Origin of the sequence: Serratia fonticola (assembly GCF_001006005.1) — a bacterium.
Lineage (GTDB): Bacteria > Pseudomonadota > Gammaproteobacteria > Enterobacterales > Enterobacteriaceae > Chania > Chania fonticola.
Genome location: NZ_CP011254.1, coordinates 5,296,951 through 5,412,293, shown reverse-complemented (window position 1 = coordinate 5,412,293; position 115,343 = coordinate 5,296,951). Strand labels below are relative to the sequence as shown.

Annotated in this window: 107 protein-coding genes (1 of these 107 running past the window's edge); 65 read left to right on the top strand and 42 right to left on the bottom strand. The window is 55.3% G+C overall.

The genetic code is table 11. The features are described 5' to 3' along the window. The 11 genes from cheA to WN53_RS24000 all read left to right on the top strand — a co-directional run. On the top strand, nucleotides 1–930 hold the 3' portion of the coding sequence (cheA, locus tag WN53_RS24050) for a chemotaxis protein CheA (protein WP_024485785.1). It extends 1,038 nt beyond the left edge of the window; the window shows 930 of its 1,968 coding nt (coding positions 1,039–1,968); the start codon falls outside the window, past its left edge; its stop codon occupies nucleotides 928–930. A 31-nt stretch (nucleotides 931–961) separates the two neighbouring features. Then, nucleotides 962–1,462 carry a chemotaxis protein CheW gene (cheW, locus tag WN53_RS24045; protein WP_021180924.1) on the top strand — a complete coding sequence of 167 codons (501 nt, stop codon included), beginning with the start codon at nucleotides 962–964 and terminating at the stop codon, nucleotides 1,460–1,462. 425 nt (nucleotides 1,463–1,887) lie between these two features. Continuing rightward, nucleotides 1,888–3,555 carry a methyl-accepting chemotaxis protein gene (gene tsr / locus WN53_RS24040; protein WP_024485786.1) on the top strand — a complete coding sequence of 556 codons (1,668 nt, stop codon included), beginning with the start codon at nucleotides 1,888–1,890 and terminating at the stop codon, nucleotides 3,553–3,555. A gap of 88 nt (nucleotides 3,556–3,643) precedes the next feature. After that, a complete protein-coding gene (locus WN53_RS24035) occupies nucleotides 3,644–5,275 on the top strand; it encodes a methyl-accepting chemotaxis protein (protein ID WP_024485787.1) in 1,632 nt (543 codons plus the stop codon). A gap of 21 nt (nucleotides 5,276–5,296) precedes the next feature. Beyond that, nucleotides 5,297–6,169: a protein-glutamate O-methyltransferase CheR gene (gene cheR / locus WN53_RS24030; protein ID WP_024485788.1), complete on the top strand. Its 873-nt coding sequence runs from the start codon at nucleotides 5,297–5,299 to the stop codon at nucleotides 6,167–6,169. Continuing rightward, the gene (locus tag WN53_RS24025) at nucleotides 6,169–7,218 is read left to right on the top strand and encodes a protein-glutamate methylesterase/protein-glutamine glutaminase (protein ID WP_021180928.1); all 1,050 of its coding nucleotides are present in this window, start codon (nucleotides 6,169–6,171) and stop codon (nucleotides 7,216–7,218) included. Before cheR ends, WN53_RS24025 begins: the two co-directional genes overlap by 1 nt. A 49-nt stretch (nucleotides 7,219–7,267) precedes the next feature. Further along, entirely contained in the window at nucleotides 7,268–7,657 is a 390-nt protein-coding gene (gene cheY, locus WN53_RS24020; RefSeq protein ID WP_021180929.1) for a chemotaxis response regulator CheY, read from the top strand. A 14-nt stretch (nucleotides 7,658–7,671) separates the two neighbouring features. After that, entirely contained in the window at nucleotides 7,672–8,316 is a 645-nt protein-coding gene (gene cheZ / locus WN53_RS24015) for a protein phosphatase CheZ (RefSeq protein ID WP_024485789.1), read from the top strand. 156 nt (nucleotides 8,317–8,472) lie between these two features. After that, nucleotides 8,473–9,615, top strand: coding sequence for a flagellar biosynthesis protein FlhB (gene flhB / locus WN53_RS24010; RefSeq protein ID WP_024485790.1), 1,143 nt, complete (start codon nucleotides 8,473–8,475; stop codon nucleotides 9,613–9,615). Continuing rightward, a complete protein-coding gene (flhA, locus tag WN53_RS24005) occupies nucleotides 9,608–11,686 on the top strand; it encodes a flagellar biosynthesis protein FlhA (protein ID WP_024485791.1) in 2,079 nt (692 codons plus the stop codon). The genes flhB and flhA overlap by 8 nt, the downstream gene beginning before the upstream one ends. Next, a complete protein-coding gene (locus tag WN53_RS24000) occupies nucleotides 11,686–12,087 on the top strand; it encodes a flagellar protein FlhE (protein ID WP_037412861.1) in 402 nt (133 codons plus the stop codon). The genes flhA and WN53_RS24000 overlap by 1 nt, the downstream gene beginning before the upstream one ends. On the opposite strand, the gene WN53_RS23995 is transcribed toward WN53_RS24000, so the two are convergent. After that, a complete protein-coding gene (locus WN53_RS23995) occupies nucleotides 12,078–12,989 on the bottom strand; it encodes a LysR substrate-binding domain-containing protein (RefSeq protein ID WP_046808337.1) in 912 nt (303 codons plus the stop codon). The genes WN53_RS24000 and WN53_RS23995 overlap by 10 nt on opposite strands. Nucleotides 12,990–13,118: 129 nt before the next feature. Here WN53_RS23995 and WN53_RS23990 point away from each other — a divergent pair, with 129 nt between their 5' ends. Continuing rightward, complete coding sequence (locus WN53_RS23990) at nucleotides 13,119–13,709, top strand: hypothetical protein (protein ID WP_024485794.1); 591 nt, start codon at nucleotides 13,119–13,121, stop codon at nucleotides 13,707–13,709. A gap of 155 nt (nucleotides 13,710–13,864) precedes the next feature. Here WN53_RS23990 and WN53_RS23985 read toward each other — a convergent pair whose 3' ends face one another. The 3 genes from WN53_RS23985 to flgA all read right to left on the bottom strand — a co-directional run bounded on the left by WN53_RS23985 (nucleotide 13,865) and on the right by flgA (nucleotide 15,411). Next, nucleotides 13,865–14,299: a flagella synthesis protein FlgN gene (locus WN53_RS23985; RefSeq protein WP_024487040.1), complete on the bottom strand. Its 435-nt coding sequence runs from the start codon at nucleotides 14,297–14,299 to the stop codon at nucleotides 13,865–13,867. A gap of 21 nt (nucleotides 14,300–14,320) precedes the next feature. Then, nucleotides 14,321–14,632 (bottom strand): flagellar biosynthesis anti-sigma factor FlgM, encoded by a 312-nt coding sequence (gene flgM / locus WN53_RS23980; RefSeq protein WP_024487041.1) that lies wholly within the window; start codon nucleotides 14,630–14,632, stop codon nucleotides 14,321–14,323. A 122-nt stretch (nucleotides 14,633–14,754) separates the two neighbouring features. Next, the gene (gene flgA, locus WN53_RS23975; protein ID WP_024487042.1) at nucleotides 14,755–15,411 is read right to left on the bottom strand and encodes a flagellar basal body P-ring formation chaperone FlgA; all 657 of its coding nucleotides are present in this window, start codon (nucleotides 15,409–15,411) and stop codon (nucleotides 14,755–14,757) included. Between the two features lie 161 nt (nucleotides 15,412–15,572). Between flgA and flgB the strand changes: the two genes are divergently transcribed. The 11 genes from flgB (at nucleotide 15,573) to flgL (ending at nucleotide 25,657) form a co-directional block, all read left to right on the top strand. Continuing rightward, nucleotides 15,573–15,986, top strand: coding sequence for a flagellar basal body rod protein FlgB (flgB, locus tag WN53_RS23970; protein ID WP_024487043.1), 414 nt, complete (start codon nucleotides 15,573–15,575; stop codon nucleotides 15,984–15,986). A 5-nt stretch (nucleotides 15,987–15,991) separates the two neighbouring features. Then, entirely contained in the window at nucleotides 15,992–16,396 is a 405-nt protein-coding gene (gene flgC, locus WN53_RS23965; RefSeq protein WP_021180939.1) for a flagellar basal body rod protein FlgC, read from the top strand. Between the two features lie 15 nt (nucleotides 16,397–16,411). Next, a complete protein-coding gene (gene flgD / locus WN53_RS23960) occupies nucleotides 16,412–17,122 on the top strand; it encodes a flagellar hook assembly protein FlgD (RefSeq protein ID WP_024486455.1) in 711 nt (236 codons plus the stop codon). 79 nt (nucleotides 17,123–17,201) lie between these two features. Then, entirely contained in the window at nucleotides 17,202–18,440 is a 1,239-nt protein-coding gene (flgE, locus tag WN53_RS23955; RefSeq protein ID WP_024486454.1) for a flagellar hook protein FlgE, read from the top strand. A 12-nt stretch (nucleotides 18,441–18,452) separates the two neighbouring features. Then, nucleotides 18,453–19,208 (top strand): flagellar basal body rod protein FlgF, encoded by a 756-nt coding sequence (locus tag WN53_RS23950; protein WP_021180942.1) that lies wholly within the window; start codon nucleotides 18,453–18,455, stop codon nucleotides 19,206–19,208. A gap of 17 nt (nucleotides 19,209–19,225) precedes the next feature. Continuing rightward, a complete protein-coding gene (gene flgG / locus WN53_RS23945; protein ID WP_021180943.1) occupies nucleotides 19,226–20,008 on the top strand; it encodes a flagellar basal-body rod protein FlgG in 783 nt (260 codons plus the stop codon). Between the two features lie 125 nt (nucleotides 20,009–20,133). Beyond that, nucleotides 20,134–20,787, top strand: coding sequence for a flagellar basal body L-ring protein FlgH (gene flgH / locus WN53_RS23940; RefSeq protein WP_046808516.1), 654 nt, complete (start codon nucleotides 20,134–20,136; stop codon nucleotides 20,785–20,787). Between the two features lie 10 nt (nucleotides 20,788–20,797). Then, nucleotides 20,798–21,898 carry a flagellar basal body P-ring protein FlgI gene (locus WN53_RS23935; RefSeq protein ID WP_021180945.1) on the top strand — a complete coding sequence of 367 codons (1,101 nt, stop codon included), beginning with the start codon at nucleotides 20,798–20,800 and terminating at the stop codon, nucleotides 21,896–21,898. After that, nucleotides 21,898–22,839: a flagellar assembly peptidoglycan hydrolase FlgJ gene (gene flgJ / locus WN53_RS23930; RefSeq protein ID WP_024486452.1), complete on the top strand. Its 942-nt coding sequence runs from the start codon at nucleotides 21,898–21,900 to the stop codon at nucleotides 22,837–22,839. Before WN53_RS23935 ends, flgJ begins: the two co-directional genes overlap by 1 nt. Nucleotides 22,840–22,980: 141 nt before the next feature. Then, nucleotides 22,981–24,633: a flagellar hook-associated protein FlgK gene (flgK, locus tag WN53_RS23925; RefSeq protein ID WP_024486451.1), complete on the top strand. Its 1,653-nt coding sequence runs from the start codon at nucleotides 22,981–22,983 to the stop codon at nucleotides 24,631–24,633. A 61-nt stretch (nucleotides 24,634–24,694) separates the two neighbouring features. After that, complete coding sequence (gene flgL, locus WN53_RS23920; protein WP_024486450.1) at nucleotides 24,695–25,657, top strand: flagellar hook-associated protein FlgL; 963 nt, start codon at nucleotides 24,695–24,697, stop codon at nucleotides 25,655–25,657. 157 nt (nucleotides 25,658–25,814) lie between these two features. Here flgL and sra read toward each other — a convergent pair whose 3' ends face one another. The 14 genes from sra to fliF all read right to left on the bottom strand — a co-directional run bounded on the left by sra (nucleotide 25,815) and on the right by fliF (nucleotide 37,272). Beyond that, nucleotides 25,815–25,940 (bottom strand): stationary-phase-induced ribosome-associated protein, encoded by a 126-nt coding sequence (gene sra / locus WN53_RS28820; RefSeq protein WP_098930689.1) that lies wholly within the window; start codon nucleotides 25,938–25,940, stop codon nucleotides 25,815–25,817. 290 nt (nucleotides 25,941–26,230) lie between these two features. Continuing rightward, nucleotides 26,231–27,013, bottom strand: a complete 783-nt coding sequence (gene fliR / locus WN53_RS23915) for a flagellar biosynthetic protein FliR (RefSeq protein WP_046808336.1) — start codon at nucleotides 27,011–27,013, stop codon at nucleotides 26,231–26,233. Between the two features lie 2 nt (nucleotides 27,014–27,015). Beyond that, the gene (gene fliQ / locus WN53_RS23910) at nucleotides 27,016–27,285 is read right to left on the bottom strand and encodes a flagellar biosynthesis protein FliQ (protein WP_021180950.1); all 270 of its coding nucleotides are present in this window, start codon (nucleotides 27,283–27,285) and stop codon (nucleotides 27,016–27,018) included. Between the two features lie 375 nt (nucleotides 27,286–27,660). Then, on the bottom strand, nucleotides 27,661–28,416 hold the full coding sequence (fliP, locus tag WN53_RS23905; RefSeq protein WP_037413205.1) for a flagellar type III secretion system pore protein FliP: 756 nt from the start codon (nucleotides 28,414–28,416) through the stop codon (nucleotides 27,661–27,663). After that, nucleotides 28,413–28,817 (bottom strand): flagellar biosynthetic protein FliO, encoded by a 405-nt coding sequence (gene fliO, locus WN53_RS23900; protein ID WP_024486400.1) that lies wholly within the window; start codon nucleotides 28,815–28,817, stop codon nucleotides 28,413–28,415. The genes fliP and fliO overlap by 4 nt, the downstream gene beginning before the upstream one ends. Continuing rightward, a complete protein-coding gene (fliN, locus tag WN53_RS23895; protein ID WP_021180953.1) occupies nucleotides 28,817–29,230 on the bottom strand; it encodes a flagellar motor switch protein FliN in 414 nt (137 codons plus the stop codon). The genes fliO and fliN overlap by 1 nt, the downstream gene beginning before the upstream one ends. Next, the gene (gene fliM / locus WN53_RS23890) at nucleotides 29,223–30,227 is read right to left on the bottom strand and encodes a flagellar motor switch protein FliM (RefSeq protein WP_021180954.1); all 1,005 of its coding nucleotides are present in this window, start codon (nucleotides 30,225–30,227) and stop codon (nucleotides 29,223–29,225) included. The genes fliN and fliM overlap by 8 nt, the downstream gene beginning before the upstream one ends. A gap of 6 nt (nucleotides 30,228–30,233) precedes the next feature. Next, nucleotides 30,234–30,725: a flagellar basal body-associated protein FliL gene (gene fliL / locus WN53_RS23885; protein ID WP_046808335.1), complete on the bottom strand. Its 492-nt coding sequence runs from the start codon at nucleotides 30,723–30,725 to the stop codon at nucleotides 30,234–30,236. A 135-nt stretch (nucleotides 30,726–30,860) separates the two neighbouring features. After that, complete coding sequence (locus WN53_RS23880) at nucleotides 30,861–32,081, bottom strand: flagellar hook-length control protein FliK (protein ID WP_024486399.1); 1,221 nt, start codon at nucleotides 32,079–32,081, stop codon at nucleotides 30,861–30,863. Beyond that, a complete protein-coding gene (fliJ, locus tag WN53_RS23875; RefSeq protein WP_024486398.1) occupies nucleotides 32,078–32,524 on the bottom strand; it encodes a flagellar export protein FliJ in 447 nt (148 codons plus the stop codon). Before fliJ ends, WN53_RS23880 begins: the two co-directional genes overlap by 4 nt. An 18-nt stretch (nucleotides 32,525–32,542) precedes the next feature. Further along, nucleotides 32,543–33,904 (bottom strand): flagellar protein export ATPase FliI, encoded by a 1,362-nt coding sequence (gene fliI, locus WN53_RS23870; protein ID WP_024486397.1) that lies wholly within the window; start codon nucleotides 33,902–33,904, stop codon nucleotides 32,543–32,545. Further along, entirely contained in the window at nucleotides 33,904–34,602 is a 699-nt protein-coding gene (fliH, locus tag WN53_RS23865; RefSeq protein ID WP_024486396.1) for a flagellar assembly protein FliH, read from the bottom strand. The genes fliI and fliH overlap by 1 nt, the downstream gene beginning before the upstream one ends. Further along, nucleotides 34,595–35,587 (bottom strand): flagellar motor switch protein FliG, encoded by a 993-nt coding sequence (gene fliG, locus WN53_RS23860; RefSeq protein WP_024486395.1) that lies wholly within the window; start codon nucleotides 35,585–35,587, stop codon nucleotides 34,595–34,597. Before fliG ends, fliH begins: the two co-directional genes overlap by 8 nt. Beyond that, a complete protein-coding gene (fliF, locus tag WN53_RS23855; RefSeq protein ID WP_024486394.1) occupies nucleotides 35,584–37,272 on the bottom strand; it encodes a flagellar basal-body MS-ring/collar protein FliF in 1,689 nt (562 codons plus the stop codon). Before fliF ends, fliG begins: the two co-directional genes overlap by 4 nt. Before the next feature lie 318 nt (nucleotides 37,273–37,590). Between fliF and fliE the strand changes: the two genes are divergently transcribed. Next, nucleotides 37,591–37,905, top strand: a complete 315-nt coding sequence (fliE, locus tag WN53_RS23850; RefSeq protein ID WP_046808515.1) for a flagellar hook-basal body complex protein FliE — start codon at nucleotides 37,591–37,593, stop codon at nucleotides 37,903–37,905. Between the two features lie 794 nt (nucleotides 37,906–38,699). Here fliE and WN53_RS23840 read toward each other — a convergent pair. From WN53_RS23840 to fliD, 4 genes are all read right to left on the bottom strand, one after another. Continuing rightward, the gene (locus WN53_RS23840) at nucleotides 38,700–39,569 is read right to left on the bottom strand and encodes a helix-turn-helix transcriptional regulator (protein ID WP_024487097.1); all 870 of its coding nucleotides are present in this window, start codon (nucleotides 39,567–39,569) and stop codon (nucleotides 38,700–38,702) included. Nucleotides 39,570–39,882: 313 nt separating this feature from the next. Beyond that, nucleotides 39,883–40,251, bottom strand: coding sequence for a flagella biosynthesis regulatory protein FliT (gene fliT, locus WN53_RS23835; RefSeq protein WP_046808333.1), 369 nt, complete (start codon nucleotides 40,249–40,251; stop codon nucleotides 39,883–39,885). After that, nucleotides 40,251–40,661 (bottom strand): flagellar export chaperone FliS, encoded by a 411-nt coding sequence (gene fliS, locus WN53_RS23830; protein WP_024528884.1) that lies wholly within the window; start codon nucleotides 40,659–40,661, stop codon nucleotides 40,251–40,253. The genes fliT and fliS overlap by 1 nt, the downstream gene beginning before the upstream one ends. Before the next feature lie 23 nt (nucleotides 40,662–40,684). Next, a complete protein-coding gene (gene fliD / locus WN53_RS23825; protein WP_024486811.1) occupies nucleotides 40,685–42,088 on the bottom strand; it encodes a flagellar filament capping protein FliD in 1,404 nt (467 codons plus the stop codon). A 283-nt stretch (nucleotides 42,089–42,371) separates the two neighbouring features. Here fliD and WN53_RS23820 point away from each other — a divergent pair, with 283 nt between their 5' ends. The 7 genes from WN53_RS23820 (at nucleotide 42,372) to tcyN (ending at nucleotide 48,605) form a co-directional block, all read left to right on the top strand. After that, on the top strand, nucleotides 42,372–43,613 hold the full coding sequence (locus WN53_RS23820) for a FliC/FljB family flagellin (RefSeq protein ID WP_024486812.1): 1,242 nt from the start codon (nucleotides 42,372–42,374) through the stop codon (nucleotides 43,611–43,613). 181 nt (nucleotides 43,614–43,794) lie between these two features. Next, complete coding sequence (locus tag WN53_RS23815) at nucleotides 43,795–44,517, top strand: RNA polymerase sigma factor FliA (protein WP_021180968.1); 723 nt, start codon at nucleotides 43,795–43,797, stop codon at nucleotides 44,515–44,517. 60 nt (nucleotides 44,518–44,577) lie between these two features. Beyond that, nucleotides 44,578–45,087 carry a flagella biosynthesis regulatory protein FliZ gene (gene fliZ, locus WN53_RS23810; RefSeq protein WP_024486813.1) on the top strand — a complete coding sequence of 170 codons (510 nt, stop codon included), beginning with the start codon at nucleotides 44,578–44,580 and terminating at the stop codon, nucleotides 45,085–45,087. 194 nt (nucleotides 45,088–45,281) lie between these two features. Beyond that, nucleotides 45,282–46,268, top strand: coding sequence for a D-cysteine desulfhydrase (locus WN53_RS23805; RefSeq protein ID WP_046808332.1), 987 nt, complete (start codon nucleotides 45,282–45,284; stop codon nucleotides 46,266–46,268). Nucleotides 46,269–46,386: 118 nt separating this feature from the next. Further along, nucleotides 46,387–47,187 carry a cystine ABC transporter substrate-binding protein gene (tcyJ, locus tag WN53_RS23800; RefSeq protein WP_024485644.1) on the top strand — a complete coding sequence of 267 codons (801 nt, stop codon included), beginning with the start codon at nucleotides 46,387–46,389 and terminating at the stop codon, nucleotides 47,185–47,187. Continuing rightward, entirely contained in the window at nucleotides 47,187–47,849 is a 663-nt protein-coding gene (gene tcyL / locus WN53_RS23795) for a cystine ABC transporter permease (RefSeq protein WP_021180972.1), read from the top strand. The genes tcyJ and tcyL overlap by 1 nt, the downstream gene beginning before the upstream one ends. A gap of 3 nt (nucleotides 47,850–47,852) precedes the next feature. Continuing rightward, nucleotides 47,853–48,605 carry an L-cystine ABC transporter ATP-binding protein TcyN gene (tcyN, locus tag WN53_RS23790; RefSeq protein ID WP_021805696.1) on the top strand — a complete coding sequence of 251 codons (753 nt, stop codon included), beginning with the start codon at nucleotides 47,853–47,855 and terminating at the stop codon, nucleotides 48,603–48,605. A 32-nt stretch (nucleotides 48,606–48,637) separates the two neighbouring features. Here tcyN and WN53_RS23785 read toward each other — a convergent pair whose 3' ends face one another. From WN53_RS23785 to WN53_RS23775, 3 genes are all read right to left on the bottom strand, one after another. After that, a complete protein-coding gene (locus WN53_RS23785) occupies nucleotides 48,638–49,051 on the bottom strand; it encodes a type II toxin-antitoxin system HicB family antitoxin (protein ID WP_024485643.1) in 414 nt (137 codons plus the stop codon). A gap of 27 nt (nucleotides 49,052–49,078) precedes the next feature. Next, on the bottom strand, nucleotides 49,079–49,267 hold the full coding sequence (locus WN53_RS23780) for a type II toxin-antitoxin system HicA family toxin (RefSeq protein WP_021805694.1): 189 nt from the start codon (nucleotides 49,265–49,267) through the stop codon (nucleotides 49,079–49,081). A 189-nt stretch (nucleotides 49,268–49,456) separates the two neighbouring features. Continuing rightward, entirely contained in the window at nucleotides 49,457–50,392 is a 936-nt protein-coding gene (locus WN53_RS23775; RefSeq protein WP_024485642.1) for an NAD(P)H-dependent flavin oxidoreductase, read from the bottom strand. Between the two features lie 208 nt (nucleotides 50,393–50,600). On the opposite strand from WN53_RS23775, the gene WN53_RS23770 reads away from it, so the two are divergent. Next, the gene (locus WN53_RS23770) at nucleotides 50,601–51,230 is read left to right on the top strand and encodes a TetR/AcrR family transcriptional regulator (protein WP_024485641.1); all 630 of its coding nucleotides are present in this window, start codon (nucleotides 50,601–50,603) and stop codon (nucleotides 51,228–51,230) included. Between the two features lie 80 nt (nucleotides 51,231–51,310). Here WN53_RS23770 and putA read toward each other — a convergent pair whose 3' ends face one another. Further along, on the bottom strand, nucleotides 51,311–55,282 hold the full coding sequence (gene putA / locus WN53_RS23765; protein ID WP_024485640.1) for a trifunctional transcriptional regulator/proline dehydrogenase/L-glutamate gamma-semialdehyde dehydrogenase: 3,972 nt from the start codon (nucleotides 55,280–55,282) through the stop codon (nucleotides 51,311–51,313). A 555-nt stretch (nucleotides 55,283–55,837) separates the two neighbouring features. On the opposite strand from putA, the gene putP reads away from it, so the two are divergent. From putP to phoH, 5 genes are all read left to right on the top strand, one after another. Continuing rightward, on the top strand, nucleotides 55,838–57,316 hold the full coding sequence (gene putP, locus WN53_RS23760) for a sodium/proline symporter PutP (protein ID WP_099049939.1): 1,479 nt from the start codon (nucleotides 55,838–55,840) through the stop codon (nucleotides 57,314–57,316). Nucleotides 57,317–57,555: 239 nt separating this feature from the next. Beyond that, on the top strand, nucleotides 57,556–58,401 hold the full coding sequence (efeU, locus tag WN53_RS23755; RefSeq protein WP_024485638.1) for an iron uptake transporter permease EfeU: 846 nt from the start codon (nucleotides 57,556–57,558) through the stop codon (nucleotides 58,399–58,401). A gap of 18 nt (nucleotides 58,402–58,419) precedes the next feature. Further along, nucleotides 58,420–59,553 carry an iron uptake system protein EfeO gene (efeO, locus tag WN53_RS23750; protein ID WP_024485637.1) on the top strand — a complete coding sequence of 378 codons (1,134 nt, stop codon included), beginning with the start codon at nucleotides 58,420–58,422 and terminating at the stop codon, nucleotides 59,551–59,553. An 11-nt stretch (nucleotides 59,554–59,564) separates the two neighbouring features. Beyond that, nucleotides 59,565–60,860, top strand: a complete 1,296-nt coding sequence (gene efeB / locus WN53_RS23745) for an iron uptake transporter deferrochelatase/peroxidase subunit (RefSeq protein WP_024485636.1) — start codon at nucleotides 59,565–59,567, stop codon at nucleotides 60,858–60,860. Nucleotides 60,861–61,482: 622 nt separating this feature from the next. Then, the gene (gene phoH, locus WN53_RS23740; protein ID WP_021180979.1) at nucleotides 61,483–62,271 is read left to right on the top strand and encodes a phosphate starvation-inducible protein PhoH; all 789 of its coding nucleotides are present in this window, start codon (nucleotides 61,483–61,485) and stop codon (nucleotides 62,269–62,271) included. Between the two features lie 180 nt (nucleotides 62,272–62,451). Here the strand turns inward: phoH and WN53_RS23735 are convergent, their stop codons facing one another. Continuing rightward, a complete protein-coding gene (locus tag WN53_RS23735) occupies nucleotides 62,452–62,925 on the bottom strand; it encodes a GNAT family N-acetyltransferase (protein WP_024485635.1) in 474 nt (157 codons plus the stop codon). 134 nt (nucleotides 62,926–63,059) lie between these two features. On the opposite strand from WN53_RS23735, the gene WN53_RS23730 reads away from it, so the two are divergent. Beyond that, nucleotides 63,060–63,632, top strand: coding sequence for a tyrosine-protein phosphatase (locus WN53_RS23730; RefSeq protein WP_024485634.1), 573 nt, complete (start codon nucleotides 63,060–63,062; stop codon nucleotides 63,630–63,632). 562 nt (nucleotides 63,633–64,194) lie between these two features. After that, nucleotides 64,195–65,097, top strand: coding sequence for a lipid A hydroxylase LpxO (gene lpxO / locus WN53_RS23725; RefSeq protein ID WP_024485633.1), 903 nt, complete (start codon nucleotides 64,195–64,197; stop codon nucleotides 65,095–65,097). Nucleotides 65,098–65,151: 54 nt separating this feature from the next. Here lpxO and chaA read toward each other — a convergent pair whose 3' ends face one another. After that, on the bottom strand, nucleotides 65,152–66,252 hold the full coding sequence (chaA, locus tag WN53_RS23720; RefSeq protein ID WP_024485632.1) for a sodium-potassium/proton antiporter ChaA: 1,101 nt from the start codon (nucleotides 66,250–66,252) through the stop codon (nucleotides 65,152–65,154). A gap of 309 nt (nucleotides 66,253–66,561) precedes the next feature. Beyond that, entirely contained in the window at nucleotides 66,562–67,380 is an 819-nt protein-coding gene (locus tag WN53_RS23715; RefSeq protein ID WP_024485631.1) for a siderophore-interacting protein, read from the bottom strand. Between the two features lie 506 nt (nucleotides 67,381–67,886). Here WN53_RS23715 and WN53_RS23710 point away from each other — a divergent pair. From WN53_RS23710 to WN53_RS23700, 3 genes are all read left to right on the top strand, one after another. Beyond that, nucleotides 67,887–68,582, top strand: coding sequence for a gamma-glutamylcyclotransferase (locus WN53_RS23710; protein WP_024485630.1), 696 nt, complete (start codon nucleotides 67,887–67,889; stop codon nucleotides 68,580–68,582). Nucleotides 68,583–68,890: 308 nt separating this feature from the next. After that, on the top strand, nucleotides 68,891–69,844 hold the full coding sequence (gene cbl / locus WN53_RS23705; RefSeq protein WP_024485629.1) for an HTH-type transcriptional regulator Cbl: 954 nt from the start codon (nucleotides 68,891–68,893) through the stop codon (nucleotides 69,842–69,844). A gap of 418 nt (nucleotides 69,845–70,262) precedes the next feature. After that, complete coding sequence (locus WN53_RS23700) at nucleotides 70,263–72,107, top strand: YchO/YchP family invasin (RefSeq protein ID WP_244887730.1); 1,845 nt, start codon at nucleotides 70,263–70,265, stop codon at nucleotides 72,105–72,107. Here the strand turns inward: WN53_RS23700 and narL are convergent. Together narL and narX are read right to left on the bottom strand one after the other, a co-directional pair. Further along, complete coding sequence (gene narL / locus WN53_RS23695; RefSeq protein WP_024485411.1) at nucleotides 72,104–72,754, bottom strand: two-component system response regulator NarL; 651 nt, start codon at nucleotides 72,752–72,754, stop codon at nucleotides 72,104–72,106. The genes WN53_RS23700 and narL overlap by 4 nt on opposite strands. 9 nt (nucleotides 72,755–72,763) lie before the next feature. Further along, the gene (gene narX / locus WN53_RS23690) at nucleotides 72,764–74,548 is read right to left on the bottom strand and encodes a nitrate/nitrite two-component system sensor histidine kinase NarX (protein ID WP_046808331.1); all 1,785 of its coding nucleotides are present in this window, start codon (nucleotides 74,546–74,548) and stop codon (nucleotides 72,764–72,766) included. 353 nt (nucleotides 74,549–74,901) lie between these two features. Here narX and WN53_RS23685 point away from each other — a divergent pair, with 353 nt between their 5' ends. The 14 genes from WN53_RS23685 (at nucleotide 74,902) to WN53_RS23620 (ending at nucleotide 93,239) form a co-directional block, all read left to right on the top strand. Beyond that, on the top strand, nucleotides 74,902–76,299 hold the full coding sequence (locus tag WN53_RS23685) for a NarK family nitrate/nitrite MFS transporter (RefSeq protein WP_046808330.1): 1,398 nt from the start codon (nucleotides 74,902–74,904) through the stop codon (nucleotides 76,297–76,299). Between the two features lie 545 nt (nucleotides 76,300–76,844). Beyond that, nucleotides 76,845–77,591, top strand: a complete 747-nt coding sequence (locus tag WN53_RS23680; RefSeq protein WP_024485412.1) for a transcriptional regulator — start codon at nucleotides 76,845–76,847, stop codon at nucleotides 77,589–77,591. A gap of 406 nt (nucleotides 77,592–77,997) precedes the next feature. Then, nucleotides 77,998–81,759, top strand: coding sequence for a nitrate reductase subunit alpha (locus WN53_RS23675; protein ID WP_024485413.1), 3,762 nt, complete (start codon nucleotides 77,998–78,000; stop codon nucleotides 81,757–81,759). After that, entirely contained in the window at nucleotides 81,756–83,300 is a 1,545-nt protein-coding gene (narH, locus tag WN53_RS23670) for a nitrate reductase subunit beta (protein ID WP_021805674.1), read from the top strand. The genes WN53_RS23675 and narH overlap by 4 nt, the downstream gene beginning before the upstream one ends. Continuing rightward, on the top strand, nucleotides 83,297–84,019 hold the full coding sequence (narJ, locus tag WN53_RS23665) for a nitrate reductase molybdenum cofactor assembly chaperone (protein WP_024485414.1): 723 nt from the start codon (nucleotides 83,297–83,299) through the stop codon (nucleotides 84,017–84,019). The genes narH and narJ overlap by 4 nt, the downstream gene beginning before the upstream one ends. Before the next feature lie 2 nt (nucleotides 84,020–84,021). After that, entirely contained in the window at nucleotides 84,022–84,699 is a 678-nt protein-coding gene (gene narI, locus WN53_RS23660; protein ID WP_024485415.1) for a respiratory nitrate reductase subunit gamma, read from the top strand. A 530-nt stretch (nucleotides 84,700–85,229) separates the two neighbouring features. Next, on the top strand, nucleotides 85,230–86,237 hold the full coding sequence (locus WN53_RS23655) for a 3-oxoacyl-[acyl-carrier-protein] synthase III C-terminal domain-containing protein (RefSeq protein ID WP_024485416.1): 1,008 nt from the start codon (nucleotides 85,230–85,232) through the stop codon (nucleotides 86,235–86,237). After that, nucleotides 86,234–87,250 carry an NAD-dependent epimerase/dehydratase family protein gene (locus WN53_RS23650; protein ID WP_024485417.1) on the top strand — a complete coding sequence of 339 codons (1,017 nt, stop codon included), beginning with the start codon at nucleotides 86,234–86,236 and terminating at the stop codon, nucleotides 87,248–87,250. Before WN53_RS23655 ends, WN53_RS23650 begins: the two co-directional genes overlap by 4 nt. After that, nucleotides 87,243–88,049 carry an MBL fold metallo-hydrolase gene (locus tag WN53_RS23645; RefSeq protein WP_024485418.1) on the top strand — a complete coding sequence of 269 codons (807 nt, stop codon included), beginning with the start codon at nucleotides 87,243–87,245 and terminating at the stop codon, nucleotides 88,047–88,049. The genes WN53_RS23650 and WN53_RS23645 overlap by 8 nt, the downstream gene beginning before the upstream one ends. Continuing rightward, complete coding sequence (locus tag WN53_RS23640; RefSeq protein ID WP_024485419.1) at nucleotides 88,046–89,332, top strand: F390 synthetase-related protein; 1,287 nt, start codon at nucleotides 88,046–88,048, stop codon at nucleotides 89,330–89,332. Before WN53_RS23645 ends, WN53_RS23640 begins: the two co-directional genes overlap by 4 nt. After that, nucleotides 89,329–89,946, top strand: coding sequence for a phosphatase PAP2 family protein (locus tag WN53_RS23635; RefSeq protein ID WP_024485420.1), 618 nt, complete (start codon nucleotides 89,329–89,331; stop codon nucleotides 89,944–89,946). The genes WN53_RS23640 and WN53_RS23635 overlap by 4 nt, the downstream gene beginning before the upstream one ends. Continuing rightward, nucleotides 89,943–91,061, top strand: a complete 1,119-nt coding sequence (locus tag WN53_RS23630) for a sterol desaturase family protein (RefSeq protein ID WP_024485421.1) — start codon at nucleotides 89,943–89,945, stop codon at nucleotides 91,059–91,061. Before WN53_RS23635 ends, WN53_RS23630 begins: the two co-directional genes overlap by 4 nt. Beyond that, on the top strand, nucleotides 91,054–92,148 hold the full coding sequence (locus WN53_RS23625) for a fatty acid desaturase family protein (RefSeq protein ID WP_024485422.1): 1,095 nt from the start codon (nucleotides 91,054–91,056) through the stop codon (nucleotides 92,146–92,148). The genes WN53_RS23630 and WN53_RS23625 overlap by 8 nt, the downstream gene beginning before the upstream one ends. A gap of 2 nt (nucleotides 92,149–92,150) precedes the next feature. Continuing rightward, the gene (locus WN53_RS23620; protein ID WP_024485423.1) at nucleotides 92,151–93,239 is read left to right on the top strand and encodes a fatty acid desaturase family protein; all 1,089 of its coding nucleotides are present in this window, start codon (nucleotides 92,151–92,153) and stop codon (nucleotides 93,237–93,239) included. A 2-nt stretch (nucleotides 93,240–93,241) separates the two neighbouring features. Here the strand turns inward: WN53_RS23620 and WN53_RS27760 are convergent, their stop codons facing one another. The 3 genes from WN53_RS27760 to WN53_RS23610 are packed head-to-tail and all read right to left on the bottom strand — an operon-like array spanning nucleotide 93,242 to nucleotide 95,810. Then, nucleotides 93,242–93,385: a DUF2474 domain-containing protein gene (locus WN53_RS27760; protein WP_370454334.1), complete on the bottom strand. Its 144-nt coding sequence runs from the start codon at nucleotides 93,383–93,385 to the stop codon at nucleotides 93,242–93,244. 14 nt (nucleotides 93,386–93,399) lie between these two features. Continuing rightward, nucleotides 93,400–94,407, bottom strand: coding sequence for a cytochrome d ubiquinol oxidase subunit II (gene cydB, locus WN53_RS23615; protein WP_024485424.1), 1,008 nt, complete (start codon nucleotides 94,405–94,407; stop codon nucleotides 93,400–93,402). A 2-nt stretch (nucleotides 94,408–94,409) separates the two neighbouring features. After that, nucleotides 94,410–95,810 (bottom strand): cytochrome ubiquinol oxidase subunit I, encoded by a 1,401-nt coding sequence (locus WN53_RS23610; RefSeq protein WP_024485425.1) that lies wholly within the window; start codon nucleotides 95,808–95,810, stop codon nucleotides 94,410–94,412. 141 nt (nucleotides 95,811–95,951) lie between these two features. Between WN53_RS23610 and WN53_RS23605 the strand changes: the two genes are divergently transcribed. Then, complete coding sequence (locus tag WN53_RS23605; RefSeq protein WP_024485426.1) at nucleotides 95,952–97,361, top strand: aminotransferase-like domain-containing protein; 1,410 nt, start codon at nucleotides 95,952–95,954, stop codon at nucleotides 97,359–97,361. Between the two features lie 165 nt (nucleotides 97,362–97,526). Here the strand turns inward: WN53_RS23605 and WN53_RS23600 are convergent, their stop codons facing one another. Next, the gene (locus WN53_RS23600) at nucleotides 97,527–98,501 is read right to left on the bottom strand and encodes an alpha/beta hydrolase (protein WP_024485427.1); all 975 of its coding nucleotides are present in this window, start codon (nucleotides 98,499–98,501) and stop codon (nucleotides 97,527–97,529) included. A 631-nt stretch (nucleotides 98,502–99,132) separates the two neighbouring features. On the opposite strand from WN53_RS23600, the gene WN53_RS23595 reads away from it, so the two are divergent. The 6 genes from WN53_RS23595 (at nucleotide 99,133) to WN53_RS23570 (ending at nucleotide 107,199) form a co-directional block, all read left to right on the top strand. Then, nucleotides 99,133–100,347, top strand: a complete 1,215-nt coding sequence (locus tag WN53_RS23595) for an aspartate aminotransferase family protein (RefSeq protein ID WP_046808329.1) — start codon at nucleotides 99,133–99,135, stop codon at nucleotides 100,345–100,347. Between the two features lie 50 nt (nucleotides 100,348–100,397). After that, on the top strand, nucleotides 100,398–101,432 hold the full coding sequence (gene astA, locus WN53_RS23590; protein WP_024486977.1) for an arginine N-succinyltransferase: 1,035 nt from the start codon (nucleotides 100,398–100,400) through the stop codon (nucleotides 101,430–101,432). After that, nucleotides 101,432–102,904: a succinylglutamate-semialdehyde dehydrogenase gene (gene astD / locus WN53_RS23585; RefSeq protein WP_046808328.1), complete on the top strand. Its 1,473-nt coding sequence runs from the start codon at nucleotides 101,432–101,434 to the stop codon at nucleotides 102,902–102,904. Before astA ends, astD begins: the two co-directional genes overlap by 1 nt. A gap of 286 nt (nucleotides 102,905–103,190) precedes the next feature. After that, nucleotides 103,191–104,531: an N-succinylarginine dihydrolase gene (astB, locus tag WN53_RS23580; RefSeq protein ID WP_046808327.1), complete on the top strand. Its 1,341-nt coding sequence runs from the start codon at nucleotides 103,191–103,193 to the stop codon at nucleotides 104,529–104,531. A 12-nt stretch (nucleotides 104,532–104,543) separates the two neighbouring features. Continuing rightward, on the top strand, nucleotides 104,544–105,527 hold the full coding sequence (astE, locus tag WN53_RS23575) for a succinylglutamate desuccinylase (protein WP_024486821.1): 984 nt from the start codon (nucleotides 104,544–104,546) through the stop codon (nucleotides 105,525–105,527). Nucleotides 105,528–106,104: 577 nt separating this feature from the next. Beyond that, nucleotides 106,105–107,199 carry a porin gene (locus WN53_RS23570; RefSeq protein WP_024486820.1) on the top strand — a complete coding sequence of 365 codons (1,095 nt, stop codon included), beginning with the start codon at nucleotides 106,105–106,107 and terminating at the stop codon, nucleotides 107,197–107,199. A gap of 83 nt (nucleotides 107,200–107,282) precedes the next feature. On the opposite strand, the gene WN53_RS23565 is transcribed toward WN53_RS23570, so the two are convergent. After that, nucleotides 107,283–107,474 carry a YdfD/YebW family protein gene (locus tag WN53_RS23565; RefSeq protein ID WP_021181014.1) on the bottom strand — a complete coding sequence of 64 codons (192 nt, stop codon included), beginning with the start codon at nucleotides 107,472–107,474 and terminating at the stop codon, nucleotides 107,283–107,285. A 225-nt stretch (nucleotides 107,475–107,699) separates the two neighbouring features. Between WN53_RS23565 and lysM the strand changes: the two genes are divergently transcribed. Further along, nucleotides 107,700–108,140 carry a peptidoglycan-binding protein LysM gene (lysM, locus tag WN53_RS23560; protein WP_024486819.1) on the top strand — a complete coding sequence of 147 codons (441 nt, stop codon included), beginning with the start codon at nucleotides 107,700–107,702 and terminating at the stop codon, nucleotides 108,138–108,140. Between the two features lie 491 nt (nucleotides 108,141–108,631). Beyond that, on the top strand, nucleotides 108,632–108,796 hold the full coding sequence (locus tag WN53_RS28810) for a hypothetical protein (protein WP_164721903.1): 165 nt from the start codon (nucleotides 108,632–108,634) through the stop codon (nucleotides 108,794–108,796). A gap of 682 nt (nucleotides 108,797–109,478) precedes the next feature. Here WN53_RS28810 and WN53_RS23555 read toward each other — a convergent pair. From WN53_RS23555 to WN53_RS23530, 6 genes are all read right to left on the bottom strand, one after another. After that, nucleotides 109,479–110,213, bottom strand: a complete 735-nt coding sequence (locus WN53_RS23555; protein ID WP_046808326.1) for a GntR family transcriptional regulator — start codon at nucleotides 110,211–110,213, stop codon at nucleotides 109,479–109,481. A 122-nt stretch (nucleotides 110,214–110,335) separates the two neighbouring features. Further along, complete coding sequence (gene frlD, locus WN53_RS23550) at nucleotides 110,336–111,121, bottom strand: fructoselysine 6-kinase (RefSeq protein WP_024486418.1); 786 nt, start codon at nucleotides 111,119–111,121, stop codon at nucleotides 110,336–110,338. 7 nt (nucleotides 111,122–111,128) lie between these two features. Beyond that, nucleotides 111,129–111,950 carry a fructoselysine 3-epimerase gene (gene frlC / locus WN53_RS23545; RefSeq protein WP_024486417.1) on the bottom strand — a complete coding sequence of 274 codons (822 nt, stop codon included), beginning with the start codon at nucleotides 111,948–111,950 and terminating at the stop codon, nucleotides 111,129–111,131. Between the two features lie 79 nt (nucleotides 111,951–112,029). After that, the gene (frlB, locus tag WN53_RS23540) at nucleotides 112,030–113,052 is read right to left on the bottom strand and encodes a fructoselysine 6-phosphate deglycase (protein WP_024486416.1); all 1,023 of its coding nucleotides are present in this window, start codon (nucleotides 113,050–113,052) and stop codon (nucleotides 112,030–112,032) included. Nucleotides 113,053–113,085: 33 nt separating this feature from the next. Beyond that, nucleotides 113,086–114,429 (bottom strand): fructoselysine/psicoselysine transporter FrlA, encoded by a 1,344-nt coding sequence (gene frlA, locus WN53_RS23535; protein WP_046808325.1) that lies wholly within the window; start codon nucleotides 114,427–114,429, stop codon nucleotides 113,086–113,088. A 452-nt stretch (nucleotides 114,430–114,881) separates the two neighbouring features. Continuing rightward, nucleotides 114,882–115,268 (bottom strand): helix-turn-helix domain-containing protein, encoded by a 387-nt coding sequence (locus tag WN53_RS23530; protein WP_024486415.1) that lies wholly within the window; start codon nucleotides 115,266–115,268, stop codon nucleotides 114,882–114,884. Nucleotides 115,269–115,343 lie beyond the last annotated feature (75 nt).

Genomic DNA, 115,343 nt, shown 5'->3' with positions numbered 1-115,343 from the left:
AAGCTGGACAAGCAGGTGGAGTTGACGCTACGGGGCAGCTCTACCGAACTGGACAAGAGCCTGATTGAACGCATTATCGATCCGTTGACGCACTTAGTGCGTAACAGTCTGGATCACGGTATTGAAGAACCTGCTGCGCGCCTGGCCGCCGGTAAGGCCGAAGTCGGCAATCTGATCCTGTCTGCCGAACATCAGGGCGGCAATATCTGCATTGAAGTCACCGATGACGGTGCCGGTCTCAATCGCCAGAAAATTCTCGCCAAGGCTGCCTCACAGGGGCTGGCGGTGAGTGACAACATGAGCGATGAAGAGGTCGGCATGCTGATCTTTGCCCCGGGTTTCTCCACCGCTGAGCAGGTGACCGACGTTTCTGGGCGCGGCGTGGGCATGGACGTGGTGAAGCGAAATATTCAGGAGATGGGTGGCCATGTCGAAATCCATTTCCAGGCCGGGAAGGGCACCTCAATCCGCATTTTACTGCCGCTGACGCTGGCCATTCTTGACGGCATGTCGGTCAAGGTGAATGAGGAAGTGTTCATTCTGCCATTGAATGCCGTGATGGAGTCATTGCAACCGCAGGCCGAGGATTTGCATCCGCTGGCCGGTGGGGAGCGTGTGCTTCAGGTACGCGGTGAGTACCTGCCTCTGGTCGAGCTGTATCGGGTGTTTGAGGTTGACGGGGCCAAAACCGAAGCCACCCAGGGCATCGTGGTGATTTTGCAAAGTGCAGGCCGCCGCTATGCGCTGCTGGTCGATCAGTTGATCGGTCAGCATCAGGTGGTGGTGAAAAATCTGGAAAGCAATTATCGCAAGGTGCCGGGTATTTCGGCTGCCACCATTCTGGGGGATGGCAGCGTGGCGCTGATTGTAGATGTTTCGGCGCTGCAAACGCTGAACCGGGAAAAGCGTCTGACGGACGCTGCCGCATAATTATTAACCGACTGATTTAAAGGTGATCGAAATGGCAGGACTTGCAGCCGTCAGCAAATTGGCTGGCGAAACGGTAGGTCAGGAGTTCCTGATTTTTACCTTGGGTAACGAAGAGTATGGCATTGATATCCTCAAGGTTCAGGAGATCCGCGGTTACGATCAGGTAACGCGCATCGCCAATACCCCGGCGTTTATCAAGGGCGTGACCAATCTGCGTGGGGTGATCGTGCCGATTATCGATCTGCGCGTGAAGTTTGCCCAGCAGGACGTCTCTTATGATGAAAACACCGTGGTGATCGTGCTGAACTTTGGCCAGCGGGTGGTGGGGATCGTGGTGGATGGCGTGTCTGATGTGCTGTCGTTAACGACGGATCAGATCCGCCCAGCCCCCGAGTTTGCGGTTACGCTGGCGACGGAATATCTCACCGGTCTGGGGTCGCTCGGTGAACGTATGCTGATCCTGGTGGATATCGAAAAGCTGCTGAGCAGCGAAGAGATGTCGCTGGTGGACAATGTAGCGAAAAGCGCCTGATTGCTGAGTAGCTGTTTGTCACGGCTCAACAGGTGGGGATAACGCAGAACGCCGACACGCCGTAAACCCGTCCCTGGGGGCTCGTATCGCGCATCCCTGCGCTCAACGGTCCCCTCACCCCAACCCTCTCCCACAGGGAGAGGGAGCTGGAATCGCGCTGTGTTCAGGTGTAGAGACTACTCTGTAACAAGGCCGATATCGAGGACTAGCGCAGTAGTTAATCAGTAGCACGTTCCGTCCCCTCTCCCTGTGGGAGAGGGTTAGGGTGAGGGGCCACTTTTCCTTCACCAAGCTAAAATCTTACCCTCCGCACAATACAAAAAAATAGTTACAGATTTTTCTTAAAGTTCTCTTCTGCCACGCCGATAACCCAGACAGTTAACGTACACAGCGCTTGTCTGTGCGGGCTTCCAAGAAGGGTAAAAATGTTTAATCGTATGAAGGTGGTCACCAGCTTATTGCTGGTGCTGGTGTTATTCGGTGCCTTGCAGCTGGTTTCCGGTGGGCTGTTTTTCACTTCGCTGAAAGATAACAAAGAAAATTTTACCGTACTGCAAACTATCCGACAGCAGCAGTCAGAACTGAATGAAAGCTGGGTAAACCTGCTGCAAACCCGCAATACCCTCAATCGTGCCGGGATCCGCTACATGATGGACCTCAATAAAGCGGGCACCGGTGCCACCGTTGATGAACTGCTGGTCTCGGCAAAAAAAACCTTGAGCATGGCGGAACAGCACTACGCTGCCTATGAGAAGATCCCTCTGGATGCTCGCCAGGATGCCGCTGCGGCAGACGAACTCAAGCAACGCTATACCACTTTGCACACTGCGCTGTCGGAGCTGATCCCGCTGTTGGGTGACGGCAAGCTGGACGCCTTCTTTGAGCAGCCCACTCAGCGTTATCAGACTGAATTTGAACAGCTCTATAACCGCTACCTGACTCAGAACGACAAGCTATACCAGATCGCGGTCGAAGATGGCGACAGCTCTTTCGAATTTGCCGTTTGGACGCTGGTCGTGGTGCTGGTCCTGGTGGTTGCGGTGATTGCCATGGTTTGGTTTGGCATCCATCATATTCTGGTGCGCCCACTCAACCGTATGATTGAGCACATCAAACTGATCGCCGCAGGCGATCTGACCCACCCGATCGACGTCAACAGCCGCAACGAAATGGGCGTGCTGGCAGCCAGCCTCAGGCATATGCAAGGCGAACTGATCGACACCGTCAGCGGCGTGCGTCAGGGGGCCGATGCCATCTACAGCGGTGCTTCCGAGATTGCTGCAGGTAATAACGATCTCTCTTCCCGTACCGAACAGCAGGCCGCCTCGCTGGAGGAAACCGCTGCCAGCATGGAGCAGTTGACCGCGACGGTGAAACAGAACGCCGAAAACGCTCGTCAGGCCAGCCAACTGGCGTTGAGCGCCTCAGAAACCGCGCAGAAAGGCGGTAAAGTGGTCGCCAACGTGGTGCAAACCATGCACGACATCGCTGGCAGCTCGCAGAAAATTGCCGATATTACCAGCGTGATCGACGGCATCGCCTTCCAGACCAACATCCTGGCGTTGAATGCGGCAGTAGAAGCTGCCCGTGCCGGTGAACAGGGCCGTGGTTTTGCCGTGGTTGCCGGTGAAGTACGCAATCTGGCAAGCCGCAGCGCGCAGGCAGCCAAAGAGATCAAAGGCCTGATTGAAGACTCGGTTAGCCGCGTCGATATGGGCTCTGTGCTGGTGGAAAGCGCCGGTGAAACCATGGGAGATATCGTCAATGCCGTCACCCGCGTCACCGACATCATGGGTGAAATCGCGTCGGCCTCCGACGAGCAAAGCCGTGGTATCGATCAGGTTGGCCAGGCGGTTGCCGAAATGGATCGCGTCACCCAACAGAACGCCTCTTTGGTCGAAGAATCGGCCTCTGCGGCGGCAGCTCTGGAAGAGCAAGCCAGCCGCTTGACCCAGTCCGTTGCGGTATTCCGACTGAAAGCGGAAGGCCAAAACGAATTCAAGGCATCCGCCAACAGTAAAGTCGTTACCCCGGTAATCAATCATAAAAAAATGAACGCCAGCGATCCGCAGGAGAACTGGGAAACGTTCTAACCGGCATTGGGCTGCGTTCTCCCTGCGAGATCGTGGCCCTTTTTTCCGTCCTAAGTCGTGTTAACCCGCGGCTACCTGGAGGTTTATCGTGTTTAACCGAGTCCGTATCTCTACCAGTCTGTTTTTATTACTGCTGACCTTTTGCCTGATGCAACTGATTAGCACCGGCTTGTCGTATACCGCTTCCCGCTCCGATAACCACAATCTTAATCTGATTAGTCTGGGTAGCCAGCAGCGTGATGCCCTCAGCCTGAGCTGGGTTTCCCTGCTACAGGCACGTAACACCTTGAACCGGGCCGGCACCCGTGCAGCGCTGAAAGTACCGCAAGAACAGGTCGATGCCCTGATGGGCAACGCTCGCAGTTCGTTGCAGAAAGCCGATCTCTATTTTAATCAGTTCCTGGCCGTCTCGCGTAACAGCGACCAGGAGCAGGAACTGACAGAAACCACCCAAGCCAGCTATGAGCGGCTACGCGGTGCGCTGCGTGAGCTGATCGTCTTCCTGGAGGGCGGCAACCTGCAGGGCTTTATGGATCAACCCACGCAGAAAATGCAGGACCTATTCGAAGCCGACTTCGTCCAGTACCTGCAACTGGTCAACGAAAATATCGCCCAGGCCCATGCGGCCAACCAGCGCTCCTTCACGCTGGCCGGTTGGCTAGTGTGTGGCGCAGTGCTGATGCTGATCCTGGTGACCGCCAGCGCCATGTGGTGGTTGCGCAATATGTTGGTTCAGCCGCTGAATATTATGCGTAGCCACTTTGACCGTATCGCCGATGGTGACCTGGCCATGCCGATCCAGGTGTATGGCCGCAACGAGATCAGCATGTTGTTTGCCAGCCTGCACCGCATGCAGAACTCGTTGATTGGCACAGTCGGTGCAGTGCGCGAAGGCGCCGAGTCGATCCTGATCGGGCTACAGGAAATTTCTGAAGGTAATAACGATCTCTCTTCCCGCACCGAGCAGCAAGCCGCGTCGCTGGAGGAATCCGCCGCCAGTATGGAGCAGTTGACCGCCACGGTGAAACAGAACGCCGACAATGCCCGCCAGGCTTCAAAGCTGGCGCGCGATGCCTCAGCCACCGCTGCCAAGGGCGGGGAAATGGCCGACGACGTGGTCACCACCATGCACGATATTGCCAGCAGTTCGCAGAAAATTGGCGCCATTACCAGCGTGATCGACGGCATTGCCTTCCAGACCAACATCCTGGCATTGAACGCGGCGGTTGAAGCGGCGCGGGCGGGTGAACAAGGGCGCGGTTTTGCCGTCGTGGCCGCAGAGGTACGCAATCTGGCACAGCGTAGCGCTCAGGCAGCCAAAGAAATCAAAGTGCTGATCGATGAGTCGGTCGGCCGTGTTAAGCAAGGGTCGGTGCTGGTCGAAAACTCCGGTGCCACGATGAAGGATATCGTGCGTTCGGTGACCCGCGTTACCGACATCATGGGCGAGATCTCCTCGGCATCCGATGAGCAAAGCCGCGGTATCGAGCAGGTTACTCAGGCCGTGACCCAGATGGATCAGGTGACGCAACAGAACGCCGCGCTGGTGGAACAAGCGGCCTCTGCGGCGGCGGCATTAGAAGAACAGGCGATTACGCTGGCCGATGCGGTAGCGGTATTCCGCCTGGCGGACGACAACATCACCTTATCAGAAAGTCTTAACAACGGAGTTTTATCAGTAGCAAAGGAAGCAACTAGTGTCGAATTGTATAGCAAGTAACAACAACTCGGGTGAAGGGTTATGAGTGGCTCATCCTCACCCACCAATAAAGAGCCTGCGTCTTTGCTGACACAGATGGTGCAACGGCTGCCCCTGTCGGATGTGCATTTCCGACGTATCAGCCAGTTGATCTATCAGCGTGCCGGTATTGTGTTGGCCGAGCACAAACGCGAAATGGTTTACAACCGTCTGGTGCGTCGCCTGCGGCTACTGGGAATACCCGATTTTGGTAGCTATCTGGTGCTGCTGGAGAGCGATACCAACAGCGCCGAGTGGCAGGCATTCGTCAACGCCCTGACCACCAACCTGACGGCGTTTTTCCGTGAGGCGCACCATTTCCCGATCCTGGCGGAACATGCGCGTTCGCGGCCTAACGGTTACTGCGTGTGGAGTACCGCCGCCTCGACCGGTGAAGAGCCTTACTCGATCGCCATTACCTTGAATGAGGCGTTAGGGCAGCGGGCGACGGGGACGCAGGTATGGGCCAGCGATATCGATACTCAGGTATTGGAAAAGGCCGAGGCAGGGGTGTATCGCCAGGAAGATCTGCGCACCCTGACACCGGCGCAGATGCAGCGTTATTTCCTGCGAGGGACCGGGCCTCACCATGGCCTGGTACGGGTTCGGCCAGAATTGGCGGCACAGGTGCATTTCCAGCCGCTCAATCTGCTGGCCCCTGAATGGGCGTTGCCGGGGCAATTTGATGCGATATTTTGCCGTAACGTCATGATCTATTTTGACAAGGAAACACAAGAGCGCATTTTGCGGCGCTTTGTGCCGCTGCTTAAACCGGGGGGCCTGATGTTTGCCGGCCATTCCGAAAACTTCAGCCAGCTAAGCCGGGATTTCTACTTGCGTGGGCAGACCGTGTATGGCCTGACCAAGGAGAGGTAATGAATAAAATCAGCGTATTAAGCGTAGACGACTCTGCCCTGATGCGGCAGCTGATGACCGAGATTGTCAATAGCCATCCCGATATGGAGATGGTGGCGACCGCCCCCGATCCGCTGGTGGCGCGCGATCTGATCAAAAAATTCAACCCGCAGGTACTGACGCTGGACGTCGAAATGCCGCGTATGGACGGGCTGGATTTTCTGGAAAAACTGATGCGCCTGCGGCCGATGCCGGTGGTGATGGTGTCGTCGCTGACCGGAAAGGGATCGGAGATCACTCTGCGGGCGTTGGAACTGGGCGCGGTGGATTTTGTCACCAAGCCGCAACTGGGGATCCGCGAAGGCATGCTGGCCTATAGCGAGCTGATTGCCGAAAAGATCCGCACGGCGGCCAAGGCGCGTCTGCCTCAGCGCTCAACGGCACCGGCTCCGGAGATCCTCAGCCATACGCCGTTGTTGAGCAGTGAGAAGCTGATCGCTATCGGGGCGTCTACCGGCGGTACCGAGGCAATCCGCCACGTCTTGCAGCCGTTACCGGCTACCAGCCCGGCGTTATTGATCACTCAGCATATGCCGCCAGGGTTTACCCGTTCCTTTGCCGAGCGGCTCAACAAGCTGTGCCAGATCACGGTGAAAGAAGCCGAAGACGGCGAGCGCGTCTTGCCGGGCCATGCCTATATCGCGCCGGGAGATCGTCATCTGGAGCTGACGCGCAGCGGCGCCAACTATCAGGTTCGGCTGCATGATGGCCCACCGGTGAACCGGCATCGTCCTTCGGTCGATGTGTTGTTCCGCTCGGTGGCCCAGTTTGCCGGGCGAAATGCGGTGGGGGTGATCCTCACCGGTATGGGGAATGACGGTGCGGCAGGCATGCTGGAAATGCACCGTGCCGGGGCGTACACCCTGGCGCAGAACGAAGCCAGCTGTGTGGTGTTTGGCATGCCACGTGAGGCCATTGCCACCGGCGGAGTCAATGAAGTAGTGGAATTGGAGCGCATGAGCCAACGCATGTTGGCGCAGATCGCGGGTGGTCAGGCGCTGCGTATTTGATGTTATGCCCCGAACCTCGGGGCAAAAACGATTAACCTTAGGAGCAATAATGGCAGACAAAAACCTTAAATTTCTGGTGGTGGATGATTTTTCTACCATGCGCCGCATCGTCAGAAATTTGCTGAAAGAACTGGGTTTTAACAACGTCGAAGAGGCGGAAGACGGGGCGGATGCGTTGAACAAACTGCGCGCTGGCAGCTTCGATTTCGTGGTATCGGACTGGAATATGCCGAATATGGATGGCCTCGAGCTGTTGCAAACCATCCGTGCCGACGGTGCGCTGGCATCTATGCCGGTGCTGATGGTGACGGCGGAAGCCAAGAAAGAAAACATCATTGCTGCCGCTCAGGCGGGTGCCAGTGGTTACGTAGTGAAACCCTTCACGGCGGCAACGCTGGAAGAGAAGCTCAACAAGATTTTTGAAAAACTGGGCATGTAAAAAAGGAGAGGGCGATGAGAGATATTCCAATGCCTGCCAGCGATGCAGCGACAGCGGGTGAGATCATCTCCCGCATCGGTCAACTGACCCGTATGCTGCGTGACAGCATGCGCGAGCTGGGGCTAGATCAGGCTATCGCTCAGGCTGCCGAAGCGATCCCGGACGCACGCGACCGTCTTGATTATGTGGTCACCATGACGGCGCAGGCGGCGGAACGAGCGCTCAACTGCGTGGAAGCGGCACAACCCCGCCAGGCGGAGTTGGAGTCGCAGGCCAATACGCTTAAAGGGCGCTGGGACGAGTGGTTTGCCAACCCGATCGAGTTGGCTGATGCCCGTTCACTGGTGACGGATACCCGCCAGTATCTGGATCGGGTGCCGGAGCACACCGCATTCACCAACGCCCAGTTGCTGGAGATCATGATGGCGCAGGATTTCCAGGATCTCACCGGCCAGGTGATCAAGCGCATGATGGACGTGGTGCAGGAGATTGAAAAGCAGCTGCTGATGGTACTGATGGAAAACATCCCGGATCAGCCAGCCAAAGAGAAAAGGCCGAACGACAGCCTGCTCAATGGCCCGCAGCTGGATCAGAACGGGGCTGGCGTAATTGCCAATCAGGCCCAGGTGGACGATCTGCTCGACAGCCTGGGGTTCTGATGGTTTCTTAGGGCGCAGGGTGCTGCGCCCTAACTCTTTTCGCTAGCCCATCCCCGAAATAACCGGCCTTTTGCGCCGTTGTTCCCGCAATGAAATCCGCATTTTTTTGGCATGCTGGCGTCAATTCTATTCTTCGCACGCATGGGAACCCTCGCCTTGGCCGAAGACAGTGATATGGAAAAAACTGAGGCCCCCACACCCCACCGGCTGGAAAAGGCGCGTGAAGAGGGCCAGATTGCGCGTTCGCGCGAGCTGACTTCGATCCTGATGCTGATTGCGGGGTTGTCGATCTTGTGGGTCGCGGGTGGCCATATGGCGCAACAGTTGGCGAGGATGTTATCGGAAGGGCTGCACTTTGATCACAACATGGTCAGCAACGATAAGCAGATGCTGCGCCAGTTTGCCATGCTGCTGCGTCAAGCGGTGTGGGCGCTGATGCCGATCCTGGCTGGATTGGTGCTGGTGGCGCTGTCGGCCCCGATGCTGCTGGGCGGCGTGGGCTTCAGCCTTAAGTTTGATGCCAAGCGCATGAACCCGATCTCCGGATTAAAGCGGATGTTCTCCACCCAGGTGCTGGCGGAGTTGCTGAAGGCCATTCTCAAAGCGACGCTGGTGGGGTGGGTGGCCGGGCTTTACCTGTGGCACAACTGGGCGGCGATGCTGCATCTGGTCACGCAGCAGCCGCAGGACGCACTGCGCAATGCGCTACAGATCGTGATCTTCTGCGGCATGCTGATCGTCCTTGGGCTGGTGCCGATGGTGGCCTTCGACGTGTTTTATCAGCTATGGAGCCACTTCAAGAAATTGAAGATGACCAAGCAGGAAATTCGCGACGAACATAAGCAGCAGGAGGGCGATCCCCATGTCAAAGGGCGTATTCGCCAGCAACAGCGGGCCATCTCTCGCCGCCGCATGATGTCCGACGTGCCGAAGGCCGACGTGATCGTCACCAACCCGACGCATTACGCCGTGGCATTGCAATACAACGACAAGAACATGAGTGCGCCGAAAGTCCTTGCCAAAGGGGCAGGGGAGATCGCCTTGCGTATCCGTGAATTGGCGAATGAGCACCGTATCCCAACCCTGGAAGCACCGCCGCTGGCGCGAGCGCTATACCGTCACAGTGAGATTGGGCAACACATTCCCACGACCTTGTATGCCGCCGTGGCCGAGGTCCTGGCCTGGGTCTATCAGCTGCGCCGTTGGCAGCGTGAAGGCGGCCTGATCCCGAAAAAACCTCAACGTTTACCGGTGCCTGAAGCACTGGATTTTGCTGGAGAGAATAACTCAGATGGCTAATTTGGCCTCCCTGCTTCGTTTGCCGGGTAATTTTAAAGATACGCAGTGGCAGGTGCTGGCTGGCCCGATACTGATCCTGATGATCCTGTCGATGATGGTGCTGCCGTTACCGGCATTTATCCTCGATCTGCTGTTTACCTTCAATATTGCCTTGTCGATCATGGTGCTGTTGGTGGCGATGTTTACCCAGCGGACGCTGGAGTTCGCCGCCTTCCCGACCATCCTGCTGTTCTCAACCCTGTTACGCCTATCGTTGAACGTCGCTTCCACGAGGATCATCCTGATGGAGGGGCATACCGGCGCGGCGGCGGCGGGGCGGGTGGTTGAAGCGTTCGGTCACTTCCTGGTGGGCGGCAACTTCGCCATCGGTATCGTGGTGTTTATCATCCTGGTGCTGATCAACTTTATGGTGATCACCAAAGGGGCCGGGCGTATTGCCGAAGTGGGCGCCCGTTTTGTCCTTGACGGGATGCCGGGCAAACAGATGGCGATCGATGCCGATCTGAACGCCGGGCTGATCGGCGAAGACGAGGCTAAAAAGCGCCGTTCCGAAGTGACGCAGGAAGCGGATTTCTACGGTTCGATGGACGGTGCCAGCAAGTTTGTGCGCGGTGACGCGGTAGCAGGCTTGATGATCATGGTGATTAACGTAGTAGGCGGCCTGTTGGTCGGCGTGATCCAGCACGGCATGGAGCTGGGTACCGCGGCTGAAACCTATACCTTGCTGACCATCGGTGATGGCCTGGTCGCCCAGATCCCGGCGTTGGTGATCTCGACGGCGGCCGGTGTGATCGTCACCCGCGTAGCGACCGATGAGGACGTTGGCGAGCAGATGGTCAACCAGTTGTTCAACAATCCGCGCGTGATGGTGTTGAGTGCTGCGGTGTTGGGGTTGTTGGGGATGGTTCCGGGGATGCCAAACCTGGTGTTCCTGCTGTTTACGGCGGCACTGCTGGCGTTGGCCTGGCGGCTGCGCGGGCGAGAACAGCAGGCTCCGAAAGTCAAAGAACCGCCGCTGCCGCAGGAAAATCCGCAGGCGGTAGAGGCCAGTTGGTCTGATGTACAGCTGGAGGATCCGTTGGGCATGGAAGTGGGTTACCGCCTGATCCCCATGGTGGACTTTCAGCAAAACGGTGAGCTACTGGGGCGTATTCGTGGCATCCGTAAAAAATTCGCTCAGGATACGGGCTATTTGCCACCGGTGGTGCATATTCGTGACAACCTCGAACTGTCGGCGGCCAGTTACCGCATTCTGATGAAAGGGGTGGAGATCGGTAGCGGTGAGGCACATCCGGGGCGCTGGCTGGCGATAAATCCGGGCAATGCGGTGGGTGAGCTGGCCGGTGATAAAACCGTCGATCCGGCCTTCGGGCTGGAGGCGGTGTGGATCGATAGCGCACTGCGTGAACAGGCGCAGATCCAGGGGTTCACGGTGGTGGAAGCCAGCACCGTAGTCGCCACTCATCTCAACCATTTGCTTGGTCAGTTTGCCAGCGAGCTGTTTGGCCGCCAGGAAACCCAGCAGCTATTGGATCGTGTTTCGCAGGAGATGCCGAAGCTGACGGAAGATTTCGTACCTGGGGTAGTTTCGCTGACCACGTTGCACAAGGTGCTACAGAATCTGCTGGCCGAAAGGGTGTCGATTCGCGATATGCGCACCATTATAGAAACGCTGGCGGAACATGCGCCAACGCAAAGCGATCCTTTCGAACTGACCTCCGTGGTGCGAGTGGCCCTTGGGCGGGCCATCACTCAGCAGTGGTTCCCGGGTAACGGTGAGATCCAGGTCATTGGTCTGGATACGCCGCTTGAGCGCCTGCTGTTGCAGGCCCTGCAAGGGGGCGGAGGTCTTGAGCCTGGGTTGGCGGACCGCTTGTTGGATCAGGCCAAGCAGGCGCTGCAACGTCAGGAAATGCTCAGTGCACCGCCGGTGCTGCTGGTAAACCACGCGTTACGTGCCCTGCTAGCGCGCTTCCTGCGCCGTACCTTGCCGCAGTTGGTGGTGCTGTCGAACCTGGAAATCAACGACGAACGTCAGATCCGCATGACCTCAACCATAGGAGCCGCCTGATGAAAGCTTTTCTTCCTTTATTAGTGTTGTTCGCTCCGCTGGCCGCGCAGGCGGTGTCGGGTTCCTGGGCCGCCGATGCCAGCGGCGTCACGCTGGAAACGGGGAGCGTGCGTGATGTCTCCCCCAGCCTGCGGCCAGCTAATCCACCGGCGGCCGATGCTCGGGTGACCAGTGTAAGCTGGCGTTATCAGTTGCTGGCTGGTGCTCCTGCCGGATTAGAGGTACAGCTTTGCACCTCGTCACGCTGCCTACCGCTCGGCGCGGGCAGTGGCCGCAGTGAGGCTTTCAACGGTATTCCCGCAGACAGCGAGTTCCGCTTCATTTATTACGTGAAGTCTCGCGGCGCGTTAAATCCTCCGCTGCGGGCGATCTCTAATCAGGTGATTGTGAACTATGAGTGAGGATGATAAGTCATCCCTGGCGTTATTTGCCTCAACAGCCAGTCGCGCAACGCCATGATATCCGGGCGTTGCGCGTTTTCTTCTGTGGTAACCAGGTAATAGCAGGCACCGGGTAATGACATCTCGAACGGTGCGGTTAACACGCCGCGCTGTAACAAATCTCGCGCCAGCAACTGGCTGGCAATCACCACCCCCTGTCCCGCAATCGCCGCCTGTAGCGCATGGGTTTCATCGCTGAAGGTCAGCCCCGCGTCTACATTCAGATCCTGTGGCCCATAGTTCCTCCGCCAGTTTTGCCAGCTCGGAGAGTCGGCGGGCACTAGGCGGTTTTCTACGTGAAACAGCGTCACCCCGCGTAAATCGCCGATATCTGCCAGCGCCAATGACGGGCTGGCTACCGCGATAAAACGATCCTCGTACAATAAAGTTGAGTGCAACGTTTGCTCCGGCATTTCCCGGTAGCGAATGGCGACATCGACGGTGCGCTGCGTTAAGTCGACCCGTTCTACGCTGGTATGTAACCGCAGGTCGATGTCCGGGAATTCCGCCTTGAAATCGGCCAGACGCGGCACCAACCAATGGGTCAGGAAATTGGAGGTGGTGGTAACCGTCAGAGATTGAGGCTGTTGGGAGTGCATAATCTGCGCGGCGGCCTGCTCCAGAGCTGCAAAGGCGCGTTGCGTACCGGCATATAAAATCTCGCCGGTTTCGGTCAGGCTAACCCCGCGTGCGCTGCGTTCGAAGACCCTACATGCCAGAATTGACTCCAGTAATTTGATCTGATGGCTGATTGCCGTTGCGCTGACGTTGAGTTCCTCCCCAGCCCGTTTAAAGCTGCTACAGCTGGCAACGGCATGAAAGGCGCGTAAAGCACCTAGCGGAGGGAGATGGATTTTTTTCATGGCTGAATTATTCTCATCCAAGGCTGAAAACTATGAGTTTGTTATGACTATATACCTTGGATAGGCTGATGGAATTCGATTAATGGAGTGAGAATAATTCATCATTCCATCTCAATGTCAGGAGCCGTTATGAGATCACCAGCAGAAATCAGTACCGCAGGCGCGGTAGGGGAACCGGGGGCGATTGCTCGCACCATCGTGTACAGCGTGTTGATATCGGCAGGCGTTTTGCTGTTGAACATTGGCTGGGGAAGGCCGGAGGTTGCCATCACGCTGTTGTTGGCGCTGCTGTTAGCCAATGCCTGTGGCGCGGCGTTAATGCGTTTGCTGGCGGTGGAAAAACAGCGAACCCTGGCGGCGTTATGGCGGAGCCTGGTGCTCTCTGCTACCGGGTTGCTGCTGTTGGGGCTGTTCGGCCGTAATGATTGGCTGATGATGTTACCGGGGATCGTTATCGGCGGCATTGGTTTAGGGGGCGCCCGCCAGGTGACGACAGCGTTGTTACAGCCGCTGAACAGCATCAGCCTGGCAACCAGAGCTGCCTCGTTGGCGGTCATCGGAGTCATTCTGTCGGTGACATTGCTGATCCAATCTCGGGCATCGACAAACCTTGCCAACGCGTGGTTGATCGATCTGGTTTTATTGGGCGCGTTGGTGGCGCGTATTGCAGAGCGTGAAGGCCCATCACCCCAAGCCTCTTCCATAGGGAGAGGGCGCTAGAGCGGTTTTATGGTTAGGTACAGGAGCCAATTCCAGCTGGCGCTAGCAAGGTGTAAATGAAATTGTGGGGATGGTATGAGATTCAGGCGCAGCAGCAGAGTTGTGGCACGTTCTGTCCCCTCTCCTTTTGGGAGAGGGCTAGGGTGAGGGGCGCATCAAACTCCAATCTTACGGCCCAGCAGGCTCCCCGCGCGGGACTGACCATCGGGCCCGTACAGCGATTTATTCTGCTTGTTTAAAATCGCCAGTGCCTGCGTATTGTGCTCAATATGATGATTGAGCAGCATACCGTTATGGTGATTCTGTTCGCGCAGTTGCAGGCTCAGCTGTTGCACTTGCTGCCAGTTGGCTGCCAACTGTGGCTGGCCCTCATAAGGTGCTTGGCAGTGCTGCAGCCGTTCCATCTCCAGCCGCTGTTGGTCCAGATAATTGACCGTCGCCAGCAGTTGGCTTTTAGCATCGGTCACGCGTTGCAGAGCCACGCCAGCCAAAGTTTTGGAGCACAGTAAAGTGTGCTCCTCCGTCTGCACCGTGCCTAACGCCTGCAAGGTGTCCAGCAGCTTATCCAGCAGTTGTGCCAGGTTTTCCATATCAATGACTCACCCTTGGTGTTAACCCCGATCGGCGCCGGACTGCCATTCGCTTTGCACGTCTTGTAACAAGGCGTCGGCAATCTTGCCGGTATCCATCTTCAGTTCGCCGTTGCGGATCGCCTGCTTGATGCTTTCCACTCGCTCCATATTGATATCTTGGCTGCCCGGCTGCATCAGGCGAGCCTGTGCATCGCTCAGCTTAACCTGGGTGCCGCTGACCGCAGTTTCCGCCGAGACCTTTTTACGTGCTTGCAACGTGCTGTCTGTCTGTGTTTCTCGCGGCTGCACCGTGGGCACGGGTTGCAACCGTTGGGTACGATCGATACTCATGTTCAATCTCCATCTGTACCACCGCCGCTAAGGCAACGGGGAATTCAAATCTGTGGCCCTGGTGGCCGGATAAATGCTGCTATGACTTTGTTATCGACAAGTATTGGCAAAGCTTTATTTTTTTATAATGTAATACGAATTGTGCCATCAATATTGGCAATGCCGCTAACAATCTGCCCGGAGGCCATGCGCACTCGCACGCCGTCTTCGGCGGCGGCGTTGGTCATCGCTTTCCCAGCACCGCTGATATTAAATCCATCACCCTGCGCCAACACCTGTACCGTTTGCCCGGCCTTGACCGCCCAGGCCCGTCTTAGCATGACCGTATTCAACGGCTGCCCAGGGCTGATATTGCGCAGGCTGACGGCACCGATCGCCTTGGCGTTATCAATCAGGGTACGAGGCGGCAGGGTGTCTAATCGGCCGGTTTTCAGCTTGATATCATCTGCGGTGAGTTTGCTGCCCGCACTGATCCCCCGTGCTGCCACCAGATAATGTCCCACCACCTGCACCTGCGCCTGAATAAAACGTCGCTCCTGGCCACAACGGGCCGAGATGCTGATGTTACCCCAGCGGCGAGCATTCTGAGGCATCGAAAGCTGCGGCAATTCGCACTGCGGCCAACGGCTTGCTGGCGTGCGCACCAGCACCTTGACGTCGGTCACGTTGGTACTAGTGGCAAATTGTGACTTGATAAAGTTCTCCACCTGTCCGTCCAGGCCCTCGGCGTGCGCGTTCAGGCCGATCAGCAAGCCGACCAACAGCAGGATACTTTTCATATTTTCCTCACAGACGCAGCGACCACAGGGGGACAAGTGTAACCGTTACGCGCGCAGGCTAAGCAGACAAATAGCGACGCATTTTGCCCTTATTCCCACGATAGGCTGACAGGTAGGGCGTTTATGCTGTCGGCTCCAAATTCTAACCTCGCGGAGGGAGCATGCTCGACAAATTGGACGCTGCTCTGCGTTTTGGCCAGGAGGCGCTGAACCTGCGCGCCCAGCGGCAGGAAATCCTGGCGGCCAACATCGCCAACGCAGATACGCCGGGCTATCAGGCTCGTGATATCGATTTCGCCAGCCAACTGAACAAGGTCATGGAGCAGGGGCGCGTCAACGGCAGCGGCGTGGCACTGAATCTGACCTCGGCTCGCCATATCCCGGCGCAGAATATGCAGCCACCGTCTCTGGATCTTATGTTCCGCGTACCGGATCAGCCTTCCCTGGACGGCAACACGGTCGATATGGACCGTGAGCGCACCAACTTTGCTGATAACAGCCTGAAATATCAAACCGACCTGACGCTGTTGAACGGCCAGATCAAGGGCATGATGTCCGTGCTGCAAGGAGGATAATTCCCATGTCGTTATTGAATATTTTTGATATTTCCGGCTCGGCCCTGTCCGCGCAATCCCAGCGTCTTAACGTCAGCGCCAGCAATATGGCCAACGCCGACAGCGCCACCGGCCCGGATGGCCAGCCTTATCGGGCCAAACAGGTGGTGTTTGAGGTTGCGGCGGCACCGGGCCAGTCGACCGGCGGCGTGCGTGTTGCGCAGGTGGTAGACGATCCCTCGCCGGAGCGCTTGGTGTTTCAGCCGGGCAACCCGCTGGCGGATGCCAAAGGCTACGTGCGGATGCCCAACGTCGATGTAGTAGGGGAAATGGTCAACACCATCTCGGCCTCGCGCAGCTATCAGGCCAACGTCGAAGTGTTGAATACCACCAAATCCATGTTGATGAAAACCCTGACGCTGGGTCAGTAACCGGAGCTTTTATTTATGGCCATTGCCGCCACCACCAATGAATCACTCGACAACAGCATTGCCGGTACCGGCGCCAAAAGCGGTGCGAATGGCAATACCAGCCAGGATCTTAGCAACAATTTCCTGACGCTGTTGGTGGCCCAGTTGAAAAACCAGGACCCCACCAACCCGATGCAAAACAACGAACTGACTACCCAACTGGCGCAGATCAATACGGTTAGCGGGATCGAGAAGCTCAACACCACGCTGGGGTCGATCTCCGGCCAGATCAGCGGCAACCAGTCAATCCAGGCCAGTTCGCTGATCGGCCACGGCGTGATGGTACCGGGCAAGGAGATCCTGGTGGGTAATGATGCTGGCAAGGTCAGCACCACGCCGTTTGGCGTAGAGCTGGAACGCACCGCCGATTCGGTGACGGCGACCATCAGCGATGCCACCGGCAAAGTGGTTCGCACTATCGAACTGGGCGGTCTGACCGCTGGTGTGCACTCCTTCTCCTGGGACGGTTCGCTGGAAGATGGCACCAATGCGCCCGACGGTTCTTACACCGTGGCGATCAACGCCAAAAACGGCGGTGAGCAGTTGGTGGCGCAGCCACTGCGTTTCGCCATGGTTAACGGCGTCACGCGCGGTACGGACGGGGCAAAACTGGATCTGGGCGTGGCGGGGACCTCAACGCTGGATGACGTGCGCCTGATCCTGTCCAAACTGGGTTCGCCAGACTAAGCGCAGTGATTTTCCACGTCGGCAATGGATCACGCGATCCTGAAGACACCTTTTTAAATGACCTATTTCGGAGAACGACATGGCTTTTTCTCAAGCGGTCAGCGGTTTAAACGCGGCTGCAACCAACCTGGATGTGATTGGTAACAACATCGCCAACTCCGCCACCTACGGCTTTAAATCTGGCAGCGTATCCTTTGCCGATATGTTTGCCGGCTCGCAGGTCGGGCTGGGGGTGAAAGTGGCGGGGATCACCCAGAACTTCAACGGCGGTACTACCACCAACACCAACCGGGCAATGGATATCGCCATCAGCCAGAACGGCTTCTTCCGTATGCAAGACGCCGATGGCGGCATCTTCTATACGCGTAATGGGCAGTTCATCATGGATGCCAACCGCAACATCACCAACATGCAAGGGTTGAGCCTGACCGGCTACCCGGCTGCTGGTTCGCCGCCAACCATCCAGCAAGGGGCCGATCCGGTACCGCTGAGCATCCCTGAAGGCATGATGAACGCCAAAGCCAGCACCAGCGGCAATATGGTGGCCAACCTGAAATCGACCCATAAGCCACCGGCGGTGACGCCATTCGATCCCAACAAGACCGACTCGTTTAACTACGTCAACACCATTACCACCTATGACACCCTGGGCAACGCTCACAACATCAACGCCTACTTTGTTAAAACGGCGGATAACAAGTGGGACGTTTACACCCAGGACGGCAGCGTGACGGGTGCTCCGTCGGCCAAAGCGGGCAGCCTGAACTTTGACAACAGCGGTACGCTGACCGGCACGCTGAATGCGCAGGGTCAGCCAAGCACCACGCCATTCAACCTGGTCGTGCCAATGTCGGCTAAAGACGGCGCGCTGGCGCAAAACTTTAACCTGAGCTTTGCCGGTAGCCTGCAACAGAACGTCGGCAGTGACTCTGTCAGCAAGATTTCCCAGGACGGCTATGCCACCGGGGAATACCAGGGTTTCCAGATCAACAAAGACGGCACCGTGGTCGGGGTATACAACAACCAGCAGACCCAGTTGCTGGGGCAGATCGTGTTGACCAACTTCTCCAACCCGGAAGGGCTGGCCGCACAGGGTGATAACGTCTGGAAGGAGACCGGTGCTTCAGGTCAGCCACGTGTGGGCCTGGCGGGCGGCGGCGGTTTCGGTTCACTGACCAGCGGAGCGCTGGAGTCTTCCAACGTCGATCTGAGTCAGGAACTGGTAAACATGATCGTCGCGCAGCGTAACTACCAGTCAAACGCGCAAACCATCAAAACCCAGGATTCGATCCTGCAAACGCTGGTCAGCCTGCGCTAATAGGATTGATTTATGGATCACGCGATTTATACCGCGATGGGTGGAGCCCGGCAGACGCTGGAGCAGCAGTCGGTCACGGCCAACAACCTGGCCAACGCCTCCACGCCGGGGTTCCGCGCACAGCTTTCGGCGCTGCGTGCGGTGCCGGTTGATGGGCCAAGCATGCAGACGCGGACGCTGGTGGCAGCTTCGACGCCGGGGGCTGACATGAGCCAAGGGCCGCTGAACTACACCGGGCGGCCACTGGATGTGGCATTGCAGCAGGACGGCTTTCTGGCGCTAAGGCTGCCGGATGGCACTGAAGCCTACAGCCGTAACGGCAGCATCCAGATCTCCTCCACCGGGCAGTTGATGGTGCAGGGTGTGCCGCTTATGGGCGATGGCGGGCCAATCGAAGCCCCGCCGCAGGCAGAACTGACGCTGGCGGCGGACGGCACCATCTCGGCGTTAAATCCGGGCGATCCGCCTAACACCATTTCCCAGATTGGCCGCTTGAAGCTGGTGAAGGCCGATGCTCGGGAAGTGGTGCGCGGGGACGACGGCCTGTTCCATCTGACTGCCGAGGCTCAGCAGCAGCGTGGCAACCAACTACCGAACGATCCTGATGTACGGATCATGCCGGGGGTGTTGGAGGGCAGCAACGTCAAACCGCTGGAGACGATGGTGGATATGATCGCCAACGCTCGCCGGTTCGAAATGCAAATGAAGGTCATCCACAGCGTGGATGAAAACGCACAGCGCGCCAACTCATTGCTGTCAATGAGCTGAGTGCAGAGGAATAAATCATGATCCCATCCTTATGGATTGCCAAAACCGGTCTGGATGCGCAGCAGACCAATATGGACGTGATCGCCAACAACCTGGCGAACGTCAGTACCAACGGGTTTAAACGCCAGCGTGCGGTGTTTGAAGATCTGCTGTACCAGACCATGCGTCAGCCCGGGGCTCAGTCTTCCGAGCAGACCACGCTGCCTTCCGGTTTGCAGATTGGTACCGGCGTACGTCCGGTGGCGACCGAGCGCATCCACAGCCAGGGCAACCTGTCGCAGACCAACAACAGCAAAGACGTGGCGATCAAGGGGCAGGGCTTCTTCCAGGTGGTGTTGCCGGATGGCACCCAGGCCTATACCCGCGATGGTTCATTCCAGATCGATCAGAATGGCCAGTTGGTAACCGCCAGTGGTTTTCAGGTACAACCGGCGATCACCATTCCGGCCAACGCCCTGAGCATTACCGTGGGCCGTGATGGCATCGTCAGCGTGACCCAGCAGGGCCAGACGGCGGCGCAGCAGGTCGGGCAACTGACGTTGACCACCTTTATCAACGATAGCGGTCTGGAAAGCATGGGTGAAAACCTGTACCAGGAAACCGAAAGCTCCGGCGCGCCTAACGAAAGTACCCCTGGCCTCAACGGGGCAGGCCTGTTGTATCAGGGTTATGTTGAAACCTCTAACGTCAACGTGGCGGAAGAGCTGGTCAACATGATCCAGACCCAGCGCGCCTATGAGATCAACAGCAAAGCGGTATCAACGTCTGACCAGATGCTGCAAAAGCTGACGCAACTGTAATCGACGGGCGCGGCTTGCTGCGCCCGTAATCCTTATCCAGAGCAACAAAGGCGATACCCGTGGTAACCACCTTTTTAGCGGCCAGCGTGCCGCAGCAAGGCAAACGCGTCCTGGCCGGGCTGCTGATGCTGACAGTCGGCGGCTGTGCCTATATTCCGCATACCCCCCTGGTTGACGGGGCTACCACGGCTCAGCCCGCTCCGGCAGGCGCTCCGGTGCCGAACGGTTCGATTTTCCAGACGGTGCAGCCGATGAACTACGGCTATCAGCCGCTGTTTGAGGATCGTCGCCCGCGTAATATCGGCGACACCCTGACCATCGTGCTACAAGAAAACGTCAGCGCCAGCAAGAGCTCATCCGCCAACGCCAGCCGCAACGGATCCAGCAAATTTGGCGTAGCCACTTCACCGCGTTACCTCGACGGGCTGCTCGGTAACGCGCGCGCCGACATGGATATCTCCGGCGACAGCACCTTCGGCGGCAAGGGCGGGGCCAACGCTAACAACACCTTTAACGGCACCATTACCGTCACGGTCAATCAGGTCTTGGCCAACGGCAACCTGCACGTGGTGGGCGAAAAGCAAATTGCCATCAATCAGGGCACCGAATTCATCCGTTTCTCCGGTGTGGTTAACCCCCGCACCATCAGTGGCAATAACTCGGTCACGTCCACCCAGGTGGCGGATGCACGCATTGAATACGTCGGCAACGGCTATATCAATGAAGCGCAGACCATGGGGTGGCTACAGCGCTTCTTCTTAAATGTTTCACCGTTCTAAGGATTGACCGATGTTGAAAAAGTTACTTCTCACACTGTCCATGATGCTGGTTTGCCTGCCCGCGACGGCGGAACGCATCCGCGATCTGGTGACGGTACAGGGCGTACGCGACAACGCGTTGATTGGTTACGGCCTGGTCGTGGGGTTGGACGGCTCTGGCGACCAGACCATGCAAACCCCGTTTACCACCCAGAGCCTGAGCAACATGCTGTCGCAACTGGGGATCACCGTACCGCCAGGCACCAACATGCAGTTGAAAAACGTGGCAGCGGTGATGGTAACCGCCAAGCTGCCGCCGTTCTCCCGTGCGGGGCAGAACATTGACGTGGTGGTGTCCTCAATGGGTAACGCCAAGAGCCTGCGCGGCGGGACATTGCTGATGACACCGCTCAAAGGCGTGGATAATCAGGTCTATGCGCTGGCACAGGGTAACGTGCTGGTCGGCGGTGCCGGTGCGTCCTCCGGGGGTAGCAGCGTGCAGGTCAATCAGTTGGCCGGTGGCCGTATCAGCAACGGCGCTTCCATCGAACGCGAATTGCCTACCACCTTCGGCCAGGATGGCGTGATCAACCTGCAACTGAACGACGATGATTTCACCCTGGCACAACAGATCAGCGATGCCATCAACCGCCAGCGCGGCGGCGGCACTGCCTCTCCGCTCGATTCCCGTACCGTGCAGGTGCTGGTGCCACGCGGCAATAGTTCGCAAGTGCGTTTCCTGGCGGATATTCAGAATATCAGCATTAACGTTGGGGCGATGGATGCCAAAGTGATCATCAACTCCCGTACCGGCTCGGTAGTAATGAACCGCGATGTGGTACTGGATTCCTGCGCGGTGGCACAAGGGAACCTGTCGGTGGTGGTCGATCGGCAAAACACCGTCAGCCAGCCGGATACGCCATTCGGCGGTGGCCAGACCGTGGTGACGCCGAATACCCAGATTTCCGTGCAGCAGCAGGGCGGCTCACTGCAAAAAGTGAACGCCAGCGCCAACCTCAATAACGTGGTTCGCGCGTTGAATGCCCTGGGGGCGACGCCGATCGACCTGATGTCTATCTTGCAGGCAATGCAGAGCGCTGGTTGCCTGCGCGCCAAACTGGAAATTATCTGATGAGCAGCGATCTGATGGCTATGTCGGGTGCTGCCTATGACACCCAGTCGCTGAACGGCTTGAAGCGAGATGTTGCCGCCGATCCGCAGGGCAATATCAAGCAGGTGGCCCAGCAGGTGGAAGGTATGTTCGTGCAGATGATGCTGAAAAGCATGCGTGCGGCGTTGCCGCAGGATGGCGTGTTGAGCAGCGATCAGACGCGGCTGTATACCTCGATGTACGATCAGCAGATCGCCCAACAGATGTCGCAGAAAGGCCTGGGGCTGGCGGACATGATGGTCAAGCAGCTCTCCGCCGGAAACAGCCGCCCAAGCGAAACCGCAGGGACGGTGCCGATGGCACTGGACAACGAGGTGTTGCAGACCTTGCCGCGTCAGGCATTGGAACAGATGGTACGCCGGGCGGTGCCAAAAATACCTTCGGCGCCTCCCTTGCCGTTGAGCAACGGCAATTTTGTGGCGCAGCTGTCTATTCCGGCACGGGTTGCCAGCCAGCAAAGCGGTATTCCGCATCAGTTGATCATGGCGCAGGCCGCGCTGGAGTCTGGCTGGGGGCAACGCGAGATCCCGGCGGCGGATGGCTCACGCAGTTACAACCTGTTTGGTATCAAGGCCGGTAGCAGTTGGGACGGTCCAGTGACGGAGATCACCACTACCGAGTTCGAGGAAGGGGTGGCGAAGAAGATCAAGGCCCGCTTCCGCGTCTATGGCTCCTATATGGAAGCGATTGGGGATTACGTCAAACTGCTGACCAACAACCCGCGCTACGTCAACGTTGCCAGTGCCAGCAGCCCCGAGCAGGCGGCACATGCGCTGCAAAAGGCCGGCTATGCGACCGATCCGCTGTATGCCAAAAAGCTGGTCAGCATGATCCAGCAGATGAAAAGCACTGGGGAGCAGGTAACCAAGGCCTATACCCACGATTTGCAGGATCTGTTTTAGCCGTCGGGCGCTGCATGCAGCGCCTATTTTTTTACTCAAGTTTGCCGTCAGATGGCCGATAACCCAAACAGGCTGGATGGCAACGCCCGGCACAATTTTTGACCTCTGTGGGCCGCTGGCACCGCAGCATAAGGAACCTCTATGTCCAACAGCTTAATCAATACCGCGATGAGTGGCCTGAATGCGGCGCAGGTTGCGCTTAGCACCGTCAGTAATAATATTTCCAACTACAACGTGGCGGGCTATAACCGTCAAACCGCGATCCTGGCGCAAAACGGCGGCCTGGGCACCATGAACGGATTTATCGGCAACGGAGCCACCGTGACTACGGTCAATCGCGAGTATAACCAGTTCATCATGACCCAACTGCGCGGGGCGCAAAGCGAAGCTTCGGCCCAGAACAGCTACTTCGAAAAGGTCTCCCAGATCGACAACCTGCTGGCGTCTAAAACCAACACCCTGGCATCGGGGATGGAAGATTTCTTCAAAAATCTGCAAAACGTCGTCAGCAATGCCGGGGATGACGCAGCCCGTCAGACCGTGTTAGGCAAGGCCAACGGCCTGGTGAATCAGTTCAACAATGCGGACAAGTATCTGCGCGATATGGATGCGGGCGTCAACCAGCAACTGAGCGACAGCGCCAACCAGATCAATACTTACAGCCAGCAAATCGCCCGCTTGAATAACGAAATCACCCAAGTGCGGGCCAGCAGCGGCGGCAGCGAGCCGAACGCCTTGCTGGATCAGCGCGATCAGTTGGTGACGGAGCTTAACAAGGTGGTCGGCGTTCAGGTCACCCAGCAGGACGGTGATGCCTATACCGTGACCTTCGCCAACGGTTTGACGCTGGTGCAGGGCAACTCCTCCTATCAGGTGACGGCGATGCCTTCCAGCAAAGACCCGTCTCGCCTGACGCTCGGTTACGATCGCGGCAATGGCGCTAACGAAATCCCGGAAAGCCAGATTGGCAGCGGCAGCGTCAGCGGCGTGCTGAAGTTCCGTAGTGAATCGTTGGACGGCGCACGCAACCAGTTGGGGCAACTGGCCCTGGCGCTGGCCGATAGCTTTAACCAGCAGCATCGCGAAGGCTTTGATATCAACGGCGATCCGGGGGAGGATTTCTTCAGCTTCTCAGGTGGGCGTACGGTCAACAATACCAACAACACCGGCAATGCCTCGCTGTCGGTCTCCTTTACCGACACCAGCAAGGTCAAGGCCAGCGACTACCGCATGGAGTTTGACGGTGCCAACTGGCAGGTCACTCGCCTGTCCGACAACGTCAAGGTACCTGCCACCGCAGGCACCGATGCGGATGGCAAACCGACGCTGAGCTTTGATGGCCTGGAGATCGGCGTGACGGGCAACGCGAAAAAGAATGACAGCTTTACCGTGAAGCCGGTTAGCGATGTGGCCGGTACCCTGAAGGTTGCCATCAGCGACTCGGCCAAGTTTGCTGCCGCAGGAACGGAAGATGGCGGTAAGGGCGATAATGACAACGTCAAGAAACTGCTCGATCTGCAAACCGCCAAAGTGGTGGATGGCAAAGCAACCTTGAGCGGCGCCTATGCCGGATTGGTCAGCAGCGTGGGTAACCAGACCGCTACCGCCAAGGTCAACGCCACCGCACAAACCAATATTGTGACCCAATTGCAAACCCAACAGCAGTCCATCTCCGGGGTTAACCTGGACGAAGAGTACGGCGAACTGCTGCGTTTCCAACAGTATTACATGGCCAATGCGCAGGTGATCCAGACCGCCAGCTCGTTGTTTGACGCCATACTGAATATTCGTTGATTTTACCGTTAACCGCAGCCGGTATGCTGGCTGTGGATGCCCTTAGTGAGGAACCCAACCCATGCGCATGAGCACCAGCATGATCTACCAACAGAATCTGTCGGGGGTCACCAATAATCAGTCTCTGTGGATGCAGTCCGGGCAGCAGCTTTCCAGCGGCAAGCGCGTGCTTTACCCTTCGGACGATCCGTTAGCGGCGTCACAGGCGGTGATGATCTCGCAGTCGGTGTCAGAAAACAGCCAGTACGCATTGGCGCGCACCTTTGCCCGTCAGAATATCTCGATGGAAGAAACCGTGTTGCGTAGCGCCGCCGACGGCATCAAGGACATGAAAACGCTGATCGTCAACGCCGGTGACGGCACGATCAGCGACAATGACCGTGACTCTTTGGCCACCCAGTTGCAGGGGCTGAAAGATCAGCTACTCAGCCAGGCCAACAGCACCGACGGTAACGGCCGTTTTATTTTTGCCGGCTTTGCCAATGACAAAGCCCCGTTTGTCGAGCAGGGTGGCAAGGTGGTTTACCAGGGCAGCAGCTCGGCCATTGAGCAGAAAGTGGACGCCAACCGCACCATGACCGTGGGCCACACCGGCAGCTCGATATTTATGTCGCTGACCAGCAATATCAAACCGGAACCGGACGGCAGCCCTTCCGAAGCCAACGTGTTCGAGAGCATCGACATGGCGTTGAAAGCGTTGAAGACCCCGCTGCAGGGGGCCGATGAGGCTACCCGTGAGCAGGTGACGGCAGCGCTCGATAAGGCAACCCGTGGCCTGGATAACAGCTATAACAACGTGCTGAGTACCAATGCGGTGCTGGGGACTCAGTTGCAAGAGTTGGACGTGCTGGACAGCATCGGCATCGAAAACAATACGGCTAACCAAAATCAGCTGACCGCGCTGGTTGATGCGGATGTGGTGGAGGCGATTTCGTCTTACTATATGCAGCAGGCGGCTTTGCAAGCCTCTTATAAAACCTTCAGCGATATGCAAGGTATGTCGTTATTTCAGATGAATCGATAAGAAATAGTTATTCACGCTTGTAGGGCACTGCGCCCTATAACGTGGATATAGAGCGCAGTACCGTTTTTACACAGCCTGATTTAACGGCGGGAAACGTCAGGATATTCAGGCTGGATAAGTGATCTTACTATTTTTAACGCTACGCATTAAAAACAGATTATTTTTTCTTTTTGGCTACGGTCCAGATTTTTCCGCAGGCGGACGCTGTGATCTGAATGCGATTAGTGGTCCAATGCGCCATGCCCAAGGCTCTGCGTGCTTTTCTGTTAGTTTTCGCTTTCATTTGATGCTCCTGGCTATATTGAGATAAATAAAGTCCCGCCGCCATAAGGTGCGGTTATTTTATTTTCTGGGTGTTCCGTTAATGTTAATAAATCACGTGACCAGCTTAATGGTCTGTTACCGTTTTTTATACGGCGTGGGATTTATTTAATGAGGCCATTCTAAGGGGGGTATTTTATTATTCAAGCCCGGCAGGATAATCGCCGCTAAATCTGGTTAATTTCACTTTTTCAACTTTTTATCTCGGAAAATATCTTTCCCTGCTAGTTTGTCTCGCGGCAAACCTCTGTGTTAAGGGGACATACCGCCGATCACTGCCGCCAGCCGATCGAAAAACTCACCGAACAGATGCTCGCAGAAGGGGGCCAGCATCGGCATCATCATGCCAAGGGTCAACATGCCGATGGTTAACGTGACCGGGAAACCGATCACAAATACCGAAAGCTGCGGGGTAACGCGGTTGAGCAGGCCAAGCGCCAGGTTCAGTGTCAGCAGCAGGCAGATCAGCGGCAGCGCCAGCATCATACCGTTAATGAAGATCAGTGTTCCTGCCTGGGTCAGCGCCAGGAAACCGTTGCCGTTCAGCGGCTGTGCCTGGATCGGCAGGGTATGGAAGCTGTCTGCCAGCAGCGAGATCAGCCACAGGTGACCATCGAAGCTGAGGAACAATAACATCGCCAGCAGGTTCAGCAGGCGCGCCAGCAGTGGCGTATTGGGGCCGCCGGAGGGGTCGAAGAAGGTAGCGAAGGACAGCCCCATCTGCATGCCGATCACCTCACCTGCCAAGCGCACTGCAGCAAAGGCGAACTGCATCGTCAAACCGATCGCCACGCCGATCAGGATCTGCTGTACGGCCAGCCACAGGCCGGTGACGGAAAACAGGGGGATATTGCTGGTAGGCAGCGTGGGAGCGATTAGCAAGACGATCAGGCCGCCCAGGCCAATTTTCACCCGCTTGGAGATCTGTTTTTCGCTGAACAGCGGGGCGGTGCTAATCAGCGCCAGGACGCGCAGCAGAGGCCAGAAGAACTGGCTGAGCCAGACGCTGAGTTGGGCGCTGTCAAAGGTTAGCATGGTTAGCCGATCAGGTTCGGCAGGTTGCTGAACAGCATGCGCATGTAGTCCAGCAGCAGGTTGAGCATCCACGGCCCGGCAACGATCAGGGTGGCGACCACGGAGAGAATTTTGGGAATGAACGACAGCGTCATTTCGTTAATCTGCGTGGCGGCCTGCAAAAGGCTGACGATCAGCCCGCTGAACAGCGCGGCCAGCAGCAGCGGGGCGGCTAGCGCCAGCGCCACTTTCATCGCTTCCGTACCCAGCGCCATTACCGATTCAGGTGTCATCTCTTTTCTCCAATATGGGAGGTTGCGTTCTGCCCCTCACCCCAACCCTCTCCCGAAGGGAGAGGGGGCTAATCTGTGCTCTTGGTAAGCCTGTGCTCCTTCGGCAAGAGCTCTAAAGTAACAACAAACTCGATAGGTCCCTTCTTCGAGGGGAGAGGGGGCTAATCTGTGCTCTTGGTAAGCCTGTGCTCCTTCGGAAAGAACACTAAAGCAACAACAAACTCGATCGGCCCCATCGTCGAGGGGAGAGAGAGCTAAATGCTGCTCTTGATAAATCTCTGCACCTTCGGCAAGAATACTACGGCATCAGCACACTCGATCGGTCCCCTCTCCTGGGGGAGAGGGTTAGGGTGAGGGCGAGGGGGCAACACCGATCTAGCTATAAAAACTCTGCGCCAGCGATCCCAACAGCAACTGCCAACCATCCACCAGTACAAACAACATCAGCTTGAACGGTAGCGAGATGGTCGCGGGTGGCACCATCATCATCCCGAGCGCCATCAGCACGCTGGCCACCACCAGGTCGATGATCAGGAACGGAATAAACACGGTAAAACCAATCTGGAAGGCGGTTTTCAGCTCACTGGTGACATAGGCGGGCAACAGAATACGCATCGGGACGGCCTCTGGGCCTTCCAACGCGGGCAGGTTAGCCAGCCTGGCATACAGGGCGAGATCGCTTTCCCGCGTCTGGCGCAGCATAAACTCGCGCAGCGGTTGCGAACCTTTGTCGATCGCTACCTCCATGCTGATCTTGTCCTGGCTGAACGGCAGGTAGGCATCCTGGTACACCTTGTCGAACACCGGTGACATGATGAAAAAGGTCAAGAACAGCGCCAGCCCCAGCATCACCTGATTGGGCGGTGCCGACGGGGTGCCGAGGGCGTTACGCAGCAGCCCCAGCACGATGATGATGCGGGTGAAGCTGGTCATCATCAGCAGCATCGCTGGCAGGAAGCTGAGTGAGGTGATCAGTACCAGCGTTTGCACCGGCAGCGTCCAACTTTGGCCGCCGTTGGCAGTAGGTTGGCTAATCAGCCCCGGCAACTGTGCCAAAGCCGCAGGGCTGAGAAGTAGCAGGCCAGCGGCCAGCAGCGGGCCAAAAGCCCGGCGATGGGAGAGTGGATTCATGCCGATTTATCCGGGCGTTTTAATACGTTTTGCATTAACTGGCGGAAATCTGCCGGTGATTTATGGTCGGTTGCTTCCTGTGCCGGTGGGGCGGGCAGGGTGTGCAACGGGGTGATCTGCTGAGCCGTAACGCCCAGCACCAGCCAGGTGTTATCCACTTCAACCACCACCACGCGTTCGCGTTGGCCAACCTGACAGCTGGCACGCAGGTTGAGCAATTTTTGATTGCCACGGGCCTGCGGGGCAAAACCCAGCCGGCGAAACAGCCAGCCAGCGAGCAGGATCAGCAGCAATATAGCGCCGAGCGCGCTGCTGACCTGCATCAATACCGAACCGGTGGGCAGCGCCGAACCGGCGGGCTGCTGGGTGCTTTGCGTCTGCACGCTGGCGTTGGGGTTCATCAGCGGCTCAGGCGGCGCATGCGCTCGGAAGGCGTGATGATATCGGTGATGCGTACGCCGAACTTGTCGCCGACCACCACCACTTCGCCCTGAGCAATCAGATAGCCGTTGATCAGGATATCCAATGGCTCACCGGCCAGACCATCCAACGCCACCACCGAGCCTTGCGACAGGCGCAGCAGTTCTTTGATGGTCATCTTGGTACGGCCCAGCTCCACGGTCAGCTTGACCGGAATATCCAGGATCAGATCGATATCTTGCAGGCTACCCAACGCATCCTGAGCTTCCAGCGACTTGAATACGCCTTCGGTAGAGGCGGATTTTTCGGTCGCCTGTTGCTCGTTAAACGCATCAGCCCACAGATCGTCTACGGAGTCCTTCTCTTCGCCAGACGGTTGTTTAGGATCACTCATTGGGCCGTTCCTCACTCAGGGCATTCAAAATAGGGTTAATCAAATGTTCAACACGCAGGGCGTACTGCCCGTTCAAGGTGCCGTATTGGCTGGTCAAGACCGGGACGCCGTCAACATGGGCGATCAGGCGTTCCGGCTTATCGATCGGTAACACGTCGCCCGGCTGGAGTTTCAGCACTTTCGACAGGCGCATCGGGATATCGACAAAGTTGGCTATCAGTTCAAGTTCGGAGTGCTGAACCTGTTTCACCAGCGTTTCTCGCCACTGGCTGTCTTCCTGGCGGGAGTTCTCCACCGGTGGGTTAGTCAGCAACTCGCGCAATGGCTCGATCATGGCGAATGGAATACAGATATTGAACTCACCGCTCAGCGCCCCGATCTCCACCTGGAACGGCGTGGTTACCACGATATCGTTGGGAGAGGTGGTGATATTGGTGAACTTGACCTGCATTTCGGCACGTACGTATTCCACATCGATCTTGTAGATGGCGCTCCAGGCATCGCCGTAGGCGTCCAGCGCCAAACGCAACATACGCTTGATCACCCGCTGTTCGGTTGGCGTAAATTCCCGGCCTTCGACCTTGGTAGGAAAACGGCCATCGCCACCGAACAGGTTATCCACGGCGATAAACACCAGGCTGGGGGCAAACACAAACAGCGCCGTGCCGCGCAATGGGTTCAGGTGGACCAGGTTCAGGTTGGTCGGCACCGGCAGGTTGCGGGCAAACTCATGGTATGGCTGGATCTTGATCGCCCCGACGGTAATGTCCGGGCTACGGCGCAACAGGTTAAACAGCCCCATGCGAAACTGACGGGCAAAACGCTCGTTAATGATCTCCAGCGCTTGCAGGCGCTCACGCACCACGCGGCGTTGGGTTGTGGGATCGTAAGGTTTGACCTCGCTTTCATGACCGATGACGGCGGCGGGTTCATCCCCCGCGCTGTCGCCATTGAGCAGTGCGTCGATCTCGGCCTGTGAAAGAATATTGTCGCCCATGGTTTATTACCGCAGTATGAAGGCAGTGAACAGCACATCGCTGACCACTTGCTTCGGTTGTCCCGTAACCAGCGGTGGGCTGAGCACGTCTTTTATCTGTGCCACCAGTTGCTGTTTCCCTTGCTCGTTGGCCAGTTGGCTTGCTTCCTGTCGTGAAAGCAGCATTAGCAGACGGCTACGCACTTCCGGCAGAAAATCGTTCAGCCGGCGGCGTGTTTCTTCATCTGGCAGGCGCAGCGTCAGGCCGATATACAGCACGCGGTCCGTGTTGTTATCCGGCGTCACCAGATTGACGGTAAAGGTATCCAGCGGCATAAACACCGGTGCCGGAGGTGGCTGTTTTTTTTCCTCGGCGGTGGGTTGACCGTTCTTATGCTGCTGCATCAACCACCAGCTATAGCCTGCGGCACCACATGCGCCCAAGGCGATCAGTACCAGCAGGATCACCAGTATTGGACGTTTTTTTGTTGCTGCTGTTGGAAGGGAGTTCTGAGACATTACTAAGCCAAATCCTGTTCTCTGCGTGCAGATAGGCAGCACGCAATACATGTAAAGCTATTATCCCGCTTATTCTGGGCTGCAATAGCCAGAATAGGCGGGGAAAAGCGTGCCAGCTTGGGCGTTTGCACGCCGTCAGGCGAAAATATCAACGCCGTCGACCGAACGGGCCATCGCCTGCAGCGCCGCTGGGGCGCTCAGGGCTTCAACGCCGGTTTCGGCGCTGCCGTGTTGTTCACGGTAAGAAGGCTGCCCGCCTTGGTGAGAGGCCTGCTGCTGTGACTGTTGCGGCTGCGGCAGTGACTCACCGCCAACGCTGCTCTGGCCAAGGTTGATGCCACTTTCCGCCAGCGCATGGCGTAGTTGGGGCAGCGCGGCTTCCACCGCCGCACGAACCTGGCCGTGTGCCGAGGCGATATGCAACTGGGCCTGGTTATCGTCGAGCTTCAGCGTGATTTGCAAGGCACCCAGTTCCTGCGGATGCAGGCGTAACTCGGCGCTCTGCTGGCCGTTGCGGTGGAACATCAGCACCTGCTGACTCAGCGCCTGTTGCCATTCCGGACTGCCGAGTTGAGCGTTCAACTGTGGCGTTGCCGGTGCGCTCACTGTCGCGCTGACGGGTTGGCTGGCGATCACCGGGCTGGAAACTGGCGCAGGGGCCGTGTGCTGTGGCGTTGCAGTAGATTGCGTCGATTCAGCCGCCAGTTTCAGTGGGGTGGTGCCGCTATCCTGATTGTCATCGGCCTGAGAAGACAGTACCGCCGCCGCGTCAGTTTTGGCGGCCAAGGCGGATTTATCGTCTGCGTTCGGCTGCGATTTTGACGCTGGCAGACCGGTAGTGGATATCGCGGGTTTTTCGCTCAGGGTGGCTAACAGTGATGCAGCTCCTGTCAGCGGCGTTTCGTCCCCGTTTGGCTCAGCGGCGGTTGCAACCCCATTCCCCGGTAACGACTGCACTACATTGGCAGGCAGCATGGCAAACAGGGCCTGCAAGCTGGCCGTATCCAAAGTATCGACAGGGTGCAACGGCTGTTCGTCATCGCGCTTGGTTAACCGGGTTTGGCTATCGTCTGCCGTATCCAGTTCCTGCGGAGCGGCCAGCAACCGGCCACGATCGCTAAACGAGGTCAGCAGTTGGTTAAGCTGTTGGCGGCTGAGGGTTGAGATTTGTGGATCTTCGGCCAGTAGCTGGGCCACGTTCGGCTTGCCTTTCAGTTGACCTTCGGGCGTGAAGCGCTCGCCGAGCAGTTGAGCAAAGCTGGCAGACAGTCCGGCATCATCCAACGACAGCGCGGTAAGGCCAGTCTCCGTGCCGTCAGCGGTCGCTGGCAAGCCAGAGAGAACGTTGAGATTCATGGGTTTAGATTCCTTTGTGAACTGCGTTGAGCGAACTCATCCATCAGTTTTTGGTCACGCTTGTTTTCCAGTATCAGTTCGGCGCTGAGGGCACGGGTGTTGAGCGTTTCAAAAGCGTTCAGCCGCTGCTGTTTGTCCTGCCACTGCTTGACCGCCCGTTCTACCTTCTCGCTCCACTGCAGCAACTGCTGGCGATGCTGGCTGATGGCCTGCTCGAGCGTGCCGATAAACTGCTGGTAGTTTTGCCAACTGGCGGAACCCATGCCGCTAGACAGAGTGTTGTTCAGCTTTTGCCGATACTCATCCTGGTAGTTGAGCAGCATGGCAAGCTGTTGCTCCGCCGCCTGTTGCGCCTGACGTGCCTGGCCGAGGTGCTGTGCGGCCTGTTCTACGGCATCCTGCGCCAGATCGCGCAGGATAATCAGCGGTGATTGTGGTTTCATGGTGCTCAGGCTCCGTGGTTAAACAATCAGTTGCTGCAACTGCTGGCAGGCATCGTCGTAGCCGCTACGCTCGAAGATGCCCTGTTGCAGATAGGCTTCCATCTGCGGATACAGCGTCATGGCCTTGTCCAGCAGCGGATCGCTGCCTGCGGCGTAGGCTCCTACACTGATCAGATCGCGGTTACGTTGGTAACTGGCCAGCATCTGTTTGAAGTTACGTACCCGCCGGTAATGCTCCTCGTCGATCAGCGAGGTCATGGCACGGCTGATCGAAGCTTCAATATCGATGGCGGGGTAGTGGCCCGCCTCCGCCAAGCGCCGGGAAAGAACCACATGGCCATCAAGGATGGCACGTGCCGAATCGGCAATCGGGTCTTGCTGGTCATCACCTTCGGTCAACACGGTATAAAAAGCGGTAATGGAACCGCCGCCAGTGATGCCGTTACCGGCACGCTCTACCAGCGCAGGCAGTTTGGCGAATACCGAAGGTGGATAGCCTTTGGTAGCCGGCGGTTCCCCGATCGCCAAGGCGATTTCACGTTGCGCCATGGCGTAACGGGTCAGGGAATCCATAATCAGCAGCACGTGTTGGCCACGATCGCGGAAATCCTCAGCTATGCGGGTGGCATAGGCGGCACCTTGCATGCGCAGCAGCGGCGAAACGTCTGCCGGTGCGGCGATCACCACCGAACGGGCACGCCCCTCGGGGCCGAGGATATTTTCGATAAAGTCTTTCACTTCGCGGCCACGTTCGCCGATCAGCCCGACAACGATCACGTCGGCCTGGGTGTAACGCGCCATCATGCCGAGCAGTACGCTTTTACCCACGCCAGAACCGGCGAACAGGCCCATGCGCTGGCCGCGGCCCACGGTGAGCAGCCCGTTGATGGTGCGCACGCCCACGTCGAGTACCTGTTCGATCGGGGTGCGCTGCAACGGGTTGAACGGGGCGGTGATCAGCGGCGCGCGGTAGCCGGTATCTGGTGCTGGCAGACCATCGAGCGGTTTGGCAGCGCCGTCGAGCACCCGGCCAAGCAATGCCGGACCAAGGGGTAACTGTTTACTGGCGCTTTGCCCTTCAGGGGAGACGCGAGCATAGACCCGAGCGCCGGGCACGATGCCGTCGACTTCTTCCAGCGGCATCAGGAACAACCGCTGGCCGTTAAAACCGACCACCTCGCTTTCTACCTCCTGCACCACACCGCTGTCATGGCGTTCGATCAGGCAGGTGGCCCCCAGCGGTAACTGCAAACCGGTGGCTTCCAGCACTAGCCCGGTGGCTCGGGTCAGGCGCCCATAGCGGCGCACCGCGGGCGCACGGGCAATGCGTTTTTCCAGACTGTCCAGCGAGTTCAGCCAGCGGCCGAGACGAACGGTCATCACAGCTCTCCCGGTGCGGCCAGACGGCACAGCTCATGCCAGCGGGTGGCCAGGCTGGCATCCAGATCGCCTTCTTCTGCGCTGACCTTGCAGCCGCCTGGGTGTAACTGTCCGTCGGCCAGCAGCCGCCAGCCGTGCAGGCTGAGGGTGACACCAAGCTGCTGCTCTACCCGTTCGTAATCATCCGGGTGTACGCGCAGCTGCGGTTTGCCGCTGAACATCGGTTCTTGCTGGATCAACTGTTGGATCTGGCCGAGCAGGGCGGTGCCGTCGCACACCGGCGCTTGGCCGATCACCTGTTTGGCCGCCGTCAGGGCCAGCTGCATCAGGCGTGAGGCAATCACGCTGTCGAGCGCGTCCAGCGTGTGCTGGAACTCGGTGACCAACTGCTGCCAATGTTCCGTGATCGGTTGCTGCTGCTGTTGGCCTGCCAGAATGCCTTGCTGACGGCCTTCCTCCAGCCCGGCCTGGAAACCGGCGTCATAGCCTTTCTGCTGGCCCTCGGCAAAGCCTTGTTGCTGACCTTGTTGTTGGGCCTGCAGACGCAGCATCTCCAGCCGTTGCTGTTCGTTGATGCTGTCATCCTGCGGGATGACGATCACCTCAGGTGGGGCTTCGGGTTCCAGCACCGGTTTGGGATCCGCCAGGTCGTTAAGCGACCAGGGCTGCCAGGGCAGGGTGTTGAGGCGATCAGACATAGGTGTCCTCGCCACCGCCGATGATCATTTCGCCGGTTTCTGCCAGGCGACGTACCACCAACAGGATGGCCTTCTGTTCGTTCTCCACCTGCGACATGCGCACCGGGCCACGGTTGGCCAGATCGTCGCGCAGGATATCGGCGGCACGTTGCGACATGTTCTTGAGGAACTTCTCGCGTAGTGGCTGTTCGGCCCCTTTCAAGGCGATCAACAGGGATTCGCTTTCCACGTCCTGCAACAGGCGCTGGATGCTGCGATCGTCCACTTCCACCAGGTTTTCGAACAGGAACATTTCGTCGATGATCTTCTGCGCCAGCTCGCCGTCGTAGTCGCGCATGGCACCGATAACCGCCTCTTCCTGCTGGGTTTTCATCAGGTTGATAATCTCGGCGGCGGTACGGACGCCACCCATTTTGCTGCGCTTGAGGTTCTGGCCGTCCAGCAGATTGTTCAGCACTTCGGTCAGCTCTGCCAGGGCGTCTGGCTGTACACCGCCGAAGGTGGCGATACGCAGCATCACGTCGTTGCGTAGGCGCTCCTCGAACTGGGCCAGGATATCCGCCGCCTGGCCACGCTTGAGGTGTACCAGGATGGTGGCGATGATCTGCGGGTGTTCGTCGCGGATCAGATCGGCCGCGCTCTGCGGCTCCATAAAGTTGAGCGTTTCCATGCCGGAGGTGTCTTCGCGTGATTCGAGAATATCCTCCAGCAGGCTGCTGGCACGTTCTTCACCCAAGGCTTTAACCAGCACCGAGCGCAGATAGTCGCTGGCATTGACGCTCAGCGCGGCATACTGTTCGGCATCGTCTTCAAACTCGCTGAGGACTTCCCCCAGCTGTTTGTGGGACACCTGACGCATGCTGGCCATGGTGCCACTCAACTGTTGCACTTCCCGTGACGAGAGGTGCTTGAAGACTTCGGCGGCGCGATCTTCGCCCAGCGTCATCAGCAGGATGGCGCTCTTTTCGGTACCTGTCAGGCTCATAGTTCGTTACTCATCCATTGGCGGATCACCAGGGCGACCACGCGTGGATCTTTATCTGCCAGTTCGCGGATCCGCTGGCCCTGGACTTCAGCATTGACGCGCTGCTGTGATTTCTTATGCAGCGCCTGCTCTTCATGACTTGGCTTGTTGACCTCCGCCGGGCGGCTAGCTGGCGCCTTGGCAGCGGTGATCGCGGCCTGTTGTGCGAGCTGACGGCTTTGCAGCTGTGGGCGAACCAGCTTGCGCCACAGGATCCAGGCCACCAGCAGCACCAGCAAATAGCGGCCGGCGTTGAACAACTGATCGATAAACGACTGTGACTGCCAGAAAGGCAACTCGCCGCCGGTCTGCTCTACATCGTTGAACTGGGTGTTGACCACGTTAAGCGTATCGCCACGGCTGCTGGAGTAACCCATCGCTTCACGGACCAGCGACTCCACCTGGGCCAACTGTTCTTTGCTCATCGGCAGCGGTTTGCCGTCCTTATCGGTGCCCAGGGTGTTGAGCACCACGGCGACCGACAGGCGTTCCACCGCCCCAGCCTTGTGCTGGGTATGACGAATGGTGCGATCCACCTCATAGTTGGTGGTTTCATCACGGCGACTGTTTTGCGCTACGTTACCGCTAGCCCCGGTACGGGTGCTGTTATTGGCATTGTTTGCCGTGGCGGGAGTATTAGTATTGCCCGCAGCCGTAGTTTTTGGTGTTTCTATCGGTGCAGTCGGTGCTGCACTCGGCTGGTTGGAAAGGGCACCCGGTACGCCGCCGATCGGTTGCCCGCCGTTCTGTTCACTCTGGCTGAACTGTCTGGAGCGTATCGCGGATTTATCCGGCTGCTGGTTGGGCTGGTACTGTTCGTCGGTTTGCTCGCGGGTGGAGAAATCGATTTGTGCCGTTACCTGTGCACGCACGTTCGCGCTGCCGACAATCGGTGCCAGAATGGCTTCAATACGGCGCTGATAGCGGTTCTCAACCTCATTGGCGTACTTCAGCTGTGCGGCATTGAGATCGCGCCCGGTGCCGTCGGATTGGGTCAGCAAGCGGCCAGCCTGATCGACCACCGTGACGTTGCCCGGCGGCAAACCGGCCACGCTGCTGGACACCATATACACCACGGCATTGATCTGGCCGTCGTCCAAGGTGCGGCCAGGTTGCAGCGTTAGCGTTACTGAAGCCGAAGGGTTCTTTTGTTCGCGCACAAACAGCGAAGGCTTAGGCAGCGCCAGATGCACACGGGCATTCTGTACCGGCCCCAGGGATTCGATAGTGCGTGACAGTTCGCCTTCCAGCGCGCGCTGGTAGTTGATCTGCTCGCTGAACTGGCTGATGCCGAATTTTTCCTGATCCAGCAGTTCAAAGCCGACGGCGCCTCCCTTAGGCAGCCCCTGTTGCGCCAGACGCAGGCGGGTTTCATGCACCTTTTCCGCCGGGATCATCAACGCAGAGCCGTTCTCGGTAAAGCGATAGGGGATGTTCATCTGCGTGAGTTGCGTGACGATAGCGCCGCCGTCGCGATCGTTGAGATTGCTGTACAGCACGCGGTAATCCGGGCTTTTGGCCCATAGCGTCAGCGCAACCACGATGGCGATCGCCGCCGAGGCCGCGATCAGCAGTGGAATTTTAGGGTTGGCACGCAGGCGATTCCATAGGGCCAGCAGGCCGTTATCACGGCTTTCACCATTCATGCTGGTACCCACTCTGGTGGGTTCGAGGTATGGCTAGCGTTGTTGTGTGATGACAAAACAGACTCCCTGAATACTCAGTTCTTTACGGCCTAACAAAAGCGCCCCCATTTTTGGGCATGCCATTATTTGCTCTAGGGGCAAATTTTGATGGCCCGATAAACCGGTGTTTTTGCAGTTAATTAGCCGCTTTAACCGGAAAACACTGTGGTAGGGTGTTCAGCATCGGGATCATGCAGGCGAATGAAGGCGCGGTTTTCCCGCCGTCTTTCAGGCCACCGCTTGAAATCCATAGGGTATGAATGAAGTGACGAGGTCATGATGGCAATTCAGGGTATTGAAGGAGTGGTGCAGCAGTTGCAAGCCACGGCAGTTCAGGCCGGAGCGCTGCGACAAAACGATCCGGTGCAGGGAGCAAGCTTTGCCAATGAGTTAAAGGCGGCTCTCGGTAAGATCAGCGAGACTCAACAAACTGCGCGCCAGCAAGCACAGAATTTTGAATTGGGAGTGCCGGGTATCAGTTTGAACGACGTGATGGTCGATCTGCAGAAGTCTTCGGTGTCTTTGCAACTGGGAGTGCAGGTGCGTAATAAACTGGTTGCGGCTTATCAAGACGTGATGAATATGGCGGTGTAGCGGTAAATAAAGGGTGGCTTTAGCGCAAGCTCTGTATTGGCGTAAGCCTCCCTAATGTGATTCTCAGTGGTTTTCGACCCATTTGCCTAATCAATAAATCATGGCAAGCCGGTGTCTTGAGCGTCGACGGTGTTTTTTATGGGCAACACCAATCTTTTTACTATCAATAACTTTGGCGTGTTTCTTAAAGGAAAAAAGGCATAAAACAGTCAGTGATGCTACCAAATACTCCATTATCTTATCCTCCTTGAAATTGGTTAATTAAGCTAATATTTGTAGTTATTGTCCTAAATGTCAATTAACCGGGATATAAATTAGATATATCCTTATGGCGTCAAGGAACTATCTCATATTTTTGAGTGGAGTCATTCTCTGTTGCTTTTGGCCCACGCAAAAAGTATAGGCCGACGGTGAGGCAATTGAGTCTCATTCAAGCACTGGCAGAAAACCGCGAACTGTGTAACTTAAAGAAATACCTCTATTTTATTGAAAGACCTAATTCCTAATGTACGGTGGTTGTTATTTTTTTGATCGTACTTTGGAGTCTGCTGATGCTGTTGTGGATAAGATGAACGATGCACAGCTTTGGCAAGGATGTTATTTCTTCTACGGAAATAATCGCGCTAATAGTATTTACTCAGGAAAGGTGATGAGCACTAAAAGTGAAGTGAGATGGCGTTTTTTCAGCATCGTTATGTTAATTGTGTTGGCCGCATTAATCTATGTGTTAGTTAAGTTCAACTGATGTACGGGCCACTCTGGGTGGCCTTCGTCACATCCTCAGCCTGCCGTTGTTATTCCTCTACCGTATTTAGCCATGGATATGCCGGGGGCTGCGCGGCGGTGGGCTGCATAATTCGCTGGTGCCCACGGATGGCGGTAGGCGCGAAGCCGAATCGTTTACGGAAGCGTTCGGCAAAACGGGAAGAACTCTCATAGCTTACATATTGTGCAATGGCGGAAATCGGCCAGTCTGTGGCCTGCAATAACAGCAGCGCGCGGCTCATACGTACGTCGATCATCAGGCTGCGCAAGGCGCTATTCTCCGCCGACAGTTTACGCCGCAGCACCACCTCGCTCATCATCAGATTCTCAGCCACTTCGGCGGCGGTCCAAATCCGTTGCGGATCGCTTGCCAGCAAGCGGCGCACCTGCTGGGTCAGATTATTGGCTTCCTGGTGAGTGAATCGGATCCCCAGGTGTGCCAGCCACAGTAGGATTTCGCACATCTTATGGCGGATAATCATCTGGGGGAAACGATCGTGCAGCGTCAGTGCCAGCGCCGCGGTTTCAAAACTGTGCAAAAACGGGCAGGGCAGCTTCGTCAGCGTAGTGACGCCGGTGAAAGGGAGCGGCGGCGGCGCGATAGGCGCATTAGCTAGCGTATCAAACAGCAAGGGATCGCAAATCAGCAGCTGGCAGCTGAATATTCCGCTGTCTGAAAGGCTATTAATCACATCGGCGGTTAGCCCACCTTCTATGATCAACAGCTCCCCAGCGCGAGCTACCACCTCCCGCTGCTGCCACTGTATACGTGTTTGCCCTTGCTGGATCAAAAACAGATGCGTCTGCTCAAAATAGAGCGACGGAAGTCGCAGTTCAGTATGCTGAATGATGTGTGCTGAAGCACCGATCCCAGGACAAAAATTAATTAAGCGTTCCATCAATATTCATTTCATCGTTATTATCTACGAATATCTTTACGCTTTGCTGGGGGCTGGAGCAACATTTTTTCGCCTGTTGCCGATCACAACTCGGTAATTTACTTGTCAAGAATCAGTTTCCTGTTGAACAGAAAACGTCCGTGTCGGGATAAGTGTTATCCATTAAATCGGCAATAGTGCCAGCGGTTTGCATTTTCATGCATTACCTGCCATACGAATTATTCAAATCTCATGCGTTTATATTATGGTGCAACGGGATAATAATAGTGTTTTATCCTATTAATTACTTAGGACAGGCGGTTAAACATAAGATTTATCTTGATTGCGGCTCACCAAGCAGCAAAGCGCGGTCATGGAATTGACCGTAGGTGCTGTTGACCGCGCTCTGGCGGGTAGACTGCCCGATCAAAACCGTTAATTCGTCCATGCGTAGCTGCATCAGTCGCTTCACTTCGGTTTCGTTGCTGAGGATTTGCTGCAATTTACTGCGTAAAATATCCTGCAAGGTCGAAGACGGCTCAGGGAAACCCGCCAGTTGGGCGGTTTTTTCTACCGCCTGGACGTAGGTGATCTCCATTTCAATCAGCGCATCCCACTGGCCAGCCTGTGCCAGTGTGATCATCTGCTCGCTCAGGGTATGGATCTGTTGATAGGCCGATAGCAGTTGTTGGTGGTGTTCCATTATACGCCGTCCTGAACGGGTTGATAATTTGGGCCAATTTGGCGCCAGGCGTCGGCAATGTTCTCCAGCAGCCCGCTGACCTCGTCAAGGGCTGCCACATCATTGTGCAGGTTGGCCTGCATCAGACGGCGTTTCATATAGTCATATAAGGCGGCGAGATTATCGGCGATCTCCCCCCCCTGTTCATGATTGAGGCCATTTTTTAGCCCGTTATCAATGATATTAATCGCTTTTGAGATCGCCAGCCCCTTGCCGGCGATATTCCCCTGATTCATCAGGATGCGTGCACGAAGCAGGGCGCTGAGCGCCCCGTCGAATAGCATCACGATGAGCTGGTGCGGGCTGGCACCCATCACGCCACTTTCTACACTAACCTGGGCGTAAGCCTGGGTTCCGCTGCGGTTGTACATGCTATTTTACCTGGTTAACGCGCCTATTTAGACGTGAACTGTTGGGTTAAATAATTACTGGTACCATTCAGTTTCGACATCATGGTATCCAACTGAACAAATTGCTGTTTGTAACGATCGATGGAGTTTTGAATGCTTTCGGTCACGCGGGTGATTTGGGTATTCAAACGGTCGAGGTTGGTGTTGATACTCTTGGTCGAGTTCTCAATCACGCCACCGGCCTTGATATAGTTTTGGATCTCATTGTGGATTTCCGTTGCCATACCGCTCTCCTTACCATCTCCAGCGAAGAAATTGGCTACCTGATCGGGTTTTTCATCGATAGCTTTTTTCAACTTGTCGCTGTCCAATTCCAGTTTGCCGGTTTTGGTATTGGTAGTAATACCCAGGTTACCCAGGCCCTTCAGCTCTGGATTGTCCTGTGCGGCGCTGAGCGCGCTCTTAATTGAGGATTGGATGCCGCGCAGCGTGTTGTCGCCCAGCAATGCCCCGTTTTTGGCGTTCTGCTCTTCGCCACTCTTGACCGGGGTGTATTTGGTCAGGGAATTAAAGGTATCCAATAGCGAGTTATAGCTATCAACCCAAGCCTTGACCTTGTCCGAGGTGCCGCTTTTATCGGCGGTGACCACCAGGTTCTGCGGTTCGCCCGGTTTGGTGGTGGTTTTCAGATCCAGCGTCACCCCTTGCAGGGCGTCGGCGATCGAATTGGTACTGCGCTTGATGGTGGTGCCGTTAATGGTCAACTCGGCATCCTGGCCTTTGACCGTTTCCTTCATCGCGTTGCTGGTGCTGGTAGGATCATAATTTAAGATCGCCCCCAGTTTATCGTCATTGTTAACCTGCACCTTAACCGTATTGTTTTCGCCGGTAGTGGAGGAACTGATGGCCAACTGATATTCGTTGTCGCCTACGCGCATGATGGTAGCGTTTACCCCGGCCTTGGCGCCGTTAATCGCATCGCGCATTTCCAGCAGTGAGGTTTGATCGTCACCCAGCGGGATTTTGACCTCTTTGGGCGGGTTGCCGGCGGTGATCGAAATCGAACGATCGCTGGCGCCACTAGTGCCCAGTTTCTCCGCTTGATCTTTAATATCCGCCTTTGTCGTCAAGGTTTGCGGCTGCGCCAGGTGCAGAACCTCGACGCTGTAGTTACCCGGGACCGATTTGGCGTTGGTAGTCACGTTAAACTGATCGTGAGTGGTGGCAGTAGTATTGTTAAAGAATTCTGGCTTGGCCAAATCCTTGCTCAGGTTATCGAATTTTTCCAGCGAGCTTTTCAGCGTGCCGTAGGCGGTCAGCTTGGCGTTATAGCTGGTTTGCTGGGTAGTATAAGGTGTCAGACGTTGTTGTTCCGCCTTGCTCAGCTTGTCCAGCAAGCCGTTGAGGTCCAGCCCTGAGCCGATGCCTAATGAACTAATCGATGCCATTCGTGATTCTCCTATGGTCAATGACTTTTACGCTCTATGCGTTATCGGCTCAGTATTCAAAAAGTTTACGGGTAAATAGAAAAAACGATGGCGCAGTAGAAGAGGGAAAAACAGCGTTATTCGCGCCATTGGCGAAAAGTGAAAAAAACGCAAAAAAAATCTAAAGGTTGCGGGGGGAGCGCCGATACCTGAGGAGACGGTGGTTGACGCCGTGGACCAACAAGGTCCGAACCCTTTAATTGTGAATGCGAACGTCGCAACTGATTCGTAAGGAAAGCAAATTATGGCACAAGTAATTAATACCAACAGCCTGTCGTTGATGGCGCAGAACAACCTGAACAAATCTCAGTCTTCTCTGGGGACCGCTATCGAGCGTCTGTCTTCCGGTCTGCGTATCAACAGCGCGAAGGATGATGCTGCGGGTCAGGCGATCTCTAACCGTTTCACCGCTAACATCAAGGGCCTGACTCAGGCTTCTCGTAACGCTAACGACGGTATCTCTCTGGCGCAGACCACTGAAGGCGCACTGAACGAAGTCAACGACAACCTGCAGAACATCCGTCGTCTGACCGTACAGTCTCAGAACGGTTCTAACTCTTCTAGCGACCTGCAGTCAATCCAGGACGAAATCACCCAGCGTCTGAACGAAATCAACCGTATTTCAGAGCAGACCGATTTCAACGGCGTGAAAGTGCTGAGCGGTGACCAGAAGCTGACTATTCAGGTAGGTGCTAACGATGGCGAAACCATCGATATCGATCTGAAAAATATCAATGCCAGCACTTTGGGCCTGGATAAATTCAGTGTTGCTGATGGTGTTGATGTTGGTAAAGTTGGAGCGGCTCCAACTACAATAGCAACGGGTAAAACCTTGGCTATCGATAGCGATGGCAAGCAAGCTGGCGGTGCTGCTCCAGCCAGTTACAAAACAGATGATGCAACTGGCGATCTGTATGCCATCGGCGCTGATGGTAAGTCTTATAAAGCCACCATTGACAATGCCACAGGCAAAGTGGGCACCATCGCCGGTACAGAAACAGATACTACATCAATGACTCTGTCTTCGGCCACGACAGTTAAACAAGAGGTAGCTCCAACAGGTGCTGATGCTGCTAATCTGAAATCTTATGATAGCGGTAAGTCATATGTTATTCAGGAAGGCACTGGCACTGATGCCAAGTACTTCAAAGCTACCGTAGATGGTGACGGTAAAGTTAGTAAAGGCGCGGAAATGAGCACCGATCCTAAAACCACCGATCCACTGGCAGTACTGGACAAAGCTCTGTCACAAGTTGACGGCCTGCGTTCTTCCCTGGGTGCGGTACAGAACCGTTTCGATTCTGTTATCAACAACCTGAACAGCACAGTGAACAACCTGTCTGCTTCCCAGTCTCGTATTCAGGATGCCGACTACGCGACCGAAGTGTCCAACATGAGCCGTGCCAACATCCTGCAACAGGCTGGCACCTCTGTTCTGGCCCAGGCTAACCAGTCTACCCAGAACGTACTGACCCTGCTGCGTTAATCGACTCTCTCCGATTAGCCTTGTCATCCAAACCCTGCTTCGGCAGGGTTTTTTGTCTTCGGCTGCCGTCAGAGTTTTTACATGGCACAAATAAAGCCCGTTTTGTACGGCTGTTCAGACGATTGGTATTGCGCCTGCTACGGATAATAGCCATGACTCCGTTATCCGCAGGTTAGACATAGTGAGCGATCTGTATACCGCCGAAGGCGTCATGGACAAAAATTCTCTCTGGCTACGCTACGTACCGTTAGTGCGCCACGAGGCGTTACGCCTGCAGGTTAGGCTGCCCGCCAGCGTGGAACTGGACGATCTGCTGCAAGCAGGGGGAATAGGGCTGTTAAACGCGGTTGAGCGTTACGATGCCCTGCAAGGAACTGCCTTCACGACCTATGCCGTGCAGCGTATTCGCGGAGCAATGCTCGACGAGTTGCGTAGCCGCGACTGGGTGCCGCGCAGCGTACGCCGCAACGCTCGGGAAGTGGCGCGCATGATGCAGCAGTTGGAACAGCGGCTTGGCCGCCCGGCCAGCGAAATGGAGGTGGCACAGGGGTTGGATGTCTCGCTGGACGAGTATCGCCAGATCCTGCTGGACACCAATAATAGCCAGCTATTTTCTTACGACGAATGGCAGGAAGAGCATGGCGACAGCGCCGAACCGGTGCTGGAAGGTCATGAAGCTGCCAATCCGCTACATCAACTGTTGGAAGGCAATCTGCGCCAGCGGGTGATCGATGCCATCGAGGCGCTGCCGGAACGCGAAAAACTGGTGCTGACGTTGTATTACCAGGAGGAGTTGAATCTGAAGGAAATTGGCGCAGTGCTTGATGTGGGCGAGTCGCGAGTCAGCCAGTTGCATAGCCAGGCAATTAAACGCCTGCGGGCACGTCTGGCCCAGGACAACTGAACCCCAAAGCCTGCCCCCCTAACCAACCTGATTACTGCCGCAATAAATGGACTGCAAATGATGCCAGGAAAACAGTTGAAGAAACGGCCACTCAGCCGCTACCTGAAAGATTATAAACACAGCCAAACCCATTGCTCCCAGTGCGAGAAGGTGCTCGACCGCATGGCACTGGTGTTCCGTGGCAAGATCATCAATAAGGAAGCCATCGCCCGGATGGATCAACCGATTGACGATCTGGTCTGGCAAAACGTGCAAAGCGAGTTGACCGCGCTATGCCGGTTTTGTAGTGAAATCTCCTGTAATAGTCACCCCAGCTACTTCGACATCATGGCGTTTAAACAATATCTGTTTGAACAGACCGAGATGAACCACAGCACCATCCGCGAATATGTCGTACGCCTGCGGCGCCTGGATGAAATGCTGGTGGCACACAACTATCCTGCCGATCAGTTTGCCAGCGCGTTCAACCATCAGCGTATTATTGACGATCTGCCACCGGCGGCGAACGATAACTACCGTATCGCGCTGCGTAAATACGACCAATACCTGGCCTGGCAAAAAAGTTACTGAGACTGCGGACCCTTCTCCGCCAACTCACAATGTAGGGGCGCTGCATGCTGCGCCCGTTCAACTCCGTATTAATTAACTCGACTCGGCCAGCCGGGTTACCCTGCAGCCACCCCCACGAATAAAGAGTGATTATTCAGAGCACATCTGATAAATCTATCACTCAAACACCGTTATTTTATTCCCTGGGGGAAGTTGTGGATCTGCAACAGCAACTGGCGCAATTCCCGCGCCTGGATTTGGTTGGCTCTGCCACGCCGCTCGAAAAGTTATCCCGCCTTTCAGACTACCTTGGCCGCGACATTTACATCAAACGTGACGATGTCACGCCGATGGCCATGGGTGGTAACAAGCTGAGAAAACTGGAGTTTTTAGCCGCCGATGCGGTACGCCAAGGGGCCGATACCCTGGTTACCGCCGGTGCCATTCAATCCAACCACGTTCGCCAGACCGCCGCCGTGGCGGCCAAGCTCGGCCTGCATTGCGTTGCGCTGTTGGAAAACCCCATTGATACCAAAGCGGAAAACTACCTCAGTAACGGTAATCGTCTGCTGCTCGATCTGTTCAATGTTGAAGTGGTGATGTGCGATGCCTTGCACGATCCGCAGATGCAACTGGCCGATCTGGCCACACGTTTGGAAGCCCAGGGTTTCCGTCCTTATGTCATCCCCGTAGGAGGTTCCAATGCGCTCGGCTCATTGGGCTATGTGCAGTGTGCGCTGGAAATTGCTGCGCAAAGCCATGGCGTCACCTTCAGTTCGATCGTAGTGGCATCCGGCAGTGCCGGGACTCACGCTGGCCTGGCGGTGGGGCTACAGCAACTGCTGCCGGAGAGCGAACTGATTGGCGTGACCGTTTCCCGCAAGGTGATCGATCAGTTACCGAAGGTTGAACAACTGCAAAAAGCGGTCGCCTGTTCGCTGGATATTGACGAGCTGGCCCCCATAACCCTGTGGGATGACTATTTTGCCCCGCAGTACGGTATGCCGAATGACGAAGGTATGGCGGCGGTGAAGCTGCTGGCGCAGCAGGAAGGTGTACTGCTGGACCCGGTCTATACTGGTAAGGCGATGGCGGGGTTGATTGATGGCATCAGCCAGAAACGTTTTCGCGATGAAGGTCCGATCCTGTTTGTGCACACCGGTGGGGCACCGGCGCTGTTCGCCTATCATCCACAGGTCTGATGCCGAGCACAGTTGTTATTCCATTTAGAACTATAGTTATTAGGTTATATTCCTTTATGAAGTGTTTATGACTGTTAAAGTCATGAAATCAAAAAGATAAACAACAGATGGGGTGTCTATGGTCTTTTCAAAATTTCGTCGTCAACTGCTGCTGGGTGTGATGGCTGTGGCGCTGACCACCGGCTTGAACGTCAAAACCTACGCTGCCGATAACCTGCTCGATCAGGTCAAGCAGCGCGGCACGCTGATCGTTGGGCTGGAAGGCACCTATCCGCCGTTCAGCTTCCAGGGTGAGGACGGCAAACTGACTGGCTTTGAGGTGGATTTCGCTAATGCACTGGCGGAACATCTGGGGGTGAAGGCCAAGCTCAACCCAACCAAATGGGATGGCATGTTAGCCTCGCTGGAGTCCAAGCGTATCGACGTGGTGATTAACCAGGTCACCATCTCCGATGAGCGTAAGAAAAAGTACGATTTCTCTACCCCGTACACCGTTTCCGGTATCCAGGCGCTGGTGAAGAAAGGCAATGAAGGCATTATTACCAAGGCCGACGATCTGAAGGGCAAGAAGGTCGGCGTGGGTCTGGGCACCAACTACGAACAGTGGCTGCGTGAAAACGTGCAGGGTGTTGATGTGCGTACCTACGACGATGACCCAACCAAATATCAGGATCTGCGCGTAGGCCGCATCGATGCCATTTTGGTCGACCGTCTGGCGGCGTTGGATCTGGTAAAGAAAACCGGTGATACGTTGGCCGTCGCTGGCCCGGCATTCTCTCGTCAGGAAGCTGGCGTAGCGGTGCGTAAAAACAATCCGGAACTGCTGGCCGCTATCGATCAGGCGATTGCCGAAATGCAGAAAGACGGGACGTTGGCGAAGATCTCTGAAAAATGGTTTGGCGCGGACGTAACTAAATAATGCAAGAGAGTATCCAACTGGCGCTGGATTCAGCGCCATTTTTATTACGGGGTGCGCTGTTAACCCTCCAGCTCAGTCTGGGGGGCATGGCGCTCGGTTTGATCCTCGGTTTTTTGCTGGCGCTGATGCGCCTTTCGCCGTTATGGCCGATCTCCTGGCTGTCACGCATCTACGTTTCCCTGTTTCGCGGAACGCCGCTGATCGCCCAGCTGTTTATGATCTATTACGGCTTACCGCAGTTTGGCATCGAGCTGGATCCGTTCCCGGCGGCATTAATCGGCCTTTCATTAAACACCGCCGCCTATACGTCGGAAACGCTGCGTGCGGCGATTTCCTCGATCGATAAAGGGCAATGGGAAGCGGCGGCCAGTATCGGCATGACGCCCTGGCAGACTCTGCGCCGGGTTATCCTGCCGCAGGCGGCTCGCACCGCGCTGCCTCCGCTGGGCAACAGCTTTATCGGGTTGGTCAAGGATACCTCGCTGGCGGCGACTATTCAGGTGCCGGAGCTGTTCCGTCAGGCGCAGCTGATCACCTCACGTACGCTGGAAGTGTTCGCCATGTATCTGGCGGCATCGCTGATCTACTGGGTGATGGCCACCTTGCTTTCCGCGTTGCAGAACCGTCTGGAAGCGCACGTTAACCGTCAGGATCAGGAGTAGCCGATGAGCGCCATCGAAGTCAGACAGTTGGTTAAAAAGTTCAAAGGGCAGACCGTATTGCACGGTATCGATCTTGAGGTGAACGCGGGAGAAGTGGTGGCGATTATCGGGCCGAGTGGTTCCGGTAAGACGACCTTGTTACGCAGCATCAACCTGCTGGAGGTGCCGGATTCTGGCACTATCCGTGTCGGTGACATCTTGATCGACAGCGCTCGCCCGCTGAGCAAACAAAAAAATCAGGTACGGGCCCTGCGCCAGCAGGTGGGCTTTGTGTTTCAGAGCTTCAACCTGTTTCCCCACCGTTCGGTGTTGGAAAACATCATTGAAGGACCGGTGATCGTTAAAGGAGAGGCCAAGGCCAGCGCTGAAAAGCTGGCGCGTGTCCTGTTGGCAAAAGTGGGGCTGAGCGGTAAAGAGCAGGCTTACCCTAAACGTTTGTCTGGCGGTCAGCAGCAGCGCGTAGCCATTGCCAGGGCGTTAGCGATGCAGCCCGAGGTCATTTTGTTTGATGAACCGACCTCTGCGTTGGATCCTGAGCTGGTTGGCGAAGTGCTCAATACCATTCGCGCCTTGGCAGAAGAGAAACGCACCATGGTGATCGTCACCCACGAAATGAGCTTTGCCCGTGACGTGGCCGATCGCGCCATTTTTATGGATCATGGCCGCATTGTTGAGCAGGGGCCAGCGAAGGCGTTGTTCGCCAACCCGCAGCATCAGCGCACCAAGCAGTTTCTGGATAAGTTTCTCAATCAGTGATCTTGTCAGGGGGCGATGCCCCCTTAACCTCGTTATCCTGCCTTTAACAACTCATTACGCGCTGCGGCGGCGAGAAATGCGCTGCGGCTGCCATAGCCCGGATGCTGCTGCACCAGCGCATCAATGCGGTTGAGCAGCCTGTGGGGCAACGTGATATTGATGCGTTCTGCCCGGCCATCGAACTTGTCCATATTGATATCCACCAGCAGCCACTGCCCGCCGTTGAGGGCGTCGTTGCCCTGAGCCAGATGGAAGGACACTGTTTGTGGGCGTGGAATGGCCTGATTCTCTTCGCTCAATAATTCAAAGTGGGCATCCAGAGCGCTTTTGGCATCCTGGAAGGTTTGATCGAGACTGTCTCCGGCAAAGTAGCAGCCTGGCACATCGGGAAAGAAGCCGCTGGCGCTGCCATCCGGCTCGGCATGTATATAAGCGGGATAAAACATAGCGTTACCTCGTCATTGCGAAATGGTCTAGGAATTAAGCAGCCCTGCATCCTTCATGATTTGCCGCAGCGTTCCCAATTTCACATCCTTATTGGGATGAGGCACGGTGATCACCAACGATGAGTTAGGGTGTTTGAATTGATGGTGGCTGCCTTTGATCCGTTGTAAAACCCAACCATGGCTTTCGAGTCGTTTAATCAGTTCTGAACTTTTCACCTGTTCATTCCTTATAATACACACCATACACATTTATTGGCAAGGAGATGAATACGGTATAGGCTGACTTTTATGCAGGCAATAAAAAACCCCGCGTCAATGCGGGGTTTGCGAAAAGGCTCGCAATTGGGGCTTTCTGCTAGGGCTCTTTGGATGTTCGTGGTGCTACTGGCTACTCAACAGAATCTATTAGTGAAAGGCAGAAGAGAATTCGCAGACCACTTCCTTAACGCTGCTAATCTTGCCAATGCCGCCAGCGGCGCCAGACACCGTGATCACCCCATATTGGTGGTCTCCGTCTAACATACCTGTCTTGATGATGCCCACTTCGCTCTCGCCGCGTCCCGCGCGGATACTCTCGGTGGCGATGACGCGAATATCTCCCGCCGGAGTATTAATTTCGACCAACTCCTCAGACTGAACGTCGACAATGGCTTGCTTGGTATTGAGGCTGGCAGGGGATTCAAACGTGGTGATAAAGCGTGTACCAACATAGATCCCGGCAGCTCCCATTGCCATGGCCGCCTTTGCGGTTTTCAGGTTATAGATACCTCCGGCGGCAATCACCGGGATTTTGACTACATCGGTGACCTGGGGCAACAGAACCAGGGTGCTGATACGGTGTTCACTCAGGTGTCCTCCAGCCTCATGGCCGGTGACAATGATCGCATCCACCCCGATATTTTCCGCCATAATGGAGTTCTCAACCGTCGGTGAGATTTCGCGGTGAATAACGATAACCCCGGCCTCTTTCAGCCTGCGGATGTATGCTTCACCTTTGGTAATATCCTTACCGCTGGTTATGACGATGTTAATTTTTTCCTGCAGGATGACCTCCAGTAACGGCTCGGCGTATTTAAAACTGATATCGACTCCTTCGATGGGTAGGAGGTAATTAACGGCAAAGGGTTTATCCGTTAAGCTTCTGGTTTTCCTTATTTCCTGGCGGAAAGCCTCTACGGTCGCAACTATTCCGCCATTGGCAACCTGGCGTCCGGCATTAGGGCCTAATACACCCAGCCCCCCGGCGTTTGAGACCGCAGCGGCCAGTTCGGCAGAGTTCAGCCACACCATGGAGGCTTGAATAACCGGTGTTTCGATAGCTAATAAACTCTGTAATTTCATGATTCCATTCCTTAGTAAAGTTTTGCGTAGGACGATCCTTACAGGTTATGTAACGATCGTTATTTAATGACCATACGCGCAGAGTGGTGATGATGCAATCATATTTTGTAATGATCGTTATTTTAAATGGCGCCATGGTATAAACTGGGGCAATATTTTATAGTGATCGTTACATAAATGGTGTCACCAAGGCCCTGGAGCCCTATACATGAGAAAGGATCTACCGGAGCGGCCTGCACGTGGCAGGCCTAAAAAACTCGATCGCGACGATGTGTTGGAAAAGGCTATGGGGTTGTTCTGGCGCTTTGGCTATGAACCCACGTCGATGTCTCAACTGATTGAGGAAACAGGAACCAAACCCTCTTCGCTATACGCTGAGTTTGGTAGCAAGGAAGGCCTATTTTGTGCTGCGGTGGATAAGTATCTGGCTACTTACGGCCACGCCAGAGATGTGATCCTTGAACAGGACGATCTCCCTTTGCCACAGGTGATTGAGCAGTTGCTGCGTACTTGTGTTGATTGGTTTACCGACACAGAGACTCCCGCCGGCTGCTTTATGGTTGTTGCCACTTTTGGGATGTCTGCTGAGGATGAGGCGTTATTTAACCAGCTTAGCCAGCCAAGAAATTCCGCAGAGAAAAAAATTGTCGAGTGCCTGGAGCTGCGCGTTCGCCAGGGAGAACTGCCGGAAAACACCAACTGTGTTCTGTTGGGTAAGTACATTGCCAATGTCATCCAGGGCATGTCTGTGCAAGCCCGCAATGGAGCAACCCGAGAAGAGCTCTCTGGTTTGGTGGATATCTTTATGGATCAATGGCAAGCGATATCTGCATCCTGACGGCTTTTGAACTGCCATACCTCAGACAATAAAAAACCCCGCATTGCTGCGGGGTTGGTGGTGTCACTCGAATTTGGCGATTAACCGATAGTCATCAGGCTGGCGTTACCCCCGGCGGCAGCGGTGTTGACGCTCAGTGAACGTTCGATCAACAGGCGTTCCAGCAGGATGTTGGTTTCACCGCGAGCGAAACCTTGCACCGAGACAATGGCACCGCTGCGTTGTGCGATTTGCTCACACAGGGTACGCAGTTGATCGGCGTCGCCGTGATAGATGGCCGCATCAAACTCGACTTTATCCTGCGCCCAATCCTTGGTGAAACCGATCCGTGCCTGTACGGCGGCTGGCAAGCTGCGATACAGCGTGCGCTGCAATTCTGCCTCCGGCCACAGCGCCTGGCTGCCAACCGCCAACACGGCGGCCAACTGGTTCAACGCATCGGCGTTGTTGTCCGCCAGGCACAGCACGCGTTCGCGTGGCAGCAGGGCGTAAGTGTTGCGTTCCCCGGTTGGGCCAGGCAGCGGACGTACGGTGCCACCCTGGCCCAGTTCGGCGTATTGTTGCGCCAGGACTGCCAACTCGCGATGGTTCTCCGCCACGGCCCATTGTTCCAAGGCCTGATGCGGCACAAGCAGCGTAGGGCGTACGGTAGCTTCCAGAGGACGCTCGTTATCCTGTCGATTCAGAGTACGCTGCACGGCATCCTGTGGACGGCTGGCCAGCAGGCGGTACAGATAGAGTGGCCCACCGGCTTTCGGCCCGGTGCCAGACAATCCCTCGCCGCCAAACGGCTGAACGCCTACCACTGCACCCACCATATTGCGGTTAACATACAGGTTACCGACCTTGGCATGATCGGTGACTCTGGCGATGGTTTCATCGATACGCGTATGGATACCCAGCGTCAGACCATAGCCTGAAGCATTGATCTGATCGACCAACGCGCCCAGATTGGCACGCTGGAAGCGAACGACGTGCAGCACCGGGCCAAAGATCTCTTTTTGCAGCTCGTCAAAGCTTTCCAGTTCGATCAGCGTTGGCTTCACAAAGGTGCCGCGAGCCCACTCTTTCTCATCATCTCCCAGGCTTTTTGCCGCCTGATAAACCTTGCGGCCTTTGGCACGCATGGCCTGGATATGGCGTTCAATGCCGGTTTTGGCTTCGGCGTCGATCACCGGGCCAATGTCCGTAGACAGGCGTTCTGGATTACCCATCCGGCATTCGGCCATCGCCCCGCGCAGCATTTTCAGGGTGTGTTCTGCCACGTCTTCTTGCACGCACAGGATGCGCAGGGCAGAGCAACGCTGTCCGGCACTGTCGAAGGCGGAGGCCACGACGTCGGTCACCACCTGTTCGGTCAGGGCGGAAGAGTCGACGATCATCGCGTTTAAACCACCGGTTTCGGCAATCAACGGGGTCGGACGGCCTTGAGGATCCAGACGGCCTGCGATATTGCGTTGCAGAATGCCCGCAACGTCAGTAGAGCCGGTGAACATCACGCCGCGTACGCGGGCATCATTGACCAAGAGGGAACCGACGGTTTCACCCTGGCCAGGCAACAGTTGCAGCACACCCTGAGGAATGCCAGCCTCCAGCAGAATACGCACCGCCTGGGCGGCGACCAACGGCGTCTGTTCTGCCGGTTTTGCCAGCACGCTGTTACCCGCGGCAAGGGCGGCGGCAACCTGGCCGGTGAAGATGGCCAGCGGGAAGTTCCACGGGCTGATACAGACTACCGGACCTAACGGGCGATGACTGTCGTTGGCGAAGTCGTCACGCACTTGGCCAGCGTAGTAATGCAGAAAATCAACCGCCTCACGGACTTCTGAGATAGCGTTATTAAAGGTTTTACCCGCCTCGCGAACCAGGATCCCCAGCAGGCTTTGCAGCTGGCTCTCCATCAGTTCTGCCGCGCGTTCTAAAATAGCGGCACGTTCGGAAGGTGGGGTAGCAAACCAGATCGGCCCAGCCGCGGCAGCGGAGTCTAATGCCCGGCTGACTTCACCTTCGGTGGCCTCGCGCACATAGCCGACGATATCACCCGGTTCGGCTGGGTTGATCACCGGTTGTTCAACACCTTGATCCAACGGAGCATCAATAATCGGTTCGGCACGCCATTGTTGGCTTGCGCTGGTGAGCAGGGCGCTGGACAGTGAAGCCAATCGCTGTTCGTTAGCGAGATCCAGACCGCTGGAGTTAACGCGTTTTTCACCATATAGCTCACGCGGCAATGGAATGCGCGGATGTGGTAAACCTATGCGGCCTTCGCTAGCCGCCATGGCCTCGACCGCGCTGACCGGATCGGCTACCAGCTCGTCGAGCGGCAGGGTGGCATCGGCGATACGGTTAACGAACGAGGTATTGGCACCATTCTCCAACAGACGGCGTACCAGATAGGCCAGCAGCGTTTCGTGCGTGCCAACCGGCGCATAAATACGGCAAGGGCGGTTCAGCTTGCCGTCGGCCACTTTGCCTACCACCTGCTCGTACAGTGGTTCACCCATGCCGTGCAGGCACTGGAATTCGTATTGGCCCGGATAGTAGTTATTGCCTGCCAGATGATAAATGGCGCTCAGGGTGTGGGCGTTGTGGGTAGCAAACTGCGGATAAATCAGGTTCGGCACCGCCAGCAGCTTGCGGGCGCAGGCCAGATAGGAAACGTCGGTATACACTTTGCGGGTATACACCGGGTAGCCTTCCAGGCCATCCATCTGGGCGCGCTTGATTTCGCTATCCCAGTAAGCGCCTTTAACCAGGCGGATCATCAGGCGACGGCGGCTGCGGCTGGCCATATCGATCACCGCATCAATGGCAAACGGACAGCGCTTCTGGTAAGCCTGAATAACAAAGCCGATGCCGTTCCAACCGGCCAACTGCGGCTCAAAGCACAGCTTTTCCAGCAGATCGAGGGAGATCTCCAACCGATCGGCCTCTTCGGCGTCGATATTGATGCCGATATCGTATTGGCGTGCCTGCAACGTCAACGACAGCAAACGTGGATACAACTCTTCCATCACGCGATCGTACTGGGCGCGGCTGTAACGTGGGTGCAGCGCTGAAAGTTTGATCGAGATGCCGGGGCCTTCATAGATGCCACGGCCATTGGAGGCTTTGCCGATAGCGTGGATTGCTTGCTGATAGGAAACCAGATAGGCCTGCGCATCGGCTTCAGTCAGTGCGGCTTCACCCAGCATGTCGTAGGAGTAGCGGAAACCTTTGTCTTCCAGCTTACGCGCATTGGCCAGCGCTTCGGCGATGGTTTCACCAGTCACAAACTGTTCGCCCATCAGGCGCATTGCCATATCGACCCCTTTACGGATCAACGGCTCGCCGCGTTTACCGATGATGCGATTCAGTGCGCTGGAGAGATTGGCTTCATTATGGGTAGACACCAGCTTGCCGGTAAACAGCAGGCCCCAGGTTGCGGCGTTGACGAACAGCGAAGGGCTGCGGCCAAGGTGGGAGTGCCAGTTGCCGTTGCTGATTTTGTCGCGGATTAACGCATCGCGCGTTGGCTTGTCTGGAATACGCAGCAGCGCTTCGGCCAGGCACATCAGAGCCACCCCTTCCTGAGAAGAGAGAGAGAACTCCTGCAGCAACCCTTGCACCATACCGGCACGGCCGTTGGCACTCTTCTGGTTACGTAGCTTTTCGGCAATGCCATAGGCCAGTTTATGGGTGGCCTGTGCCAGATCGGCGGGTAAGCGCGCCTGTTCAAGCAGCATTGGCACCGCTTCGGTTTCCGGGCGGCGGTAGGCGGCGGTGATAGCCGCACGAGTAACGGACTGCGGCAGGATCTGTTCGGCAAACTCGAGGAAGGGTTGATGGGACTCTTCAGGCACCTGCGGCGCGACATCATCCGCTTCTGTTTGACCGGCAACGGCAAGTGCTGGAATTTCTGGCAGATCGGAACCGCTCTCCAGACGTTCAAGATAATTGAAAATAGCCTGCTTGATTAACCAGTGTGGCGTGCGGTCAATTCGTTGTGCCGCGCTCTTGATGCGATCGCGGGTTGCTTCATCGAGCTTCACGCCCATTGTGGTAGTGCCCATGCCAATCCAGCTCCTGTATTTGGACCCCTCATAACCGGCTAGATTAGGGGCGATCCGTAGCGTAATTAGGTTGTTGATGCCGACAATATCCTGCATGTTGCAACTTTGTGCAACCTTGTTAAATGCACTCCATAACGAAGTGTGACTCCAATCGATTTTTTAACATCTTGAGTGCTACGGATTACGTGCACAGAAGTGGGATTGTGGTGTGAATCTAGGTTATTTCCCTGTATTAATCAGGGTTAAGTAAGAGGTGCAACTCATTTCGGCTATGGCGAGTGCAACCTTAACAGCGAATAAATGTGACCTGGCGTGAGTTTCGTGTGACTTTTTTGTTAAATCTCTTGTTGGTTGTTGACTGCCTCAACTAGGATAGCCAGCGTTCAGACCATGATGGGTATAAACGCTGTTTATCCGCCACCATCGCAATGCGCCCCGTTCCGGCGCGTGGCGGGTGAAATTACTGACATAAAAATACCCGATAACTTTCAAGAGGCTGCTAACATACGGTGGCTTGAAAGGGAGAAGGGAATAAGAAATGGAGAGTTTGAAATAATGAACACACCTATGCTGGTGACCTTCGTGGTCTACATTCTTGGGATGGTGGTGATCGGCCTGCTGGCCTATCGGGCGACCAACAACTTTGACGATTACATTCTGGGTGGCCGCAGTCTGGGCAGCGTGGTGACCGCGCTCTCTGCTGGGGCATCCGATATGAGCGGCTGGCTGCTCATGGGCCTGCCGGGCGCGATTTTCCTTTCCGGTATTTCGGAGAGCTGGATCGCCATCGGGCTGACCATTGGTGCCTACCTGAACTGGAAGCTGGTGGCAGGGCGGTTACGCGTCCATACCGAAGCCAACAACAACGCCTTGACGCTGCCGGACTACTTCACCAGCCGTTTTGAGGACAACAGTAAACTGCTGCGGGTGATTTCCGCCATCGTGATCCTGGTGTTCTTCACCATCTATTGTGCTTCCGGCATTGTGGCCGGTGCGCGTCTGTTTGAAAGCACCTTCGGTATGACCTACGCCACCGCGCTGTGGGCCGGGGCAGCCGCCACCATCCTATATACCTTTATCGGCGGGTTCCTGGCGGTCAGTTGGACCGATACCGTGCAGGCCAGCCTGATGATTTTTGCGCTGATCCTCACGCCGGTCATCGTCATCTTCGCCGTGGGCGGCATCGACAGTTCGATGCTGGTGATCGCGGCTAAAAACCCGGCCAATCTGGATATGATGAAAGGGCTGAATCTGGTGGCGATCCTGTCGTTGCTGGGCTGGGGCCTGGGCTACTTTGGTCAGCCGCATATTCTGGCGCGCTTTATGGCTGCGGATTCCCACCGCACCATCCGTAGCGCTCGCCGCATCAGTATGATCTGGATGATCCTCTGCCTGGCGGGGACCATTGCGGTTGGCTTCTTCGGCATCGCTTACTTTGCCAATAACCCGGATCAAGCGGGCAATGTGACGCAAAACGGCGAGCGGGTGTTTATCGAACTGGCCATGCTGCTGTTTAACCCATGGATTGCCGGGATCCTGCTGTCGGCTATTCTGGCGGCGGTAATGAGCACCCTGAGCTGTCAACTGCTGGTTTGTTCCAGTGCGATCACCGAAGACCTGTACAAAGCCTTCTTGCGCAAAGAGGCCAGCCAGCGTGAGCTGGTGTGGGTAGGGCGTGCGATGGTACTGGTAGTGGCGCTGGTGGCGATTGCCCTGGCGGCTAACCCGGAGAACCGCGTGCTGGGTCTGGTAAGCTATGCCTGGGCCGGCTTTGGTGCCGCATTTGGCCCGGTGGTGCTGATCTCGGTGATGTGGTCGCGCATGACCCGTAACGGCGCGCTGGCCGGTATGCTGGTGGGGGCGATCACTGTGATCGTCTGGAAGCAGTTCGCCTGGCTGGGTCTGTATGAAATCATTCCTGGTTTTGTGTTTGGTTGTATCGCCATCGTGGTGGTCAGCCTGATGGGGCGCCAGCCTTCGGCAACCATCACCAAACGTTTTGATATGGCAGAGGCCGAGTTCAAAACGGTCTAAATCCGTCTTAATCTCTCCCCGGTAATCGGGGAGAGATCCGCTTTCCCCATCACTCCTCTCACCAAGCTGTAACAACTAGCGACATTTGATTAATAAAAATCACACTTCCGCCTCTTGTTTTTCTTTTCAGTAGAATGATAATCACTATCGTTCTGGTTTACTTTTCTTTACATTGCCGCAGTCTGGTCGACCCAGCGCCCGCGGCTGACTACAAACGCCTTTTCAGGGGTTAATATTCTATGTTTGTTCCTTTCCTTATCATGTTCCGTGAGGGGTTGGAGGCTGCGCTGATCGTCAGTTTGATCGCCAGCTATCTGAAGCGGACTCAACGCGGTCAATGGCTTGGTGTGGTATGGATTGGAGTGATCGTCGCCGTTGCTCTGTGCCTGGCGTTAGGTATCTTCATCAATGAAACCACCGGTGAGTTTCCGCAAAAACAGCAAGAGCTGTTCGAAGGGCTGGTAGCGGTGGTGGCGGTGTGCATCCTGACCTATATGGTGTTCTGGATGCGCAAGGTTTCCCGCTCGGTGAAGGTGCATCTTGAAGGGGCGATTGATAACGCTCTCAACTCGGGTAAAAGACAAGGATGGGCATTGGTGGCGATGGTGTTTTTTGCCGTTGCCCGTGAAGGACTGGAGTCGGTGTTCTTTCTGTTGGCCGCGTTTCAGCAGGATGTGGGCATTGCCGCGCCAATCGGTGCGATGCTCGGCCTGGCGTGCGCCATCGTAGTGGGCATGCTGATCTATTGGGGCGGTATCAAATTGCACCTGGCCAAGTTCTTCAAATGGACCAGCCTGTTTATTCTGTTCGTGGCTGCGGGCCTGGCTGCCGGGGCGATCCGTGCTTTCCACGAGGCCGGATTGTGGAACCACTTCCAGGATATCGCGTTCGACCTCAGCAACCAGCTATCCACGCATTCACTGCTGGGCACCCTGTTAGAGGGAATGTTCGGCTATCAGGAAGCGCCATCGGTTAGCGAAGTGGCGGTCTATTTCCTGTATCTGATCCCTGCTCTGATTTTCTTTTTCCTGCCGCAGCGTACGGAGTCTTCAACGATCCCGGCGCAACGCAAGACACATCACTAATTTACTAGGGAATTCCGTATGTCTACTCCGTTATTTCGCCGCAAGGCATTGCATGCCGCATTACTGGCCGTTCCTGCTTTCGCGCTGAGCCTCAACGCGCTGGCGGCGGATATCCCTCAAGTTAAGGTGACCGTAAACGACAAACAGTGTGAGCCGATGCAGTTGACCCTGCCCGCCGGTAAAACCCAGTTTGTGGTGCATAACACTAGCCAGAAGAACCTGGAGTGGGAAATCCTCAAAGGCGTGATGGTGGTGGAAGAGCGCGAAAATATTGCGCCAGGTTTCACCCAGAAAATGACGGCAAACCTCGAACCGGGCGAATACGACATGACCTGTGGGCTGTTGAGCAACCCGAAAGGCAAGCTTGTCGTCACGGCTGCGGGTGCGGTAGCTGATGGCAAACCGAATGTGATGGATTTGGTTGGCCCGATTGCCGAATATAAAGTCTATGTCACCAAGGAAGTTGAAGGGCTGGTCAAGCAGACCAAGCTGTTTACTGATGCGATCAAAGCCGGTGATGTGGCCCAGGCCCGCAAGCTTTATGCGCCAACCCGTCAGCACTACGAGCGTATTGAACCGATTGCCGAGCTGTTCTCCGATCTGGACGGCAGCATTGACGCCCGTGAAGACGACTATGAGAAAAAAGCCGAAGATCCAAAATTCACCGGCTTCCACCGTCTGGAGAAAGCGCTGTTTGCCGATAACACCACCAAGGGCATGAATGAGTATGCCGATGGTCTGTATAAAGACACGCTGGAGTTGCAAAAACGCATCGGTGAACTGACCTTCCCGCCAAGCAAAGTGGTGGGCGGTGCTGCTGGCTTGATTGAAGAAGTGGCGGCCAGCAAGATCAGCGGTGAAGAGGATCGCTACAGCCGTACTGACCTGTGGGATTTCCAGGCCAACGTCGATGGCGCCCAGAAGATTGTGAACCTGTTGCGTCCGCTGTTGGAAAAGGCCAACCAGCCACTGCTGGCGAAGATCGACGCCAACTTTAAAACCGTCGATAACATCCTGGCTAAATACAAGACCGCAGAGGGTTATGAGTCTTACGAGAAGCTGACCACCGCGGATCGTAATGCGATGAAAGGGCCGATCACTACGCTGGCAGAAGACCTGTCACAGCTGCGTGGCGTGCTGGGTCTCGATTAAGGCTGAGCATGATGAACTACAAGACCGGCCCGCAAAACGGGCCGTTTCCTCAAGATGAGCAGGCCGCTTCACCTTCGCGCAGGCGGTTGTTGCAGGGTTTGGGCATTATGGGCGGTGCTCTGGCGTTGGCGGGGCCATCCCTGGCGCGGGCTGCAGAAGAGCCGCTGGCTACCTCGCAGGACGAACGCTGGCAAAAACAACCGTTCTACGGCCAGCACCAAGCCGGTATTTTGACGCCGCAGCAAGCGGCCATGATGCTGGTGGCTTTCGACGTGTTGGCGACCAACAAACAGGATCTTGAACGGCTATTTCGGCTGTTAACCAGCCGTATCGCGTTCCTCACCAGCGGCGGTAAGGCACCGGAGGTTGATCCCAAGCTGCCACCGTTGGATTCGGGCATTATGGGGCCGGAAATTTACCCTGATAACCTGACCATCACCGTTTCCGTTGGCACTTCGCTGTTTGATGAGCGCTTTGGCTTACAGGCGCAGAAACCGCTGCATCTGCAAACCATGACGCGTTTCCCCAACGATTCACTCGATGCTGCCCTGTGTCATGGTGACTTGTTGCTGCAAATCTGTGCCAATACCAATGAAACGGTGATCCACGCGCTACGCGATATCATCAAGCATTCGCCAGACTTGCTCAGCGTGCGCTGGAAGCGGGAAGGTTTTATCTCGGCACACTCGGCCCGCAGCCGGGGCAAAGAGACGCCAATTAACCTGCTGGGCTTCAAAGACGGCACCGCCAACCCAAAAACCAGCGATAAGCCGTTAATGGATCAGGTGGTATGGGTCGGTGATAAAGCGGGAGAACCTGCGTGGGCCGTTGGCGGTAGCTATCAGGCTGCGCGTATTATTCGTTTCCACGTCGAATTTTGGGATCGGACGCCGTTGCAGGAGCAGCAAACCATCTTTGGCCGCGAAAAGCACAGTGGTGCGCCGTTGGGGATGAAGCACGAGCATGACGAACCGGACTATGCCAAAGACCCGGAAGGTAAGCTGATCCGTATGGATGCCCATATTCGGTTGGCCAACCCGCGTACGCCACAAACCCAGAGCAACCTGATGCTGCGCCGTGGTTACAGCTATTCGCTGGGCGTTTCCAATTCGGGTCAGTTGGAAATGGGGTTGCTGTTTGTCTGTTACCAGGCAGACTTGGAACAGGGTTTCCTGACGGTGCAGAAACGATTGAACGGTGAGGCGCTGGAGGAATACGTCAAGCCTATCGGTGGCGGCTATTTCTTTGTGTTACCGGGCGTCAAGACGAGTGGCGATTATTTGGCCAGCAGTTTGTTGCAAGCTTGAGACGCTAAAGTTGTTAGTTGGACAGAGAAGCGCAGCGCAAAGGCTGCGCTTTTTTATGTGCTCAATTTTTAATCCGGCAACCTAAATGTCATTCGCCGAAATTAATATCAATGCATTGATATTTAACAATAAAATAATTTAATGCCAAGGCGGTTATGCTTTGATATAGTGGTGTTGCAGCGGGTTAAAACAAAAAATATTAAATTTTTTTACATTTTAGCAACGCAGCGCGGTTGAATGTCATTATACTGTAATCATCTGGCGGTAGTTTTCACACGGTGCACAGCTCAATGCTGTAAATATCACTGCGGGGATCGCTAATGGTAAAGTCCTTGGTTGGGCTACAAACAGCAAATAACATACCTTCACTGATTTCTCGTTGTAACGAGGGCGCTCTCTACGACTCTCAATTTCTGACCGACTCTTGGCTTTCCTTTCGCATTAATCCGGCTGACACACACTCCTGTTTTACGCAAATCGCGTTGTCCTGTGAATCAAGGCAGCATGCTTTTTCACGTCATTCTATGGCTTTAAAGGGGGCCACAACCTGATACGTGTGTAACATAATCGCTCGGTTTTGTATTGCCGTTGCGGTAGGTGAAACAAACTGTAAGGTGCCACTATGGGAAGACAGAAAGCAGTGATCAAAGCACGTCGTGAAGCCAAACGCGTCATTCGTCGTGACGCTCGTAGTCATCGCCAGCGTGAAGAAGAAAGCGTGACCTCGCTGGTACAAATGGGTGGTGTGGAATCTATCGGCATGGCTCGTGACAGCCGGGATACTTCTACCATCGAGGCTAGAACCGAAGCTCAAGGTCATTACTTATCAGCCATAGAAAACAAGCTGTTGATATTTGCTACTGGTGAAGCTGGGTGCGGTAAAACCTTCATCAGTGCTGCCAAGGCAGCTGAAGCCCTGATACATAAAGAGGTGGATCGGATTATCGTCACTCGTCCGGTTTTGCAGGCGGATGAAGATCTCGGCTTTTTGCCGGGGGATATCTCTGAGAAGTTCGCCCCTTATTTCCGGCCGGTGTATGACATTCTGCTACGCCGTTTAGGATCGTCGTTCTTGCAATACTGCCTGCGCCCGGAAATTGGCAAGGTAGAGATCGCGCCTTTCGCCTATATGCGCGGGCGTACCTTCGAAAATGCGGTAGTCATCCTGGACGAGGCCCAGAACGTGACGGCCAGCCAGATGAAGATGTTTTTGACCCGTCTGGGCGAGAACGTCACGGTGATCGTTAACGGCGATATTACCCAGTGCGATTTGCCACGCGGCGTGAAATCCGGCCTTAGCGACGCGCTGGAGCGCTTCGAAGAGGACGAGATGGTCGGTATCATTCGTTTCGACAAACAGGACTGTGTGCGCTCGGCTTTGTGCCAACGCACGCTTAATGCTTACGATTAATTTGTCTGAAAGCTTGCAAAAGGCCACTTCGGTGGCCTTTTTAATGCACCAAACATTTTGTAATCCGTAGTTTACTGATGAAACGAAATTTATATTTGGTTAGGCCTTCTTAGAAACGATGAAACTTACAGATCAAGGCCCAAATTTAAATGAGTACATTGTTCGCCAATGTGGATTTTTTTACCGTTGAGGGGCGTGTAATCGATAGCGAATAAAATGAACGCCGTCATATTCAATGTCACCATCAAACTGAAATCCCAGCCGAAATATCGCTTTAATTTTCAAACGTGTTGGGGGCAGCAGGATTGTGATTGACTTGAGCCCCATCTCATTGAAAGCATAAGCTAAAATTTTGTCATAGATTTTTTTTCCGAGCCCCCAATGGTCAGGGTGGAGCACTAAAGCCAAGTCAGCATCTCCGTTTTCGTACTGTAAGCCTCCCCAACCGACAAACCTGTCGCTTACTGTAAAAGCCCATGGCCCATATCCGTATTCATCCCATTGGGATTCTTTGCCTGTTACCCATTCCAGACATTCAGCATCGCCAAAACTCGAATCACCCAAGGGCATTTGGCGTAAAACCAATGGGTTAGTGTTTAGGGCAATAATTTCGCTTCGATCGATATCGCTAAGGCGTTTAAACACAATATCCATTACTAACTCTTTGTATATGTGGTAGAAACTATGGTGTGCTGGTGGCCAGCAGTGCATGGGATGATACCAATAAAGCTGCGCCATTGCGGCCAATTTGAGTACAATAAATCGCAGGATCACTAAGGAATAATATTATGGACGATATTCAGCGCTGGCGGTCCAGCGTAGGGAAAACGTGGTTACTGGGGGCGATGCTGCTGGTGGGGAGTTTTACTGCCTCGGTAAATGCAACGACCCCAGAGAACTACCATCAGGTCTCGCCAGAACTCTACCGCTCCTCTCAGCCATCCGCTGCCCAGATGCAAACGCTCGAGCAGCAGGGCATTAAAACCGTACTCAGTTTACGCCAGTGGCATGACGACGACAGCGAAGCCAGAGGCACAGACCTGCTTCTGCGCCGGGTGGCGATCAACGCCGCCGTAATTAATGATGACATCGTGGTTGCAGCACTCAGAGAAATTCGTTTTGCCCTGAAACCGGTGTTGGTTCACTGCTGGCACGGCAGCGATCGTACCGGGCTAGTGGTGGCAATGTATCGCCTGGTGTTTGAAAATGCGGATAAGCCTGCGGTGCTGGCCGAATTGAGAAAGCCGGAGCATGGCTATCATGAAAAATATTATGCCGGGATTGCGCGCTATATTGGTGATGTCGATGTCAGCAAGATACGGCAGCGGGTTTTTGCCGATAACTTCACCAAGGGGAAGTGATTTGCTAGCAAAGGGTGGGGCATTGGCTACGGCGATCGTCCCCTCACCCTAACCCTCTCCCACAGGGAGAGGGGACTGGCCGTGCTACCAATTAGCCGCTTTACCGGTTTACAACACCGTAGCGATTTCCTTCGTGAATAAGCTGCAGATTGCTTCCTATAACTAAATACAGACCGTATCAATCCCTTGCGTGAATAAGCTACAGATTGTCTTCTATACCTGACTACGGCTCTGAATCAGCTCCCTCGCCCTGCCGGAGAGGGCTGGGGTGAGGGGAGATCTCGATTGCCTGACCGACAATCCGGTATCTCTCCCCTGCATGTACTTTTGCTCCCCCCAATCCGACTCTGCTAAATCGTTCTCTCCCTCCTAGCGTAAATCCCATTCTCGTTTAAGCTTTGTGTAAATTTTTGCGGCTTTTTGTATAGAATTTTAGTTTCAATAACGTTAACTATTGGTGTCTTGTGGCCGTTAAACCGATCTTAACGGAGCTAAGGGAATTGTTGGGTTGTGTGCCGTGCTTGGCATACTGATGGTCGTATTTTGGGGTTCTGAAGTCATCATGAAATATATCATTCTGATTTTATTGGTTTTGTGCGTTATTTACATTCATTTTCGTGGCCGTGTTCGCTATCCTTTTTGGCGTCAGCTTTCCGACCATTCCACCTTTACCGCGCCGCTGAACGTGTTTATGTACCTGTTCTCACGGGTGCCGACCACGCCTTACCTGCAACCGGAGCAGTTCCCCGATCTCATTATCCTGCGTGACAACTGGCAGACCATTCGTGAAGAAGGGCAGCAACTGATGGAGATCCAGCAAATCAAGGCGTCGGATAAATTTAACGACGCCGGATTCAACTCCTTCTTCAAAACCGGCTGGAAGCGCTTTTACCTGAAGTGGTATGAGGATAACCATCCTTCGGCAATGGCGTTATGCCCACAAACCACAGCGCTGTTACGCAGCCTGCCTTCGGTGAAGGCCGCGATGTTTGCCGAATTACCCCATGGCAGCCGCTTGCCACGCCACCGTGACCCTTATGCCGGTTCGTTGCGCTATCACTTGGGGTTGATCACCCCGAATGACGACCGCTGCTTTATCGAAGTGGATGGCGAACGTTACAGCTGGCGTGACGGCGAAGGGGTAATGTTTGATGAAACCTATCTGCACTATGCCGAAAACCAGAGCGGGGAAAACCGCCTGATCCTGTTTTGCGACATCGAGCGGCCGATGCGTTACCGTTGGGCGCAGGCGGTGAATCACTGGTTGGGGCGTAATTTGATGAGTGCTGCGACAGCACCGAATGAAGAGGGCGATCGTACCGGCGGCGTCAATCGGCTGTTCAAATATATCTATGCCGTGCGTAAGGTTGGCAAGCGATTAAAAGCCTGGAACAAGACGGGGTACTACATTATCAAATGGCTGCTGTTTGGCGGGATTGCTGCACTGATTTTCTTTGCACTATAAATAGAACGGGGGCGCAAATAATGCGCCCCGTTGATGTTTTGTAACCACCCGGTATCAGGCAAATATCGTCATCATATAAGCGGCAAACAGCGCCAGGTGCGCGGTGCCGTTCAGCACGTTGGTTCTGCCGGTAGAGAACGAGATATGGCACAATATCAACACCGTCAGCATCACTACCATATGCGGTGCCTGCAGGCCGAAGATTAGCGTCTGGCCCGTCAGGGTGGCAATAATCGTTACCGCTGGCACCGTCAGTGAAATGGTCGCCAGCACCGAGCCGAAGAACAGGTTCATGGCGCGCTGCACCTGATTGTTCAACACCGCGCGCAGAGCACCCAATCCTTCTGGGGACAGGATCAGCAACGCAACCAGGAAACCGGTGAACTGCGTTGGTGCGTTCAGCTTGGTGAGCAAGCCTTCAAGCGGGTTGGCGTTGAATTTGGTTACGGCAATTACCGCGACCAGATGCACGATCAACCAAGAGGCATGCCACAGGCTGCTGTGGGACGAGGGTTTACCGTGGTGCGGGTCGCCATCGTCATCTTCGTGTTCATAAACAAACAGACTCTGGTGGGTTTTGGTCTGGATCAGCAGGAACACGCCGTACATTGCCGCTGAGATGGCCGCAACCAGCAGTGACTGGCCCACGCTGAAGTTGCCCCCCGGCAAGGCGCTTGGCAACACCAGCACGATCACCGCCAGTGGGAGGATCGCCATCAGGTACTGTTTGATACCGCCAAGGTTAACGTACTGGGTAGCAAACTTGCGCCCGCCGAGCAGCAGGGCAACCCCAACCAGTCCGGCAGTCACAATCATGATAATTGAATACAGTGTGTCACGCATCAGGGCCGGGGCCGCGTCGCCGGTTGCCATCAGTGCTGAAATCAGGCTCACTTCCAGGATCACTACCGACAGGCTGAGGATCAGCGAGCCGTAGGGTTCACCCAGGCGGTGGGCCAGTACGTCGGCATGGCGTACCACGCTGAAAGCACTGCTGAGGATACCGACCAGGGCAATAATGTTGATGGCCACAATCAGTGGGAAACTGCTGGTACCGCTCCATAAGTTGAGCACAACCAGCGCGGCGATAGGGAAAATCAGGGAATACTCTGTGTGGCGAGATTTGGATCGGCCAGGATCGTTGTGCGACTTCATTACGGTACATCTCCTTCTCAAACTGCGTGGCCCGTCATCGCTGTTCACCTGCAGATAGGGTCAGCGTATCCAGAAAGTTGTTAATAATAATAGGATACACTCTGCGCATGACGCCGAGTAATAATGTGATGTTGTGTTTGGTTTTTAGAAAGCAAAACTTTGCTTGATGCGATAAGAGTAACAAAAAAACCGCATTTGATGCGGTTTTTTTTACTTACTTTTACGTTAAACACCAGTCATTACTTGTTAAACGCCTATAAAAGGGGTTTAACCGGCATTTTCAACGGAAAATAAGGCAGATAATGGCGATCAGGAGTCAATATTATCCATGATATCGTGCCTTTTCTGGTGGTAACCCTCCTCATTTAACCCTTCACGCCAGTAAGGCACCGCATAAAGCTGATTACGCTCACATTGGCGCTCCCGGCGCAGGTAACGACGCAGTTCGACTACCAGACGATCCTCACCTGCCAGCCAGAACTGGGTGCCGCTTTGCGGCAGTGGCAAGGCGCAGAATTGCGTGATGAGATCGGCCGTTTTCTCCGTGCCGCCAATGATCCAGCTGAGTTCAACACCGGCAGGTTTTTGCAGATTGATAACGTCCGCAGGGGTATCGACACGGATAAAAGCGTGGCCTTCGCTACGTGCTGGCAAGTTTTCCAGCAGTGCGGCGATGGCCGGTAACGATGAAGGATCGCCTGCCAGGCAGTAAAAGTCGGCTTCTGGCAACATTGGCTTGGGGCCGCCAGGGTTGCTGATACCAATTTTATCCCCCGGCTTGGCCTGACGTGCAAAGTTCACCGCTGGCCCGCTGTGGTCGTGCAGGGCAAACTCAATATCAATCTCACCCTGTTGCGGGCGAACGGCTCGAATAGAGTAGGTGCGAATTAGCGGGCGCACGGCATCGGCGGCCCACACCGGGCCCTTCTCGGTGAGCGTGGGCAGGTCTGGTTGCGTTTGGCCTGCGAGCGGCAAGAACACTTTGATATGCGCTGCGGCGGCTTCTGCCGGGTAATAATGCAGGTCTGGCGCGCTGAAGGTGATACGGCGCAGGTGCGGCGTGATGTCGCGTAAGCGGGCAACTTCGATCAAATAGGGGGCGCGGCTGCGTGGGGTTTCGGTTGTCACAGGACTCTCCTTTATCATTCTGCGGCCAGTATATCACGCCATTTGATAATGAGAATTGTTTGCTGGTTGGCATGGCACATCAGGCCAAGCGGCGTGATCCGCCCGGATTGTATTTTTTTGCGGTTAAAACGCTGAGCTCTGTTAACAAAACGCAGGGGAAGAGTAAAGTTTTACGTCTATAATTATTATTGCTTCTGGGTACAAATACTTTTTCACATTAAATATGCCTGGAAACTTGATTGGGAGGTCAGAAAAGAATATGGTCATTTATACCCGTCGTCTTTCAAGTTGCAGCGTTGTTATCTGCACTTACTCACCCCAGTCACTTACCCAAAAGTAAGCTCCTGAGGATGAGTAAGCTTGTTGCCTAGCTGCAACTTGAAATCCATAGGGTATATATTTTTTGCTGGGCGGTGGAAATAAACACGCCCCGCATCCCAAAAAAGAAATTGCATACACAGTGGCGAAGGGTTTAGGGCAATCCTATTCCCAGGAGGTTGTATTAGGTGTTAACTCGAGATTTTCTGCAAAAAGCAGACTGCAAAACGGCATTCGGCACGATCGAAGAGTCGCTGTTGCTGACACCGGAACAGCGCTCGGCCTCACTGACATGTACACTCTCCAGACGGCCGGATAATAGCCCGGTATGGGTTTTTGGCTATGGTTCACTGATGTGGAACCCGGTATTTGAATCCGAAGAGGTGCGCCCGGCGACGCTGCAAGGCTGGCATCGGGCATTTTGCCTGCGTTTGACCGCCGGACGGGGCACGCTGCATCAGCCAGGGCGCATGCTGGCTCTGCAGGAAGGGGGGCAAACCACCGGTCTGGCCTTCCGCCTGCCGGAAGATAAACTGCGTGAAGAGCTGGAACTACTGTGGAAGCGTGAGATGATCACCGGTTGCTATCTGCCAACCTGGTGTGACCTGACACTGGACGACGGCAGCGTCGTTACCGCCTTGGTGTTTGTGATGAACCCGCAGCATCCGCTATTTGAAGCGGATACCAGCCATCAGGTGATCGCTCCGTTGATCGCCAGCGCCAGCGGCCCGTTGGGCACCAATGCGCAGTATCTGTTTGCCTTGGACAACGAGCTGAAAAGTCACGGCATGAAGGATGACTGCATTGGCGATCTGGTCGGCTATGTCCGTCAGTGGCTGCAACAAAATACCTCAGGGCCAATAGGTGGCGAAGCCACGGCCTAACCCTCAGTTACCTTCGGGGCGTCGTATTGCGCGCCCCAAATGTCTAAACAACCCTCGCGTTGATATATCTTATCCCTCTAGGTAATAACTTTTTCTGCATAGCTTGTTTAACCATAATATTCTGATGGTTATTTATCTCATTAATTTTAAAGCTATTTGTAATTTTAAGAAAAGCGGTGGTGAATTTTTAATGCATAAAAAATGCACTTAGCATTAAAAGCTATAAGTAAAGATTATTCCTTATTTGTTCTGTCTGCGCAGACTCCGTATCAATATTGTTAACGATTTTGGGGAGAGAAGGGGACGGAATGAATTTTCAGCAATTAAAAATCATTCGTGAGTCAGCGCGTTGCAACTACAACCTGACTGACGTCGCGAATGCGTTATTTACCTCACAGTCTGGGGTTAGCCGTCATATTCGCGAGCTGGAAGAAGAGCTGGGGATTGAGATATTTATCCGCCGTGGCAAACGGTTATTAGGCATGACCGAACCGGGCAAAGAGCTGTTGGTGGTCGCGGAGCGTATCCTCAATGATGCCAATAATATCCGCCGTCTGGCCGATGTGTTCAGCAGTAAAGACGCGGGCCAACTGCATATTGCCACCACCCATACCCAGGCTCGCTATAGCCTACCGGGGGTGATTAAGGAGTTTCGGGCGCTGTATCCGCAGGTGCGCGTGGTGCTTAATCAGGGGAGCCCGGAGGAGATTGCCGCCATGCTGGCCTGCGGTGAAGCGGATATCGGTATCGCCAGTGAACGCCTGATGAGCGAAGAGTCGTTGGCTGCTTTTCCCTATTACCGCTGGAACCATGCGATCCTGGTTCCGGAAGGCCATGAGTTGACACGCCAACCGCTGGTCACGTTGGAGATGCTCAGTACGCTGCCGTTGATTACCTACCGCCAGGGTATCACCGGGCGCTCACGGCTGGATGCGGCATTTAAAGCTGCGGGGCTGACGCCGGATATCGCGCTAAGCGCCCAGGATTCTGACGTCATCAAAACCTATGTTGAATTGGGGCTGGGTGTGGGCATTCTGGCGGATATGTCGTTTGAAAAAGAGCGCGATCGTGGGCTGGTCAGTCTCAATGCCGAACATTTGTTTGAGCCTAATACCGTCTGGTTGGGCCTGAAACGCGGTCAGTTACAACGTAACTATACCTGGCAGTTTATCCAGCTATGTAATCCCACCTTGTCACTCACGGAAATTAAAGAGAAAGTGTTCTCCGATCAGTTGGAACAGGTTATCGATTATCAGATCTGAGGCGGTAATGCGCTGGCATGGTGCAAAGCGCGCCATATCACTGTGCAATAGTGAGGGGTGGATTACAGTTTGCACGGCAATAACCTTCTAAAATCTGTGGCTTGGCAAACTGGCATGCAAGCTGCTTACTTTAAAGGCGGAAACGTTGAGTATCCGCGATGAATTTCAACAGGCGTCCGTGCAGCACGTTTGCCCCAATGGTGGAATGTGCTGTTCGGACGTCTTTTTTATCGCTGGTTATGCCCCTTGTTTAAATCCCCGATTACAGGTTTTTCCGATGGCTTCTTTTTGCCGATCGCTTACCCTATGGCTTCAGGTTGCATTATGCTGTGCGGCAGGTTTTTTCTACCGGCCGGAACGGTAGTGTCAACGAGGTGGGTTTGCCATGCGGCAAGGAAGGCGAAGGGCAAACGTGGTTATGAGCAAGGTTATTCAGCAAAAGATGTCACAGTTGTTATCCAGCACGCGCTTACTCGGGTTATTAGCACTACCGGTGATAATGTTTAACGCCCAGGCGGAAGCTCCCCCGGCAGTGGTTGGCGTGCCTGACGCCCAGGCTGAGGCACCTGTTGCAGCGAAAAGCGTAGCTGAGGCCACGGCGGAGGCTCCTTCGGTTGGGACGAGCGTGATTGACGATCTGGCTAAAGCGCCCCCGACAGCAACAGCAGAAACACAGCCGGTACCACCGGCGGCAGTTGCAGAAGCTCAGGCAGTAGCACCAGCAGCAGAAACCCAGACGGTAGCGCCACCGGCTACGGTAGCAGAAGCTCAGACAGTGGCACCAACCCCCGTAGAGCCCCAGGCCATTGCCCCACCGGCGGTGGCAAATGCGGCTGATATCGCGGCTAAAGTGCCTGCGGCCGTGACCCCGATAGAGAAGCCAGCGGCAGTGGTCAGTGAGGTCAAGGCGCAGGCATCTCCGGCGCAAGCGCTGCCGGAACTGGGCAGCGCTGGCGTCAACGATGCCGAAAAAGAAAAAGAGTGGGCTACGCGGGCGAAAAAGCTGGCAGAGCAGAATCTTAACCAGATATCCAGCGAGCGGGCGCGCGCCGATACCAAAGATTACCTGACCAACCAGGCCAGCTCGGTTCTTCAGCAGGAGACCGAGGAGTTACTTTCACCACTTGGCACCGCTAAACTGTCGCTTGCGGTAACACCTGAAGGGGATTTCACCGGCAGCAGCGGTCAGTTGTTCAGCCCGCTCTATGACGTGGATGGCTTGTTGACCTACAGCCAGGTGGGTTATCTGCAAAAGGCTAACGGTTCACAGGGTAATTTTGGCCTGGGGCAGCGCTGGGTGGTGGGGGATTGGCTGCTGGGCTACAACTCCGTGCTCGACAGTGATTTCCAGAATCAGCGCAACCGTGGCAGCATTGGTGCCGAAGCCTGGGGTGACTATCTACGCTTGTCGGCCAACTATTACCACCCGCTATCGTCATTTTCTCCACAGGCAAACAATGCCGTCTTTCTCGGCCGTCCGGCGCGTGGCTACGACATTACCACCCAAGGTTATCTGCCGTTTTATCACCAGCTTGGCGCCTCGCTCAGCTTTGAACAGTATCGCGGCGCCAGTGTCGATCTGTTAGGCAATGGCAACAAACAAACCGATCCTAGCGCTATGCAGGTGGGGCTCAACTATACGCCGGTCCCGTTGGTCACGGTCAAAGCCTTGCACAAACTGGATAATGTGGGCGAAACCCAGGACAAGGTCGAGCTGGCCATGACCTATCGCCTTGGGGTACCGCTGCTCAAACAGATTTCTCCGTACTACGTGGAACAGGCCAAATCATTGCGCGGTAGCCGCTATGACAGCATTGAACGTAATAATGTGCCGGTGCTGGAGTTCCGTGAAAGCAAAACGTTGCAGGTGTTTCTGGCCACGCCGTCATGGAGCCTGAATCCAGGGGAAACGCTGCCGCTGGTGCTGGAAATCAAAGCGGCCAATAAGATCACTGCGGTCAACTGGCAAGGGGACACTCAGGCAGTCAGCCTGACGCCGCCGGCGAATATCAACGATCCGCAAGGGTGGACCTTGACGGTGCCCGCGTGGGATGAGACGCCAGGGGCCAGCAATCACTACCAACTGTCCGTCACCCTTGAGGATGAAAAGCAGCAGAAAGCCACCTCCAACTGGATCACGCTACAGGTTACCGCTCCCCTGAGCTTGTCTATTGAAGGGGAGCCTGGGTTACCGCCGCCGCAAACCCTGCAGCCACCGGCCATCCCGGCGGTTACCGGGCCGTTGCACCCAGAGGGTAACTAATCTTTCTTATTACCCAACACCCAAACGGCGGCTTCGACGCGGGATTTCAGTTTCATCTTCTTCAGCAGGTGTTTCACGTGCACCTTGACGGTACTCTCGGTGATCGTCAGTTTACGGGCGATCAGCTTGTTTGGCAGCCCCTGCGCGATCAGCTTGAGGATGTCGCGCTCGCGCGGGGTTAACTGCTGGATGTCGCGTTCTACCGCCGGGCGGTTTTCCCTCAGGCTGGCCGCCAGCACTGGCGTCAATGCTTCGCTCAGTACCATTTGCCCTGCTGCCGCCTGATGCAGCGCCTTGAGCAGTTCCTCTGGCTCCATATCTTTCAACAGATAACCATCGGCACCGCGTTTTAGTGCGCTCACCACATCGTCTTCATGGTTGGAGACGCTGAATACCACCACGCGGCCGGAAAGGGCGGTTTGGCGCAGGCGATCCAGCGTTGCCAGACCGTTCATTCCGGGCATATTCAGATCCAACAGGATCAGGTCGGGATCGTGCAGCTCCGCCAGTTCCACCCCTTGTTCGCCATTGCTGGCTTCGGCGATGACTTGTAGCCGCGGATCCATGCTAATCAACTGCTTGACGCCGTTACGCAACATGGGGTGATCGTCAATCAGCAGTATGGTGGCAGCTTCTTCGGTCGTCATAATATTTCCTTATTCGATAGCAGAGTTATCCGGGCGGAACGTCACCCGTACTTCGGTGCCGCCGCCGCTGCACGGCAAGATTTCGCACTGGCCGTGCAGGCTTTTGGCGCGATCGCGCATGATGATCAGGCCGTAGTGATCGGGCCGTTCGCTGATATCTGGCAGGCCACGGCCATTATCGCTGACGCTCAGGGTGACTTTGCCCTGCAGGTTTGTTACCCGAATCGCGACCTGGCTGGCCTGCGCGTGTTGGTGAATGTTACTCAATGCCTCTCGCGCGATTTGCAGCAGGTGGATCGCCTGATAGGCCGGTATGCTTCGTGGGCCTAACTGATAATCCAGTTCGATGGTGATCCCCAGCCGCTGATTGAATTCTTGCACCGTAGACTGTAGTGCCGCCAGCAGGCCAGGCTCGGTCAGGCGCAGGCGGAAGGTGGTTAACAGCTCGCGTAACTGACGATAGGCGGTACTGATCTCTTCACGCATCTGTTGCACCAGCGCCAGACTGGCCGGAGGGAGCTCGCCCCCCTGCATTTGCAGGCAGCTGGTCTGCATTTTCAAGCAGGTGAGGGATTGAGCGATGGAGTCATGTAACTCGCGGGCGATCGCGGCCCGCTCTTCCATCAACATCAACTGCTGCTGGTGGTCAACCTGGCGCTCTATCGCCAATACGCTGGTCAACTGCTCTATCAGGGTATTCATCAACTGGCATTGCTCATCGCTTAGCCGTTGTTCTGGCGCATGTTGAGCGACGACGATGCCATAATTGCCCAGTTGGTCACTCAGGCTCCAGCTAAGAGAAGGGTGGCCCTGACTATGCGGCTGATGTTCGCTTAAGCAGGCGCTACAGACCGGATTATGGCAATACTCCGGCCTCAACGGTTGGTTACCGCTTAATTGCAGAAACTGTTCCTGACTGTTGTTTTCATACAGCCGTACCTGGATGCTGTGTAGCGGCGTCAGCGTTTGCAACTGGTTGAGGATCGGCGTCAGGCGGCTACAGATCGGCTCGCTGGTGTGTAACTGGCGGCTGGTGTGATACAGAAAGCCCAGCACCTGGTTTTTCTGTTGCAGGTCGGCGGTTTTTTCTGCGACACGTTGCTCCAGCCTGGCATAGATGGTGGCAAGCTCGTCGGACATGGTGTTGAGCGCAGCGCCGAGGGAAGACATCTCGTCCTGATGCCCACGTTGGGCAAAGCGGTGGCTGAAATCACCGCGGCCAACCGCCAGCGCCAGTGCCACCAATTGACGCCAAGGGTGCAGCAAACGGCGGCGTAGATAACAGATGGTGCCGACCAGCAGCAACAGCGTCAGGGCGATAAATCCCCCCTGGACCAGCGTCACCATCAACAAGCGCCGTTCGGTTTGATGATCGATATCGGAAACCAGCTTGTCCAACAGGCTGACAAAATGGGCCACTTGGGGAGCTGCATCGGCGGGGCGTTGCGCCTGACGCAGCCGTGGTTGCAGCTGGTTTAGCCAATAGTCACGTAGCGTCAGCAACTGCGGGGTTAGCCCTTCGCGCTCCAGCGCCTGCTGCAAGTCGCGGCTGGTTTCATCCTGATCCAATCCCTGCATCAGTATGTCACTTTGGGCATCCAGAGGGACCTGAGAAAGCAGACGGTAACTCTGCATCCGTAGGGAACCCGCTTTGTTGATGGCATGAGCATTGCCCTGGATGCTTTGCGACATCCAGGCGGAAATACTCATTCCGGCGATACCCAGCACCCCCAGCAGTAGCATTAACAGGGCAACCTGGTTAACGATGGAAAGCGGAGCCAGCAAGCGTTTCATCGAATACGCGTCCCCTATAGAGCAGCAGAAACCAGAGAGTGGATACCAGCAACTCCGGCCGCCAAATTACGTCAATAGCAGCCATTTTTCCTTATCCCCCGGCGTAACCCCATACCCCTAACGAAGTACCCCTTAGTTTCCGGCTACCTGACCCATTGCCAAACCTTTAGCACTACTGTGCTATAACCTGCTGAATACCAATAGATTAGCTGGCCTTAATGAGCTACTCACTAAGGGATGTATGAGGTTTTTGCGCCATGAGTTACCTGCTTGCTCATTGATTTGCGTCAACTTTACCGCTTGAGGGGATCAACTAGGGTGTGCGCAGTTATCACCGTGTTTCTGAGGTTATTATGTCGCAATCTGCAATGCCTTTAGCAAAAAAAACGGGTGCGGTTATTCAGGACTGGCAACCTGAGAACAGCGAATTCTGGCAGCAGAGTGGGCACCGCATCGCCCGCCGCAACCTGTGGATCTCCATACCCTGCCTGTTGCTCGCCTTCTGCGTATGGATGCTGTTCAGCGCCGTGGCGGTTAATCTGAATAAGGTGGGTTTTAACTTCACCACCGATCAGCTGTTTCTGTTGACCGCATTACCTTCGGTTTCCGGCGCGATCCTGCGCGTGCCGTATTCCTTCGTGATCCCGATGTTTGGTGGCCGCCGTTGGACGGCCATCAGCACCTGTTTCCTGCTGGTACCTTGCCTGTGGTTGGGCTATGCGGTGCAGGATCCGAGCACCTCATTCAACGTATTTATCATTATTGCGCTGTTGTGTGGTTTTGCCGGGGCCAACTTTGCCTCCAGCATGGCGAACATCAGCTTCTTCTTCCCGAAGGCGAAGCAGGGTGGCGCGCTGGGGCTGAATGGCGGTCTGGGAAATCTGGGGGTCAGCGTGATGCAACTGGTGGCTCCGTTAGCCATCTCGCTCGCCATGTTTGGCTTCCTGGGCGGTACGGGGCAGATACAGCCAGACGGCAGCCAGCTGTGGTTGGAAAACGCCGCCTGGATTTGGGTGCCTTTCCTGCTGGTGGCAACGCTGGCGGCCTGGTTCGGTATGAACGATTTGGCCGCCTCAAAGGCTTCTTTGCGCCAACAGCTGCCGGTACTCAAACGGGGGCATCTGTGGGTTTTGAGCCTGCTGTATCTGGCAACCTTTGGTTCCTTCATTGGCTTCTCTGCCGGTTTTGCCATGCTGGCGAAAACCCAGTTTCCTGACGTGGTGATCCTGCATTATGCCTTCTTCGGGCCGTTCCTTGGGGCACTTGCTCGTCCCGTGGGTGGGGCGCTTTCCGATCGCTTTGGTGGCATTCGTGTGACGCTGCTGAACTTTATAGTCATGGCTATTTTCGCTGCCTTGCTGTTCCTGACCTTGCCGGGTAGCGATCATCAGGGCTCGTTTATGGCCTTCTATGGCGTGTTTATGGTGCTGTTCCTTACCGCCGGATTGGGCAGCGGTTCGACCTTCCAGATGATCGCCGTGATATTCCGTAAAATCACCGTGGACAGAGTGAAAGCCGAAGGAGGAAGCGATGAGTTGGCACAGCGGGAGGCGGTAACCGATTCGGCTGCGGCGTTGGGCTTTATCTCGGCGATTGGTGCGGCAGGGGGGTTCTTTATTCCCAAGGCGTTTGGGACTTCGCTGGCGTTGACGGGCTCACCGGCTGGGGCGATGAAGATCTTCCTGGTGTTTTATATTCTGTGTGTCGTGGTCACCTGGGGCGTTTACGGCCGTAAAAAGGTTTCACGCTAGTTGAGTTAAGCGGGCGCAGTATGCTGCGCCCCTTCGGTCGAATATGTGCGACGCCTACCCATTCAGCAACATTGCCTGTCAGTCATCTGATACTCCCCGTTCGCCGGGGAGTGTCTTCTCTCTCAATTCCCACACGGTGTTTCACTGATAGCCAATCGGTGAGTTCACCGCTACTTTGGTCAAAACTCCGTTGTGTCATGTTACCGACGCCTGGCGGTTTTATAGGTATATATTAACATCGCTTTTCTTTTGTTGATTGAGGATAAGATGATCCCATCTTTATCTATTAATGAAATCTTAATGTCCACTGTATCATCATAAAATAAACCCTCAAATCCTTGGTGTGGAGTGGTTTATGTCTGATTTGACCATGGGCCAGGAGGGGGGGTGATTTTTCTCGGTGAGTTGCATGATTTCACTAAGTTATGAAAAATAGGTGAAATATAAAGTAAGTCTATTTCACTGAGTTTATATTTAAATTCTTGAACATTTTTTCATGTTTCTATACAAATGAGGACGCTGTGAACTCATAAGGAAAATGAAAAGTGGACGCTGAACAGGAAATAAAAATCATAAATTTTGATGTTTTGCTCCCCTCCAGGCAGCGTTCACGCCTACGTTGGAAAGAGCTTCAGATCCTTTCCCTGCTGGTTAACCGCTCGCCAGAGTTGGTGAGCCGCTCAGAAATCATTGAGACTATCTGGAAAGGCACCTATTGCTCAGACTCGACAATAAATCAGACGATTAAGTCCATTCGCCAGAAAATTGGCGACACGGAGCATGCTCTCATCAGGACCATTCCCCGTCTTGGTTATAAGGTGGATGATAAAACGATTTTTAACTTTATATCATCAGGGGAATCTGCCGTCGTTACGGGGATTATTCCTGGAAATGATGATACTGAAACTTTCAATGGTGATTTATCTGAGGGTAAATTAAATCATATGGCCGATGAAATTATTGAAAATGCAACGTTACCGGAAGGTTATTCCCTCATGAATCCGCTATTAAGTGAAACGTCTTTGGTTGATTCCAGGCGAAACACGCTAACGCCTTGGGGCAGAATATTGAAGTATCTGGCGGCGTTTATTGCGCTGTTGACAGTTTCACTTTTATCCTATGCATTGGGCAGTCGAACCAGGCCTGCAATACAGCATGAGCAGCTCAATAGCCCTCGTATGGTCCTCTCTTTTTCATTAGACACCTCACCTGGTGTTAATCCACAGGCGCTGAACTGCGTGTATCTGGCGGGGAATGAAAAGGAAATGCGGGTTGAATGTCGCACTCGCTAGCAGGGACCCCTCCAAGCTGTTTAAAATATGAGTATTAAACTGCGCAAAATTACCCCGTCATTTTGTCATTAACCTCGCCTCACACATCCGTTTTACCGCCACTACCCCCAAATTTCCGCGCCAGGGTACTCGTCAGGCGCTTAGCTGTGTAAATTTAATATTCTTGTTTTATTACAGAAGGATAGGGTGGTTTCCAATTGTCATCCTTTAGTGGTATTTGTGCCTTCCCTCTGGTTTTCTCTCCCCGAATCCCTTGATCGCAATCAAGTTACGCCCAGCAGAGCATCAGTAGCCTTGGCCGCAGATTGAGCAATGTCACTTGGCAACTTCTTACAACAATATGCCCGTCGTCTTTCAAGCTGCGGCTTGAAACTCGTAGGGTAATGAGCCTTCAGGAGAACTCCGGATGAGCAAATTTCTAGATCGGTTCCGCTACTTCAAGCAGTTGGCCGAACCTTTCTCTGGCGGTCATGGCCAAACGCTAAACACCAATCGCGATTGGGAAGACGGTTATCGCAGCCGCTGGCAGCACGACAAAGTGGTGCGTTCCACCCATGGTGTTAACTGTACCGGCTCCTGTAGCTGGAAAATCTATGTGAAAAACGGTCTGGTCACCTGGGAAACCCAGCAGACCGATTATCCACGCACCCGTCCAGATTTGCCCAACCATGAGCCCCGTGGCTGCCCACGCGGTGCCAGCTATTCCTGGTATCTCTACAGCGCCAACCGCCTGAAATATCCGCTGATGCGCAAACGCCTAATCAAGCTATGGCGCGAGGCTAAAGCCTTGCACAGCGATCCGGTGGATGCCTGGGGTTCAATCGTTTCCGACCCGGAAAAAGCCAAAAGCTACAAAGTGGCTCGTGGCCGCGGTGGTTTTGTTCGTTCCAGCTGGCAGGAGGTCAATGAACTGATCGCCGCCTCCAACGTCTATACCGCCAAGACCTTTGGCCCGGACCGCATTATCGGCTTCTCGCCGATCCCGGCGATGTCGATGGTGTCCTACGCGGCGGGTGCCCGTTACCTATCGCTGATTGGCGGCACCTGCTTGAGCTTCTACGACTGGTACTGCGATTTGCCACCGGCCTCGCCGATGACCTGGGGCGAACAGACCGACGTGCCGGAATCCGCCGACTGGTACAACTCCTCGTATATCATTGCCTGGGGCTCCAACGTGCCGCAAACGCGCACCCCGGACGCCCACTTCTTCACCGAGGTTCGCTACAAGGGCACCAAAACCGTCGCGGTGACGCCAGACTACGCGGAAGTGGCCAAGTTATGCGACCAGTGGCTGAACCCGAAGCAGGGCACCGATAGCGCCATGGCGCTGGCGATGGGCCACGTGATGCTTAAAGAGTTCCATCTGGATCGTGAAGTTGGTTATTTCCGCGACTACGTACGTCGCTATACCGATATGCCGATGCTAGTGCTGTTGGAGCCGCGTACCGAAGGTTATTACGCCGCTGGCCGCCTGCTGCGTGCTGCCGATCTGGTAGATGGCCTTGGCCAGGAAAATAACCCCGAGTGGAAAACCGTCGCGCTGGATCAGACCAGCGGTGAACTGGTGGCGCCGCAGGGCTCTATTGGTTTCCGTTGGGGTGAGAAGGGCAAATGGAATCTGGAGCAGCGTGAAGGTAAAGCCCAGCAGGATGTGGAGCTGCAACTCAGCCTGCTAGGCAGCCATGATGAGGTGGTTGACGTTGGCTTCCCATACTTTGGCGGTGCCGAGAGTGAGCATTTCAACAGCGTGGCGCTGGACGACATCCTGCTGCACAAACTGCCGGTAAAACGCTTGCAACTGGCGGACGGCAGCCAGGCGCTGGTAACCAGCGTCTACGACCTGACGCTGGCTAACTACGGTCTGGATCGTGGCCTGAATGATGCCAACTGCGCCAACGGTTATGATGAGGTCAAAGCCTATACGCCAGCCTGGGCAGAACAGATCACCGGCGTCTCACGCCAAAACATCATCCGCATTGCGCGCGAGTTTGCCGAAAACGCTGAGAAAACCCACGGCCGCTCGATGATTATCGTTGGGGCCGGTGTCAACCACTGGTATCACATGGACATGACCTATCGCGGGCTGATCAACATGCTGATCTTCTGCGGTTGCGTAGGCCAAAGCGGCGGCGGCTGGGCGCACTATGTCGGCCAGGAAAAGCTGCGCCCGCAAACCGGTTGGACGCCGCTGGCCTTTGGTCTGGATTGGCAACGGCCGGCGCGCCATATGAACAGCACCTCGTTCTTCTACAACCACTCCAGCCAATGGCGCTATGAGACGGTTGGCACCGAAGAGCTGTTGTCACCGATGGCGGACAAGAGCCAGTTTGCTGGCAGCCTGATCGACCTGAACGTGCGTGCAGAGCGCATGGGGTGGTTGCCATCGGCCCCGCAACTGGATACCAACCCGCTGCATCTGGCCGCTCAGGCTAAAGCGGCCGGTCAGACACCGCTGGACTTCACCGTGGATAGCCTGAAACAGGGCAACGTCCGCTTTGCTGCCGAACAGCCGGACAACCCGCAGAACTTCCCGCGTAACCTGTTCGTCTGGCGCTCCAACCTGCTGGGCTCCTCCGGCAAGGGGCATGAATACATGCTCAAATACCTGCTGGGGACCGAGAATGGCATCCAGGGCCAGGATCTGGGTCAGCAGGGCGGCGTAAAACCGCAGGAAGTCGAGTGGTTGGATAATGGTGGTGAAGGCAAGTTGGATCTGGTCGTGACGCTTGATTTCCGCATGTCCAGCACCTGCCTGTATTCCGACATCGTGTTGCCTACCGCCACCTGGTACGAGAAAGACGATATGAATACCTCGGATATGCATCCGTTTATTCATCCGCTGTCTGCGGCTGTCGATCCAGCCTGGGATTCGAAGAGCGACTGGGAGATCTACAAGGGTATCGCCAAAGCGTTCTCCGAGGTGTGCGTTGGCCACCTGGGCCAGGAGACCGACATTGTCACGCTGCCGATCCAGCATGATTCCGCCGCCGAACTGGCGCAGCCCTACGGCGTGAAAGACTGGAAGAAAGGCGAGTGCGATCTGATCCCGGGCAAAACCGCGCCGCACATCATGGTGGTAGAACGCGATTATCCCGCGACCTACGAGCGCTTTACCTCGCTCGGTCCGCTGTTGGACAAGCTTGGCAACGGCGGCAAGGGCATCAGTTGGAACACCCAGACCGAAGTCGACTTCCTGAAAAAGCTCAACTACGTGAAGACCGAAGGCCCGGCAGTTGGGCGGCCTAAGATCGAAAGTGCTATCGATGCGGCGGAAGTGATCCTCTCGCTGGCACCGGAAACCAATGGGCAGGTGGCAGTGAAAGCCTGGCAGGCACTGAGCAACATCACCGGGCGCGATCACACCCATCTGGCGTTGAACAAGGAAGACGAAAAGATCCGTTTCCGCGATATTCAGGCCCAGCCGCGCAAGATCATCTCCAGCCCGACCTGGTCTGGCCTGGAAGACGAACACGTTTCTTACAACGCCTGCTACACCAACGTGCATGAGCTGATCCCGTGGCGCACCCTGAGCGGCCGCCAACAGTTGTATCAGGATCACGAGTGGATGCGAGCCTTCGGGGAAAGCCTGCTGGTCTATCGCCCGCCGATCGACACCCGTGCCGCGCAGCCGTTGCTGAATAAAAAGCCGAACGGCAACAAAGAGAAGGCGCTGAACTTCCTGACGCCGCACCAGAAGTGGGGCATTCACTCCACCTACAGCGACAACCTGTTGATGCTGACTCTGTCACGCGGCGGGCCAATCGTCTGGTTGAGTGAGGACGATGCCAAAGATTTGGGCATTGAAGATAACGACTGGATCGAGGCCTTCAACGCCAACGGCGCGCTCACCGCTCGTGCGGTGGTCAGCCAGCGTATTCCGTCGGGTATGACCATGATGTATCACGCTCAGGAACGTATCGTGAACATTCCAGGCTCGGAAATCACCAGCCAGCGTGGCGGGATCCACAACTCGGTGACCCGCGTGTGCCCGAAACCGACCCATATGATCGGCGGCTATGCGCAGTTGGCGTACGGCTTTAACTACTACGGCACCGTTGGCTCGAATCGCGATGAGTTTGTGGTGGTGCGCAAAATGGACCATATCGACTGGTTAGACGGCGAAGGTAACGACTACGCACAGGGCAGCCAGCAGGAGAAAGCCAAATGAAAATTCGTTCGCAAGTTGGCATGGTGCTCAACCTGGACAAGTGCATCGGTTGCCATACCTGTTCGGTGACCTGTAAGAACGTCTGGACCAGCCGCGAAGGCATGGAATACGCCTGGTTCAACAACGTGGAAAGCAAACCAGGCATCGGCTATCCCAACGCCTGGGAAGATCAGGATAAATGGAAGGGCGGCTGGATACGCAAAATCAACGGCAAGTTGGAGCCGCGCATGGGTAACCGCGTTGGCCTGCTGTCGAAGATCTTTGCCAACCCGGACGTGCCCGCACTGGACGATTACTACGAGCCGTTCGATTACGACTACCAGAACCTGCATACCGCCCCGCAGGGCAAGCATCAGCCGATCGCCCGTCCGCGCTCGCTGATCACCGGCCAGCGGATGAACAAGATCGAAAGCGGCCCAAACTGGGAAGAGATCCTCGGCGGCGAGTTCGACAAGCGTGCCAAAGATAAAAACTTCGACAACATGCAGAAGGCGATGTACGGCCAGTTCGAAAACACCTTCATGATGTATCTGCCACGCCTGTGCGAGCACTGCTTGAACCCGGCCTGTGTGGCGACTTGTCCGAGCGGTGCGATCTATAAACGCGGCGAAGACGGCATTGTGCTGATCGATCAGGATAAATGCCGCGGTTGGCGGATGTGCCTGACCGGCTGCCCGTACAAGAAAATCTACTTCAACTGGAAGAGCGGCAAATCCGAGAAGTGCATCTTCTGCTACCCAAGGATTGAGGCTGGCCAGCCGACCGTATGTTCAGAAACCTGCGTGGGGCGTATCCGCTATCTCGGCGTGCTGCTGTACGATGCCGACCGCATTGAACAAGCGGCCGCGACAGAGAACGATAAAGACCTGTATCAGAGCCAAATGGATATCTTCCTCGATCCGCACGACCCGGCGGTGATTGAGCAAGCGCTGAAAGACGGTATCCCGCAAGGGGTGATTGAGGCTGCGCAGCAGTCGCCGGTTTACAAGATGGCGATGGACTGGAAGCTGGCGCTGCCGCTGCACCCGGAATATCGCACCTTACCGATGGTGTGGTACGTGCCGCCGTTGTCTCCGATCCAGTCGGCTGCTGATGCCGGTGAGTTGGCCCACAGCGGCGTGTTGCCTGATGTCGAAAGCCTGCGCATCCCGGTGCAATATCTGGCGAATCTGTTGACCGCCGGGGATACCGCTCCGGTGCTGTTGGCGCTGAAACGGATGTTGGCGATGCGCCACTACAAGCGGGCAGAAACCGTGGACGGCGTGGTGGATACCAGCGCGCTGGAGCAGGTGGGACTGACAGAGGCGCAGGCGCAAGAGATGTATCGCTATCTGGCGATCGCCAACTACGAAGACCGTTTCGTCGTGCCTTCCAGCCATCGTGAGCTGGCGCGCGAAGCCTTCCCGGAAAGCAAAGGCTGTGGCTTCAGCTTTGGCGACGGTTGCCACGGCAGCGACAGCAAGTTCAACCTGTTTAACAGCCGCCGCATCGATGCCATCGACGTGACGCAGAAAACCCCGCGCAAGGAGGATGCCTCATGATCGCTCTGCGAATTATTGCCCGCCTGCTGGATTATCCTGAGCAGGAGCTGTTTGACCATCAGCAAGATCTGCTGGAAGCCCTGGAACCGGCCTGCGAACTGGATTTGCATCACAGCGCCCAACTGATTCTGTTTATCCGCCGCTTCTGCGCCCGTCCGTTGCTGGACGTGCAGGCGGAGTATTGCGAACTGTTCGATCGCGGCCGTGCGACCTCACTGTTGTTGTTTGAGCACGTTCACGGTGAATCCCGCGATCGCGGCCAGGCGATGGTCGATCTGATGGGGCAATACCGCGAAGCCGGGCTGGAGATCGACAGCCGCGAACTGCCGGACTTCCTGCCGCTGTACCTAGAGTATCTGGCTAGCCGCAACAAAGAGGAAGCTCAAGGCGGATTGCAGGATATCGCCCCCATTCTGGCCCTGCTGGGGGCTCGTTTGCAGCAGCGTCAAAGCCCGTATGCGGTGCTGTTCGATCTGCTGCTGGTGTTGTCTGCTAGTGGCGTTGCAGCCAACAGTTTGCAGCCACAAGTTGCCGGTGAAACACGTGACGACACGCCACAGGCACTGGATGCCGTCTGGGAAGAAGAACAGATCAAGTTTTTGGGTGAGCAGGGCTGTGCTTCGGCGCAGCAAGCCACTCACCAGCGGCGCTTTGCTGGGGCGGTGGCGCCACAGTATCTGGATGTGGGCTCAATGACCACGGCAACCAAAGGACGCTAATCATGCACTTTCTGACGCTTTTCTTTTTCGATATCTATCCGTATATCGCCGGGGCGATCTTCCTGATCGGCAGTTGGCTGCGCTACGACTATGGGCAATACACCTGGCGTGCTGGCTCCAGCCAGATGTTGGATAAAAAGGGCATGCGGCTGGCCTCTAACCTGTTCCATATCGGTATTCTGGGCATTTTTGCCGGGCACTTCCTCGGCATGCTGACGCCGCACTGGATGTATGAGTCTTTCCTGCCGATCGCCGTGAAGCAGAAAATGGCGATGTTTGCCGGTGGGGCCTGCGGCGTGATGATGTTGGTGGGCGGTGTGCTGTTATTAAAGCGCCGTTTGACCAACCCACGTATCCGCGCCACCAGTAGCGTAGGGGATATCCTGATCCTGACGTTGCTGGTCGTGCAGGTGTGCCTGGGGCTGCTGACCATTCCGTTCTCTGCTCAACACATGGACGGCAGCGAGATGCTGAAGTTGGTCGCCTGGGCGCAAGCGGTGGTGACCTTCCATGGCGGTGCGGCTCAGCACCTGGAAGGGGTTGCATTGATATTCAAGATCCATATCGTGCTTGGCATGACCCTGTTCCTGATATTCCCGTTCTGCCGCCTGGTGCATATCTGGAGCGTGCCGGTGGAATATCTGACTCGCCGCTACCAGTTGGTACGTAACCGCCGTTAATTCCCCGCGTTACCCAGCGGCAAGGTCTTTGGACGTTGCCGCTGTTCTGCTTTCCTCGTATTGCTGCTTAACCAATACTCTTTTACCGTTGATTCAATTATTGATTTTTCCCCTCACCCCAACCCTCTCCCCCGTACAGATCGGAGACATCATTAACCCTTTCAAAGGGAGAGGGAGCGGCTCCAGTGTTGTGGTTGGGCGCAGAAGTTAAACTGTGGCACGTTCGGTCCCCTAGCCCTGTGGGGGAGGGTTAGGGTGAGGGGCAACTTTGACCCGCCTTGTTTTCCCAGAGCAGGCCAAATAGCTTATTCTTATAGATCTCTTTTCGGCGTTGATCTAGGCTGTGCCATTAGGTTAACGGCATGGTTTACCAGGTTAGTTAAGCGAACGGAATCAATCAGTAAAAATTCCTGTTAGGATTTTCATTATGCTGATGTTAAATAAGGGCTAGATCAAAAGAGCGTAAATGGTTTGATTAATTACGCTGGATGCTAAGCCAAACGAGTTAGGGATAAGCAGACTGAACACCTATGACCATTGATAACCTGTCCCACCCCGTCCTGCCGCTGAAAATCATCGCGACCGGCGCGGCTTTGCCTCCCGGCTGCATCGAATCTTCGGCGTTGGATCGGCAATTGAACAAACCCGTCGGCTATGTAGAAAAACGCTCGGGGATTATTCATCGCTTTCATGCCAGCAATCAGGCCAGCCAGGCCGAACTGGCCGTCGCCGCATTGGATGACGCGCTGGCTCGCCATGCTATCCCGCGTGATTCCATCGATCTGTTGATCTCGGCCTCGGCCATTGCCGTACAGGCATTGCCCTTTAGTGCCGCGCATATTCTTAAAATCGCCGGCTTAGCCTCAGGTACCGCAGGTTTTGATATCAATACCAGCTGCGTCAGCTTTATTAGCGCATTGCAGGTGGCGGCTGGGCTACTCAACGCCGGCGTTTACCGGCGAATTGCCATCGTCTCTGCCGATATTGCCTCGCGCGGTATCGACTGGGAGGATGAAGAGTCCTCACTGATTTTTGGTGATGGTGCCGCCTGTGCCATTGTGGAACGCGGCGATGGGCGCAGTGGGATTTTGTCCTACCTGATGGAAACCTATCCGGAAGGCAGCGATCTGTGTGAAATCCGCGCCGGTGGCACACGCCGTAATCCGCGTGCCGGGATGAACGACAGCGATTTTCTGTTCCATATGAAGGGCAAACAGTTGTTCCGCCAAGCCTCGGCGCTGATTGAAGGCTACCTTGAGCGCTTGCTGAGCGCCGCAGGGCTCACCTTGCCACAAATCGCCACCGTGGTGCCGCACCAGGCCAGCCATCTCTCGCTGGAACATATGCGCAAAAGGCTGCATGTAGCGCCAGAGGCGTTGGTGGATATCTATCGTTACCGGGGCAACCAGGTGGCGGCATCAATTCCATCAGCTTTACATGAAGCGGCGATCACCGACAGGCTGAATGTCAATCAGCCGGTAATGTTGATCGGTACCGCTGCTGGGCTGACCCTGGGCGGCATGGTTCTGCTGCCATGAAAGTCTTGGTAACCGGAGCAACCAGTGGGTTAGGGCGCAATGCGGCCGAGTGGCTGTTGGCTGCCGGGCATCAGGTGCATGCCACCGGGCGTGATGAGGCCGTTGGTCGTGAGTTGGTGGCATTGGGGGCAAAGTTTACCCCGTTAGATCTGACCCGTGCCGGGATGGAACAGTGCGAACAACTGATGAGGGGTTATGACATCGTCTGGCATTGTGCCGCCAAATCTTCCCCGTGGGGCGATCGCAAGGCGTTTTTCCAGGCCAACACCTACGTCACGGAAAAGCTCGCCAAAGCTGCCGGGCGCTGCGGGGTGAAACGCTTTATCCATATCTCGACGCCAGCGATCTATTTTGATTTCAAACATCATCACAACATCACCGAAGGTGAGTCTGCCCGCCGGTTTGCCAATCATTACGCTGCCAGCAAGTATGCTGCCGAACAGAGCATTAGCGCGCTGCTGCATCGCTATCCGCAAACCACCTACCTGATCCTGCGCCCGCGTGGCCTGTTTGGCCCGCATGACCGAGTGATCGTACCCAGGATCCTGGCCCAGATGCAGCGTGACAAAGGTGCTCTGCGCCTGCCCGGTGGCGGTAAAGCCTATCTGGATCTGACCTTTGTGCTCAACGTAGTGCATGCAATGGATCTGGCCAGCAACCGGCCGAATTTGCCTTCCGGCGGCATTTATAACATCACCAACCAACAGCCGCAGCGGCTGGAGGATATGCTGCACCAACTGCTAGCCCAGCAGTTAGGCTGGCAATATCGGGTGCAGGCATTGCCTTATCGGCTGTTGTGGGCGGTGGCAGGTGGCATGGAATTGATAGCCCATTTTACCGGCAAAGAGCCGATGCTGACGCGTTACAGCGCGGCGGCCGCCTATTTTGATATGACGCTGGATAACAGCCGCGCGATTGAAGAGCTGGGCTACCGGCCACGTTATAGCCTGGAGCAGGGGATTGAGCTGACCGGGCAATGGATGAAACAGCAGGGGATGGCGGCGCATGGCTAACATCACCACCTTTGAAATCGGCTATTGCACCCACCTTGGCTGCATGGCGCTGCGTGGCTCGCCGATGCGTAGCTGCAAATTCCCTTCCCGTGCCTACCTGCTGGAGGTGGGCGAGCGTCGCTGGCTATGGGATACCGGTTATGCCAGCTATTTCCAACAGTACACCGCCAGCGGTATTTTCCGGTTGTATAGCCAGATTACCCCGGTCTATTTCAGCCCACAGCAGGCGCTGCTTGAGCAGTTGCGTAGCCGGGGTGTCAGTGTGGGTGATATTGAGGCGGTGATTATTTCCCATTTTCATGCTGACCATATCGCTGGCCTGCGTGATTTCAGCAGCCTCAACATGATTTGTTCCGGTGAGGGCTGGCAGCAAACTCGTGAGCTGCGTGGCTTTGCCGCCCTGAAGCGGGCGTTTATACCGGGGTTGATCCCCGAGGAGTTTGAATCCGCATTGCAGTTTGTGGAGTCATTCCCGCTACAGAGTCTGCCAGCCGAACTGGCACCGTTCCAGCAGGGATATGCGCTGCCGGGCAGCGATGGGCAAATCCTCATTGTGCCTCTGCCAGGCCATGCGGCGGGCCATCTTGGTGCCTTTGTCCAAACCGACGCGGGCTGGACGCTGCTGGCAAGCGATGCCGCCTGGTCGCCGCTGAACTACCAGCAACTGCGTGGTCCTTCACGGCTGGCGAACCTGATCATGGATAATCCGCGTAGCTACTACCAAACCCTTGAAGCGCTCAACCAACTGCATCACGGCGGCGCGGCAGAGATCCTGTTGTGCCATGAGGGGGATTTATGATCCCGCTGATGACGCTATGGCACTATCTGCGAGCACGCAGGCTGCATTTCACCGAACGGGCAGAACTGGAGGCTTATCAGGCGCGTCAGTTAAAACGCTTTGCCCGTCGGGTATTGGCGCATAGCCCCTATTTCCGGCCATACTGTCTGTTACCTGTGAGCGAATGGCCAGAAATGGACAAAGCGATCATGATGACGCATTTTGATCGGATGAATACCGCCGGGCTGCAACTTGAGGCTCTGTTGGCCTGTGCCCGGCGCAGCGAAACCGATCGCGATTTCACCCCAAAAGTGGGCAAATACAGCGTGGGTTTATCGACCGGCACCTCTGGGCGACGCGGCGTGTTTGTGGTCAGCCCGCAGGAACAGCAGATCTGGGCTGGCGGCATGCTGGCCAAAATGCTGCCGCAAGGGGTGTTTGCCGGTGAGCGGGTCGCGCTGTTTCTGCGTGCGGACAACAATCTGTACCACAGCGTCAACAACCGCTGGTTGAGCCTGACGTTTTACGATCTGTTTGCTCCCTTTGCCGAGCACTTACCGCAGATTGAACGCGAGCAACCCACCATCGTGGTCGCACCTGCGCAGGTATTGTGCGCGTTGGCTAATGCGGTCGAGCGGGGCGAGTTACGACTACAGGTGAAAAAGGTGATCTCGGTGGCCGAGGTGCTGGAGCCGCAGGATCGCCAACTGCTAAAGCGGGTATTTGCCGACGTGGGCGAAGTCTATCAAGCCACCGAAGGTTTTCTGGCTGCCACCTGTAGCCACGGCACCTTGCATCTGAACGAAGAGTTTATTCACGTGGAACCGCAGTGGATCGATGAGCAGCGCTTTACCCCGCTGATCACCGATTTTACCCGCCGTACGCAGCCGATCGTGCGTTATCGGCTGGATGATATTCTGGTGCGGCGTGCGGAGCCTTGCCCATGCGGCCAGGCCAGCATGGCGTTGGAGCGGATTGAAGGGCGCTGTGACGATCAACTGTTGCTGCCAGGATTGCAGGGCGCAGCGCAGCGAGTCTTTGCCGACCTGTGCCGCCGGGTGATTGCCAACGCGTTGCCCGCTGTGGCGGATTATCGCCTGACCCAGTTGTCTAGCCAACGGCTGCACCTGATGGCCGACTGTAGCCCTGCCGAGCTGGAACATTGTCAGCAGCAGCTAATCGCGCTGTTTATCCAGCAAGGTATCGCGGTGCAGCAACTGGAGTGGCAACTGACCGCGCAAAGTATCATGCCGCAGTTTGATGCTAAACGCCGACGCATCGTGCGTTTGCCGGAGGCGCCATGAAAGAGGTGATCTATCGCCTATGGCAAATGCTGCTGGGCTGGGGCTTTGTTGGCCTGATTTATAACGCTACTGACCGATGGCAAGGAGCGGGTTATCAGCTGATGCCGAGTTGGCTGGATCGCGCTATCCCCTTCAGCCCGCATGCTATCTGGCTATACCTGTCTTTTTTCCTGATCGTTCCGCTGTGCTATCTGCTGTGTCCGCTGAGCCGGATCAAATGGCTTAGAAGCTCAATGCAGCTTGCCGCTATTGTTGCGGGGGCCATCTATCTGCTGTGGCCGACGACGATGGACTACCCGGTCGATCACGGCAGTTCACTCAGCTCCACCATGCTGGCGGCATTGATCGGAATTGATTCAAAACAAAACTGCTTACCCTCTTTGCATATAGCCTTGACGGCCCTGGCCGTGTGGGGCGTGGCGGACAGCCGGAAAAAATGGCGCAGCGTACTGTTGTCAGTTTGGGGGTTGGCGATTGCCTTCTCAATCCTGCAACTGCGCCGTCACCTGCTGGTGGATTTGCTCAGTGGGGCGGTGCTGGCCATGGCCGTCGGCTATGCTTGCCAGCATGTTCGATGGATTGTCAGTGATTATCGTCAGGGAGAACGACCATGACCGATCTGGTAATACCGATAATATTTATGCTGTGCGTGGTGCTGGGCGAAGCCCTGTGGCTGCAAAAGCGCAACCGGGGCAGCGTTGATTGGCACGATGTGATCTTCAACCTCAACTCCGGGCATATCATGCTGTGGCTGTTCCGGGGGCTGGAGATCTTCTGCTATGGCTATGTGGCAAGCCATTACAGCCTGGGCTTGGTAGATAGCTGGCCGGTCGCGCTGGTGTGGTTGTTTGCCCTGCTGGCGTGGGACTTTGGTTTTTACTGGTTACACCGTCTGCATCACCGTTTCCGCCTGCTGTGGGCGGTGCATGTGGTGCATCACCAGGGCGAACACTTCAATCTGTCGTTGGGCGTACGTAACTCGTGGTATTCGTCATTAACGTCGATCCCGTTCTTTATGCTGCTGGCGCTGGCCGGTGTGCCGCTTTCGGTGTTTATCACCGTTTCGATCCTGCATTACGGCATTCAACTGTTTAACCATAATGCGCTGACCCCAAAGCTGGGCTTGCTGGAAAAAATCTTTGTTACCCCAGCGCATCATCGGGTACATCACGTCAACGATCTGGCCTATTCCAACCGTAACTTTGGCGGCAGCTTTATCTTCTGGGACAAGCTGTTTGGCACCTTTGGCCCATCGCTGCCAACCGAGCCTTTCGCCTATGGCGTACGCGGGGAGAAATCTTCGGCTAACCCGTTCTGGGCCAGTAATCAGCCGTTTTTGCGCTACTTCAAACTGCCTTTCAAACCCTCGGCCAATAGCGGCCGTTTCCGCAGTTCCGCCTGGTGCATGGTGAGTGGTGCGTTGCTGCTGTTCGCCCTGGTGCTGGGCTATGTTTATCGCTTCGGGTACGGCTACAACGGCCTGACTGGCGAGCAGGCGGCGCTGTTTATGCTGTTGGCGGTAGGCGCGGTGGCGCTGGGTGGGATTGCCGAAGGCCGTAGCTGGGGCGTAAAGACCTGGTTACTGGTGGCGTTGGCCGCTCCACTGCTGTTGTTGTTGGCGCTGGGGTGGCACCAACCTTACTGGTGGCTGATGACCTGCGGCATTGCCGTGCATGGCTGCGCCGTCGCCGCTGGTTGGGGACGCCAGAAGGAAGCTGCGCATGGCTGACTCGTTGCCGCCACTCTCTTTCCCTGCGGATGGGGAGCAGGCGTTTCATCGTGAATTGAAACGTCGAGCCCATGCTTATCTGAGTGGTCGCGACGATCACCGCTTTGCCGATGTAGCCCGCTGGGTCAAGGCTATCGTCCTGCTGTTGCTGTGCGTGGGGTTCTACCTGCTCAGCCTGGTGCAGCAGCAGGGGCTGGCGTTTATGCTGTGCTATTTCGCTTTTGTCATGATGGGCATGTTGCTGAACGTCAACGTCAATCATGACGCTTCGCATAATGCGTTCGCCCGCACTCCTTGGGTGAATCGCCTGGCGGGGCGTTTGGTGACGATCCCATTGGGGGTCGATCCGGATTACTGGCGGACGCGGCACGTCAGCTATCACCATGTGTATGCCAACGTTGAACATTACGATCTGGATACCGAAGAGAACGGCTTTTTCCGCCAGACGCCGTTCCAACAATGGCGGGCGCACATGCGCTATCAGCATCTTTACTGGCCGCTGATTGCCGCCTTGTCGCTGCCCTATATTGCGCTGGTGTTTGATTGGTCGGACCGATTGGGCAAAACTCCGTTGGCCGCTGAGGGTGTGCTGGCTGGGCGCAAAGGCTGGGCAGTATTTATTGCTAGCAAACTGTGCCACATTTTGGTGGTGCTGGTGATCCCGTTGGTAGTTTGCCAGCAACACGGCATTGGCTGGCAGACGGTGCTGATCGCCTATCTGCTGAGCCAGATGCTGGCCTCGCTGCTGGTGGTGTTCTTACTGTTGGGGACTCACTGGGCGCAGGCTGAGTTTTACGAGGTGCCAGAAGGAAGCCAAATGCCGCAGGGCTGGTATCGGCACAACTTTGCCACCGCCTGTGACTGGGAAACCTCGCCGAAGTGGATGCATCATCTGACCGGCGGGCTGAATTATCATCTCACCCACCATCTGTTCCCCGGCTGGAATCACCGCCATTATCCGGCGCTGGCCGCCATACTGGCCGAACTTGCGCCACGCTATGGCATGGATTATCGCTGCATCGGCTATCGTGAGCTGTTGCAACAGCAGCAGCGCTTTCTGCGTGCGATGGGGCAACAACCGCTATGAAGATGCCTGATACCACGCCGCTGCGGCCCTTGACGTTCCAACGGGAGAACCGCGACATTCATCTGGCGCTGATGCGTGGCAGCCAGGCCTATCTGGCGGAGCGGGGCGACCACCGCTTTGCCGACCGTGGGATGTTCGCTAAGGTGTTGCTGCTGATCCTGGTGTGCGCGGGCTTTTATGCACTCAGTTTGCAGCAGCAAAACGCCTGGGCCTATTTCGGCTGCTACGTCGGCTTTATTTTCTCCGCCATGATGTTGACGGTGAACGTGGTGCACGACGCCTCACACAATGCCTTTTTCAAACAGGCACGGCTGAACCACTGGCTTAACTTTATTGTGAGCATCCCGTTGGGGTTGGATGCGGACTGTTGGCGGGTGCGCCACGTCATCTTCCACCATGCCTACAACAATATCGAAGGTTACGATCCGGATATTGAGCCGAACGGCGTGCTGCGGCAAACGCCGTTCCAGCAGCGCAAAACCTTTATGCGTTTGCAGCAATACTACTGGCCGATAGTGGCGGCACTGACTTTCCCGTATTACATCTGGCTTTTTGACTGGTTGGATCGGGCTGGCAAAACGCGCATGACGCCCAAGATGATGTTGCAGGGGAGCAAAGGCTGGGGCGTTTTCTTGCTGAGCAAGCTGGCGCACTTCACGTTGGCGTTGGCAATCCCGCTCTGGCTGATGCCACCTGAGATCAGCGCCACGGCGATATGGCTAACTTACCTGCTGAGCCAGATGCTGTCGTCGTTGGTGTTTGTGATGCTGATTGTCGGTACCCATTGGGCCAAAGCCAATTTTTATCAGGCTCCCGAGCAGGGCAAGATGGTGCATGGCTGGTATCAACATCTGTTTGCCACCACCTTCGACTGGCAGGCCAAGCCGCTCTGGGTTGGCTACTGGCTGGGCGGCGCCAACCTGCACCTGACCCATCATCTGTTCCCGCATTGGAGCCATCGGCATTACCCGGCTCTGGCGAAGATTATTGCCGAGGTTGCGGCTCAACACGGGCTGGATTATCAGTGCCTGGATCTGAAAACGCTGTTGCAGATGCAACAGCGTTTTTTGGGATCGATGGGGAAGCAGTAAAGTTATTCCGGCTTCATCCCGGCGGCGGTCATCAGCAGGCGGAATAGCGAAGCGACCAAAAACAACCCCAAGACGCTCGCACTCCAGATAACCACCAACCAGCCGACGCGTTTCCACCAGGGAATGGTGGCGCTCTTCTCATTCATCGTCTTGTTCATCATCAGTGATACCCATCCTCATGGCTCACCTTGCCGCGGAACACGTAGTAGCTCCAGAAGGTGTAGACCAAAATAATCGGAATAATAAACAGCGCGCCCACCAGCATAAAGCCCAGACTTTGTAGCGGCGCAGCGGCTTGCCACAGGGTGATGGTCGGTGGGATCAGCAGCGGCCAGATGCTGATACCCAGACCGCTTAGCCCCAGAAACACCAGCAACAGCGTCAACAGGAACGGCGAATAGTGGGCATCGTGGCGTACGCCGTGCCAGATACCCCAGGCGCTGAGCAGCACCAACAGCGGCACCGGTAGCAGCCAGAACAGGTTCGGCAGGCTGAACCAGCGGGTCGCAATTTCAGGGTGAGCGATTGGCGTCCACACGCTGACGGCCAGCAAGATTAGCAGCAGGCTAGCCAACAGCGGGGTGGTCAGACGATGCATCCGGGCCTGCAAGCTTCCGGCAGTCTTCATCACCAACCAGGTGCAGCCAAGTAACGCATAGGTCACTACCAAGCCCAAACCACAGAACAGGGCGAACGGTGTGAACCAGTCGAAGGGGCCGCCAACATAGGCACGGCCTTCCACCGGGAAGCCGTCGATAATCGCCCCGACCACCACGCCCTGGCAGAAGGTTGCCAGGATTGAACCGCCGATAAATGCCTTATCCCAGATATGGCGCTTTTCCGGTTGGGCCTTGAAGCGGAACTCAAAGGCTACGCCGCGAAAGATCAGGCCAAACAGCATCAGGGTGAGGGGAATGGCCAACGCGTCCAGGATCACCGCATACGCCAGGGGGAAAGCCCCAAACAGGGCGGCTCCGCCGAGCACCAGCCAGGTTTCGTTGCCGTCCCACACCGGTGCCACGGTATTCATCATCACATCGCGATCGTGGCTGTTTTTCACCCACGGGAACAGAATGCCAATGCCCAGATCAAAGCCGTCCATGACCACGTACATCATGGTGCTGAACACGATGATCACAAACCAAATCAACGGAAGATCGATACCCATGTTCAGCTCCTGTCGTCCAAAGTTTCGTGTACCGCTGAGAGCGGGCGTGCCGGTGTGCCGTGGCCGCTGGGCTCGTCACCTTCATGGGTCTGTGGGCCTTTGCGGATCAGACGCATCATGTAGGAGTAGCCGACGCCAAACACCGAGCAATAGACGGCGATAAAGGCCAGTAGGCTCACGCTCATATGGATGTCACCGTGGGCAGAGACGGCATCGGCGGTGCGTTGCAGCCCGTAGACGACCCATGGCTGGCGGCCAATCTCGGTGGTGAACCAGCCCGCCAGCAAGGCAATCAGCCCCGAAGGCCCCATCCACAGAATGAAGTACAGGAAGGGTTTGGACTGATACAGTCCGCCGCGCCAGCGTAGCCACAGGCTCCACACGCCAGCCAGGATCATCAGCATGCCCAGCGCCACCATGATGCGGAACGACCAGAACACCACGGTGGAGTTAGGGCGGTCTTCCGGTGCGAAGGATTTCAACGCCGGAACCTGCTCGGTGAGGCTGTGGGTGAGGATCAGGCTGCCCAGGTAAGGGATTTCCACCTTGAAGCGGGTTTCTTCACGTTCCATATCCGGCCAACCGAACAGGATCAGCGGCGTGGCCTCTCCCGGCGGGTTTTCCCAGTGGCCTTCGATGGCGGCGATTTTGGCCGGTTGATATTTCAGCGTATTGAGGCCGTGTGCGTCGCCGATCACCGCCTGAATAGGGGCGACGATCAGTGCCATCCACATGGCCATCGACAGCATTTTGCGCATGGCTGGCGTATCACGGCCACGCAGCAGGTGCCATGCCGCCGAGGCACCGATAAAGAAGGCCGACGACAGGAATGCCGCAGTGGTCATATGCAGCAGGCGGTAAGGGAAGGACGGGTTGAAGATCACTTTGAACCAGTCAACCGGCACGACGACGCCGTTGATGATCTCATGCCCCTGCGGGGTCTGCATCCAGCTGTTGGAGGCCAGGATCCAGAAGGTGGAGATCAGCGTGCCGAGTGCTACCATACAGGTGGCAAAGAAGTGCAGACCGGGGCCAACACGGTTCCAGCCAAACAGCATCACGCCCAGGAAACCGGCTTCGAGGAAGAAGGCAGTCAGCACTTCATAGGTCAGCAATGGGCCGGTGATACTGCCAGCAAACTCGGAGAAAAAGCTCCAGTTGGTGCCGAACTGATAGGCCATCACCAGGCCCGAGACTACGCCCATGCCGAAGTTAACGGCGAAGATTTTCGACCAGAAGTGGTACAGATCCCGGTAAGCCTGATTGCCGGTTTTCAGCCATAGGCCTTCGAGCACCGCCAGATAGCTGGCCATGCCGATGGTGATCGCCGGGAAGATAATATGGAAGGAAACGGTGAAGGCGAACTGGATCCGTGCCAGCTCCAATGCATCAAGTCCGAACATGGAGCCTCCTTGATTTGTTCATAATCGGCCTCTTAGGAAAGCGATAGCTTGCTTATTAAAACTTGCGCTAAGTAGAGCATGGAGTAGAGTAACGATAACAGTGACAGTTATTTCACTTTTTACTATAACAGTTGGAATTGTATGACCAGATATGAACAGCTTGCCCAGCAGATCCGCGAACAGATCCAGAGCCGGGTTTGGCGTGCTGGGGACAAACTGCCCTCGCTGCGGGAAAGTGGTAAACGTGCCGGGCTGAGCCTGATGACGGTGGTGCAGTCATACCAGCTGCTGGAAAGCCAGGGCTGGATCGTAGCGCGGCCGCAGTCTGGTTACTATGTGGCCGCGCGTTCACAGGCGTTACCACAGCCCGTCCGGGGTGAAAAACTGCTGGTGAGCGAACAGGTAGATATCAACGCTTTTATCTTTGACGTGCTGCAAGCCTGTAAGGATCCAGAGATTGTGCCCTTCGGCTCGGCTTTCCCCGATGCCACCCTGTTTATGCAACCCAAGCTGGCCAGGGCGCTGAGCAGCGTGGCGCGGAAATTCACACCTCACAGCTCGCTTGCTAATTTGCCGCCCGGCAACGAGGCATTGCGTCGCCATATTGCCCAACGCTATGCGCTGAATGGGATGCAGGTCTCCCCTGATGAGATTGTGATCACCGCCGGGGCGATGGAGTCGTTAAGCCTCAGCCTGCAAGCGGTGACGCAGCCGGGAGATACGGTGGCGATTGAATCCCCGGCATTTTACGGTGCGTTGCAGGCGCTGGAACGCCTGAAGCTGAAAGCGGTGGCGATCGCTACCCATCCGCAGCATGGGATCGATCTGGATTCGTTGCAGCAGGCGATTGAGCAGTATCCGATCAAGGCCTGCTGGCTGATGACCCATTTCCAGAACCCGCAAGGGTCGAGCATGTCGGACGAGAATAAAAAACGGCTGGTGACGATGCTGCGCGAGCATCAGATCTCGTTGCTGGAAGACGATGTCTACGGCGAGCTTTATTTCAGCGCCGAGCGGCCCTTGCCTGCCAAGGCGTTGGATCAGGGCGGGCAGATTTTGCACTGCTCGTCGTTCTCAAAATGTCTGGCTCCGGGGTTCCGTGTGGGCTGGGTGGCGGCAGGGCGTTTCGCGCCGCAGATCCAGCGCTTGCAACTGATGAGCACCGTTTCAACCAGCGTGCCGACCCAGATGGCGATCGCCGATTATCTGCTGCATGGCGGCTATGATACCCATCTGCGTCGCCTGCGGCGTTTATTGGCCCAGCGCCAAAGCGCCATGCATCAGGCGATCGCCCATCACTTCCCGCCCACGGTGAAGGTCAGCCAGCCGGACGGAGGCTATTTCCTGTGGCTGGAGCTGGAGGCGACACAGTCATCCATGGAGCTTTACCAGCGTGCGCTGGCAGAGGGCATCAGTATTGCGCCGGGGCGAATGTTTACCACCGGCGATCGTTTCAACCACTGTTTCCGCCTGAACGCCTCCTTCGAGTGGAGCGACAGGCTTGAAACCGCCATCAAGACCTTGGCCAGGCTGATCCGGGGGTTGGGTTAACTAGCTGCGTAGAATAGTGCTACAGGTGGGAATATGCAGAACGCCGACACGCCGTGAATCCGTCCTTGGAGGCTCGTATCGCGCATCCTTGCGCTCAACGGTCAGCTAACCTGCAATATTCCCACCTGCCTCAGGCTTTGGTGGCGCGGTAGTAAACTCAGTCATCTAGGCCAGATAATGCTTCAATGCACGTCCGGCCTGATGAATAGCCGAATGCACCGCCGGAACCTGGGCGAGCGGGTTTAACAGGCCGTAATCGTGGATCAGCCCATTGTAGCGGGTGGCGGTCACCTCGACGCCAGCCGCGTTCAGCAAGCGGGCGTAGGCTTCCCCCTCATCCCGCAATACGTCCAGCTCGGCGGTCTGGATCAGCGCGGGTGGCAGCCCTCGCAGCTGCTCCAGGCTCGCATTGAGCGGTGAGGCGTAGATCTCCTTACGCTGGGCCTTGTCGGTGGTGTAGTTGTCCCAAAACCACTTCATCATATTGCGCGTCAGGAAATGGCCTTCGGCAAATTGATGATAGGAATCACGATCAAAACTGGCGTGGGTGACCGGCCATAGCAGGATTTGGCAGCGCAGTGCCGGTGTGCCTCGCTCTTTAGCCATCAGGCTGACCACCGTCGCCATATTACCGCCAACGCTATTACCCACTACCGCCAGCCGGGTACCGTCGACGTTGATTTTTTCTCCGTATTCCGCCACCCATTCCGTCGCCGCGTAGGCTTGCTCGATGGCGGTGGGATACTGGGCTTCTGGCGACGGTGTGTAATTGACAAACACCGCGACCGCTCCTGAACTGTAAACCAGATCGCGCACCAATCGTTCGTGGGTAGGGAAGTCACCCAATACCCAGCCGCCGCCGTGGAAAAACATAAATACCGGCAATTTACCTTTCACTCGTGGCGGACGCACGATGTGCAGCAGGATGTCCTGACCAGCCACGTGAATGGTTTTCTCTTCGATCTCGACCTCACGCTGTACCACCTCCACGCTGCGTTGCGCGCCTTCCAACACCTTACGGGCTTCCTTCGGCTTCATCTGTTCCATCGGTTTGCCGCCGCTGGCATTTAACTCCGCCAGAAAGGCGGCTACGTCTTTAACTGCTGCGGGCTGGGTGGCATCAAAGGTTTTCTTGCTCATGTTGGGATCCTTAACGTTGAGGAGGATCATTGAGTACGGGGTAGCTTAACAGTGTAGTCAAAGACTGGGGGTTAACCCGTAATCTGCTGAGGGGCATTTTGCTGCGCTAAATGAGGGCGCATTGCACAATTGCGGTGCAAAAAGGCGCCGAACCCGTCCTCTAGCGCAATTATTTTTGCGAGCAGGATCAGAAAAGCGGAAGAATTTTGCGATTGAATAGGATTTCTCCGTCGCTGATGATTTTAGGCCCTATTTTTGCCATTAATCATTACAAATGCATAATTATTGAATATTTATGCAATATAACTCCTTGTTTTAACGAAAAAAATTAGTAAATCCGTCAAAAAGCCCGTTCTGGCACGATAGCTGCTCTACACTATTTATCAAATGGGCTGTATTTTAACTACTCATTAACATTTATTCCCCGCTCCGGGGTGCTAAATGCGGCATTAATAGCGAATAACCGATTTTATGTAACAAGTTTGTATCTGAATAGGCGGCGGTGAGCAGCATTATCGTCGGCCAGAAAAGACACTGGATAATAGGGTTAATTTGCTTTTTCGCCGGCCTTGCGCCGCCAGAGCGGTCCTTACCGCCAAAATTCAGCCTTTGCTGACGTTATGAGGTCATTATGGAACAGCCAATCGCAGTTACCCGCCAGTCTTTCGACGACTGGATGATCCCGGTTTATGCCCCTGCGGATTTTATTTTGGTGCGGGGAGAAGGCTCACAGGTTTGGGATCAGCAGGGGAAATCCTATATTGATTTCGCTGGAGGCATTGCCGTCAATGCTCTGGGCCATGCCCATCCGCAGGTGTTAGCGGCGCTGGTCGAACAGGCAGGCAAGCTTTGGCATCTGGGCAACGGTTATACCAACGAGCCGGTGTTACGCCTGGCCAAACAGCTGATTGATGCCACCTTTGCCGACAAGGTATTTTTCTGTAACTCCGGCGCGGAAGCCAACGAGGCCGCGCTGAAGCTGGCGCGAAAACATGCGCTGGATAGTGGCAACCGAGAAAAGAACCAGATCGTCGCGTTCAATAACGCGTTTCATGGCCGCACCTTGTTTACCGTGTCTGCCGGGGGCCAACCAAAATATTCACAGGATTTTGCGCCACTGCCTGGCGGCATTACCCATACGCCGTTTAACGACCTGGCAGCGGCTGAGCAGGTGATTAACGACCATACCTGCGCGGTGATCGTTGAGCCGATTCAGGGCGAGGGCGGGGTGGTTCCGGCACAACCGCAGTTCCTGCAAGGGCTGCGTGAACTGTGCGACCGCCACGGCGCACTGCTGATCTTTGATGAGGTGCAAACCGGCGTGGGCCGCACGGGATCGCTGTATGCCTATATGAATTATGGGGTGGTGCCAGACGTGTTGACCACTGCCAAGGCATTGGGCGGCGGCTTCCCGATCGGCGCGATGATCACCACCGACAAGCTGGCGAAAACCCTGGGCGTTGGCACTCATGGCACCACCTACGGCGGCAACCCGCTGGCGGCGGCGGTAGCTGGGGAGGTGTTCTCGCTGATTAACACTCCGGAAGTCCTTGATGGGGTGAAGCAGCGTCTCGAATGGTTTATCGCCGGACTGACGGAAATCAACCTACAGTATCCGATCTTTAGCGAAATCCGCGGGGCGGGCCTGTTAATTGGCTGCGTGCTGAACCCGGAATATGCCGGTAGAGCCAAACAGCTCACCCAACTGGCTAACGAGGAGGGGGTGATAGCCCTGATCGCTGGCCCAGACGTGGTGCGCTTTACGCCTTCGCTGATCATCCCTGAACAGGATGTGAAAGAGGGGCTGGCGCGGTTCGCGCGTGCTGTGGCGCGGATTTGCAGCTAATCAAGGCGGCTGCGCCCGGTGCGCAGCCGATGACTTCCGAGGTTCGCATTATGATGATTATCCGCCCCATAGAGCGCCGTGACCTGGCTGACCTGCTGACGCTCGCCGGTAAATCCGGTATTGGCCTCACCTCTTTGCCGCAGAATGAAGAGACGCTGTCGGCACGTATTGAGCGGGCGTTAAAAACCTGGCAAGGCGAACTTCCCCAGAGCGATCGCTGCTATCTGTTTGTTATGGAGGATACCGAACGGCAACAGGTCGTTGGCGTCAGCGCGATAGAAGTCGCGGTTGGGCTGACCGAACCCTGGTACAGCTTCCGCGTGGGTACCCAGGTGCATGCCTCAAAGCAGCTTAATGTCTATAAATCGGTGCCAACGCTGTTTTTAAGCAACGACCATACCGGCCATTCGGAACTTTGTACGCTGTTCCTCGATCCGGACTACCGTCATGGCGAGAATGGCAAGCTGCTGTCAAAAGTGCGCTTCCTGTTTATGGCCGCATTCCGCAACCAATTCTCCCGCAAAGTGATCGCGGAGATGCGCGGTTATTCCGATGAAAATGGCCGTTCCCCCTTCTGGGAAAGCGTTGGCCGCCACTTCTTTTCTATCGAGTTCGCCAAGGCGGACTATCTCAGCGGCACCGGGCAAAAGGCGTTTATCGCCGAACTGATGCCGAAACACCCGCTGTACGTCGACTTTCTGGCCGAAGATGCGCAGAAGGTGATCGGCGAAGTTCACCCGCAAACCGCACCGGCGCGCAAGCTGCTGGAAGCCGAAGGGCTGCGCTACCAGGGCTACGTCGATATCTTTGACGGGGGCCCGACGCTGGAAGCCGAGATTGACGAGATCCGTGCGGTGAAGCGCAGCAAAATGGTGAAGGTGGTGCTGGATGATACGCAGGTATTCAGCGAGTCCCCGGCCTACCTGGTGGCCAACGACAACTATCAGAATTATCGCGCCCTGTTGGTACATGCCCAACTGCATGATGACCGCTTGCGTATCAACGCCGAGACGGCTGCGGCGCTCGGTGTCGAACAGGGGAGCCCGGTACGGGTCATCAAGCTTATCGCTCAGGAGAAAATGTAATGTCACATCCTGCATTGTTAATTAATGGCGTCTGGCAGGCCGGCCGGGGCGCTGAGTTCAGCAAAACCGATCCGTTGGATAACCTGCCGCTGTGGCAAGCCAATACGGCCAGTATTGACGACGTGGCTTCGGCCTGCGCAGCTGCACGTGAGGCTTTCCCTGCCTGGGCGCGCACGCCGTTTGCGCAGCGCGAACAGTTGGTAAAACGCTTCGCGTCGTTGCTGGAAGAGCATAAGCAACATCTGGCTGAGACCATCAGCCGTGAAACCAGTAAACCCCGCTGGGAAACCTTGACCGAAGTCCAGGCGATGATTGGCAAGGTCGGCATTTCATTGCAGGCCTATCAGGCGCGTACTGGGGTGACGGAAACCGCGATGGCCGACGGAGCCTCGGTGTTACGCCATCGGCCGCACGGCGTGCTGGCGGTGTTTGGCCCATATAACTTCCCTGGCCATTTACCCAATGGGCATATCGTTCCGGCGCTGCTGGCGGGCAACTGCGTGGTGTTCAAACCCAGCGAATTGACGCCGTTGACGGCGGAGGTGACGTTACAGCTGTGGCTGCAGGCGGGTTTGCCGGATGGGGTGATCAATCTGGTGCAAGGTGGACGTGAAACCGGTGAGGCCTTGGCAAGCTGTGCCGATATTGATGGGCTGCTGTTTACCGGCAGTGCTGGCACCGGTTATCACCTGCATCGCCAATTGGCTGGTCAGCCAGAAAAGATCCTGGCGCTGGAGATGGGTGGCAACAATGCGCTGATCGTCGAACAGGTAGAAGATTGTGACGCGGCGGTGAATCTGGCCATTCAATCGGCGTTTATTTCTGCCGGGCAGCGCTGTACCTGTGCTCGCCGCATTTTGGTGAAAAACGGGCCACAGGGCGATGCCTTTATTACACGCCTGGTTCAGGTGGCATCTACGCTGCGCATTGGCCGTTGGGATGCTGAGCCTCAGCCGTTTATGGGCGGGGTGATCTCCTCCTCTGCGGCAGAAAACATGCTGGCAGCTCAGCATCACCTGTTGGCATTGGGCGGCAAAGCCTTGTTGACCATGAAATCGCTGGAGAGCGGCAGCGCGTTATTAAGCCCCGGCATTATCGATGTGACAGGCGTGGCGGACGTGCCAGACGAAGAGTATTTTGGCCCGCTGACCACGATCATCCGTTACGACCATTTCGATCAGGCGCTGCGCATGGCTAATAACACGCGCTATGGCCTGTCCGTTGGGCTGGTGTCCCCGCAGCGGGAGCAGTTCGAACGGCTGCTGCTGGAGGCGCGAGCCGGTATTGTCAACTGGAACAAGCCGCTGACCGGCGCTTCTAGCGCGGCACCTTTCGGTGGTGTGGGAGCTTCTGGCAACCATAGGCCAAGTGCGTTCTATGCGGCAGATTACTGCGCATGGCCGATGGCTTCGCTGGAAAGTGCCAGCCTGACGCTGCCAACCAGCCTGTCACCGGGCCTGATATTTAACTGATTGCCAGGTTTGTTTCTAACTTATTGAAATAGATTGTTTAACGGTTGTGTTGCCATTGATGTTTCCCCCTCACCCCAACCCTCTCCCTCAGGGAGAGGGGGCCAGAGCGGCGTCGAGGTCAGGAACGGAGATACCTCTGTAGCATCAGTTTATATCTGACACCGGTCAGGTAGCAGGAGAAGTTAATGTTGGCACGTCCGATTCCCTCTCCTTGGGGAGAGGGTTAGGGTGAGGGGGATAGCACCCGGTGACAGGTATCACCCTTCGCAGTTTACAGGAGAGCAAAATGTCCGGATATGAAGTCAATTTCGATGGGTTGGTTGGCTTGACGCACCACTATGCCGGGCTGTCGTTTGGCAATGAGGCTTCGACGCAGCACCGCAACAGCGTATCGAACCCCAAGCTGGCGGCAAAGCAGGGGCTGCTGAAAATGAAAGCGCTGGCAGATATGGGCTTCCAGCAGGGCGTGCTGCCTCCGCAGGAACGACCTCATCTTCCCACGCTGCGTAAATTGGGCTTCAGCGGTAGCGACGAGAGCGTGCTGGCCCAGGCGATGCGAACCTCACCGCGCCTGCTCTCGGCGCTCAGTTCGGCCTCATCCATGTGGACGGCCAATGCCGCGACGGTTTCGCCTTCGCCAGACAGTCTGGATGGCAAAGTGCATTTCACCGCCGCCAATCTGAATAACAAATTCCATCGTGCGATTGAGGCTGAAACCACTTCTAGCGTGCTGCGAGCCATCTTCAATGATGAGCAATACTTTACTCACCATGATGCCTTACCGCAGGTGGCACTCTTTGGGGATGAGGGCGCTGCCAACCATAACCGCCTTGGGGGTGACTATGCCAAACCCGGGGTGCAGGTCTTTGTGTACGGCAAGCAGGAGTTTGGCGGGGAAAGTGCCCCCACGCGTTACCCGGCACGCCAGACGCGCGAGGCCAGTGAGGCGATCGCCCGTCTACATCAGTTGCACGAGCAACACACGGTATTCCTGCAACAAAATCCGGCGGTGATCGACCAGGGCGTTTTCCATAACGACGTGATCGCCGTCAGCAATCAGCAGGTGCTGTTCCATCATCAGCAGGCGTTCCTGCATCAGCAGCAGGGGCTGGATCAAATCCGCCGTAAGATGGCCTTGCTGGAGACGGAGCTGGTGGCGATAGAAGTGCCAACCTCTCGTGTCAGCGTGGGGGATGCGGTGGCGACCTACCTGTTTAACAGCCAGATCCTGACCAAAGCCGATGGCAAGATGATGATCGTGGTACCGGAAGAGTCCCGCCAGCATCCGGGCGTTTGGCATTATCTGTCGGAGATGGTGGCCAGCGGTGGGCCAATCGACGAGATCAAGGTGTTCGACCTGCGCGAAAGCATGCGCAACGGCGGTGGCCCGGCTTGCCTGCGTTTACGCGTGGCGCTGAACGAAGCTGAGTTGAGAGCGGTGAACCCACGGGTGATGATGAACGATACGCTTTTCACCACCCTGAACGACTGGGTAGACCGCTATTACCGCGATCGCTTGGTACAAGAGGATCTGGCAGACCCGCAATTGCTGCATGAAGGGCGTGCGGCACTGGATGCCCTGACTTCTATCCTTGGGCTGGGTAATGTTTACCCGTTCCAACAGTAACCGGAGGCAATAGTGAACAATTTATTGGCTCTGACGTTGGCTGGAACGCCACCCGCCACCCCCGAGGGTGAAAACGCTGCACTGCGCTGGAAGTGGCTGGGGGAAGGGGTATTGGAGCTCAGCCCGCTGCAGGGCTATCTGCAAGCAGTGGTGCTTTCTGCCGGTATTCACGGCAATGAAACGGCCCCGATCGAACTGTTAGACCGGCTAGTGAACGAGATCTTCGCAGGCGTGCGGCCATTGGCGGTGCGCTTGCTGGTGGTGTTAGGCAATCCACCTGCGATGCGAACCAATCAACGTTATCTGGCAAGCGATATGAATCGCATGTTTGGTGGGCGCTATCAGCAGTTTGAGCCCTCTGGCGAAACGGCGCGGGCGCAGCAGTTAGAGCAAGCGGTCAGCAGTTTCTTTGCCGGAGAGCAGGCCACACGTTTTCATTACGATCTGCACACGGCGATCCGCGGATCGCTGCTGCCACGCTTTGGTATCTTGCCCTATCAACCACAGAGTTACAGCTCCGAGATGTTGGCGTTACTAGACGCCGCCGAGTTGGATGCATTGGTGGTACACCAAGCGGCCGGCGGTACGTTCAGCAACTTTTCCAGCGAGCATGCGCAGGCGGCCAGCTGTACCCTCGAATTGGGCAAGGCGCGTCCCTTTGGCAGCAACGATCTGCAGCAGTTTTCCGCTATCAATAAAGCACTGCAGGCGCTGGTCTGCGGGCAATCTCTCCCTTTGCGGGGGGAGGCTCCGATTCGGGTGTTCCGTGTCGAGCGGTCGCTGATTAAACGTAGTGAATCGTTCAAACTCTATTTAAGTGACGATACCGCCAATTTTACCGCTCTGCCGCAGGGCACTTTATTGTATGAGCAGCCGGGGGAAAGCTATCGGGTGCAGCATGAAAAGGAGTGGGTGCTGTTTCCCAACCCCAAGGTGGCATTGGGGTTACGTGCAGGCATGATGTTGACCGAAGTCCCGCGTAGTACCCTGTTTTAATCTCACCTATTCATTACGCCACAGGTAAGTGACCTGTGGCGACGTTTTTCCTTTCAAACTTTAATAGCGTAATTTATTTAATCAGTTGATAGGGTATTTTGCCTGTTACGTGTCATTACTCGCTATGATTTACCCCAATGAGTAAAAAACAGATTAAAGATAGAATTATTCGCGCCATTTCCGCTAATCAGATTGATATAAGTTAAAAGTGTGAAATAAGTAACGTTATTACTTAGCATACTAATTTTGTGGTTATTCAAAATCGTAGGTAAATCACACAAAGTGAAACGTTATTGCACCATTTTGGTGCTTAAAAACGTAGCCATCATGGCTTATGCACTAAATATCTATTTAAATCATTATATTAGAATAACGTTTTTGTGTAATATTTAGTTACAAATAAACATGCTTTATGCGCACTGTTTCATGAACTTTTTTATTTTAAGTTTTTATTCATGATGCTAATGTCACATGGCGCTTTATTAAGGGGCGTAGATAAAAACAAAATGATAAAAATCACAGCCCAAAGCATAAATTGGGCGTGACGGGCAGCTTTTAATAAAATCTAGGAAAATAAATGATGAAACGCAGTGTAGTAGCCCTGGCGGTTGTTCTTGCCACCGCCGCCTCAATGGCCAATGCGGCCGAAATCTACAACAAAGATGGTAATAAACTCGACCTGTACGGCCGTGTTAACGCCAAGCACTTGTTCAGCGATAACAAATCTGCCGATGGCGACGCGACCTATGTGCGTTTTGGTTTTAAAGGCGAAACGCAGATTAACAGCGATTTGACCGGTTACGGCCAGTGGGAATACAACGTCCAGGCTAACCACGCTGAGTCAGCGGGTACCGAAGGCACCAAAACTCGTCTGGGCTTCGCCGGCCTGAAATTCGCCGACTACGGTTCCTTTGACTATGGCCGTAACTACGGTGTGGTTTACGATGTAGAATCCTATACCGATATGCTGCCGGAGTTTGGCGGTGACACCTATACCTACACCGATAACTTCATGAATGGCCGTTCCACCGGCCTGGCTACCTACCGTAACCGCAGCTTCTTCGGTCTGGTAGATGGTCTGAATATCGCCTTGCAGTACCAAGGTAAGAACGAGAACGACCGCAGCAACATCCACAAGCAGAACGGTGACGGCTATGGTATGTCTGTGGACTATCAGGACATCGGCGGTAGCGGTATTGGTGCTGCGGCAGCCTTCTCTGATTCTAATCGTACTAAATATCAGAAGGATGCTGCCTACGGCGCTACCTACGGTAAAGGCGACAGCGCGACGGCCTGGACCACTGCGCTCAAGTATGACGCCAACCAGGTATATCTGGCGGCCATGTATGCTGAAACCCGCAACATGACTCCGATCACGGTTAACGGCGTTGCTGGCTTTGCCAACAAGACGCAAAACTTTGAAGTGGTCGCGCAATACCAGTTCGAAAATGGCCTGCGCCCATCACTGGCCTACCTGCAGTCCAAGGGTAAAGACATTGAGAACATTGGCGATGTCGATCTGGTGAAATATATCGATATCGGCGCGACTTACTACTTCAACAAAAACATGTACACCTACGTTGATTACAAAATCAACCAGTTGAATGACGATAACAAGCTGAAACTGAACACTGACAACATCGTGGCAGCCAGCTTGACCTACCGTTTCTAAGTCGTATTCAAACCTCATTCCTGTGTCGGAAAGTGGTTCAAAAGGCAGGGCGCAAGCTCTGCCTTTTTCAGTTTGCGTGTGGATCAGAAAGGAGCGTACTCGCTGGCAGGCAGCCAGAAGCCGTCGATAAAGTCCTCGATCGGAAAACAGCCGGCATGTCGTAACCGTTGTTCTTTCATTGCTACCAGGCATTGATGCTCATCACGTAGCACGTCGACAACGATATCGGCACAGCCGCCATCCAGATAGCAAACGAACATCACCAATGCGTACATAACCTATCGCGTCCCCCCATTAAGGCTTCAACCCCCATTGTAGGTAAAATTTGGCTGAATTTAGCTAATTAATACAAAAAAATAATAATTGGCCAGACAAAAACGGTATTTTCAGAATTATGGCAGCGTTTAATCATCCTTAAGAGGATTGAAGTTCCGCTCTGTACTGCTAAGCTTAATGAGTTTTAAAATTTCTTAACTATCCAATCATTAACGGGAGCGAATATGGGATTGTTTAACTTCGTCAAAGAAGCTGGTGCAAAACTGTGGGATACGGTGAGTGGTAACGCTGAGGATCAAAGCGCCAAGCTGAAAGCACACCTTGATAACAGTGGCCTACCAGATACGGATAAGGTGGATGTTCAGGTCGTTGATGGCAAGGCTGTGGTCACCGGGGACGGTATCAGCCAGGAACTGAAAGAAAAAATTCTGGTAGCCGTGGGTAACGTGGCAGGTATCAGCGGCGTAGAAGATAATGTTGCAGTAGCGCAACCAGAAGCGGAAAGCCGCTTCTATACCGTCAAGAAGGGCGATACCCTGAGCGCCGTTGCCAAAGAGATGTATGGCAATGCCAACCTGTACAACAAGATCTTTGAAGCCAACAAACCGATGCTAAGCCATCCAGATAAAATCTATCCGGGCCAGGTATTGCGCATCCCACAATGATGCTGGAGGCCTAAGTAATCGAAGCTCGGGCTTAGAACTGTGTAATCCGGCGCCCCATCTGGGGCGCTGTGCTGAAACTCCTCAATCGATGCGTATGTTCATACAGATGTTCGCCCCTCTATAAGTTTCCCAGTCGCAATTCGATAAATCCAATGAATGTTTGCAGCCTGCACGCTGTCAACTTACCCTGAGAATCTTGACCCTGTTGCAGAAAATTGGTAGCGTCTGTGCGCAAGAAAAATCTTAGTTGCCGCTGGTGTAAATCTGGCTGTTGCTTAAGCGTAGGGTTACCCCTTTTGGCATCAATGCGTTAATGCTGGTGGAAAGCGAGTAGAGGGTGTGAACACCCTTGCTAGACAAGAAGTATCAGGAATACCAAGGACTATGCGCAACGTTCCTCACAATGTTGACGGCTGCTGCTGCATATTGATCATTTTTACGTTGACGATCACACAGTAAGTGGGAGTAACTTACTGTTTTCAGGAGATAAAATGGAACACAATCCGCATGATGAAACCAAGCTTATTGCGGTCATTGCCTTATTGGTCTCAGTGCTGCTTGTCGTGTCGATATTGTTTGGCATCACGTATTTATCCGATCTGCGGCATATCGATCATGAGGTCGATGCCAAAAGCTGTTATATCAAAGGCGGCTGAAGCCAGAGCTGCGATTATCCCAATCCTTGATTCGACGATGAAAAATTTTTGCCATATGCCTTGGTTTATTTGGGCCTTAACGCAGTAGCTGCGATTTAACCACTAATAAAGGTTATGGCGAATTATTCATCGGCGGTGTGCCGTTAAATAGACAACGCTGGTTGGATGGCGTTTTCCCGCCACGGCAAAGCCGCTACATCTCAGACGTAGCAGGGGGTAGCACGTTTTTTGACCGTCTTCGCTTATGATGGTTAGAGGGTATGGCCTGCGGACTTGGTTGATTAATAATTCTAAATAAATTCACTTTAATTATATTAAAGTCACAATTAATGATTAAAGTGAATGTATTTCTTAAATGTGTTTGTGATGTTAATCAAACATTGTTATTTATCCCGAATTAGCACGCTGTCGTTAATAGCCAGGTCCTGCTAAGCTGAGATTAATCTGTACGGAAATTCTGTCAGTTCTATTGCCGATGTAAGCGAGGTGTTTATGAGTCAATTACTCTCCCATGCAAGATTATCCCATGTAGTGATCGCCACGGCGGTGTTTTGGGTTTGCATTGCTGTACTCGTGGCGGTAGCACTAAAGTAACGCTGGATGATTAATCAACAACCCAACATAGCTAGCACACTTAGCCAACGGCTCCTTTCTGGGGCCGTTTCTTTTCGTCATCAGGTCATTAACCTTTGTGATGATTATCAATCGTCAAACTGATGCGATTAGCGCGGCAAAACAGTTCGGAGCAATGAACCGGTCGTTTCTGTTGGTCGTAGGCGATTTTACTGATGCGGAACAGCGGTTCGCCAAGCTCACACTTAAGCCATTTTGCTTCGGCCTTGGTGGCGGTATAGATATCAATGAGCTTTTTATCGCTGACTATCTGAGTGTCGTAGCGCTCTTGCAGCAACTGGTAGGTAGAATTACCGGGTTGATAATAGCTATCGAAATCCTGGTAGCGGGCGAGGGGAATATAAGAGTAGTCGATAAACAGGGGTTCCAACTCAAGGTACATGACCCGCACCAGCTTGAACATCTGGCTATCGTTGGCAATATCCAGCCGTGAACAAAAATCATCGGCCGGTATCAACTCCTGTTTGATAATTTCCTCACGCGTTTTTTTGCCTTGCGAGACGCCAAAGTCGGTAAAACCGCTGACGGTAAGCAGTTCGTTTTCAATCTTCTTGCTTTGGACAAAGGTTCCTTTACCCTGCCAGCGGATCAGCACTCCGTCCTTGACCAGATCGGTGATGGCTTTCCTGATGGTGATGCGGCTCACGTCATACAGCTCGCAAAGTTCGGACTCGGTAGGGATCTGCTGATTCGCTTGATATACACCCTGTTCGATATCGGTCAGGATACGTTGCCTTACCGTGGCATAGAGCAATTGGTGTGAGTAACGTTCCGAGCCTGGCATATATCAACCCTAATCAAATTATGTCCTTGCTGGATTATATGTCGATTATGTCGCTGGTACCAAGTGTCATCACTTTTGGTGGGGCAACAGGCCGGGCACCAGACCCGGCGCAATTTTTAACCTTACCATGCTCCGTGGTATTGAATAGTGATGGCCGCATTGGCCGTTCCCTGCTGCATGGCAAGATCAATAGACAGATCGTCTGCGATGGCACACAGAAAACCGGCAATAAAGGAGTCTCCAGCCCCCATGGTATCCACGACGTCAACCGGCTGAATGCCGTGGCGGTAAAAACGTTGCCCATCGAAAGCCAGGCTGCCGTTGCTCCCTAATGTCGCGATTGCTACCCCAGCACCACGCTGAACTATCGTCTGCAAGCGTTCGCGCAGGGCTGGTGTATCGTCATCGGCAGAGGCGAACGCATAATCCAGAGACGTGGGCAGCGTTTCCCACAGCGGGCTGTCCCATTTATCGGCAAAGTCGAAGGCAATGATTTTACCGCGTTGCTTTAGCAGTGGCAGATAGGACTCCACTCGTCCCCAGATACCGGCATGAACGATGTCAAAATGGTCGATCCAATCAACGTCCGCTGCGGTGAGCACAAAATCGGCCATAACGCCTTCAATATATTGTCCCAACACGCGATCGTTACCTCTAAGGGTGACGAAGGTCTGTGCCGTGACGCCCGGCTTGGTATGGACATGAGAGATATCAATGCCTTGAGCCGCCATTTCACGGCGCAACTGCCGGCCATACTCGTCATCCCCCACCCAGCCGATATAGGCTGGGCGCAAGTGGTAACGGGTACAATACACCGCAACGTTAACGGCATTGCCACCGGAAAAAGCTTTGTTTAATGCCGGATAAACATCAACGCAGTTATCCCCAAGCGTAATCAATGTTTTCATTTATGCCTCACTTCGCCAGCAGCGCCTTGAACCGCTCCAGTGCCAAGGCGGCATGTAGCCGGGGTTCGTTCATATACATGGTCACCAGTTCAATGGTGCAATAGCCTTGATAGCCACGCTGCTGAATATCCTGCATCAATGCTGCGAGCGGGATTTTACCTTCGCCAGGGATATAATGGCTGTCGCTGGCACCGTCGCTGTCGACGATATGCACATGGCGTAATCGATCTCCCAGCTTATCGAAATAACTCATGATGGGTTCACCTTGCACAAAGGGGGCGCAAATATCCACCATGCTGTTCAGGTGCGGTGAAGGGACAGCATCGAGCACCCGCAGCACATCATTAGCGCTGCAGACCACGTTGGATTCATAAGGCGTGAGCGGTTCTAACAGTAACTCCATACCGATATCCTCCGCATGCCTAACCAACTGTTGCAGGTTATCGACCAAACGTGGCCAGATTTGATCGGGAGTGGCCAGGTAACCGGCATGAGCTGCCGAGATGAGCGTAAAACCGGCGTTCATCTCTTTGGCCATATCCATCGCCAGCATAATCATATCCAGGCTTTCGCGCCGCATCCGATCACTACCGATCATCATGTTATATGGATAGCCATTGGTTTCTGGGGTATAGCCGATGATCGGCAGTTGGTAAACCCGCGCCAGCTCCTTCAGGTGGTGGATGTCTCCCGCCTTGAGGTCCGGAGCAAAGGCATGTGGCCGTCCTCCCCAGATCTCAATCCCGTCGTAACCGAGCTCGTGGGCGTCCTTGAAGGCTTGCTCCAGCGGTAACCGCTGGTGTCCACAGGTAAACATACCGGTTTTCATGTTGATTCCTTTATCCGTTGTTATCGTTATTAAAAGGGGTAGGGCAGAGCGGGCGGCGTGTTACCGCCCGTCGTCAGGATTAGTAATCCACCAGACCACCGTAGTAGCGGCGATCGTCCGGGTTGTGGTCTTTGTAAATGGAGAGGTAGTAGCAAAGCCATTCCATTGGCACAAACATCAGGAAGGGAGCCATCCATGGGTGTAGCCCTTGACTGATTTCGGCGTAATCAATCACGATCACGTTATCGGTACGCGCTTTGACGAAATTAATGGCGCGTTGGGTGGTGTGACGGCTTTCATCGTTGCCAAGCAGGAACAGGAAAGGTACGCCGGGTTCAACCACCTCTAGCGGTCCGTGGCGGAACTCGCCGCTTTCAATCACGCTGCCGTGGGTCCAGGTGAACTCCATCAGCGTCACAATGCCTTCCTTATAACCAAGTGGGCGTAATGGACCAGCCGCCACGGTATAGATCATCGGCCAAGCGGAGGCCTTTTCACCCAATACCCGGCCTTTCTCTTCCCAGTTACGTACCAGTTCACCCAGCGCCTGCGGCAGTTGTGCCAGGTCGCGAGTCAACGCTTCGATCTCAGGATGTGGTTGCAAACGGGTGATCATTTCCAGCGCGAAGGTGTAGCACAGCAGCAGGTGGATCTCCCAGATACAATCGGCTTCATAGGCCACCAGGTGTTCGGCGACGCTGGCAATGGGGCTGTCGCTGCGTTTGGTGATGGCGGCGGTTAGCGCACCACGGCTACCTGCAAGCTCTAACGCCTTGATCACTTCTTCAGTTTTACCGTAATCCGACACACCAATCACCGCGCAACGTTCATCGAGACGGTGTGGCGTATTGTCACAGAACTCCCAACCGGAATAGGCGTAGCACTGGAGAGAGGAGAAGCGATCTACCAGATGTTTGGCGGTTTGCGCCGCGTTTAGCGGTGAGCCACAGGCCACGAAGTAAAACCGGTCAATGCCGCGAGCGAGCATCTCGTCAACAATCGCTTTTACCTTTGGCACATCTACCCGCATCACTTTTTCAACTTCCTGCACCATATTCTCGGTAACCAGGAAATCCACGGTGCTTTTATCGATATTCAACATACAACGTTCTCCAGACAGGTCATTACAGAAGGATTAACACTCATTCGCCACACGCCGATTGCGACGTTCCCAAAAGGCGTAGGCAGGTAAACCGGTGGCAATAACGATCAGTGCGCATACCAGACCGGGGATTGGCGCCCATACAAAAGTGGATGCCACCAAAATCAAGCTGGATGCCATTGCGGCAAAGGTCATCAGCCCAAATGCCGGGGTGCGCCACAGCGGGTGATAGTCTTCACGTTTGCGACACCAGATAATGGAACCGAAGGTGAGGGTATTTTTGAAACACATCACCAGCGTGAAATAGCCGAGCAGGCTGGTCAGGTCTGAGACATAGATAAAGAAGATCCCCAAGGCGCATTGCAGAATGATCGAGTAGTCCGGCGTTTGGTATTTGGGGTGGATATGGGCGAAGCATTTGAAAAACAGCTGGTCCTTGGCCATCGCGTATTCAAGACGCGGCTGATACATCACGCAGCTTGAGAGCGAACCAAGGATCACGATCACTGCGGTGATCGCCACGAAGATCCCGGCGATACCACCTAGAGTTGGCAGGTAGGTCAGGGCATCAGAAATCGGCGTGCCGGATGCGGCGAGTTTGTCAAACGGCATCAGGCCAGTGATCACCAACGCCAGCAGGGAATAGAGCACCAGAACCAGCAGGCAAGAGCCGATCAGGGCTTTGGGCATGGTTTTCCCAGGGTTTTTTATTTCCCCGGTCATATAGCAGATCGAAGCCATGCCGGTGTACGACCAACTGGTGGCCGAGATCCCGGCCAGTAAGGCCATTAAGCTGGCACCAATACCGATTGGGGAGACGCTGCTGGCGGTAGTTACCAGGTTTTCTCCACGGATATAAAAGATCCCCAGACCGATAACCAGTGTGAAAGGGATGATTTTTGCAATGGTGATCAGCATCTGGAAGTTGGCACCGCCTTCAACGGAGCGCAGGTGCAATAGCATGAACAGCAGTATCAGCGCCGTTGCGATCAGTTTTCCCATCAAGGGATCTACCGGGAAAATGAAGTTCAGGTTACTGACAATCGCCAATGCCATGATGGACAGAGATGGCGCATCATTTGCCCAAAAGCTGGTCCAGCCTGAGAGGAAGGCCAGGGGGCGACTCCCGGCTTTCTTGAGATAGATGTAATCCGCGCCGTTTTCTGGATAAGCCGTTGAAAGTTCGGCATAGACGCACATCTGCGGGATCACGATCAGGCCACCGATAATAAAAGCGGCGATGGTCAGCATCGGGCTGCCCGCGGCTTTCGCAACCTCTCCGACCGAGACAAAAATGCCCGATCCCACCGTGGTACCCACCGCAATCGCCAGCACGGCCCAGAAGCCCAGCTTGCGTTGTAACTCTTTGACTTCCATACAGTCACCTTCTCGTTGTAGGTCGAGGTTTTTACCGAGTTTTCCCCAGTAAAATGTTCAAGGCGGTACCCATCAGCGTTTTTTAGGTATAGGGATCCTCACTCATTAATAAAATGAAATTAATGGGTTAGCGCATTTCTTTGTGAGGCCACTGCGTTGAATTTATCGCTTTATGATAACGTATAACCAATATAACAACATATGATGTATTATTTTATTTATCGCGATCACAAATTTTGTAAAAGGGGTGTCAAACAGCGAAAAGGATCGCAGAAGCTTCATTCAGGGTAGGGCAGAACAGTAGCGGGACGCTTCAGCGTCTGGCGCGGCGATGATGGGGGCGGGTTGAGTGTTGGTGGCAGGCAGCCTGGCAGCCAGCAGTCAAAGGCTCTGGAGGCAGGCTTTACCCATTCTGATGGCTATCTTGGCGTGATTAGATCAACCATTGCGGCTTACGCCATCTTCTGGTGAATAATATGTAGCGGAGGCTCGATATGCAGATCGACACTCAGATCCTGGCGGAAATCATAGGGCGTAATGTTGAAACGCTTTCTGAACATGTAGGTGAAGTGTGACTGGGAACCGAAACCAAAATCCAAAGCGATATCAAAAATGGAAGCCTCGCTGCTGCGCAACTGGTACACCGCTCCGGCAAGGCGACGCTCGCGGATGTACTTGCCCAGCGAGATCCCCGTCGCTTCTTTGAACAGCTTCTGCATATGCCACAGTGAATAGCCGGAATACTCGGCTAACTCTTCAAGGTGGATCACTCGTCCCAAGTGGGTTTCGACCCATTTACTGAGTGCGCAGACTAGTGCGAGGTGATGTTCTTGTATCAATAACTTTACCCAATTGATTTTGTTGTTTAACCGCAGCGCAGAGCTTACGGCAGGCTCACTTAGCGTACCTTACAG

Coding starts and splice junctions, on each gene's coding strand:
- WN53_RS23595 (WP_046808329.1), top strand. CDS start 99,133: ATGGAACAGCCAATCGCAGTTACCCGCCAGTCTTTCGACGACTGGATG.
- tcyN (WP_021805696.1), top strand. CDS start 47,853: ATGAGCGCCATCGAAGTCAGACAGTTGGTTAAAAAGTTCAAAGGGCAG.
- narI (WP_024485415.1), top strand. CDS start 84,022: ATGCACTTTCTGACGCTTTTCTTTTTCGATATCTATCCGTATATCGCC.
- phoH (WP_021180979.1), top strand. CDS start 61,483: ATGGGAAGACAGAAAGCAGTGATCAAAGCACGTCGTGAAGCCAAACGC.
- putA (WP_024485640.1), bottom strand. CDS start 55,282: ATGGGCACTACCACAATGGGCGTGAAGCTCGATGAAGCAACCCGCGAT.
- fliJ (WP_024486398.1), bottom strand. CDS start 32,524: ATGAAACCACAATCACCGCTGATTATCCTGCGCGATCTGGCGCAGGAT.
- cheY (WP_021180929.1), top strand. CDS start 7,268: ATGGCAGACAAAAACCTTAAATTTCTGGTGGTGGATGATTTTTCTACC.
- cbl (WP_024485629.1), top strand. CDS start 68,891: ATGAATTTTCAGCAATTAAAAATCATTCGTGAGTCAGCGCGTTGCAAC.
- WN53_RS23605 (WP_024485426.1), top strand. CDS start 95,952: ATGACCAGATATGAACAGCTTGCCCAGCAGATCCGCGAACAGATCCAG.
- WN53_RS23770 (WP_024485641.1), top strand. CDS start 50,601: ATGAGAAAGGATCTACCGGAGCGGCCTGCACGTGGCAGGCCTAAAAAA.
- cheZ (WP_024485789.1), top strand. CDS start 7,672: ATGAGAGATATTCCAATGCCTGCCAGCGATGCAGCGACAGCGGGTGAG.
- fliI (WP_024486397.1), bottom strand. CDS start 33,904: ATGACCGTTCGTCTCGGCCGCTGGCTGAACTCGCTGGACAGTCTGGAA.
- flhA (WP_024485791.1), top strand. CDS start 9,608: ATGGCTAATTTGGCCTCCCTGCTTCGTTTGCCGGGTAATTTTAAAGAT.
- WN53_RS27760 (WP_370454334.1), bottom strand. CDS start 93,385: ATGAATGAGAAGAGCGCCACCATTCCCTGGTGGAAACGCGTCGGCTGG.
- flgA (WP_024487042.1), bottom strand. CDS start 15,411: ATGAAAAGTATCCTGCTGTTGGTCGGCTTGCTGATCGGCCTGAACGCG.
- narH (WP_021805674.1), top strand. CDS start 81,756: ATGAAAATTCGTTCGCAAGTTGGCATGGTGCTCAACCTGGACAAGTGC.
- fliZ (WP_024486813.1), top strand. CDS start 44,578: ATGCCAGGAAAACAGTTGAAGAAACGGCCACTCAGCCGCTACCTGAAA.
- fliG (WP_024486395.1), bottom strand. CDS start 35,587: ATGAGCCTGACAGGTACCGAAAAGAGCGCCATCCTGCTGATGACGCTG.
- WN53_RS23625 (WP_024485422.1), top strand. CDS start 91,054: ATGGCTGACTCGTTGCCGCCACTCTCTTTCCCTGCGGATGGGGAGCAG.
- WN53_RS23685 (WP_046808330.1), top strand. CDS start 74,902: ATGTCGCAATCTGCAATGCCTTTAGCAAAAAAAACGGGTGCGGTTATT.
- fliD (WP_024486811.1), bottom strand. CDS start 42,088: ATGGCATCGATTAGTTCATTAGGCATCGGCTCAGGGCTGGACCTCAAC.
- flgL (WP_024486450.1), top strand. CDS start 24,695: ATGCGCATGAGCACCAGCATGATCTACCAACAGAATCTGTCGGGGGTC.
- cheW (WP_021180924.1), top strand. CDS start 962: ATGGCAGGACTTGCAGCCGTCAGCAAATTGGCTGGCGAAACGGTAGGT.
- astD (WP_046808328.1), top strand. CDS start 101,432: ATGTCACATCCTGCATTGTTAATTAATGGCGTCTGGCAGGCCGGCCGG.
- WN53_RS24000 (WP_037412861.1), top strand. CDS start 11,686: ATGAAAGCTTTTCTTCCTTTATTAGTGTTGTTCGCTCCGCTGGCCGCG.
- WN53_RS23640 (WP_024485419.1), top strand. CDS start 88,046: ATGATCCCGCTGATGACGCTATGGCACTATCTGCGAGCACGCAGGCTG.
- WN53_RS23645 (WP_024485418.1), top strand. CDS start 87,243: ATGGCTAACATCACCACCTTTGAAATCGGCTATTGCACCCACCTTGGC.
- WN53_RS23555 (WP_046808326.1), bottom strand. CDS start 110,213: ATGCCAGGCTCGGAACGTTACTCACACCAATTGCTCTATGCCACGGTA.
- flgJ (WP_024486452.1), top strand. CDS start 21,898: ATGAGCAGCGATCTGATGGCTATGTCGGGTGCTGCCTATGACACCCAG.
- tsr (WP_024485786.1), top strand. CDS start 1,888: ATGTTTAATCGTATGAAGGTGGTCACCAGCTTATTGCTGGTGCTGGTG.
- WN53_RS23570 (WP_024486820.1), top strand. CDS start 106,105: ATGATGAAACGCAGTGTAGTAGCCCTGGCGGTTGTTCTTGCCACCGCC.
- fliM (WP_021180954.1), bottom strand. CDS start 30,227: ATGGGCGACAATATTCTTTCACAGGCCGAGATCGACGCACTGCTCAAT.
- WN53_RS23655 (WP_024485416.1), top strand. CDS start 85,230: ATGACCATTGATAACCTGTCCCACCCCGTCCTGCCGCTGAAAATCATC.
- WN53_RS23935 (WP_021180945.1), top strand. CDS start 20,798: ATGTTGAAAAAGTTACTTCTCACACTGTCCATGATGCTGGTTTGCCTG.
- fliR (WP_046808336.1), bottom strand. CDS start 27,013: ATGCTAACCTTTGACAGCGCCCAACTCAGCGTCTGGCTCAGCCAGTTC.
- astA (WP_024486977.1), top strand. CDS start 100,398: ATGATGATTATCCGCCCCATAGAGCGCCGTGACCTGGCTGACCTGCTG.
- WN53_RS28810 (WP_164721903.1), top strand. CDS start 108,632: ATGGAACACAATCCGCATGATGAAACCAAGCTTATTGCGGTCATTGCC.
- flgD (WP_024486455.1), top strand. CDS start 16,412: ATGGCCATTGCCGCCACCACCAATGAATCACTCGACAACAGCATTGCC.
- WN53_RS23785 (WP_024485643.1), bottom strand. CDS start 49,051: ATGTTTTATCCCGCTTATATACATGCCGAGCCGGATGGCAGCGCCAGC.
- fliP (WP_037413205.1), bottom strand. CDS start 28,416: ATGAATCCACTCTCCCATCGCCGGGCTTTTGGCCCGCTGCTGGCCGCT.
- efeO (WP_024485637.1), top strand. CDS start 58,420: ATGTCTACTCCGTTATTTCGCCGCAAGGCATTGCATGCCGCATTACTG.
- fliT (WP_046808333.1), bottom strand. CDS start 40,251: ATGGAACACCACCAACAACTGCTATCGGCCTATCAACAGATCCATACC.
- WN53_RS23635 (WP_024485420.1), top strand. CDS start 89,329: ATGAAAGAGGTGATCTATCGCCTATGGCAAATGCTGCTGGGCTGGGGC.
- WN53_RS23880 (WP_024486399.1), bottom strand. CDS start 32,081: ATGAATCTCAACGTTCTCTCTGGCTTGCCAGCGACCGCTGACGGCACG.
- WN53_RS23650 (WP_024485417.1), top strand. CDS start 86,234: ATGAAAGTCTTGGTAACCGGAGCAACCAGTGGGTTAGGGCGCAATGCG.
- narL (WP_024485411.1), bottom strand. CDS start 72,754: ATGACGACCGAAGAAGCTGCCACCATACTGCTGATTGACGATCACCCC.
- efeU (WP_024485638.1), top strand. CDS start 57,556: ATGTTTGTTCCTTTCCTTATCATGTTCCGTGAGGGGTTGGAGGCTGCG.
- cheR (WP_024485788.1), top strand. CDS start 5,297: ATGAGTGGCTCATCCTCACCCACCAATAAAGAGCCTGCGTCTTTGCTG.
- tcyJ (WP_024485644.1), top strand. CDS start 46,387: ATGGTCTTTTCAAAATTTCGTCGTCAACTGCTGCTGGGTGTGATGGCT.
- WN53_RS23985 (WP_024487040.1), bottom strand. CDS start 14,299: ATGGAAAACCTGGCACAACTGCTGGATAAGCTGCTGGACACCTTGCAG.
- WN53_RS23730 (WP_024485634.1), top strand. CDS start 63,060: ATGGACGATATTCAGCGCTGGCGGTCCAGCGTAGGGAAAACGTGGTTA.
- frlB (WP_024486416.1), bottom strand. CDS start 113,052: ATGTTGAATATCGATAAAAGCACCGTGGATTTCCTGGTTACCGAGAAT.
- flgB (WP_024487043.1), top strand. CDS start 15,573: ATGCTCGACAAATTGGACGCTGCTCTGCGTTTTGGCCAGGAGGCGCTG.
- fliS (WP_024528884.1), bottom strand. CDS start 40,661: ATGTACAACCGCAGCGGAACCCAGGCTTACGCCCAGGTTAGTGTAGAA.
- fliH (WP_024486396.1), bottom strand. CDS start 34,602: ATGTCTGATCGCCTCAACACCCTGCCCTGGCAGCCCTGGTCGCTTAAC.
- putP (WP_099049939.1), top strand. CDS start 55,838: ATGAACACACCTATGCTGGTGACCTTCGTGGTCTACATTCTTGGGATG.
- WN53_RS23610 (WP_024485425.1), bottom strand. CDS start 95,810: ATGTTCGGACTTGATGCATTGGAGCTGGCACGGATCCAGTTCGCCTTC.
- efeB (WP_024485636.1), top strand. CDS start 59,565: ATGAACTACAAGACCGGCCCGCAAAACGGGCCGTTTCCTCAAGATGAG.
- WN53_RS23820 (WP_024486812.1), top strand. CDS start 42,372: ATGGCACAAGTAATTAATACCAACAGCCTGTCGTTGATGGCGCAGAAC.
- tcyL (WP_021180972.1), top strand. CDS start 47,187: ATGCAAGAGAGTATCCAACTGGCGCTGGATTCAGCGCCATTTTTATTA.
- fliO (WP_024486400.1), bottom strand. CDS start 28,817: ATGAACCCCAACGCCAGCGTGCAGACGCAAAGCACCCAGCAGCCCGCC.
- chaA (WP_024485632.1), bottom strand. CDS start 66,252: ATGAAGTCGCACAACGATCCTGGCCGATCCAAATCTCGCCACACAGAG.
- narX (WP_046808331.1), bottom strand. CDS start 74,548: ATGAAACGCTTGCTGGCTCCGCTTTCCATCGTTAACCAGGTTGCCCTG.
- flgH (WP_046808516.1), top strand. CDS start 20,134: ATGCTGACAGTCGGCGGCTGTGCCTATATTCCGCATACCCCCCTGGTT.
- WN53_RS23600 (WP_024485427.1), bottom strand. CDS start 98,501: ATGAGCAAGAAAACCTTTGATGCCACCCAGCCCGCAGCAGTTAAAGAC.
- astB (WP_046808327.1), top strand. CDS start 103,191: ATGTCCGGATATGAAGTCAATTTCGATGGGTTGGTTGGCTTGACGCAC.
- WN53_RS23630 (WP_024485421.1), top strand. CDS start 89,943: ATGACCGATCTGGTAATACCGATAATATTTATGCTGTGCGTGGTGCTG.
- WN53_RS23840 (WP_024487097.1), bottom strand. CDS start 39,569: ATGGAACGCTTAATTAATTTTTGTCCTGGGATCGGTGCTTCAGCACAC.
- fliF (WP_024486394.1), bottom strand. CDS start 37,272: ATGAATGGTGAAAGCCGTGATAACGGCCTGCTGGCCCTATGGAATCGC.
- WN53_RS23990 (WP_024485794.1), top strand. CDS start 13,119: ATGAGATCACCAGCAGAAATCAGTACCGCAGGCGCGGTAGGGGAACCG.
- fliN (WP_021180953.1), bottom strand. CDS start 29,230: ATGAGTGATCCTAAACAACCGTCTGGCGAAGAGAAGGACTCCGTAGAC.
- WN53_RS23950 (WP_021180942.1), top strand. CDS start 18,453: ATGGATCACGCGATTTATACCGCGATGGGTGGAGCCCGGCAGACGCTG.
- flgE (WP_024486454.1), top strand. CDS start 17,202: ATGGCTTTTTCTCAAGCGGTCAGCGGTTTAAACGCGGCTGCAACCAAC.
- flgM (WP_024487041.1), bottom strand. CDS start 14,632: ATGAGTATCGATCGTACCCAACGGTTGCAACCCGTGCCCACGGTGCAG.
- WN53_RS23735 (WP_024485635.1), bottom strand. CDS start 62,925: ATGGATATTGTGTTTAAACGCCTTAGCGATATCGATCGAAGCGAAATT.
- flgK (WP_024486451.1), top strand. CDS start 22,981: ATGTCCAACAGCTTAATCAATACCGCGATGAGTGGCCTGAATGCGGCG.
- frlD (WP_024486418.1), bottom strand. CDS start 111,121: ATGAAAACATTGATTACGCTTGGGGATAACTGCGTTGATGTTTATCCG.
- WN53_RS23775 (WP_024485642.1), bottom strand. CDS start 50,392: ATGAAATTACAGAGTTTATTAGCTATCGAAACACCGGTTATTCAAGCC.
- cydB (WP_024485424.1), bottom strand. CDS start 94,407: ATGGGTATCGATCTTCCGTTGATTTGGTTTGTGATCATCGTGTTCAGC.
- flgC (WP_021180939.1), top strand. CDS start 15,992: ATGTCGTTATTGAATATTTTTGATATTTCCGGCTCGGCCCTGTCCGCG.
- WN53_RS23995 (WP_046808337.1), bottom strand. CDS start 12,989: ATGAAAAAAATCCATCTCCCTCCGCTAGGTGCTTTACGCGCCTTTCAT.
- WN53_RS23675 (WP_024485413.1), top strand. CDS start 77,998: ATGAGCAAATTTCTAGATCGGTTCCGCTACTTCAAGCAGTTGGCCGAA.
- WN53_RS23700 (WP_244887730.1), top strand. CDS start 70,263: ATGAGCAAGGTTATTCAGCAAAAGATGTCACAGTTGTTATCCAGCACG.
- fliE (WP_046808515.1), top strand. CDS start 37,591: ATGGCAATTCAGGGTATTGAAGGAGTGGTGCAGCAGTTGCAAGCCACG.
- fliQ (WP_021180950.1), bottom strand. CDS start 27,285: ATGACACCTGAATCGGTAATGGCGCTGGGTACGGAAGCGATGAAAGTG.
- flgG (WP_021180943.1), top strand. CDS start 19,226: ATGATCCCATCCTTATGGATTGCCAAAACCGGTCTGGATGCGCAGCAG.
- WN53_RS23620 (WP_024485423.1), top strand. CDS start 92,151: ATGCCTGATACCACGCCGCTGCGGCCCTTGACGTTCCAACGGGAGAAC.
- fliL (WP_046808335.1), bottom strand. CDS start 30,725: ATGTCTCAGAACTCCCTTCCAACAGCAGCAACAAAAAAACGTCCAATA.
- frlC (WP_024486417.1), bottom strand. CDS start 111,950: ATGAAAACCGGTATGTTTACCTGTGGACACCAGCGGTTACCGCTGGAG.
- narJ (WP_024485414.1), top strand. CDS start 83,297: ATGATCGCTCTGCGAATTATTGCCCGCCTGCTGGATTATCCTGAGCAG.
- WN53_RS24025 (WP_021180928.1), top strand. CDS start 6,169: ATGAATAAAATCAGCGTATTAAGCGTAGACGACTCTGCCCTGATGCGG.
- WN53_RS23565 (WP_021181014.1), bottom strand. CDS start 107,474: ATGTACGCATTGGTGATGTTCGTTTGCTATCTGGATGGCGGCTGTGCC.
- sra (WP_098930689.1), bottom strand. CDS start 25,940: ATGAAAGCGAAAACTAACAGAAAAGCACGCAGAGCCTTGGGCATGGCG.
- lysM (WP_024486819.1), top strand. CDS start 107,700: ATGGGATTGTTTAACTTCGTCAAAGAAGCTGGTGCAAAACTGTGGGAT.
- lpxO (WP_024485633.1), top strand. CDS start 64,195: ATGAAATATATCATTCTGATTTTATTGGTTTTGTGCGTTATTTACATT.
- frlA (WP_046808325.1), bottom strand. CDS start 114,429: ATGGAAGTCAAAGAGTTACAACGCAAGCTGGGCTTCTGGGCCGTGCTG.